Genomic DNA, 112804 nt, shown 5'->3' on the forward strand with positions numbered 1-112804 from the left:
TCAACCCAGCCTCGCCCGCGAACCAGCGTCAAACCCACTTCCGTACTGGGCTCGCGAACGCTCGCTACGAATCTCATGAATAATCCAGGCTAGGGCTTTTCGGCGGCGCTCTTCGGTGTAAGCCCTTGGGGTTGCAGGCGATCTGCGCTTTCTTCGATCTTGCGAGTTCGGGGTGGCGTACTAGAGTGAAAGGGTCCTTCTCTTTTCTTGTAACCGCCTCTAGCCATGTCCTCCGATTCTGGTGCTGCCTCAAGCGATAGTACGCTGCAGCTGATCGCGAAGAAGATTCGCAGTCAGTTTCTGCTGTTCAGCTTAGCGATCGCAATTGTCATTGTAACGGTGATACAAACTGCCGGCGTCGACGCCGCCTTGCCGATTGGGGCGATCCTAGTGGTTTTTTTCGTGGGAGCCTTGGTCTATTCCTTCGTTGAGAAGGACAAGGGGCCGGCGAGCCGCGTTTTGGAATCGGTTCCCGATTCGCAGGGGAGCGAGCTGTCGCTGGAAGTTTGGGTGAAGCGGGCGGGAGTGAACCATGCGGAGCGGAGCTTTCGGCTCGGAGACGAGGTGAGGGTCTGCGTGCGGGCGACGAAAGATTGTTATTTGACCTTGCTGAACGTTTCGAGCGATGGAGAGATGACGATCCTTTTCCCGAACCGCCACAATCAGAACAATCGTATCCAGGGAGGAATTACGCATGAAATCCCCTCCGATGGATACGGTTTCAATATCGTCTTGGAGGAGCCGCTGGGCATGGACCGGCTCAAGGCGATCGCGACGCTTGACCCCAAGCCCTTGCTGGAAACACAGTTCGACGCCAATGGAGACTTTTTCCAATCCGTTCCCTCCACCGCTACGGCGCGAGCCATGAGGGTGGTCGCGGCGAACGTGGAGAAGCAGCAAGACGGATCGTGGGCGGCGGCCTCCACGGAATTTGAAGTGAAAGCCAGGTAACCTGTATCAGATATGTCACGACAAAATGCTTACGCCTTGGTGGTGGGAATCGGCCGTTATCGCGACGAAGCGATCACTCCGCTCAAGTTCACGAATGCCGATGCGGAAGCCTTTGCGGACTTGCTCACGGACGAGTCGATTTGCGGGATTCCCAAGGAAAACGTACGGCTGCTGGTAGACGAGGAAGCGACGCTCTTTGCGATCAAGGACTCGATCAGCGGTTGGTTGTCTCGCAATGCCGGACCGGATTCCACGGCGATCATTTTTTATGCGGGGCATGGCGACGTGGAGCCGGACCGGACTCAAAGCTCGCAGGACGCGATCGCCAATTACCTGCTGCCCTACGACACGAATTCTTCGAACCTCTACGCGTCCGCCCTCTCGAAGGAGGAGTTCCAGGGCCTGGTGCGCACGGTGCGTTGCAAGCGCAGCGTAATCCTGATGGATGCCTGCCATTCGGGCGGGGTGGCGACGGCGGGAAGTCGCAAGATGAGCGTGGGCTACAGCAAGGACCTGTACTCCAGCTTGGCGGAAGGAGCGGGCAGCACGGTTATCGCGGCGGCAGCCCCGAATCAGCTTTCCTGGGAGGACAAGTCCTTGGGGCACGGAATTTTCACCCATCACCTGCTGGAAGCGTTGCGGGGCGAAGCGGACGCGGATGGCGATGGGCGGATCACCATGACGGAGGTGTTCGACTACTTGAAGCGCAAGGTTCCGGAGAGCGCCCGCAAGCTCGGAGGCGCCGAGCAGACGCCCGTTTTCAAGGCGGACATGTCGGAGGACATCGTGCTGACCATCAACCCGGAGCGGATCGCTGGGCTTGCCCGGGAAGCGGAGGAGAAGGCTGAGGCGGAGCGGAAGCGGATCCAGGAAGCCCGCGAGCGCCTTTACGCCTTTGAAAAGAACCATTCCATTCCAGCCCGGGCCCACAACCGAGCCAACCTGCTGATCGAGAAACCCTTGGAGGAACTGACTCCCGAGGAGCGGGCCACGATCGAGCTGATGAATGCCATGGTTGCCGGGCACGTTTCGGTGGATACTTTCGTCAAGCACTGCGATTCGCAGGTGCCCGAGCCCAGGCGGCCCGACCCGCCCCCGCCGGTCGATCCGAATTCCCCTGAGCGAAAAGGGGATGACGCGAATGGAAGGAAAGGCGGCGAAAAGGTGCGGCCGGTTGACGGAGGGGTGAGCTCCGGAATGAACTTGGTGATGGTGCTGCTCTCCTTGTTCATGCCTTTGGTCGGGGTGATTGCGGGCGTCTATTTCATGGGGCAAGCCGAGCCGTCCAAGAAGAGGGCTGGCAAACGTTGGCTTTGGGTGGGCTGTGCCTCCTTAGCGTTTTGGTTTCTTTTCGTCGCTTGCGCGGCGATTATCGCTGGATTGGAAGGCGGTTATTCGGATCCCTATTATTGATCGGCGGAGAGCTATAGGCTCGAAACGGGCGGAGTTTTCGCCGTTCGCGCAGCGCTGGATGCTCGGCGGGGCGGTTATTCCCAAAGTTGTTCGCGCCTTGTTCTTCGACTTATTCACATTCTGGGTTTGGAGTTGTCAGCCGGTGGGGGCGCCTTTGAATTTCCGGCTTTTATGTATCTCAGCGCCCTCAAAGTTAACGGCTTCAAAAGCTTTGCCGATCACACCCATCTGAAATTCAACAGAGGCGTAACCGCAGTTGTCGGTCCGAATGGCTGCGGCAAGAGCAACATCGCCGACTCCATCCGTTGGGTACTGGGAGAGCAGAGCGCCAAGGCTTTGCGCGGGGGCAAGATGCAGGACGTGATCTTCGAGGGCTCGGACAAGCGCAAGCCGCTGAATATCTGCGAGGTGTCGATCACGCTGACCGATTGCGAGAAGGAGCTGGGCAGCGATTTCAACGAAGTCGAGATCGCCCGTAAGGTTCACCGCGACGGCGGCAGCAACTATTACATCAACGGGAAGGCCTGCCGCCTGAAGGATATCCAGCGTCTTTTCATGGACACCGGTATCGGGCGCACGTCGTACTCGATCATGGCCCAGGGGCAGATCGACCAGATCCTCTCCTCCAAGCCGGAAGAGCGTCGGGCGGTTTTCGAGGAAGCGGCTGGAATCTCCCGCTACAAGGCCCAACGCAAGGAGACGCTCAATAAGCTGGCCCACGTGGAGACCAACTTGGCTCGCGTGACGGACGTCGTTTCCGAGATCGGCCGCCAGATCGGGAGCTTGAAGCGGCAGGCGACCAAGGCAATTCGCTACAAGAAGATCAGCCACAAGCTGCGTCACTTGGATATCGGCTACAGCGCCTACCAGTACCAGACCATGAGCGCCTCGCTCGACACGGTTGACCAGTCCTCGACCGAATTGCAGACGGAGCTCGATAAGTTGGCGACTGACTTGGAGAACAAGGAAGGCAGCCTCATCGTCTACAAGGAGGAACGCCAGACGCTGATCCAAAAGGTCCAGGACTCGCAGCAATCCGTGTTCGACCTGCGCAGCATGAAGGAGCAGGCCAGCAACGCGGCCGACATGGCGCAGATCAAGATCGCGTCCTTGCTGGAGCGCATGGAGCAGGCGACCCAGGAAATTTCCTCCTTCGAGGCTCAGCTAGGCGAGATCGCCAGCAAGGTCGACGAGCACAATTCCGACAAGCAGATGCATCTGGACGTGCTCGGAAATTCCGACGAAATTTTCCAGGAGCGAAACCGCGATCTCGAGGAGATCGAAGAACGCCTTCGTGTATCCGAGACTCAGATTCAGCAGTTGCGCGTGGCGGCTCAGGACGCGGAACGAGCGAGCTCGCGTTGTCGCGAATCGCTGTCCGCGATCGAAGTGGAAGCGGGAACGAGCCGAAATCGCTTGATGCGTCTGGAGGAAGAGCTGGCGGAGCAAAGCGAAGGCCAGGCCGAAGCCAATCAGGCGCTTGCGGAATTCCAGGAACGTTTGCTCGCGACCCGTAGCATGCAAGAGCAGCTGCAGGTCGATCTCGAGGCAGCCCGCGATGGCGTTTCGACTAAGAGAGACGCATTCAAGGCGGCCCAAGTCCGTATCCAGGAAATCGATCGCAACGTGGCCCAGAAGTCGGCTCGCGTGAAGCTGCTGCAGCAATTGCAGGAGAAGCTGGAAGGCTACGGGGAAGGCGCTAAGGCCCTTCTCAAAGGCAAGCTGCGCGGCTCGCTGGAAGGCAAGGCCTTTGCCCCTTTGACCAGCGACTTGTCGGTGAAAGATGGATACGGCCCCGCCGTTGAAGCGTTGCTTGGATCCGCGATGGAAGCGGTCGCGGTCGACGATGCGGATACCGCGATAGAAATCTTCCAGCAGCTCGAGGACGGCAAGATCGGGCGCGCTTGCATCCAGTTGCAGAACAGCGCCGCGGCGGAAGCGCCTGCGGGCGATCTGCCGGATTGGATCAAGCCGGCCACCGATTTCGTTTCCCTCAACGAAGACGCGAGCCACGATTCGCTGCGTGCCGTTTTGGCGTCCAGCTACATCGTCGAAGACATGGGCGAGTTTCTCAAGTGGCGCGAGCGGCAGGCTGCGTTCCGTTTCCTGCAGATCGCTTCCAAGAAAGGCGAGACTTTGGACGCGCGTGGCTTGGTCACGGGCGGCTACAAGGGCAAGGTCAAGAACAGCAGCATTCTCCAGCGCGAAGTTGAGCTGAAGCAGACGCAGAAGGAGCTCGAGGAGGAGCAGAAGGCTTTGGAAGCGGCTCGCGCGGATGCGGAGAAGGTGAACAAGGAGCTGGAAGCGGCGGAAGAGGCAGTCGAGCGCAAGCGTCACGAAATCGCCGAGACCAACCATGAGCTTTCCTCGTTGCAGGCCGAAGAGCGGAACGCCCAGAAGCTGGTGCAAGAGCAGAAGCTTCGCGCCGAGCGGCTGGAGCGCGAGCGTATCGGACTGGAGGAAATCCAAGCGGCTTCGACGGAGCGATTGGAGGCGGCCAAGGCGGCCTTGGCCAAGGAAATGGAGCGGCTAGAAAGCAGCCGTCGCCAGCTCGAGGAAACCGAGGAAGGCATTGGCGATATCCGAGCGGAGCGGGACGAAAAGCGCGAGAGCCTCAGCCAAGCCAAGTACGATTTGCAGGAGAAGAAGGCCAAGCTCGACGTGATTACGCGCGGCATGGTGGAGATGGAGCAGCGTCGCAACGAGCTGACGCGCCTGATCGAGACCAAGACCCGCGATATCCAAAATTGGGAAGAGCAATCCGAATCGCTCAAGAGCGAGATCGCCAAGGCGGAAGAGCGTAGTGGTTCGGTGGATGCGGAGCTCGAGGAAGCTAAGATCTTGGTCAATACGACCCGCGAGGCCTTGGTAGCGATCGAAGAGAAGATCGGAGTTCTCGAGCGCGAGCAAAACGGCTTGCGCATCCGGGTGGACGAGTTGCGCAACAATTTGGGAAGCCAGCAGGTACAAATCGCGGAAAAGCGTTCCCGTCTCGAATTTATTCAGGAAGAAATTACCCGCGAGTACGGGCAGGACCTGACCAAGACGGACTGGAAGTGGCAGCTTTGGAAGGCCCGCCAACCGGTGGAAGATCTGCCGGTGCTCGACGATGACGACGAGGAAGAGGATTCCACGCCTGCTATCGCTCTCCCCGCTGCGAACGCGGAAGAGAAGGCGGAAGAGGAAAAGCCAGCCGACGAGTCTGAGTCCGAAGCGGTAGCGGAAGGCGAAAACGCGGAAGCTGCAGAAGCGGACGCAGAAAGCTCCGAGGAAGCGAGCTCCGATGCGGACGGCTCGCAAGAAGGGGAAGCGTCGGCCGAGGCTGAAGGAGCCGATTCCGAAGCAAGGGAAGAAGGTTCTGAAGAAGCGGAGCCGGAAGCGGTAGAGCCGCTCTCGAAGCAGCGGGCGCCGACTCCGGAGGAGCGCGAAGAGCTAGAGAAGACGAATTGGGCAGCGGTGAAGCGCGAAGTGGAAAACCTCCGCAAGCGTATCCAGAGCATGGGCACGGTGAATACGGACGCGATTGCCGAGTACGGCGAATTGCGCGAGCGTCATGGCTTCCTGAAAGGGCAGTACGACGATTTGGTTTCTTCGAAGGAAAAGCTCGAAGAGGCGATCGACGAGATCAATACCAAGTCCCGCGAGCAGTTTACGGATACCTTCGTGAAGATCCGCGAGAACTTTAAGCATACTTTCTCGACGCTCTTCCATGGAGGTAAGGCCGACTTGCAGCTGATCGAGACGGATGACGTTTTGGAAAGCGGTATCGAGATCGTGGCCCAGCCTCCGGGCACCAAGCTGAAGGGCGTTAGCCTTTTGTCCGGTGGCCAGAAGACGATGACGGCGGTGGGCTTGCTCTTTGCGATCTACATGGTGAAGCCGTCGCCCTTCTGTTTGCTCGACGAGTTGGACGCGCCTTTGGACGAATCGAACATCGGCCGCTTCACGACCTTGCTCAAGCAGTTCACCAAGCAGTCGCAGTTCATCATCATCACCCACAACAAGCGTACCATCGCGGCCGCCCAGGCCATCTATGGCGTGACCATGGAAGAGAAGGGCGTATCCAAGGTGGTGAGCATGAAGTTCCACAGCGAGCACGAGGATCCCGATATGGTGAAGCTCGACTTGGACAAGCCGACTCAAGCAGTCCCGGCCTAGGCCGCGGACGCTATTTCGAAGGGCGCTTAGCCGGCGTTTGTCTCGACGGGCTCGGGCTTGCTTTTCAGGCGCTCGAGCACCTTCTTGAGCGAGAGGGGGGAGCCCACGAGCAGGAGAAGGTCTCCGCTTTGCAGCGGGCGATCGATGTCGGGAGAGGCGGGGGCTTGGTCGCCGGCTTTGAGCGAGACGACTTGCACGCCGTGATGGCTGGGCCAGGCCAGCTCGCGGAGCTTTGAGCCTTCGGCGGGGCAGCCCGGTTCGACGGTGGCGGTTTCGAGGATGGCGAGGCCGTAGTCCCAGTCTTGCTTGCCGTCGGTGAGCTCTTGTTCGGTGAGCAGTTCCCTCATGGCTTCGAGCTGTTGAGTGGAGCCGGTCGCGTAGACGCGGTCGCCGGGGCTGAGGTAGGTGGTAGGGCCGACGGAGGCGAGGTATTGGCCGTGCCGTTCGATGCCGACGATGTTAGCCCCGGTGCGTTTGCGGATCTGCAGTTCGCCGATCGATTTTCCGAAGCTAGCGAAGCTGTTGAGGGTCCAGTCGTCCAGTTCGAGGCCCCAGTCCACTTGGGCTTTGCGCAGGTATTTGGCGTCGGCGGCGGCCGAGGATTCTTGGGAGATGGTTTCGCTGAGGGCGTAGCTGAATTCGCTGTGGAGGCGTACCATGTGGCGCCAGCCGAAGGCGATGGCGAGGATGATGGTGAGCGCTACGGCTATGAGGCTGTAGGCTCCGAGTCCATCGATGGGAGCGATGTTGAGTATCCACAAGGCGAGGGCTCCGAGAGCGAGGCTTCGCAAGGATATGTCGAGCGGCGTGCGCAGCCGGTGTTTCCCTTGGGTGAGGGCATCGGCTACGATCATGGAGATGGCGTTGATGTTGCGGGCGAGGGCGATCAGGGCGGATAGGGCTAGGATGGCGAGCAGGCACCAGTAGGCGACCTGGATGGCGACGCTCCACTCGGCGAAGCGTTCGGCCGCGATGGGGCTGATGGCGTCCCAGATGGGGCGGGCGAAGACGAGCAAGGCGCTGGCGAAGAGGAATTCGGCGGTGACTTGGGGGATGCGCTTTTGTATCAGCCGCCAAAGGATGCTGGTATTGGACTGTCTGCCGACGGCGGCCCACGCGTCCTGGTAGCTGAGCAGGACGCGGCCTGCGATGCCGAAGCTTTTGCCTTGGAAGCGATCGATCATGCGGTTGCTCGCTTGCAGCATGAAGGGGGATATGAGGGCGGTGAGGAAGGCGATCCCCACGGCCGCGACTTGGAAGCTGCTGTCGAGGACGCCGGCGGAGATGCCGAGGCTGGCGATGACGAAGGAGAATTCCCCGATGGGGGTGACGGAGGAACTGGCCGCGAAGGCGTCCTTGGGCTTTTCGCAGAAGAGCAGCAGGCTGGCGAGGGCGGCGAAGGGGCGCAGCAGCAGGGCGAGGATAGTGCCGAGCAGGATCAGTCCGATCGCGGAGGGGAATTGGCTGACGTCGACCTGCATGCCGATGGCTACGAAGAAGACGGCGACGAAGAGGTCTTTGATGCCGGCGAAGGAGGCGGCGATCTTGTCCGAGCTGCTGGCTTCTGCCACGATGACGCCGCATAGGAAGGCTCCGAAGGCGAGGCTGTATCCAGAAAGCAAGGTGATGATAGCCATGCCGAGGAGGAGGGAGGCGACGAGGATGTTTTCGATTTCCTGGCTGTCGCTTTTGAGCTGGCCGACGCGTTTCAGTAGTTTTGGTATGAATACAAGGCCGGGGATGAGCAGGAGCGAGGAGAAGGCGAAGAGGCTGCCGACCTTGCCGAGCAGTTCCGACCAGCCGTTGCCGGAGTCGATGCTCGCGTAGGAGCCTAGGAAAACGAGCAGGATGATGGCTACGATGTCTTCGCACAGAGTCAGTCCGAGGGCTAGCTGGCCGGAGCGCTTGTGGAGGAGGTTCTGGCTTTGCAGGCTTTTTCCGATGATAGCGGAGCTGCTCACCATGAGCATGGCGGCGAGGAAGAGGGCTTGGCCGGAATTGAAGCCCAGCGCGGCGGCGGCCGGGCGGGTCAAGGTGAGGACCAGCAGGGCGGTTACGCCGGTGGCGGCTACGATCTGGATGCCGATTTGCTTGAGGCGTTGGATACGCAGGCTCAGGCCGATGGAGAACATGAGGAAGATGAGCCCCAGCTGCGAGAGCACGTGCACGCTGGTGGGATCGGTCACGTAGACGAAGGTGATCTGCGGCGTGCCGACGATGACGCCGGCGAGGAGGTAGCCGACGATGGGCGAAAGGTTTACCCGCTTGCAAAGGCTAGCGGCGCAGATGGCGGAGACCAGAACGACGGTGAGGTCTCTGATCAGTAAGTAGGAAAGCGAGTCAGACATGGTTAGCGGCGTCGGCGCGACGTCATTTTATGAATACGTCTACGGTGGGGCCTCGCTTGCGTAATTGCGATGCTGAAGGGGCTTGAATTGCTCTTAGATTGCGGCCTAGGGCGCGGAGGTGGATCCGGTGACCAGAATTTCGTAGTTTTCGGTCGGGGTGCCCTCGAAATTAATGACGTCGATGATGATCGTTTCGCCGCGGGAAACGGGGACTGTCACTTCATAGTCTTGCTGGTCGCTGAGGAATTCGAGGGTTTCCCCTTCTCCGTCGAAGATGGAGATGCCGGGGCGGAAGTAACGACCGTGGATGTCGAAGGTGAGGGAGCGGTAGTTCCGGTCGTTGGTGATGCTCAGGCGCTCGTAGTAGAGCGTGTTGCCGCGGGAGGTGAAATGGCGATCGAAGCTGGTGATGCCGCGGATCTGTTCTTGGTCGAAGGCTAGGGGTGGCGAGGTGTGGCGCTCTACTTTGATTTCGAAGCTTCCGGTTACTCCCTTGTCGAAATTGTAGATGCCGATGGTTTTTCCGTAGAGGTAGGAGCCATCGAGAATGAGGTCGTCGATCTCGTTTTCGGCGCCGTGGTCGCCGTAGGCGAAGGTCGAGCCGGTTTGCGGCTCGAGCACGATGATCTCCGCATCGAATTCCGGGAGAACCGTTATCTTGGCTTCGCCGGAGAGGTAGCCCGAGTCGAGCTGGAGCAGCTTGATGTAGGTTTGGGGACGGATGTAGGGGGTGTCGTAGGGCGTGAGCTCGAAACGATGGCTTTCGCCGACGGTCAGCGCCGGTTCGGGTTGGGGGAGGAGGCTGATGTACTGATTGCTACGCCCAATCGAATCGACGAACCAGTAGTTGTAATCTGGCGACGCGGTGAAGGTGTCGCGGAGGCGTTGTTCGATTTTTCCGCTCGTTCGGTTTTGGAGCATTATGTCGCCGCTATAGTGGGTGCTCATCGAGTAGCTCCAGTCCGCTTGCAGGTTTTGCAGGAGAACCCCGGTCCCGTAGGCGTTCTCCTTGAAGAAGATTCGCTCGAAGGGAGATAGTTGGAAGAGCGGTCTCTTGTAGGTTGGCTTTTCCTCGATGGTTAAGGTGGCGAGGGAGGCTCGGGTGATATTGTCTCGCGGGCTGATGCGATAGTCCGAGTCGACGATGATGAAGGAGCCGTCCGTTTCGTCGTAGTAGTTGCCGATGTCGATGAAGGGGAACTCGTTGTAGTAGTGGAGAAATGGGTACCGCCAGTGGACAGAGAGCTGTTCGGACCTGCGTCCGGCGAAGGGCCAATGCTTGTAGCCGGCATGAGTGTTGCCTTCGTCGTCGGTGAAAAGTTTGACGCGCTGGTGCTGGGGCGGGGCTTCGGGGACGGTGTCGCTGGAGGCAAGGGTTCGGTCGATCCAGTCGAGTACTGAGGTGGGGCTGGCGAAGAACGGCGCGTTTTGGTTGAAGTCTATACTGCGGCGGGAATAGCTGGTGATGCCGACCAGTTGCCAGCCCTCGCCGTCTTCGTTGGGGAGGAGGAGTGGACCGCCGCTGTCGCCGGAGTGGATGCCTCTGTCGATTTGATGAATTTCGGTCGAGAGAAAGTAGTCGTAGACGGGGTGGTTCGTTTCGTATTCGTCGATTTCCCGGAGGGTGAGCTCAACTTGCTTGAGGGTGGAGGTGTTGGCGTTCGATTGGTAGTCGGTGAGGCCCCAGCCGAGAGCGGTGACTTTTCTTCCTGGGACGATGCGGCTCAAGGCGCGGTTGAGAGGGAGAGTGGGGTAGTTTTCGATGGGGGGATCGATTTGGATGAGGGCGATGTCGGAGCCGCGGGAGAGCCGCCTGCTTTGGAAGGAGGGGTGGAGGTGGATGGAGACCGGCTTGATCGGTACGTAGGCCTCGGAGAGGTCCGTGTTGCCGACCATGATTTCGAATTGGCGAGATTCGTCGTCGACGCAGTGGGCGGCGGTGACGATCCAGTTGGGGGCGATGAGAGCGCCGCCGCAGAACTGTCGGTCGGCCGCGCTGTCGTCGCTCTCCGTTCGCAGGAAAGCGGCCATCCAGGGGAACTCTCCTTCGCTTGCGTCTTGGCCGCCTACGATGGAGGGACGGATCGGATCGTCCGCGTCCAAGTGGAGGGCGGAGATGCAGGCGACGAGGGCGAGGAAGCTAGCTTTGCGCAAAGGGAGTGGGTTCCGTGGTTCGCGCGAATTTGACTTTAAGTAGTTCCTGTAGGCAAGCTTCGCTTGCGCGCGTGGGTGGGGCCTCAGTTTCCCCCCTTGACCCGCTACCTGTAACTCGCTTGTAACGTGGCATGTTTTCTTTCCTCAAACGCATGTTCGGCCGCGACGAGCCGGAGTCCGCGGCCCTCGGGCGTCGCGGGGAGCGTGAGGCGGAGAAGCTCTTGAAGAAGAAGGGATATCAGGTTTTGGCCCGCAATTTTCGCAGCGGGCGGGACGAGATCGACCTGATTTGCCTACAGGGGAAGGCGGTGATTTTCGTGGAGGTTCGCACGCGGGCGTCGGGGGCGTTGGTGAGCGGATACGACTCGATCAACCGCCGCAAGCGGGAGGCCCTCAAGCGGGTGTGCCGCTCCTATTTTGGAATCATGAAGCCCAAGCCCTTGACCCTGCGTTTCGACGTGGTGGAGGTCGAGCATACGGACGGGACCATCGTCGCGACGCGGCATTTTGCGGACGTGCCGCTTTTTTCGAAAGCGGCGAATCGGGGCCGCTGAGGCAATTTGCTCCACGAGTTGGCGGCATCTATCAAATCTGTTTCAGTATTGGGCCAGCGAGATTCATAGGAGGGCGGATTTGATGAAAATTAGTCCGGTTCCGCCCTTTACATAGGTCTGTGGAGCGTCAATTTCTTCGAACTCTAAGCAACGGCTTTTACGCATCATGTCACAGGATAACAGACACCCATTTCTACAAGGTCTCAGCAAGCATCGCGGGGTGCAGCCAACGATCATCACGATCTTCGGCGCCTCTGGGGACCTCTGCGCCCGCAAGCTCGTGCCAGCGATCTACAACCTCGCGGTAGACAACTTGCTGCCGGCGGACTTTTACCTGATCGGTTTCGGGCGTAAGCCAATCCCTGACGCTGAGTTCCGCGAGATCGCGGCCGATGCGATTTCGAAGTTTTCTCGTCGCCCGCTCAACAAGGAGATCTGGGATCGCATCGAGAAGAACACTTTCTACTGTTCCGGCGGCTACGACGAGCTGGAAGGCTTCCAGAAGCTCAACGACAAGATCAGCTCCATCGAGAAGGATGCGGGCCGCGAGATGCAGAGCGTTTTCTACGTCTCCACGCCGCCTTCCGTGTTCGACCCGATCGTCAAAAATCTGGGCGAGGTCGGGCTTGCGACCAAGTACCAGGAGACCGACAAGCATACTAAGGTCGTCATCGAAAAGCCCTTCGGCAAGGACCTCGAGTCCGCCCGCAACTTGAACCGGGCGATCCAAGGCGTCTTCCAGGAGCGCCAGGTGTATCGCATCGACCACTACCTCGGCAAGGAGACGGTGCAGGACCTGCTCGTGCAGCGTTTTGCCAACACGATTTTCGAGCCGCTCTGGAATCGCAACTACGTGGACAACGTGCAGATCACGGTGGCGGAGAGCCTGGGAGTCGGCACCCGTGGCGGCTACTACGAGCAAAGCGGCGCCACGCGCGACATGATCCAGAACCACACCATGCAGCTCTTGGCTCTCATGGCCATGGAGGCTCCGGCTTCGCTCGACGCGGAAGCGATTCGCGACGAGAAGGTGAAGCTGCTCAAGGCGATCAAACCATTGAAGCTTGGATACGAAAACCCGGAAGTGGTGCGCGCCCAGTACACCGAAGGCCTCATCGACGGGCAAAAGGTAAAGGGCTACCGCGAGGAGGAAGGCGTATCGGCCCAGTCCGAAACGGAAACCTATGCGGCCCTGAAGCTGGCCATCAACAATTGGCGTTGGGAAGGGGTTCCGTTTTACCTCCGCTCCGGCAAGCGCATGGCCCGTCGCGTGACGGAGATCGCGATCCAGTTCAAGCGTCCGCCGTCCTCGCTGTTCAGCGAGAACGAGATGATCAACCTCGCCAACAATTCCTTGGTCTTCCAAATCCAGCCTGACGAGGGATCGACTATTTTGCTCAACGGCAAGATTCCTGGCCTGCAGACGCGTACGCAGCCGGTGAAGATGCACTTCCGCTACTCCACCACCTTTGGGTCGAACACGCCGGAGGCCTACGAGCGCCTCGTGCTCGACGCGATGATCGGGGATGGAACGCTTTTCATTCGCGGCGACGAGACGGAGGCGTCTTGGAACCTCATTACACCGCTGCACGAGTTCTGGAAGAGCGAAGGGCAGCGCGGGATGGAGACCTACGCGTCGGGATCTTGGGGGCCGAACGCTTCGGATCGCATGCTCTGGGAAAAGAACCACGAGTGGCGCCGTCCTTAATCTGCGGATACATCCATAAGCGTACCAGCTATGAGCGAAACCACTACAGTTTACGAGGCCCTGCCGGGCCTGAAGGTTCCTCTCGGCAATGCCTTGAAGGAGCTGACCGCCATGTGGTCACCGGTTGACGAATCCGGCAAGCGCAAGGACAACGAGTACCGCGCCTCCCGCATGAACTTGATCGTGCACATTGGATTCGAGGCGAGCTTGGAGGAAGCGAAGTCCTTGTTCCAGACGGTTATCAACTTCTCGCACCGTTATCCCTGCCGCATGATCGTGCTTTGTCCGCAGCCGGATTCCTGGAACTCGCAGAAGGACATGGGCTGCAAGATCTTCTCCGAATGCGTATTTGGCGAAGGAGCGGGCGGCATGAGCTGCTGCGAGGTATTGATCCTTGGATACACCTTGAGCGACCGCAAGTATCTGGAGAATCAGGTATCGGTGTTCCTGGAAACGGATTTGCCGACGTATTATTGGCCGACGCGTTTTGGCTCTGCGGACCTGCTTTCCGATTACAAATTCTTCTTCAAGCAAGCGGAGCGAGTGATCTTCGACTCGTCCCGCGAATGCTTCCGGATCGATCAATTGGATGTGCCGGAGCCCGAAAAGGTGCACGACTTGGCTTACTCTCGCCTCTTGCCGATCCGCCAGAGCGTGGGGCAATTCTTGAGCGCCTTTTCGAAGGAGTCGATCGTGGATAGCTTGACGGAGGTCCGTTTGAGCTCGAGCGCGAACTTCAAGTGCGAAGGCCGGGCTTTGATGAGCTGGGTGAAGAGCGCCTTGACCAAGTGTTACCCGACTCCGGAGGAGGCGAAGGACGCCTTGCGTTTCGACCAGGAGGAAGCGGATGGCGAAGATGCGATGCCGATCATGAGTTTCGTGTATTCGAACGATAACTACGTGACCTTTACCATCGATCTGGCGAAGAGCGAAGCCCACGTGGAAGGCGACCTCGGCAACGGGAAGCAGTCTTTGACGACGGGTGTGCGTTTGCTCGATCCGGAAACGGCTCTAGCGGAAGCGTTGTTCCACGGGTAGGGAGCGAGTCGTAGCGCAGTGCTTTAGCCCGCGACTGCAGAGGTGTGATCCTGCAATGCGGTCGCGGGCTGAAGCTCCGCGCTACGGGGATCCTGCGGTTCGATCTCGACTGAACGGTAGCTCTCCGGGTGGTTTCGGGACTAGGGGCGTTCCTGCTTATTCCTTGTTTCGGGTGTCGAAGAGGATGGTGACGGGGCCGTCGTTGAGGAGGTCGACTTTCATGTCGGCAGCGAAGACGCCGGTCTGCACGGGCTTGCCGGTGAGCTGCTCTAGGGCTCGGCATACGGCTAGGTAGTCGGCTTTGCCTTTGGCTGGCGGGGCGGCGTCGTTGAAGCTCGGCCGGTTGCCTTTCTTGTTGCTGGCGATGAGGGTGAATTGGCTGATGACGAGCAGTTCGCCGTCGATGTCGGCAAGGGACTGGTTCATGCGGCCTGCGGCGTCTTCGAAAATGCGCAGGTTGGCGATCTTGCGGGCGATCCATTCGACGTCGTCGGCTGTATCGTATTTATGGATACCGAGGAGGACGAGGGATCCGGGGCCGATGGAGGAGTGGACTTGCCCGTCGATGGTGACGGAGGCTCGGGTAACGCGCTGGATGACGGCTTTCATGGAAATATTTTTTACCCACGAAGGGCACTAAGGGTCACGAAGGATTTCCGAATCTATTTGAATCTATTTTTTAGGACTTCGTGTCCTTAGTGGGCAGTAAAAAGGCGGGTCTGGTGACCCGCCTCATATCGAAAATATCTGAAGAACCTTATTCGAAGGTGAGGTCGATTTCGACGTCGGCGTTGTAGTCGACGCCTTCGACGCCGAAGCCGAAGAGCTTGAGGAACTCTTGCTGGTAGCCTTCGAAGTCGGTGTACTTGTCGATGGTCTCGGTTTCGATCTTGGGCCAGTTTTCCGCGATCTCGTCCTGGATCTCGGGGAGCATTTCCCAGTCGTCGAGGCGGATGAGGTCGAGCTCGTCGGTGGGAACCTCGCCGCCGTTGTAGAGGCGGTCGGAGAAGAGGCGGTACATTTGCTCGATGCAGCCTTCGTGGTTGCCCTTCTCTTTCATCACCTTGTAGAGGGCGGTGATGTAGAGGTTGACGCCGGGGATGGCGGAGGAGGATTGGGTGACGAGTGCCTTGTTGACGGAGACGTAGGCCTGGCCGCCGATGGAGGCGACCTTTTCGTTGATGGCTTTCTTGGCGCGGCGCACGTCGAGCTTGGCTTGGCCGAGGGCGCCGTCCTTGTAGATGGGCCAAGTGAACTGCGGTCCGATGTAGTCGTAGGCGACGGTCTTGAAGTTTTGCGCGAGCACGCCGGCCTCGGTGAGGGCGTCGATCCAGAGCTCCCAGTCTTCGCCGCCCATGACCTTCACAGTACCTTGGATTTCTTCTTCGGTGCCGGGCTCGAGGGTGGCGACTTGGATGGTCTTCTTGTCGGTGTCGAGGTACTTGTTGGAGAAGGCCTTGCCGATGGGCTTGATGGCGGACTTGTACACTTCGCCAGTCTTGGGGTCGGTGCGGCGCGGGGCCCCGATGGAGTAGACGAGCAGGTCGATCTTGCCGCCCATGTCTTCCTTGATGCGCTCGATGGCCTGGGCCTTGAGCTCGTCGGAGAAGGCGTCGCCGTTGAGGGACTTGGCGTAGAGGCCGTCGGCCTTGGCCTGCTTTTCGAAGGCGATGGAGTTGTACCAGCCGGCGGAGGCGCAGCGGCCGCGCTCGGAAGGGCGCTCGAAGAAGACGCCGAGGGTATTGGCTCCGGATCCGAAGGCGGCGGAGATGCGGGAGGCGAGGCCGTAGCCTTGGGAGGCGCCTACGACGAGCACGTTCTTGGGGCCGTTCTCGATGGCGGGCTGGCTTTTGACGTAGTCGATCTGTTCTTGGACGTTCGCGGCGCAGCCAGTTGGGTGGGCCGTGATGCAGATGAAGCCTTTAATCTTTGGTGTGACGATCATGGAAGAAGTGAATTGGGTTTCGCAGTTCCGCTGAGGGAAAAGGGCTGTGTTTGCCGGAGATTGCGGGTCAAGGCCAGATTTATTTGGGTTCGAGGGAACGGGGTTGCGGGTTCCGGGCTGGGGATCGGGGGCCTTTGTCTGCCTTGTGACGCAATCGGGTTTGTGGACGGGGCGTTCTTGCTGTCTGAAGCGCTACAGCAAGATGGTGCCGGCGATGCCGATCAGGATGAGAGCTGCGATGATGCAAATGACGCGGCGTTCCTGTTTGGTGGTTTTCATGAGCATTGCTTTTGAGATCGCTGGGAATAATCTTAACTCTTTATCGCTCAGTATATTGTGACTATGCACCTATTTATTCGAGTAAAGCTCTTACTACTATCCGCCCTGATCTTCAGCGGGGCTTTAACGGCTCAGAGCGATTATAGCTTGGGTCCGGTGGACGCTGGCGAGGTGGAAGCTGAGCTGGTTGCGGACGTCGCGGCCCTGCGTCCGGGGCAGGAGTTTCAGCTGGCGCTGCGCTTGAAGATGGATCCGCATTGGCATGTGTACTGGATCAACCCAGGGGACACGGGCTTGGTGCCGGAAGTGGAGTGGGAATTGCCGGAAGGCTTCGAGGTCGGGCCGCTGGAATTTCCGGTGCCGCACCGCATCCCGACGCCGCCTTTGGTTTCGTACGGCTACGAGGGGGAGATCTTCTTGCTGGCGAAGGCCCGGGCTCCGGAGTCGTTGCCGGTGGGCGGTACGGTGCGGATCAACGCGGCTGCCAATTGGCTGGTTTGCGAGGAGTATTGTATCCAAGGGGATGCCAAGGTGGCCCTCGAGCTGCCGGTGACGGAATCGGGCGAGAGCTTGGCTGCGGCGAAGTTTGCGGATGAGATTGCGGAAACGCGGGCCTCGCTGCCGGCGGAGGCTCAGGGCGGCAAGGTCGCCTACGAAGATTTGGGCGATACTCTGGTTTTTTCCCTGCAGTGGGACGGTCTGGAAGGGGCCGAGCTGAAGGATCCGTATTTTTATGTGGAGCAGGAGTCGGTTTCGGACTCGGCGAAGGAGCAGAGCTTTGACTTGGTCGGGAACTTGTTGCGAGTGGCGGTACCGAAGGCGGAATATTTCGAGGCGTCCGATTCTGGCTACACGGGTCTGCTGTATTCAAAAAATGGGTTCGAAGCGGCTGGCGGCGTGCAGGCGGTCCGCTTTTCGGAGCAAGGCGACTTGGCGTCGATGGGAGTGGCTTCGGTTCGGAGCTCCGCGTTCGAGATCGGCTTCGGGCAAGCCTTGCTCTATGCCTTTCTGGGCGGGATGATCTTGAACCTGATGCCCTGCGTGTTCCCGGTGCTTTCGATCAAGGTGCTCGGGTTCGTGCAGCAGTCCGGCGAGGACAAGGGGAAGGTCTTCAAGCATGGCTTGGTGTTTGCCGCCGGCGTGTTGGCTTCCTTTTGGGTTTTGGCGGGGACTTTGATCGCTCTGCGTTCGGCGGGGGAAAGCCTGGGGTGGGGCTTTCAGCTGCAGCAGCCTGAGTTCGTGGTGGTGATGCTGGTGGTGATGTTTCTTTTTGGCCTCAGCTTGGCGGGCGTTTTCGAAATGGGAACCTCGGCCATCGGCTTGCAGGGCAAGGTGAAGAGCGAAGGCTTTGGCGGTTCGTTTTTCTCGGGAGTGATCGCTACGGCGGTGGCGACCCCGTGTACGGGACCGTTCATGGGGCAGGCCTTGGGCTATGCCTTGACCTTGTCCGCCTTCCAGTCGCTGACGGTATTTACTTTTCTGGCGCTGGGAATGGCGACCCCTTACCTGGCCCTTTCGGCGAATCCCGCTTTGATCAACAAGCTGCCGCGTCCGGGGGCTTGGATGGAGACCTTTAAGCAGGTGATGTCCTTCCCGATGTTCGCGACCTGTATTTGGCTGATCTGGCTGCTGGGGACCCATGTGGGCAACGACGGCTTGATCTTCGTGCTGGGTGGACTGCTGGTGGTGGCGATCGGCGCCTGGATTTATGGTCGCTGGTCGACTCCTATTCGCAAGAAGGCGACTAAGCGGGTGGCTTCGGTGGTGGCATTGCTGACGGTAGCGAGCGGCATTTGGCTGATGTTGCCCAAGGGCCACGCGGAAGCGAAGGAGGAACTGGCTTGGCAGGCCTACTCGCCCGCCTTGATGGAGGAGCTCAGCAGCTCCGGGAAACCGGTGTTCGTGGACTTCACTGCTGACTGGTGCCTGACCTGCAAGGCCAACGAGGTGCGGCTGTTCGCATCGGACGAGGTGCTCGATACCATCAAGGAGCGGGACGTACAGCTGGTGCAGGCGGACTGGACGAAGAAGGATGCGGTGATCGCCCAGGAGCTGGCCAAGTACGGGCGCTCCAGCGTGCCGCTTTATTTGCTCTTCGACGGCAAGCCCGGGTCCGAGCCTAAGGTGCTGCCCCAGGTTTTGAGCCCTGACGTCTTTTTGGAGTCGCTCGACGAAATCTAGTGATTCGCTTGTGCGTTTTCCTCACGACGTACCGTGGCCTGCGCCCGACGTTTCTTATTCAACTTAGCCCTGACAAAACCAATGATTGCTAAACTTCGTTCCTTTGGAGCGGCTGCGGCTGCTCTTCTCTTCATTGCCTCGGTGTCCGCTGCCAACGTTGGCGAGCCGGCTCCGCAGTTTTCTCTGACCGACATTGACGGCAAGACGCATTCCCTCTCGGACTATGCGGGCAAGGTCGTCGTTTTGGAGTGGACCAACTACGGTTGTCCGATCGTCAAGAAGCACTACAACTCGGGTAACATGCAGTCGCTGCAGGATCTTGCGAAGGGCAAGGACGTGGTTTGGCTGTCGATTTGCTCTTCGGCTCCGGGAACCCAGGGGCACATGAGCGCCGCTGAGTGGAAGGCGGCTATCGCGGAAAAGGGCGTGAAGTCTTCGGCGGTCCTGATCGACGAGTCGGGTAAGGTCGGCCACCTCTACAGCGCGAAGGTCACGCCGCACATGTACGTGATCGATTCGAAGGGGACCTTGGTCTACGACGGCGCGATCGACAGCATTCCGTCCGGAAAGATCGCCGACATCGAAAAGGCGGACAACTACGTGATCGCAGCTTTGGACGCGGTTTTGGCCGGCAAGCCCATCGAGACCTCGAAGGTCAAGCCCTACGGCTGCGGCATCAAGTACGCGCGTTAAGATTTTCCAATTGCCGCTTCGCTTCGGGTGATGTCCGAAGCGAGCGTTTGCGTCTTCAATCGCTGCGTAGTTATTTTATGGCTACGAAGCGGTAGGGACGTTGCGACCAGTCGGGGCCGGCGTAGTCGACCCCGATGCGCGGCGTGGCGACAACTTGCTCGTCGGGCACGCAAGCTGCGTCCTCGAGGTAGAGGGCGTTGGCGGGAGTGGCGGCGAGAGCGTTGAAGCGCCGATCGATGCCGAGGCGTTTGGTCAGCCGTCCCGGGCCGTCGATTCCTTCGACGCCCCGTATTAGAATGGCGGCCGGATAGTTTTCCGGGCCGGTTACGAGGTTGAGCATCTCGTGCATTCCGTAGATGAGGTACACGTACCAGCGTCCCGCTGGGCCGAACATGACGGCGGTGCGAGCGGTGCGGCCTTTGCTGGCGTGGCAGGCGAGGTCTTGTGGACCGTCGTAGGCTTCGGTTTCGGTGATGCGGTAGCGGGCGGGCTCTTGGTCTGGCGGAGAAACTACGAGCGTTTTTCCGATGAGGTCGCGAGCGAGCTTAACGGTGTCGCGGGAGGCGAAGCGTTCTGGCTTTAGGATGCGGGGCATGGGTCAGGTCGAAAAAAGACGGGCTGGGAAGAGGCAATCATTGCTTGCGCGGTGGGAAGCGATCATGGTGCGTCCCTATGTTGAGAACTGTCACTTTTACCGCGAACTTGCTTGCCGAGACAACTTACGAATTTTCCCGTTGGAACGAGGGGAAGACGCAACGGGCGAAGAGCGAGTCCTTCCAAGTGGGCGGCAAGGGGATCAACGTGAGCAAGATGCTCAACAAACTCGGCGCGGAGAACCAGGCCCTCTGTTTTCCGGGCGGCGACTTTGGTCCGGCCTGCGAGCGCTGGCTGGCGGAGCAGGAGATCGAGACTTTGGCGTTCCACGAAGGCTGCGTGACGCGGTCGGGTACGGTGATTCGCTCGGGCGGACAGGATGAGACGACCTTCCTCGGGCTCGATTCCGTGGTTTCGGAAGACGCCATCCGCGAAGCGGTGGCGGAATTGGACGCCATCGAGGAGCCCTTCGTCTTTGCGGTTTGCGGTTCGGTGCAAGGCTGGGAGGATCCGATCTGGGATTGCTTGCGGGACTGGGTGGAGAAGCGGGGCGAGGAGGTAACCCTTGTGGTCGATAATTATGGGCCGAGCTTGAATTGGTTCGCTCGGCAGAAGCCGGATTTGGTGAAGTTCAACCGCGATGAGTTGGAGCTGCTTTTCGAAGGGGAGGAACGTTCGCTGGAAACTCCGGACCTGATGCAGAAGGCGAGGGTGCGCTTTTCGTGCGATCGCTGGGTGGTGACGAATGGGGCGGAGTCGATTTGGGTTTTGGATGGCGAGAGCGAGGCGGTGAGCTTCGAGCCGAGGAGGGTGAAGTGCGTTTCTCCGGTTGGCTGCGGGGATATCGTTTTCGCGACCTTGATCGATTGCTTGTATAATAAAACAGGATACAGCTTGTTGGAGGCTGCCAAGTTGGCCAGCGAGTACGCTTCGCGCAGCGCGGCCATGCCGGGAATCGCGGAGTTCGAGCTTTAGGCGGCGGCCCCTCTTACAGTTAGCAGGGTGAGTAAGGGATTGGTTGCTTTTTCTTTCGGGGGGCCTTCAATTTCGCCGGTTTGAGCCAGAGCGAATACATTCATATCAAGGGAGCTCGGGAGCATAACCTCAAAAACATCGAGGTTAAGATCCCGCGCAACAAGTTGGTCGTCATAACCGGCGTTTCAGGGTCGGGCAAGTCGTCGCTGGCCTTTGACACGCTCTATGCCGAGGGGCACCGCAAGTACGTGGAGTCGCTTTCGACGCAGGCGCGCCAGGCCATGGACCAGCTGAAGCGTCCGGACGTGGATTTCATTCACGGGCTTTCTCCGGTGCTGGCGATCGAGCAACGCGCTTCCAATGCTTCGCCGCGCAGCACGGTGGCGACGGTGACGGAGATCGCTGATTACGCGCGCCTGCTATGGGTGATTCGCGGCGAGCAGCGTTGTCCGAAGGATGGCGGGGTCATCCAGCGTCAGACCTTGGACGACGCGGTAGACCAAACCTTGAAGTTGCCGGAGCGATCGCGGGCCATGGTGCTGGCTCCCTACCTGAACGCGAAGCCAGCGGTGTTGCGGGAAGAGTTGCCGCGCTTGCGGCAAAAGGGATTCCAGCGGGTGCGTATCGATGGGGAGATCGTCGATGTGGACAGTCCGGAGGCTGCGGCGAAAGGGCGCAGCTCGGTGCAGATGGATATCGTAGTGGATCGTTTGGTCATCGGTCCGGAGCAGCGAAGCCGTTTGGCGGACTCGCTGGAGCTGGCATTCAGCGAAGGCAAGGATCGGGCGCTTGTTTTGTATCAGGAAAGTCGCGACGCGGATTGGTCGGAGCTTTCTCTCAGCCGCAACTTTTCTTGTAGCGATTGCGGTACGGTCTACGAACCGGTGACCCCGCGTCATTTTTCTTTCAATACGGCGGAAGGCTCCTGTCCGGAGTGCGGCGGCTTGGGCGAGACGCGCCGCTTCCTGGACGAGTTGGTGGTGCCCGATCCCACGAAGAGCGTAAAGGGTGGAGCCTTGAAGCCGCTGCGGATTGGCGGGAAGCAGTTGATCATTCGCCACAACGCTTTGCTGCGTCAGCTCGCAGAGCAATTGCCCTTCGACCCGACGGTGCCGTGGCAGGATCTGCCGGAGGAGACGCGGCAGCAATTGCTGCACGGAGTGCCGGACCGGGAGTTCGAGTTCAAGTTGACGCGCCGCAAGACCAAGACGCCGCCGGCTCCGTTCGAGGGGATTATCCCGATTTTGACGAAGGCGGCTCGCGAGACCAAGAGCGACGGTTATCGGGCTCGCTTGATGACCTACCAAACGGAGCAGGATTGCCCTTGCTGTCACGGGCATCGCTTCGGTCCGCGCAGCGCGAACGTGTTCGTGGATGGGGTGAGCATGCCGGATTTTTTGGCCATGGATATCGAAAGGGCGTATGCCTTCGTGTCGGGGCTGGATCGATCGGGCAGCGATGTATCGACCTACGGCGAGGTGATCGAGGGGATCGAGTTTCGTCTGCGCTTCCTCAAGGAGGTGGGGTTGGATTACCTGACGTTGAATCGTGGATACAGTACGCTTAGCGGCGGAGAATCGCAGCGGGTACGCCTGGCGACGCAGCTGGGCATGAGCTTGATGGGCGTGGTTTACGTGCTGGACGAGCCCAGTATCGGCTTGCACGCCAAGGATAATAAGAAACTGGTGGAGACGCTCAAGGAACTGCGCGACGTGGGCAACTCGGTGGTCGTGGTCGAGCATGACGAGGAGATGATGCGAGCGGCGGACCATTTGATCGAGATCGGTCCGGGCGCAGGTCTTTATGGGGGCGAGCTCCTCTATGAAGGGAAGCCGGAGGATTGCAGGGCTGCCAAGGGAGGCGACCGGTCTACGGGCGCTTATCTTTCGGGCGAGCAAAGCCTGTCTCGGTCGGCCAAGCGGCTGGAGCCGCAGGAGCGTTGGATCGAGATCAAGGACGCGTCGCACCACAATCTGAAGGGGGTGACGGCTCGAATTCCGGTGGGGCTTTTGACCTGCGTGACGGGTGTCTCGGGCTCGGGGAAGTCGACCTTGGTCAACCAAATCCTCGCCAAGGCTGCGGCTCGCAAGTTGAACCGGTCCAAGGACATTCCAGGAGCCCACAAGGGAATCGAAGGGCTTGAGCATTTCGAGCGGGTGGTGCGGGTTAGCCAGGAGCCGATTGGGCAGAGTCCGCGTTCAAATCCGGCGACCTATACGAAACTGTTCGACGCTTTGCGGGATCTTTATACGAAGGTGCCTTTGTCGCGAACGCGTGGATACAAGGCAGGACGCTTCAGTTTCAATGCTCGTGGCGGGCGTTGCGAACGTTGCCAGGGGCAAGGGGCGATCAAGTTGGATATGCTCTTCATGAGCGACGCGTATGTGGAGTGTCCGAGTTGCAATGGGAAGCGTTACAACCGAGAGACGTTGGAAGCTCGCTACGGAGGCATCAATATCGCGGAGGCTTTGGACCTGTCGGTGGACGAAGCGTGCGAGAAGTTTAAGAACGTTCCCCGCATTATCGAGAAGTTGAATACGCTCGAGCAAGTGGGGCTGGGCTACCTCAAGCTCGGGCAGGCTGCCAATACCTTGAGCGGGGGCGAGGCCCAGCGCTTGAAGTTATCGCTGGAGCTTTCCAAGCGCAACAGCGGCAAGAATCTCTACATTTTGGACGAGCCGACTACGGGGCTGCATTGGGCGGATATCCAGCGTTTGAGCGACTTGCTGTTCCGCCTGCGGGACCAGGGAAATACGGTGGTGGTGATCGAGCATCACTTGGATTTCATCAAACTGGCGGACTGGGCCATCGACTTGGGGCCGGGGGGCGGGAGCCGCGGCGGAGAGATCGTTTATGCGGGCCCGGTGGACGGGATGGCCGATTGCGACCGCTCGGAGACGGGCAGCGCATTGCGGGCGGAGGGGTGAAGCATCCCAGCGGCGCCGCGGATTTGAGGTTGCGGAGATTCGGGTAAAACCTAGTTTAGGGAGCGTTTTGTTACCCACCCAAGCTGCTGACTCTTTGAATCCCCGATCGCGCAGCCGCAGTACCTTGCTGATCGCTTTGGCGGTGCAGGTTGCGGTTTTGCTGGTGTCTGTGTTCGTGATCGTGCGGGACGATCCGGTGGCGGAGCCGCCGGCATTCTCGGGGGAGCGGGTGGTTGCGGTAGCGCGTCCGGAGGCGAAGCGGCTGGATCGGGTTCGCGAATTGAGCCGTCGCATGTCGAAGCCGAAGAGTTTCCAGCGCTTGGCGGTCGAGCAGGAGTTTCAGAACGATCTGCCTTCCTTGCCCGCTTTGCCCGAGGGGGCGCTTGATTTGGATAGCGTGGAGGGGGCTTTTCTCTCGGAGGCGCAGGCCTCTTTGGCGGATTCGGGCTTGATGGGCTTGGCGAGTTCCTTGAGCGGCGGGGAGTCTGCAGCGGCGTTTTTCGGCGTGAAGGACAGCGGGCGCCGCATCGTGATCGTAGTGAATACCTCGGCTTCGGTGGTGCGGAAGGCGGCGTCGCGGGGCGTGAGCATCGAGCGGCTGCAGGAGGAGGCGGTCCAGCTGGTGGAGGGCTTGGAGGGCGGCACCTTGTTCGGGATCGTCCAGTTCAGCCAGGGCACGAAGTTGTTCTCCGAATACATGGCTCCGGCTCTGGTGAAGAACAAGCGGCAGGCGAGCGAGTGGATCCGCAGCGAGCTGAAGGGGAACCCTAAGATCGTAGCGGGAGCCTTGTTGGGGCACGAGGCTGCTTTGGCGGCAGCCGTGGCCCTGCAGCCGGACTTGATTTTCTTGGTGACGGACGGGTCGCTCAATCGTCGGACTGCGAAGGCCGGCGGCGGGTATGCGTATCCGAAGATCTCCTTCGACCAGCTGCTGGCGTTCGCGGACCGTGAGGTTTTGCGGTCGGGTGCGAAGCCGCGCTTGCACGTGGTCGGCTTCGAGCTGGGCGAGGCCGAGCGCGAGGGTTTGGCCCGATTGGCGAAGCGTTTCGGCGGTTCGCTGCGAGAGCTGTAGCTGGGCCTATTGGGGGAAGGCTGCCCGCCAGAGGGCCACTTCGCCGGGGTGTCCGTGCTGGGAGAGTTCGTCCTCGATTTGGGCGAGGCTGGGCTCGTCGACGAGGTGCCTCGGGTCGCCCGGGAGTTGGGGCAGGGTGGCGCGGGCGAGGGCCCAGCAGGCCCAGGAGCGCCACTTGCGTTGCAGGCGTCGGGGCTCGCCGAGGCGGTCGGCGTAGTGCTGGAAGTGCACCCGCGGGTTGCCGAGGAAGGCGCCGATTGGGGCTTGTTGCAGAAGGGAAACGAGGGGGGCGTAGGGGAGGGGCCATTCCTGCAGGACGGGCTCGCTGCCGTCGAGGTCGGCGCCCCAAGCCCGGTCGAGGCAGAGGATCGCTCGAGCGGGAAATCGTTGCAGCCAAAGGTGTTGCCCGTACTTCAGGCAGGTCAGGTAGAAGGCGGAGCTGCGCTCGTCGGCTCGGAAGCGGTTGAGGGCTCGCCAGTCCATTCCTTGCTCGGGGGCGGGGAGGTTGGGGAGGGGCTTGAGCGGTGGCGATGCAGGCATGGTAGAGTGTTTTCCTAGTGTGACGCTCGCGCAAACTCGGTGTTACGGGAAGGTTTCCGGCAAGGCTTGTCGCTGAATCGACAATCTCTGGAGAAAAGAAGCAATGATTTGTTGCAAGGGTTCTAAATATCGCCGTAGGTGGTGGCTTTTCAATCAAGCCTCGGTCCGAAGGACTGACAAAACCCGTCGACAGAACACACATCACGCTTCCAGACACATCTCATCTTTGCCATGCCGACGAAGATCGTTCCGGATTTCCTCCAGTCTCGCGATTGGACCTACACAAAACCCTCTGCCTAATCGATGAGCGACCCGATTAAACACGAGTGCGGTATCGCCCAAGTGCGTCTGAAGAAGCCGCTTGAGTACTACCAGGAAAAGTATGGCACCCCGCTTTGGGGCTTCTACAAGCTCTTCCTCCTGATGGAGAAGCAGCGCAACCGCGGTCAAGACGGCGCGGGGGTCGCAGCGGTCAAGTTCGACATGCCAGCGGGCGAGCCGTACATGTTTCGCGAGCGCAGCGTCAAGTCGAACGCCTTGGATCGCATCTTCAAGGATACGCTCAAGGGCTACCAGAAGCTGATTCGCAACGGGGAAGTGCTGCCGGACTACGTTCCTTCTATTAAGAAGAACTTCGACTTCGCGGCGGAGCTTTACATGGGGCATTTGCGCTATGGCACGTCCGGCGGCTATTCGCTGAGCGTTTGCCATCCGTTTTTCCGTCGCAGCAGCTGGCCGACCAAGAACCTGATCCTCGCGGGCAACTTCAACATGACCAATACGAAGGAGCTCAACGAGAGCCTCATCGCCATTGGCCAGCACCCGATTTTCGCGACGGATACCCAGGCCTTGCTCGAAAAGGTCGGCTTCCACTTGGACGAGGCCCACGACAATCTTTACCGCTACCTTCGCGACGAAGGGCACAGCAACGACGAGATCGCCGAAAAGATCCTCACTGGCATCGATATCCCGAAGGTGTTCCGCAAGTCGGCGGAGTCTTGGGATGGCGGCTACGCTCTGATCGGGGCCATCGGCAACGGGGACAGCTTCATCCTGCGCGATCCGCTGGGCATTCGCCCGGCCCATTATTTCGAGGACGACGAAGTCTTCGCCGCCGCTTCCGAGCGAGCTCCGCTCATGACCATCTTCGATAAGAAGCTGGAAGACATCAGTGAGGTGCCTCCGGGCAACATTATCGTCATCAACAAGGCGGGCGTGGTGACGCAGGAGGTGTTCAAGGAGCCTTATCCGGAGCCCAAGCAATGTTCCTTCGAGCGCATCTATTTCTCCCGGGGCAACGACGCCGACATCTACAAGGAGCGTAAGGCTCTAGGCGGCGGCCTTTGCGAGCAAATCATGGCCGGCATCGACCGCGATCTCGAAAACACGGTGATCAGCTTCGTGCCGAACACTTCGGAGGTCGCCTACTTCGGCGTGCTGGAGGAGTTGCGTTTGATTCGCCGTCGCGAGGTTCGCGACCAAATCCTGCAGGCCATGGAAAAGGGCGAGCTCGACGCGGATAAGCTCGACGAGTTGGTCATGAAGAACTGGCCTCGCGGCGAAAAGATCGCCCACAAGGACCAGAAGCTGCGCACCTTCATCTCCTCCGAGGACTCTCGCAACGAGATGGCTTCCCACGTCTACGACGTGACTTACGGGATCGTTACCGAGAACGACAATCTTGTCTGCGTGGACGACTCCATCGTGCGCGGCACCACGCTGCGCAAGTCGGTCTTGAAGATCCTCGGCAGCCTCGAGCCCAAGAAGATCATCATCGCTTCCACCGCTCCGCAGATCCGCTATCCCGATTGCTACGGCATCGACATGTCGGAGTTGGGCAAGTTTATCGCCTTCGAGGCGGCTATCGAGTTGCTCAAGGAGCGCGGCAAGAAGGACGTGATTTCCGAGGTTTACCGCAAGTGTCTCGACGCGGAGAACGGCGAGGCTCCCAACACGGTGAACTACGTGCAAGAGATCTACAAGCCGTTCACCGATGACGAGATTTCCGCTAAGATCGCCCAGCTGGTGTATCCGTACGATACGGACTGGAAGGGCGAGCTTCAGGTGATCTACCAAACGGTGGAGAACCTGCACAAGGCCCTCGATGGCCACGATGGCGACTGGTACTTCACTGGCAACTACCCGACTCCGGGCGGTTTCCAGGTGGTGAATCGCGCCTTTATCAACTACTACGAAAAGGCCAAGGGCCGCGCTTACTAGGCGTTTCCGGATTAAACTTGTTTCCTATCCTCACTAAAGATGGCTGCTAAGAAAAAAACAAAAGCGTACGCTGAAGTAGGCGTTAACATCGATCTGGCCGACCGCATGAAGGGCGGCCTCAAGCAATCGCTCAAGAGCGCTTCGCGCCCCGAAGTTCTTGGCGCGGTGGGCGGTTTCGGCGGATTGTTCGACCTGTCGAAGTCCAAGTACAAGGAGCCAGTTCTCGTTAGCAGTATCGATGGAGTGGGTACGAAGCTCAAAATCGCTTTCGAATCCGGCAAGCATAAGAGCGTGGGGCTCGATATCGTAAACCACTGTATCGACGACATCTCCGTGATCGGAGCGGAGCCGCTCTTCTTCCTCGACTACCTCGGTCTCGGCAAGCTCGAGCCAAAGGTCTTCAAGCAAATCCTAGCTGGGATCTCGGAAGCGTGCGCCGGCGCGAATTGCGCCTTGATCGGCGGCGAGACGGCGCAGCTCCCCGATATGTATTCGAAAGGTGAGTACGATATCGCAGGTGTGATCGTGGGTATCGCCGAAAAGAAGAAGATGCTTTCCGGTTCGACCATTCGTCCGGGCGACGTGGTGATCGGCCTGCCTTCCAGCGGTCTTCACACCAACGGCTATACGCTCGCTCGCAAGGTGATCTTCGATAAGGCCAAGCTCACGCTCAAGGACAAGGTTCCCGGCACGCGTCAAACGATCGAGAAGGCCTTGATGGCGCCGCATACCAACTACGCTCCGTTGCTGCAGCCGCTGCTCGCCAAGTTCAACCAAGGTACCTCTTCCAAGGTGCGCAAGGGCAACGGCGTCTTTGGCATCGCCCACATCACGGGTGGTGGCTTCACGGGGAACATTCCGCGCATCCTTCCCGAGAAGGTGGACGTGGAGATCGAGACTTCCGCTTGGGAGCCCCTGCCTATCTTCAAGCTTATCGGCGAAAAGGGCGGCATCGACTTCGACGAGATGTACGAAGTGTTCAACATGGGCATCGGCATGACGCTCGTGGTGGACGGCAAGCAAGCCGACGAGATCCTCGAGTTCTGCCATGCGAACGGCTGCAAGGCGGTCAAGGTTGGCCAGGCTATCAAGGGAACCGGCAAGGTTCAGCTTAAGAAGTAGTTCGCGCTCTTCCGCTTTTCTTTATTTGGAACCGCAGCTCGCAAGGGCTGCGGTTTTTTCGTGGAGCGATGTCGCGAGCCGCGGCGCTGGCCCGGTCCCGGCGTTTTGGCCCAGAATGTAGTAGCAACTGGCGGGAGAGCGGACATGCTTCTGCAAGCCGATGAAAACCTTTTTCCACCTATTGCTATCGCTTCCGCTCGTTTTTCTATTTTCGTGCTCCTCTCAGCCGGAGCCAGAGCCGGAGAGCCAAGTCTCGGGCTCGAAGTGGCTGATCGGCGACACGGGCGGAAATATGTACGACGTGCTTGCGTATCCATTAACTGAGGACGAGCTCGCGTATTTCGAAGCGTCCTTGCCTTTGCTGGAAAAGGCGGCGGCGAAGCATTCGGAGCTTTGGTTGGAGATCGCCTACGAAGAAGATCCTTCGGTTGTGGCTACACAGGGAAAGGTCTGGTCGTCTGCGGGCTTGTTAGGGCGCGATGTGATCGCGGTGAACTTGAAGCTTACTTTCCTGAGCGAATTTGCCACGGCGGAAGAGGAGATGGAGCTGGATATGCGCGAGAACCTCGCCTGGTTGGAGGGGCGGCTTGCGGGCGAGGACGCGAATCCGGAGCTGTTTGAGGCGGCGGATACGATTCGCATGATTCTTGGCGTGATCGTAATCAACCGGGAGGCTGGCGCCTTCGCGTTCTATAAGGAAAACCAAGCTCGCATCGAAGCGGCGCTTGACCGCTTTACCGCCATTGGCGAACAATAGCCTTTAACCCGCAACCCATTTATTATGCTCGTTCACACAGTTCTCTTTAACCTCACTCCCGGAATGAGCGACGAACAGGTCGCTGCCTTTGAGAAGGGCTTGAATTCTCTCGCTACCATCGACGTGGCGAAGGCCTGCTACATCGGCAAGGTCGCCGACACGGCGAAGCGTCCGGTCGTGCAGACGGACTGGGACTACATGCTGACGGTGATCGTGGAGAATGTGGCGGACCATGACATCTACCAGGACCATCCGATTCATCACGCTTTCATCGCGAACCAGAAGCAGTTTTTCGCCAAGGTTCGCGTCTTCGACGGCGAGTAGGGAAGCCGTGGCGTGGAGCTTTGACCCGCGTCCGCATTGCAGGATCCGTTTCCTGTGGTCGCGGGCTGAGGCTCGGCTATGGGCGCGATCCGATTTTTGAATACGTGAGTGACGCTCCGGTAACATCCACCGGCGGCGTTTTATCGTACCTTGACAGTTTTGGGGCTTTGGGTAGAAAGTACTTCCCCATGGAAGCTGCCCTTATGGAACCGGTCTTGGTCTTGAACCGGTTATGGCAGGCGGTGAATGTTATCGCCGCCAAGCGCGCCTTTTCGCTCCTCGCGAGCGGCCATGCGCAAATAGTCCATGCGGAAGACGAGAACTTCGAAGTCTTCAACATGATGGATTGGGTCGATTTTTCTCGGCACAATCCACCTGCTAGCGAGCTGGAGCTCGTCCACACCGTAAAGTTTCCGATTCGCGTTCCGCGGGTGATCCTGCTCTCGGTCTTCGATCGGATGCCGCGCAAGGAAGTGAAGCTGACCCGGCACAACGTATTCGAGCGAGACAAGTACACCTGTCAGTACTGTTCGAAGAAGATGCCTTCCGAGGAGCTCAACCTGGACCATGTGATTCCGCGTCACTACGGCGGAAAGACGACTTGGCAGAATATCGTTTGCTCCTGCGTCAGCTGCAATTCTCGCAAGGCGAACCGTTTGCCGCACGAGGCGAAGATGCACCTGATCCGCAAGCCTTCGGCGCCGAAGTGGCGTCCGGTAATCAATTTGGTCACTCGCGGAAAGAAGCAGGAAGCGTGGAAGCATTTCCTCGATCTCGCTTACTGGAACGTGGAGCTGGAGAAGTAGCGCTCGAGGCGCGGCGGGCAGCGAGCTGCTGTCTCCTAGCGAAAGGAGGCGCGGCGGAGCCGGTCGTTGATGGCGAGTCCTAGTCCGAGCTCGGGGGCTTCTTCGGCAATGATTCGCTGGTAGCCGGCTTCGTCGAGCTCGCGGAGCTTGGCGAAGAGCTTGGCGGCGATTTCGCTAAGCTTTCCGTTTTCGGAGAGCCAATGCACGTTTTCGCCGACGGCTTGCTTGGGTTTGGCCAGCAGGAGGGCAGCGGTTTGGGGCGGGAGCGCTTCGATCTCCTGGGCGGCGATGCCGCCCCGCAGGTCGAGCGGGGTGCGGGGGCTGTAGTGCTTCGGCAGGGACCCGGGGGCGAGGTGCTGCACGGATTCGTCGGCGGTGGTGACGATCGGCTTTTCGATGGAGCGGCCGAGTTCGGCTTCGATTTCTTCGACCGCGAGGGCTCCGTAGCGAAGGACGCGCGGGGAGTTTTCGTCTCGTAGGTCGAGGATGGTGGATTCGACGCCGAAGGAGCAGGGGCCGCCGTCGAGGATGAATTGGATCTTGGATCCGAGTCCGGCCTCCACGTGCTGAGCGGTGGTGGGGCTGATGTAGGCGAAGGGGTTGGCGCTGGGGGCGGCGAGAGGGAACTCGCACTGGGCTACCAGCTTTTGGAAGTCCGGGTGGGCGGAGCAGCGGACGCCTACGGAGTCGAGTCCGGCGGTGACGATGTCCGGGATCTCGTCCTTCTTGGGGAGGACGAAGGTGAGCGGGCCGGGCCAAAATCGTTTGGCGAGGCGGATGGCCAGTGGGTTCGCGTGGCAGATTTGCTCGAGGGCTTCCGTGCCGGCGATGTGGCAAATCAGGGGATCGTTGGCGGGGCGCTGCTTGGCCTCGAAGATCTTGGCGCAGGCTTCCGCGTCGAAGGCGTTGGCTGCGAGGCCGTAGACGGTTTCGGTAGGAACGCCGACGAGACCCCCAAAAAGTAAAAACTTACGCAAGTCGCGTAAGTTTTCCTCGGTAGGTTGGAGTATGTTCGCCATGTATGCAGGGAGCGAGCGGGCCAACCAGGTCCCGCGTGTGTGGCAGTTGCGACGCTGGGCGCGTCGACTACTTCATCAAGCGCAGGTTGCGTGCGCGCTTGATTGCCTTGGTGATCTTACGCTGCTGTTTCGCGTTGATGCGGTTCATCTTGGCAGGGATGATCTTGCCAGTCTCGGTCACGTAGCGAGCGAGAATGTGAGCGTGGTGGTGGTCCAGCTCTTGTGGCGTGAGGCTTTGTGATTTTTTCTCTGTGCTCATAAGGAACGGCGGAAACTAGGCCTTCGGGACCCCTTGTCAACAACGGAAAGCGAGATTTTCTCGGCAGCTAATTCTTTACAGAAAGAGTCTCATCCTGCAGAAATTTGCCTCTCTAGCCATTTTGACGGCTGGCATCCCTGGGATCATAGTTCAACGGATAGAACAAGGGTTTCCTAAACCTTAGATCTGGGTTCGATTCCCGGTGGTCCTAGTGGGGGATGCGGTGAGGTAGCGTGGATATGTCGATTAGGATTCTTTGGGCTTTCCGGAGCTTTATTCGGTGATGCGTTCTTGGCTTTGGGGGTCGAAGAGGTGGGCTTTTTCGGTTTCGAAGGCGAGTTGGGTTGCGGTGTCTGGCTCGAAGCGGCCGGTAGGAGGAATGCGGGCGACGAGCTTGTGGGAGCCGGTCAGGAGGTAGAGGAAGGTTTCCGAGCCCATGGGTTCGGAGTTGTCTACGATGGCGGGGATGCTTGCGGCGGGTGCGGCTTGGGGGGAAGACAGCATCTTGATGTGTTCGGGGCGGATGCCGAAGACGATTTCGCTTCCGATGCGTTTCTGGGCGAGGCGGGAGAGTCGGGCGTCGAGCGGAACTTGGATGCCGGCGGTTTGGCCGTCGTTTTCCTGGAAGACGAGCTGGTCGCCGCTTTTGGCGACGGTGCCGTACAGAAGGTTCATGGGAGGGCTGCCGATGAAGCCGGCCACGAATAGGTTGGCGGGTTCGTTGTAGACGGCGAGCGGGGTGTCGACTTGCATGATCTCGCCCGCGTTCATGATGCAGATGCGGTCGCCCATGGTCATGGCTTCGACTTGGTCGTGGGTGACGTAGATCATGGTGGCGTCGAGGCTCTTGTGAAGCTTGGAGATCTCGGCCCGGGTGGAGACGCGCATCTTGGCGTCGAGGTTGGAGAGGGGTTCGTCGAAGAGGAAAACCTTGGGCTTTCGTACGATGGCTCGGCCGACCGCGACGCGCTGTCGTTGTCCGCCGGAGAGGGCTTTGGGCTTGCGGTCGAGCATGTCTTGGAGGCCGAGCATGGAGGCCGCTTCGCCGACGCGGGCCTTGATTTCGTCTTTCTTGTACTTCCGCAGCTTGAGGCCGAAAGCCATGTTGTCGTACACCGTCATGTGGGGGTAGAGGGCGTAGTTTTGGAAGACCATGGCGATGTCGCGGTCTTTGGGGAGGGTGTTGTTGACCACGGTTTCGCCGATGGCGATGGTGCCGTCCGTGATCTCCTCCAGTCCGGCGATCATGCGCAGGGTGGTGGACTTGCCGCAGCCGGAAGGGCCGACGAGAACCATGAACTCTCGATCTCGGATCTGGAGGTCGATGCCTTTGACCGCTTGGAACGCGGGGTTCTTGCCGGCGGCGGGGTAGGTCTTGGACAAGTTCGAAAGGGTGACTTCTGACATGGGGATTGGGATCGGCTTTTGTGGTTCGGTGCGGCGGGTCGAGCGACGTGGCTGCGTCGCTCGCGTGTGTTTTTGGCGGTCGTTGCCCGCTTAGAGCATGGGGATGCCGCGCTTGCAGAGCTGGACGCAGAAGCCCCAGGGGTCGCGAAGCATGACGAGGTGGGAGCCGTCGTCGGTCTTAACCTCTTCGGCGAAGGTGGCGCCGGCCGCTTCGAGGCGGGCTCGATCGGCGTCGGGGTCTTCGGATACGAAGGCGAGGTGGAGGATGAGCGGATCCATGCTCCGGTAGTCTGGGACTTGATCGGTCGGGTTGTTGTAGATTTCGACCATGACGGAGCCGGTGGAGTCCGCCAGAAAATGGGTAAAGGGAGCTTGGTCCAGCTTGCGGGCGATACTCATGCCGCAGTTGGCGACATACCAGGCGGCGAAGGCCTGGGGATCCGATACGTTGATTGCGAAGTGTTCGATTTTCATAGCAAGGGTGGTTTTTGTTTAGGAAAAAGGGAGGGGGAAGATCTAGGCGGCTAGCTCGCTTGGGTATCCGAATTTTGGATTCGGAGTAGGTGGGAGTAGACTAGGCCTGAAAGGGAGTCGCAGACGAGGGAAGGGCTTGGATCGGGCGGGGAGTTGCATGCGGTGTTTGGACTATTTGTGGGGAAGCGTCTGGGTCAAGTTCGCTATGGGCGTGGCGAGGGGCTGAGCCGCTTTTTAGTAAGAATAAACTTAGCCTTGGGATGGACTCTGGAGTGGCTGCAGTTTCATTGGCCGCATGCCCACGAAACTGTCCTCGACTTCCCTCGCTTCCGAGGCGCGTATTTCCTTTCCCTTGAAGGTCGCCTATGGGGCGGGGGCGTTAGCTAACAATTTGTTGGGGGCGGCGATTGGCATGATGTCGATCGTTCTGGTGACGGGCTTGAAGATGAATCCTGCGGTGGTGGGGCTTTTGATGGCGATCCCGCGGCTGACCGATGCCCTTACGGATCCGTTGATGGGCTATGTCTCGGACCATACGCGATCGCGGTGGGGGAGGCGGCGTCCCTTTATCTTCGTGGGGGCGTTGGTTTCGGGGCTCGTTTTTGCCCTGCTTTGGCAGCTGCCGTCTGGATACAGCGAGGCGTTCTACTTTTGGTATTTCTTGCTCGGGTCGATCTTGTTCTACCTGGCCTACACCGTATTCGCAACGCCTTGGGTGGCGATGGGCTACGAGCTTACGCCGGACTACAACGAGCGGACTCGCTTGATGGGAGTGGCGAACTTCATCGGCCAATTCGCTTGGGTGGCGGTTCCTTGGTTTTACGCGATCATGGAGAACGACTCGCTTTTCGAGGATTCGGTTGCGGGCGCTCGCGGTCTAGCGATCGGGGTGGGCTGTTTCGTGGCCGTGGTGGGCGTGGTGCCGGCTCTCTTTTGCAGGGAGCGTTTTGCGGAATCGGATGCGTATCCAAAGCGTGAATGCAAAGCGGAGGGTGGTTTCTTGTCCGGTTTGCTCAGGCAGGCGCGCTCGTTTGGCAAAGGCTTTTGGGCGACGATTCGTTTTCGACCGTTCCTGAAGCTTTGCGGGGCGACCTTTTTGGTCTTCAACGGCTTCATGATGGTGTCGGCCTTTTCGTCTTACGTGATCATCTATTATGTATTCGCTGGGGATCAGGATTTGGGCGCGCGGTACATCGGCTGGTTCGGTACGGTCTCGTCCATCAGCACCTTTTGCGTCATCTTTTTGGTTACTTGGGTCTCTACTCGGATCGGGAAGCGGCGGACTTTTTTTCTTTCGACCGGGATCTCGATTCTCGGCTACGGCTTGAAGTGGTTTTGCTACGACCCGAGCAATCCGAACCTTTTGCTTTTGCCTGCTCCCTTGATCGCATTTGGACTCGGCGGCCTGTTTACTCTGATGGGGTCCATGGTGGCGGACGTTTGCGATCTGGACGAGATGGAAACGGGAGAGCGGCGGGAGGGCATGTATGGGTCCATCTTTTGGTGGGTGGTCAAGCTGGGCATGGCCTTGGCGCTTTCGTTTTCTGGCGTGCTGCTAAACGTGACGGGCTTCGACGTGGAGCTCGGCGGCGGACAAGGGGATGGAACGTTGCTGCTCTTGCGCGTATTCGATATCTTGGTACCTGTAGTCGCTTCGGCAATCGCGATTTGGATCATGGTGACCTATGGCTTGACGGAAGCGAAGGCGTTGGAAATCCGGAGGGAGCTGGAGAAGCGCCGCGGCGCGGTTTCTTGAGGCTCTCCGAGATGGGGGGAGCTCTCTCTATAAAAAAAGGAAGCGGCATCGCTTCGAAATGAAGGCGAAAGCCGCTTCCCTCGAGATGGTGGGCATTGCCCTCCGCTTGCTAGCGGAGAACGACGAGGAGGTCTTTGGCTTCGATGCTTTCGCCGACTTCTACGGTGATGCGGTCGACGGTTCCGTCGGTTTGCGCGTAGACGGTGGTTTGCATCTTCATGGCCTCGATGGTGAGGAGCTTGTCGCCCTTCTTGACCTTGGTTCCGACGCTGGTGGATATGCTGCAAACCATGCCGGGGATGGGGGCGCCGACTTGCTTGTCGTTCCCGGGGACGGCTTGCTCCTTCGGCTTGGCGGTCGACTGTATCGACTTGTCCAATACGGATATGTCGCGGGCTCTGCCGTTGAGCTCGAAGGTGATGTGGCGGTAGCCTTCTTCGTTGGGGTCGCCGACGTTGATGAGCTTGATGTAGAGGATTTTGCCCTTTTCGATTTCCACCTCGATCTCTTCGTTGGGCTTGAGGCCGTAGAAGAAGGCGGGAGTGGGGAGCACGGATACGTCGCCGTAGCTCTTTTCGAATTCGCAGAATTGGGCGAAGACGTCCGGGTACATGAGATGGCGGAAGAGGTCGTCTTCGCTGGCCTTGCGTCCCAGTTTTTTGCTGAGGGCTGCCTGTTCCTGCTTGAGGTCGATTTTTTTGGCGTAGCTTCCGGGGCGTCCTTTGCGTGGCTTAACGTCGCCGAGGATGACTTTTTGCACGGCTTTGGGCCAGCCGCCCTTGGGTTGTCCCAGACCCCCGGAAAGCATGTCGACGATGGAGGCGGGGAAGCTGGAGCCCGGCTCCAGGTTGACTACGTCTTCGACTTTGATGCCGCGGGTGACGAGGAAGATGGCCAAGTCGCCCACGCATTTGCTGGAGGGGGTTACCTTTACGATATCGCCCAGGATCTGGTTGACCTCCTCGTAGGCTTGCACGACTTCCGGCCAGCGGCGGCCGAGGCCGAGGGAGAAGGCTTGTTCGCGCAGGTTGGTGTATTGTCCGCCCGGCATTTCGTGCTCGTAGACTTCGGCGGATCCGAACTTGGGACCGGTGTCGAAAGGCTCGTAGTATTGGCGAACCGCTTCCCAGTAGAGGGAGAGTTCGTTGAGGGCGCGTTGGTCCAGCTTGGTGTCGCGGGGGTGTCCGGCGAGAGCAGCTACGATGGAATTGAGATTAGGCTGGGAGGTGAGTCCCGACATCGACGATACGGCGAGATCGACGACGTCGACGCCCGCTTCGGCCGCCTTGATGACGGAGGCGGATGCGATGCCGGAGGAGTCGTGGGTGTGGAAGTGGATGGGGATGCCGATCTCCTGCTTGAGGGCTTTGACGAGCTTGGGGATGGCGAAGGGTTTGCAGAGTCCGGCCATGTCCTTGATGGCGAGCATGTGGGCGCCCATTTTCTCGAGCTCTTTGGCGAGCTCGACGTAGTACTTGAGCGAATACTTGTCGCGCTTCGGGTCGTCGATGTCGCCCGTGTAGCAAATGGTACCTTCGCAAAGGGCGTGCGTTTGGCGTACCGCTTGCATGGCTACCTTGAGGTTGGGAAGGTAGTTGAGGGAGTCGAAGACGCGGAATACGTCCATGCCTGCTTCCGCGGCATGCTTGACGAAGGCGCTTACGACGTTGTCGGGGTAATTTGAATACCCGACTGCATTCGCTCCGCGCAGGAGCATTTGGAAGAGGATGTTCGGCGTTTTTTCGCGGAAGGAGCGAAGGCGTTCGTAGGGACACTCCTTGAGGAAGCGCATGGAGGTGTCGTAGGTGGCGCCGCCCCACATCTCGAGGGAGAAGAGGTTGGGTAGGTTTTGGGAAACCGCGTCGGCGCAGTTGAGCATGTCCTCCGTCCGCATGCGGGCGGCGAAGAGGGACTGGTGGGCGTCTCGGAAGGTGGTATCCGTGACCATGAGGCGCTTTTGCTTGAGCAGCCATTGCGAGAAGCCGTCGGCGCCGAGCTTGAGCAGTTGGTCGCGAGTGCCCTTGGGCTTGGGTTTGCTGGGGTCGTAGCTCGCTCGCAGGAGCGGGAGCTGCATGCTGGGGACGGGGCGGCCTTTGACTTGGTCGTTGCCGTTGACGATGGTATCGCCGAGGTAGTTGAGCAGTTTGGTGGCTCGGTCCTTGCGGGGCTTGAATTCGAACAGCTCCGGCGAGGTGTCGATCATGGTCGTGGTCGCTTTGCCCGACTTGAACTGCTCGTGGTGGATGACGTTTTCGATGAAGGGGATGTTTGTCTTTACTCCGCGGATACGAAATTCGCGCAGGGCTCGGTCCATGCGGCTGATTGCGTTTTCGAAGGTGGAGGCGAAGGCGGTGACCTTGACGAGGAGGGAGTCGAAGAAGGGGGTGATGACGGCTCCGGTGTCGCCCATGGCTCCGTCGAGGCGAACGCCGAATCCGGCGGCGGAGCGGTAGTTGACGATGCGGCCGTAGTCGGGGGTGAAGCCGTTGGCGGGGTCTTCGGTGGTGATGCGGCTTTGGATGGCGAAACCGTGGCAGGGGATCTGGTCTTGCGGCGGGATGTGGATTTCGGGGCCGTGCAGCTTTTTTCCTTGGGCGACGAGGATCTGGGAGCGGACGATGTCGACGCTGGTCACGATTTCGGTGACGGTATGCTCAACCTGGATACGCGGGTTCATCTCGATGAAGAACCATTCGTCGGTGTCGCAGTCGTAGAGGTACTCCACGGTGCCGGCGTTTTGGTAGCCGATCTCCGAGGCGAGGCGGACGGCGGCGTCGCAAAGGGCTTGGCGCATTTGGGGGTCGAGTCCGATAGAGGGTGCAATTTCGACGACTTTTTGGTGGCGGCGCTGCACGGAGCAGTCGCGCTCGTAGAGGTGGACGACGTTGCCGTGGCGGTCGCCGAGGACCTGCACTTCGATGTGCTTGGCTCGCTCGATGTAGCGTTCGAGGAAGACGGCGTTGTTGCCGAAGGCGATTTGGGCTTCGTTTTGGGCTTCTTCGAGCAAGGGGAGGAGGTCCTTCTCCTGCTTGACGACGCGCATGCCGCGGCCGCCTCCGCCGAACGCGGCCTTGATGATGAGGGGGAAGCCGATCTTCTTGGCGAGGCGGGCGGCTTCCTTGGGGTTGGAGATGGCGTCTTGGGTGCCGGGCAAGGTGGGGACCTTGGCTGCTTCGGCGGCGGCTCGAGCGGCGACCTTGTCGCCCATCTTGTCGATCAGTTCGGCGTCGGGGCCGATGAAGGTGATGCCGGCATCGCGGCAGGCCCGGGCGAAGGTAGGGTTTTCGGAGAGGAAGCCGTAGCCGGGGTGGATGGCGTCGGCCCCGGATTCCTTGGCGACCTTGATGATGGACTCGATGTCGAGGTAGGCGGCGACGGGGCCTTTCCCTTCGCCGACGAGGTAGGCTTCGTCGGCTTTGAAGCGGTGCACGCCAAAGCGGTCGTCGTGGGAGTAGATGGCTACGGTGCGTAGGCCCAGTTCGGTGGCGGAGCGGAAGATGCGCACGGCGATCTCGCTACGATTAGCAACAAGTATTTTTTTCACAGACAGGGGGGATGGGTTAGATTGGGTATATAGAGTCGCATGATCGGGCTCATTAGAGAGAGAAGCTGTCTTGGCTGAGAATTCAACGTGAATCCGTTCGCTGCTGCCGGATAAAGGGCTGACAGTAAATCATATGCGGGCAGGGGCGGGCGAATCGAGCTCGAGGTCCTTCCTTTCCCTGGCCGGAGCGGGGCTGGGCTTGTATCCAGAGGGCGGGCACTGGTCGCGCGCGGAAGCGTTTCGCGGCAAGGCCCTTTGTTGGATCGCTGCCTCGGCGCACAAAAAAAACCGCGGCAATCGCGGTTTTTAAAAGTGGTGCCCAGAAGAGGACTCGAACCTCCACGCCTCGCGGCACATGAACCTGAATCATGCGTGTCTACCAATTCCACCACCTGGGCAGGTGTTGAGAAGGGCGAAACGAAAAATGAATTGGCGGCGGTGCGCAAGCTGGAATTTGCGGGAGTGGCGATGTTGCGCGGAGCCCGGGCGAGGCGGAGCCTTTGGCCGGCTATTTGTGGGCGGCCTTGGGCTTGGTGGCTCCGCAGCCGCAGCTGCCTGCGCAGGAGGATCCGCTGGCGGCCTTGCGTCGCTTGAGCAGGTAGCGTCGGCCGAGGTAGGCTCCGGCAAGGAGTACGATCAGGGCGACGACGAGAGGTTCTGCGGTGCTTTCCATTTGTCCAAAATGCAAGTTGACTTCCGCTAATCTATACTGAAACTCGGTCTCAACAAGCATCAAATCCTTAAACGCAGCATAAAAAATTGAAAACGCTAAACGATCTAACCCAGGGACAGTCTGCTCGCATCGCGTGTTACATGCCGAAGTTTTCGGCGGCGAGGCGCTTGATGGAGTTGGGCTTGATGCCTGGCACGACGGTTCGTTTCGTGAAGGCGGCCCCGCTGGGGGATCCAATTGCGCTGGAGGTGGACGGTCGGCATCTGAGCCTCCGTCGCGAGGATGCGGCGAAGATCACGGTGCAGGCGCTTTAGCTTTCGAGTCTCGACGTATTTAGATTGTGGCAACTGAAAATATCCCGTCTGAGGGCGGAATGGTACGAATCGCTCTTCTCGGAAATCCGAACACAGGTAAGAGCACCCTTTTCAATTGCCTCACGGGGCTTCGCCAGAAGGTCGGCAACTATCCGGGCGTAACGGTCCAGCGCAAGGTGGGGCGCATGATCTACGGCAAGAACATCGCTGAGATCATCGACTTGCCCGGCACCTACAGCTTGGCGGCGGATTCGCCGGACGAGCGTGTGGTGGTGGATGCTTTGCTGGGCGAGATGGAGACGGTGGAACGTCCGGACTTGGTGCTGTTTATCGCGGACGCGACGAACCTGCAGCGCAACTTGTTCCTCGCCTACCAGACTGCCCAGCTGGGAATTCCCATGGTGGTGGCGGTGAATCATTGGGATTCGGCTCGCAAAAAGAACATCAGGATCGACATCGCGGGCTTGAAGCAGGCTTTGGGTGTTCCGGTGGTGCCGATTTCGGCTGCCCGGGCGGAAGGCATCACCGAGCTGAAGGAAGTGGTAGCGGCGGCTTTGGTATCCAAGCCGCACTTGATCGAGGCGAAATGGCCGGAGTCGGTGGAAAAGGCCTTGGATGCGGCGCGAGCGGCGCTGCCGGAATCGGTGCGCGGCTTGGCGTCGCGGGCTGTCTTGCATCGTAGCGTTTTCGACGAGGACCGCAGCTTTTTCGTGCGGCATGGAGTCTCGCCACAGCAAGCTTCTGCGGCGATCGATGCTGGTCGCCAAATGCTTTTCAAGGGCGGCTTGAATCCGGGCAATGCGGAGACGGTGCTTCTCTATCGCGAGATCAAGGAGCGAATCGCTCCGTGTATTGAAATCGATACTACGCGTTCGAGCAGCGGGAGCGAGTCGATCGACTCGATCTTGACCCATAAGGTTTGGGGCTTGTTCGCGTTTCTAGGCCTGATGTACGTGGTGTTCCAGTCGGTCTACAGTTGGGCAGGGCCCTTCATGGACCTGATCGACGCCGGCAAGGGAATGATCCAAGATCAGGTGGGCAGCTGGCTCGTCCAATGGCCGATGCTGCAGAGCCTGGCCACCGACGGCATCGTGGAAGGTGTCGGCGCGGTGTTCATCTTTTTGCCACAGATTTTGATCCTGTTTTTCTTCATCACTTTGTTGGAGGATACTGGATACATGGCGAGAGCGGCCTTTTTGATGGATAAGCTCTTTAGCTGGTGCGGATTGTCGGGAAAGAGTTTCGTGCCGCTGCTTTCGAGCTACGCTTGCGCGATCCCGGGTGTGATGGCGACGCGTACGATTCAGGATCCGAAGGCTCGAATCATTACGATCCTGCTGGCTCCGTTCATGAGCTGTTCGGCTCGCTTGCCGGTTTACGTTTTGATGATCGGGGCTTTTATCGAGCCGAGCTATGGGGCCGCTGTAGCGGGAGCGACCTTGTTCGCGATGCACTTCGTGGGGCTCTTGGTTGCGATGCCGTTCGTGTATGTGGCGAACAAATACATCCTGAAGATTCCGCCTCAGACCTTCGTGTTGGAGATGCCTTCCTATCAGGTCCCGAAGGTGCGCGACGTTTTGCTGCGCATGTATAATCAGGGCAAGGAGTTCGTGAAGAATGCCGGTACGGTGATCTTTGCGATCACGATCGTGATTTGGGCGCTCTTGTATTTCCCGCGCAGCGAGGAGGTGGCCGAGTCCGTGACTGCTGATTTCGCGGCGGCCCAGGCTTCGGAGTTGGGTGTCGAGCAGGCTGAAGCGCTGGCCTTGCTCGAGTCGGACGAGGAGCTGGCCGATGCTTTGGATCGCAGGATCGCGTCGGCCTACGTCGAGCAGAGCTACCTAGGACGTATTGGAAAAACAGTACAGCCGGTGTTTGCTTGGGCGGGATTCGACTGGAAGATCACGGTAGGCGTGATCGCGAGTTTCCCGGCCCGCGAGGTGATTATCTCGACGCTCGGCATTATCTATAGCCTCGGGGGCGATGTGGACGAGGAGAGCGGCGATTTGCGCGACGTGATGGCGAACCAGAAATGGCAGGAAGGGGAGAAAGCGGGGCAGCCGATCTTTACCATTCCAGTGGTTTCGGCGATCATGGTCTTCTTTGCCCTTTGCCAGCAGTGCGGCGCCACGGTGGCGGTGATTTCTCAGGAGACGAGCTGGAGGTATGGCCTGTTCTCTTTCGTCTTCATGACGACTCTAGCGTGGATCGCGGCAATCGTGGTTTACCAAGTGGGCAGTTTATTGTGACGATGAACGCGCAAGCTTGCAGGGAGGAGCGGGAGGTTTCCGCTGCTCTGAGGCTCTGCTTGAGCTGAAAGTTCCGAGCTACAGCGAAGATGGCAGGGATCGAGCAGTTAGGAGTGAACGCTTTTAGGCGGCGGCTTGTAGCTGGCTCCTTTCCGGTGTATCCAGATTTGGATGCCGCTCTGGCGGGCTTGCAGTTCGTGCAGGCGGATCCGATCCGCTGTCCGGCGCGGGCCCAGGATTTGATGTTGCGACAGCGGGTGGCTGCTTATCTGGCCGGGGATTTGGAGGCTCGTTTTCCGGAGATGTCGGCGGAGGAGGGCTATCTTTTCGCTTATGGCATTATGACTCCTGAACTTTGGCGAAGCGTGCGCGGCGGAGGTAGGGCGAAGCTGGACAAGTTGGAGCGTGCTGTGCTGGACGCGGTCGGAGAGTGGGGCGAGGCGCATCCGCGAGACTTGGACGAGCGTTTCGGCACGGCGTCGGTGCGGAACTATTGGGGCGGCAAGTCGAAGGCGAGCAAGCGGGTTTTGGAGGATTTGCATGACGCTGGCCTCTTGCGGGTTTGCCGGCGTGAGAAAGGGGTGCGGGTTTATCAGGTGCCGCCGGCGAGCGATGCTTCGGAATTGTCGCCGCGTGAGCGCTACCGCAGTCTTCTCCTTGCTACGGCTCACGTCTTTGGACCGACCTCGGCTCGCTTTTTGATTTCGGAGCTCGGCTACCATCGGAGTTTGCTGGCGGCGCGGCGCGAACGCCTGGAGGTTTTGGACGGTTTACGGGAGGAAGGCATTCTGCAGGAGCTGGTGGTGGAAGGGGTATCTTATGTTTGGATACGCGACGAATGGATGAATGAGGAAGTGCCGGAGCGGGCGCGGATTTTAGCCCCTTTCGATCCCTTGGTGCGAAATCGGGAGCGCTTCGAGCAGGTTTGGGGGTGGACCTATCGTTTCGAGGCGTACGTGCCCGCGGCGAAGCGGGAGCGGGGTTATTACGCGATGCCGCTGCTCTGGAAGGATCGGGTTCTGGGGTGGGCGAACGCGAAGGTGGAGGCGGGGCACTTGAAGGTGGCGCTTGGATACGTGGGCAAGCGTCCTCGCGAGAAGGCGTTTCGCTTGGCAGTGGAGAATGAGGTGGAAGCGCTGGCCAAGTTCCTTGGGCTTGGGAGCGGGGCTTGGGAGCTCGCGTTTTAGTTGGATCGACTTCCCGATTGGCGACGGAGAAGGGGCGTTGCTGCTGTATCGGTTTTCTGAATGCACGAAAAAGCCGCGACCCTGGCGGGACGCGGCTTGTGGTTTTATAAAATTGTTTTGGAAGGAAGGGCTTAGAGCCACTTCAGCACCATGCGAACGTAGTAGGTGGTATCGAGTTCCTTCTCGGTTCCGATGACTTCGCTGTTGTAGTCGAAGTTAACGCCGGTACGGATGCTCCATCCTTCGGACTTGAGCGGCAAGTTGAGGCTCGAGTCGTAGACGAGGCGGAAGTTGCCGAAGTCTTCGAGGGTTGGCGTGTAGGTCGCGCGGTTGGTCCAAGTGCCCCACTTGAAGGTTTCCTTGTGGGAGAGGCCGAGGTCGAAGCTGGCGGCGCTTAGGTCAGTCTTGACGCCGTAGTTCTCGGAGAGGTAACCGAGACCGGCACGCATGCTGAGCTTGCGGGTGTCGGTATCGGAGAAGACGTATCCGAAACCAGCTGCTACGGTGAAGAACTGGTCGATGTCCTTGATGGCGTCGTAACCGAACTCGGTGCGTACGTACCAGTTGTAGCTTTTGCCGAAGTTGTTGGAGTAGTCGACTCCGCCGCGGGCCTCGTCGGCGCTCTTGTCGCCGTCTACTTCCTGGAAGTTGGCGCGTGCAAAGAAAGCGAGGGTGTCTTGCTGGCCGGCTAGGGTGGCGCGGAATTGCGTGCCCATGCCAGTGGAGTCCTTGTTGCCTGATTTGCCGGTGAGGTCGAAGGCTGCTTCATAGGCCCACTTGCGCTCGGCGGCGATTTGGGTGGGGCTCTTTTGGCCGGGCATCCAGGTTTCGTCGATGGAAGCGACGGTGCTGGTTATGGTGCCGTTGGCGCCTCGTACGACGAGGGTTCCGCCTTGGCCGCTTACGGGACCTTGGACCACGGTGCCGTCTTCGAGGGAGAGGGCGACGTCTTCGTCGGTGTTGATCGACTCGACCAGCTTTTGGTCGATGGTGATCTTGCCCGCGAAGTCCGTCTTGACGGTGATCTTGCCGCCATCGATGCCGAGGATCTTACCGGTGATGGTAGAGCCGTCGGTGGTGACGATCGTGTCTGCTGATGCGGCACTTACGAGAAGGGCTGCGGCTGCGCTGAGAACTGATACTAGTTTCATGATTGTAGTAGGTATTGTGAAGATTGCTGGGTCAAACAAAGGGCAAAGACGTAAAAGTCCAGTAATAGATCGATGTTTCCTCGGTTTGTAGTTCGCGAGTTTGGATGGAGGCGGGGCTGGGAAATGTCACAAATATTTGAGTCCTTTTTTTTGAGGCTCCATGGGGCGAGGGTGGAAAAGGTGGCGGGAGAATTCGTTTGGCGCGGCGCAGTCCGGCTCCTACTGTCCGCGTTTCCAACTGGGAAAGGCCCATATGACAGAACAACTTGAAGCAATTTGGAAATCACTCCGGGAGGAAGCGGAAGCTGCCGCGGACTCGGAGCGGTTGTTGGTGGCCTATCTGCAGGAGACGATCCTCGGGCAAAAGTCCTTGGAGGCGGCCTTGAGCTACACGCTGGCCTCCAAGCTGAAGGACGAGATCTTGCCGAGTATCACCCTGCGCGACCTTTTCCTGGAGATTTTCGAGGAGGACGAAAAGTTGCGGGAGGCGATCCGCATCGACTTGCAAGCGGTTCGCGAGCGGGATCCGGCGGCGAACGGCTACCTTTCGCCGTTCTTGTTTTTCAAGGGCTTCAGCGCCTTGTCCGCCTATCGTTTCGCGAACCACCTTTGGTACGACGAGCGTCGGCCGCTGGCGCTCTACCTCCAGTCGCTCATTTCGAGGACGTTTGGGGTGGATATCCATCCGGCCGCGACGATCGGCAAGGGGATCTTGATCGACCATGCTACGGGCGTGGTGATCGGGGAAACTGCGGTGGTGGGGGACAATGTCTCGCTGCTGCACAACGTGACCTTGGGCGGCACCGGCAAGGAGCGTGGCGATCGTCACCCGAAGGTGGGCAACGGCGTTCTGATCGCTGCTGGGGCGAAAGTCTTGGGCAACATCACGATCGGCGAGGGCGCGAAGATCGGCGCCGGCAGCGTGGTGCTGCGCTCGGTGAAGCCGCATTGCACGGTGGTGGGCGTGCCGGCCAAAGCGGTGGGCACCTGCGGGGAGTCCTCTCCGGCGCTGGGCATGAACCAGCAGATCGACGGCGGAGACGCCTTGAGCGAAGAGCCGCTCGACTACCAAGTTTAGCTGTCGGCTGAACCAATTGGTATAGAATATTTGAATACAAGAAGGGCAGCGACCGAGGTCGCTGCCCTTTTTTGTGGTTGGATTGGATGGTTCGTTAGTTGGTGGCGTCCTTCACGCCGTCGGCGATTTCGTCGCCCGCTTCCTTGAGCTCGTCGCCGGCTTCCTTGCCAGCTTCCTTCACTTCGTCCGCGGCTTCTTCGAGGTTGTCGCCGACCTCGCTGTCGCTGCAGCCGACGAAGGCGAAGAGGGATGCGGAAGCGAGCAAGCTCGCGAGTAGTGCTTTGATGGTGTTTTTCATAGTATGTATGGTTGGATGTTTTTGTATGACGTTGGCCTGGCTCAAGCTTGAGCGGCTTCGCGTTTTTCGATGTTGAGCGAAAGGGTGTCGCCGGTTTGCAGGGTACGGATCGGGAACGGGATCTCGATGTCGTGCTCGCGGTAGGCGGCTAGGATGGCGGTGACTCCATCGTGGATGGCGGCGAAGTAGGATTTGCTGCCGGGAAACTTAATCCAGTAGCGCACGGTGAGGTGGATGCTTGATTCGCCGAATTTGATGGCGAAGGCTTCGACGTCCTTGTGCGGGTGCAGCCAGTCGCCGCAGCGGGAGCGGATGGCTTCCTTTGCGACTTCGGCCGCGGCTTCGAGATCGGAATCGAAGGACACGCCGACTTCCAGCTCGATGCGGCGGGCTCCGGTTTGGGAGTAGTTGATGAGCTTGTTTTGGAAGACTTCCTTGTTTGGAATGATGATTCGCTGGCCGCTGAAGTTGACGAGGATGGAGTTGCGCAGGTTGAGGCTTTCGACATGCCCGAGCTCGCCGTGGGTTTCGATGAGGTCCCCGTTCTTGAAAGGTTTGCGGATGCCCATGGTGATGCCGGCGATCAGGTTTTCGGCCAAGTCCTGGAAGGCGAAACCGAGGGCGATGCCGACGATGCCGGCGCCGGCGAGCAGGCTGAGAACGGTCTTTTGCAGGCCGAGCACGCCGAGACCGATGAAGAGTCCGAGGAAGAGGATGAGGATCTTGAGGATGGTGGAGACCAGCTGGGCGATGGCTCCGGTGTCGAAGGCTCGAGCGAAGAGGCGTTTGGTCACGCGGCGACCGATGGAGGCCAAGGCGAAGAAGATCGCGAATATGACGAGCGCGGCGACGGCGTTCGGCAGGTGGGCGACGAGCAGTTCGTACCAGCTGGCCAGCTTTTCGATCAGGATGTGGTAGGCGTCTTCGAAGGATGCGGAGGTGTCGTTCATCGTCTGTTTCGCTAGTTCGGGAGGAAGGGGCCGAGGGCGGGGCGTGCCTTTAAGTTTTTCGTATCATTTTGGTGATCATGGAGATAACGAAGAGGATCAGAAAGATAGCGAAGAGGATTTTGGCGAAGCCTGCTGCGGTGCCTGCCAAGCCGGAGAAGCCCAGCAGGGCGGCGATGACGGCGAGGGCCAGAAAGGTGAGTGACATTTGTAGCATGGCGTTGGTGGGTTGTTGTTGGTTTCGTGCAGGCTGCGGAGGATTGGCTCCGCTGAATCGTGCGTTTTGCAATGAATTCCCCCGTCGGTGGCTCCAGATGGCTCGGGAGCAGCGGACGGGAGCGTTCATCTGCGTGACCTTTCGCATTTGCTGCGCCAGCTGCCTTTGGAGAGGGAAAAGGGAGGTGGAGCGGGGCGGTGGGACAGCGAGGGAAATGCGGCGTATCGCGGCTTGATTCGGAGGGGCTCCTCCGTACAGTCCCGCCCATGCCTAACACTTTCGGCAAGCTATTCACAATCAGTACCTGGGGCGAAAGCCATGGCGGCGGCGTAGGCGTCGTGATCGACGGTTGCCCTCCCAACCTGCCTCTCAGCGAAGCTGACATCCAGCCAGAGCTCGATCGCCGTCGTCCCGGACAGAGCGAAATCACGACTCCGCGCAAGGAGGCCGATCAGGTGCAGATCTTGTCCGGCGTCTACGAGGGCAAGACGACCGGTACCCCGATTTCCATGCTCGTCTTCAACAAGGACGCGCGTCCCGGAGCTTACTCCGAGATGAAGGAGAAATTTCGTCCATCCCACGCCGACTACACTTATCAAACCAAGTACGGGCACCGTAATCCGGAGGGCGGGGGACGTTCCTCGGCTCGCGAGACGATCGGTCGCGTGGCGGCGGGAGCGATTGCTAAGAAGATCTTGAAGCTGACTTCGTCGGTGGAAACGCTCGCCTACGTGACGCGCATCCATGACATCTCGATGCCGGAAGGCGTGGAAATTTCCGAGGAATCGATCGAGGCGAACATCGTGCGTTGCCCGGATGCGGCGACAGCTGAGTCCATGGTTGAACGCATCAAGGAAGCCCGTTCGAAGGGTGATTCCGTGGGCGGTGTCGTGGAATGCCGGATACGCAATCTTCCGGTTGGCTTGGGCGAGCCGGTTTTCGATCGTTTCGAGGCGGATCTCGGCAAGGCGATGCTTTCGCTTCCTGCAACGAAGGGCTTCGAGGTGGGCAGCGGTTTCGAGGGCACGCTGCTGAAGGGCTCCGAGCACAACGATCTTTTCGAAAAGCGCGACGGCAAGGTGCGCACCAAGACGAACCTTTCCGGCGGCGTGCAAGGCGGAATTACCAATGGGGAGGACGTCGTCTTCCGCGTGGCCTTCAAGCCGACCGCAACCATCCTGCAAGAGCAGGCGACGGTGGATCTCGCCGGCGAGGAAACGACTTTGATGGGGCGCGGTCGCCATGATCCTTGCGTGGTTCCGCGCGCGATCCCGATCGTGGAAGCGATGGCGAACTTGGTGATCGTGGACCACATGATGCGCCAGCACGCTCAGAATCGCCTCTTCACTTTCGAAGCTTAAAGCTCCGTTTCTAGCTATGGCCAAGCCGATCGTTTATTTGGTTCTCGCTTGCAAGGGCTCCGATCAGTTTCGCGTGATTGCGGACTTGGTGGAGTTTGGCACGAGCGAGGAGGAGAAGTCTGCGTTTTATTTCAGTTCTCGGGATGCCGAAGAGGTGGAGTCCGACTTTGCGGTGAAGCATCGCAGCGTGTCGACGGGCGCCTATGCATTCGAGGACGGTCGCTTAACGCTCGAAGTCGATGAGACGGCGGATTTGGTTTTCATCGCGGCGGATGGCTTGGGCGATCCTGCGGATTTCGTGGAAGCCTTTCATGCTTGGTTGCCGGATAGCGGCTGCGAGCTGGGACGCGTGATCACGGTGCTGCATAGCGATCTAGCCATCGGGAACAAGGATGCGTTCCCTTGGTTTGATTGCTGTATCCACTTTTCGGATGTGGTGCTGCTATCGTGTCGCGAGAAAGTGGGAAACAAGGAGATTAAGGCTTTTCTCGATCGCTACGAGGAACTGTGCTTCCCGTGCCTCTGGGAGTACGTGAAGAAAGGGCGGGTGGGGAATCCGTCTTTGGTTTTGGATACGCAATCGCGCCGAATCAGCAGAATATTCGACGTACCGGAAGTCTTCGAAGACGATGGCGAAGAAGACGAGTGGGAAGAAGACATCGCTGGCGACGTGACGAAGGATCCGTTTCTGAAAACGGTATCGGGCGGCAAGCGAGCTAAGGAGTTGCCGGATATCGGCACCTTCTTGTAAGTTGCGTTGAGGTCCGTCGCGGGTCGCGGCGCGCTCTTGCCTAGAGGCGCTCGCGGATCCAGTTCAGGATGGCGGCGGCGACTTGGGATTTAGGCAGAGTGTCGAGCGTCTGTACCGAATCTTTGGTGACGAAGTGGACGGTGTTTTGGTCTTGGCCGAAGACGGCGCCTTGGCTGACGTCGTTGGCGACGATGAGGTCGCAACCTTTGCTCGCTCGTTTCTTTTGCGCGTAGGCGATGAGGTCGTCCGTCTCGGCGGCGAAGCCGATGACGAGCTGGGGCCGTTTTTCCTTAGGCAGGGTGCCGACGCTTTTGGCGATGTCTGGGTTCTCTTCGAATTGGAGGTCGAGGCCGCCCTCTTTCTTGAGCTTTTTGTCAGCTTTGTTGGATACGCGGAAATCGCAGACCGCGGCGCAGCCCACGAAGATGTCGGCGGGCAGCTTCGCCTCGACGGCGGCTTTCATTTCTGCGGCGGATTCTACGGGGAGGGCTTCGATATTGGGGTGTTGCGGGGCGGGCTCCTTGGTGTTGCCGACCACGAGGGATACTTTGGCTCCGGCTTGGGCGAGGGCGAGGGCGATGGCGTTGCCTTGTTTGCCGGAGGAGAAGTTGCTGATGTAGCGCACGGAGTCGATGCGCTCGATGGTGCCGCCGGAAGTGACGATGGCTGTCTTTCCGCTTAAGGTTTCGGCGGCTTGGAAATGAGCTTCGATGGCGGCGAGAATGGTGGCGGGTTCGGCCATTTTTCCGATGCCGGTTTCGCCGCAGGCAAGGGTGTCGGTTTGGGGAGGGACGAGGGTGGCGCCGTCGGCTTGGGCTTGGGCGAGGTTGCGGCGGAAGGCGGCGTTTTCCCACATCTCGGTGTTCATGCTGGGGGCTAGCAGGACCGGCTTGTTCTTGGCGAGCAGGACGGAGGATGCGAGATCGTCGCCGATGCCGTTGGCCAGTTTGGCGATGATGCCGGCGGTGGCGGGGGCGATGACGATGAGGTCGGCCCGGCGGGAGAGCTCGATGTGGTTCATCTCGTAGGAGCGTTCGTCCCACATGGCGGTATGGGCGGGCTTGCCGGTGAGGGCTTCGACGGAGAGGGGGGTGATGAAGGCGGCTCCGCCTTGGGTGAGCACGCCTTCCACGCTGGCTCCGGCCTTGGCGAGGAGCCGGATGAGCTCGAGCGCCTTGTAGGCGGCGATGCTGCCGGTGATGATGAGAGTGATTCGTTTTCCGGAGAGGGAGGCCATGGGAAGAGTGAATGGTGAGGGGCGAGGGGCGAATTGGAAGCGCTTTTTTGTGGGGGCGTTGCGGGTGGGCGGCGGCGGGCGTTTCTAGCCCCAGTCGAACTTGAGCTGTTGGGTGGCTCGGATTTGGTTTTCTGGATCGACGAAGCGGACGCCGAGGCCGAGCAGGCGGATGGGGTCGGAGCGGCGTTGGTAGGATTCGTCGAGGAGGTCCTGGAAACTGGAAAGCTGGAAGGGAAGACCGCTGCGCTCGATGGAGCTGCGGGTGAAGTCGGAGTACTTGCACTTGACGAAGAGCTTGGCGATGGGGCGGTCGCTCTTGAAGCGGGCGAGGTCGTGGGAGAGCTCTTGGAAGATGTCGGCGGCGTGTTGTTGGCGGTCTTCGAGGGACTCGAGGTCCTTGGCGTAGGTGCGTTCGCAGCTCATGGACTTGCGGATGCGGTTGGAGACGACCTGGCGGTGATCGATGCCTCGGCAGAGCTCGTAGAGCTCGGAGCCGAACTTTCCGAAGAGTTGCTGGAGCTGGAGGCGGCTTTGTTGCTGGAGCTGGCCGCAGGTGCGAAGGTCGTGTTCGGCGAGGCGGGCGGCGGCTTTTTTTCCGACTCCCCAGATTTTGGATACGGGGAGCTCTTGCATGAAGGCGTCGATCTCGCTGGGGAGGACTTCGTATTGGCCGTTGGGTTTGCGCCAATCGCTCGCGATCTTGGCGAGCATCTTGTTGGGGGCGATGCCGGCGGATGCGGTGAGGCCGGTGGTTTGGCGGATGCGGCTGCGGATTTCTTGGGCGATGTCGGCGGCGGAGCGGGGGTGGTGGGAGACGTCGAGGTAGGCTTCGTCGAGGGAGAGGGGTTCGATGAGCTGGGTGTAGTCTTGGAAGATGCGGCGGATGCGGCGGCTTTCGCGTCGATAGACCTCGGATCGGACGGGCATGACGATGAGGTGGGGGCAGCGCTGCAGGGCCTGGAAGGTGGGCATGGCGGAGTGGCAGCCGAAGGTGCGGGCTTGGTAGTTGCAGGTTGTGAGCACGCCGCGGCGGTTGCTGCTTCCGCCGACGGCTACGGGTTCGCCGCGCAGCTCGGGATGGTCGCGGACCTCGATGGCTGCGTAGAAGCAGTCCATGTCGATGTGGATGATCTGTCGGTTCGGCTCGATGGGTGGAAGGCTCTGGAGTTTTTGGTGGCTTGGCGGGCTGGCTCGGTGGAAGTTTCGGCTTCTGAAATTTGCGATTGTTGCTCTTACTTCGGGGATGCCAATGGCTTTATCGAAGACGAAACTGACTGGGTTGCGGAAATTCCTGCTGAAGAAGACGAGGGAGGCGGAAGGTCGTTTCTTTGTGGAGGGCTGGCATTTGTTGGATGAAGCGATGAAGGCGGGCTGCCGATTGCATGCCGTGGTTTACGATCCGGCGGCCCGGCGGGAGTCGGCGGAGGAGGGGATCTTGACGGCGGCGTTGGCCAAGGCGGGCGAAGTTTGGGAGGGGACGGCGAGCCAGTTGGCTCAATTGTCGGATACGAAAGCGTCGCAAGGGGTGCTGGCTTTGGTGGATCGGGTGGGCTGCGGCTTTGGGGATTTGCTGGAGCGGCTTCCGGCGAGCGGCCCGACGCGGCTGGTGCTGTTGGACGAGTTGGGGGATCCGGGAAATTGCGGGGCGATCGTGCGGAGCTGCGATTGGTTTGGCATGGATGGAGTGGTTTTGGGGCGCGGCTGCGCGGAGCTGGAGAATGGCAAGACGGCGCGTTCGTCGATGGGTGGCTTGTTTCACTTGCCGGTGGCGGTCGGGGTGGAGTTGGTCGAGGCGGTCCAGGCCTTGCAGGCAAGGGGTATCCAGGTTTTCACGACGGAGCTGGACGAGGCGGCGGTTTCGCTGTCGGACTTCGATTTTCCGGAGCGCTGCGCGATCGTGGTAGGGAACGAGGCGCGGGGAGTTTCGCCTGCGGTTTCGGCGGTAGCGGACGGAAAGCTGTTCGCACCGCGGTTCGGGCGGGGGGAGTCTTTGAACGCGGCGGCGGCGGCTTCGGTTTTTTTGGCGAAGTGGCGGGTGTAGGTTTGAGGACTGGGCGGGAGATCTTGGGAATCGGGGATTGATTGTTTTTTCGGGGCGCTTTGGATGGGCGGCTTATGAATTGGATCTCCGATATCGAAGAGGCTTTGGCGAAACGTGCGGCCGAAGGGAAGCGTCTGTTGATGATTTTCAAGGGCAATGGCGACTGGTGCAAGTGGTGCAACGCCTTGGACGGAGTGCTGAAGGAGAGCGATGCCTTGGACAAGTATTTGGAGAGCGAGGGGATCTTGGGCGCCAAGATCTTGATCCCTCGCAAGGCGGAGGACGAGGAGGGGATTCGGGAGCGTTTCGGGATCACGGGAATTCCGTTCCTGGTGTTCTACTCGGCGGAAGGCACCGTGGAGGGCACGACCGAGTTTATCGACGACGGGGATGCTTCGAGCTACGTGCAGTGGATCGAGAGCGTGGACTCGAGCGCCTTTTAGGAGCGGCTCGCAAGGCCGGTCGGCTTGCCGCGCGAAATTTGAAAAGCCCGAATCTCAGGTGAGATTCGGGCTTTTTGGTGAGCGGGCGAAAGTTGGTTACGCAAATAAAAGCGAACGTTGTGTCGCTTTTGCGCGCATTGGGTGCGGGTACCGGTTGGCGGTGGGCTAGTTGAGCTTGAAGGCGCGGAAGGTGTTTTCGTAGCGGACGACGACTTGGCGTTTGTCGATGCGGACGATCTGGGCGCCGTTTACGGTGTCGCCGACGCGTCGGATCTGGCCGTTGACGCTGGCGAGGGGGCGCTCGGAATTGTAGAAGATGCCGGCCAGCTCGATGGCGGGAAAGGTGTCGCGGGGGGAAGGAAGCTGGGGCTTGGGAAGTTCAGCCGCGGGCTCGGCGAGCGCTGGGGAAGGGATGGGAGCGGTGTCGGTTAGCTGGAGCGCTGGCTCTGGCTGTTCGGCTGCTTGAGGTTCGGCGGAAGGCGCGTCGTCTTCTGCTTGGGCGTCGAAGATTTCTTGCAGGGCGTCTTCGGTTTGGCTGATTCCGGAGAAGTCGCGGGCTTTATCCAGGGCGCTCTTGGCTAGAGGTTCCTCGGTTTGGATGAAGGCTTCTTCGGTGGAGTCGACGGTATCTATGGTATTGAGAATGTAGATACCGAAGGTAGCGAGGGCGGCGCAGGCCGCCAAGGCGAGGAAAGGCGTCTTGGTGTTTTTCTTTTGTCCGGCTGGGGCGGCGTCTTGGAGGGCGCTGGCCTTGGCGGATTGGGGCGCTGCAGGGGCGCTTTTTGAGGCGGTGTCGGCTTCTTGGGCTTTGAGGGAGAGGGCTGCGGCGGCTTTGGCGGGGGGCGTTTTGCCGGAGGTGACGTCGAGCCAGTCTTCCCAGGAGTCGGCTCTGCCGATTTCGAGGAGGAAATCTTGGCTGGGGGTGGAGCTGGGGTGGTCGGCCCGCTGGCGGTGGTGGACGATGGCGTTGGCTACGTGCACGGCTGCGAGGGCGGAGAAGGATTTTCCGAAGGAATTGACGGGGTCGTGGTGGAGGGCGACGGCTTCGGTGAGGTTGGTGGGCATGCCCCAACGAGCGAGCACGTAGGCGCCGGTTTCGGCGTGGTTGCAGCCGAGGACTTGGGTCTCGACCTCGATCTGGGGAATGGATTTTTCGAGGGCTAGTTCGCGGGCTTGGGCGAAGGCTTCGGGGGCTGCGTTGAGGAGCACCAGCTTGCCGATGTCGTGCATGAGCCCGGCGGTGTAGGCTTCCTCCGCGGCTTTTTCGTTGCGGGTCTCGTAGTGGGCGATGCGGCGAGCGGCGACGGCGACGGACATGCTATGGTGCCAGAGCTCGTCGGTGATGGCCTTTTGGTCTGCGGTGCCGCCGATGGAGTTGAAGACTTGGATGGCGAGCACGAGGTTTTTGACGCAGTCGGTGCCGAGGATGTTGATGGTTTCCGCGATGTTGCCGATCTTTTCGTCGAAGCCGTAGAAGGAGGAGTTGACGGTTTGCAGGACCTTGGCGGAGATGGCGAGGTCGCCGGCGATGGCTTGGGCGATGGATTCGGTGTCGGCGTGGCGGGAGTTGAGGGCGCTTACGACCTTGAGATAAATCGGGGGAAGGCTGGGGAATTCGCCCATTTGGGCGACCAGTTCCTTGATGCGGGGATTGCCGAGCCAGTTGTCGATGGCGACGCAGCGCTGGATTTCGGATATGAGGCGGGGGGCGGGGCAAGGGCTGGGTAGGTATTGGAAGGAGGCGCCGAAGGTGGACTCGAGCTGAGGCTTGTCGGCTTCGGTGGCGGTGATGAAGCGTTGGGCGTCGGGGGCGATGGCTTCGAGTTGGGCGAGGATTTCGGCTCCCTTTCCGTCGGCGAGGGCGAGGGCGGCGATGATCACGTCGGGCGTGTTTTCCTGGGCGGCTTGGAGGCCTTGCGCTGCGGAGTCCGCGTAGTCGATGCGCCACTGGCTGGCTTTGGGGGCGAGGGCGTCGCGGTAGTTTTGTAGGGCTTGGGCGGCTTCGTCGACGATGAGGATGCGAGTAGTCATGGAGGGTGCCGTTGGCGTAGGGTGATTTAAGAGTTGGAGGTGCGGGCTCGTGGTTCCGCTATTTGGGAGTCGGCTAGGAAGCGGGGGGCTTGAGGAGGGCGCGGAGCTTTGGCTGGGGCTTGGGTGGATGTACTCAAGCGGGGCGATGCGCGTGCGTGAGTCTTACCCATTCGGATTAGGGTTGGCGGACGCTGGGGGAGGCTGCAGCGTGGTGGGATGGCGCGGATGTACCAATACGAAGGCTTGGAAGCGGAGCTTTACGACAGCTTGGACGAGTTGAGTGATTTTGATGATCTCGCATTTTACCGGTGGTTCGTCGACTTGGTGGAGGGTCCGGTCTTGGACCTCGGCTGCGGAACGGGACGGGTGTTGCTTCCGCTGGCCGAGAGCGGGAGGGAAGTCGTGGGCTTGGATGGCTCCCAGGCGATGCTGGACTTGTGCGCGGCCGGACTGGCGGAAAGGGGGGCGAGCGCGGAGCTGGTGCGGGGCGATATGCGGGACTTCGACCTGGGGGAGAAGCGTTTTGGGGCGATTCTGATTCCGGGCTTTAGCATTCAGATGTTGCTGGAGGGGGCGGATGTGGACGCCTGCTTGGCGTGTTGCCGCCGGCATTTGAGGGAGGATGGGCTGCTGATCGTGCCGACTCATATGCCTTGGGAAATGATTTGGGAGGGGCGGGACGAATGTCCGTTGGAGGAGCGCAAGCGGGTGGAGCTGGAGGAGGAAGGACAGCGTTTGGTGGCGTACCAGGGCTGGAGAATCGATGCGATGGGGCAGCGGCTTTCCTTGGCGAACCGCTTCGAGCGCTTGGATGGGAGCGGGAACTTGCTGGAGGTGGAGGAAAAGGAGATGACGATCCGGTGGCACCTTCCGCATGAGATGATGGTAAGGCTCGGCGAGGCGGGCTTTTCGGACGTGTCGGTTTACGGCGACTTCGAGTTCGAGCCTCCGGAGGCGGATAGCGAATCGGTGGTGTATTTGGCCCGTGTTTAGAGCGGTAGCTGGCTGGGGCGGTACGTCCTAGCCGCAACTCGTAGAAGAATTCTTAGTGATCCGTCTTAAGGCGGAAGAGTGCAGGTCGATTGATTTTTAAGTGCAGCTTTCTGACGTAAACACGCTCTCGATTCATGAACTCAACCAACCTGACTGAATTCCAAGTGCCTCTAAGCCTCGATGCGGCTGCCGATCCTTTCGAGTATGAGGGAGCGGATTTGGAGGCTATGGAGGTGGCGGAGAACTATCCGAAATGGATCGTAGAAGAGTTTTCCCCGTACTTGAAAGGGGACATTGCGGACGTGGGAGCGGGTTGCGGAAATTTCTCTCGTTACTTGCTGCGGGCCAATATCGACTCGATTCATGCCTTCGAGCCCTCCTCGAAGATGCACGGTCTTTTAGAGAGGCGCTTTGAAAATGAGGCCCGTCTCGAGTCTGTTAACGCCTACGTTGTAGATGTGGCCGACCGCTACAGCGAACGGTTTGATGCGGTGGTCTACAATAATGTGATGGAGCATGTAGAAAACGACACTGCTGAGCTCGAAGCGGTTTATCGTATGCTGAAGCCCGGCGGCTGCGTTTTGATCTACGTTCCGGCATTGCAGTGGCTCTACAGTGACTTTGATCGTAGCCTTGGGCATTTCAGGCGATATGACAAGGCGAGCGGTAGCGAGCTCTTGTTGGGTACTGGGTTTACTGTAGAGCGTATTAAATATGCCGACGTGCTGGGGGTCCTGCCTTGGTTCCTAATGATGAAGATCATGGGGAAAAAACTGACCAAGGGGAGCGTGGGCCTCTACGATCGTCTTGGCGTTCCTGTGACGCGAATGCTCGAGAAGGTGGTGCCTATGCCTATTGGCAAGAACCTCGTACTCGTGGGCCGCAAGGCGCTCTCGAACTAATGGTGCAGTCGCTATAGCAGTGATTTCATCCAGATGTCTGTCTCTTCTTGGTTGGGAGTTTTGAGCTGGGTGCTGCTGGTTTTGTCCGAATTAAATCGGTCCTGTTCTTCTGCTGAAGCAACCTTGCCCAAGTCGATGTCTGTAACACGGCTAATGCGAGTAAAGTTATAGAGTGAGAAGGAGTTTTCGGCGACTGTCTCGAGCTCTACGGCAGGGCCTAGATCGTTGCTGCGGAGGTGGTGGGATACGAGATTATCGCCCTCGAATTCCAGAAGAAAGTTTTCTAGCACGAATATTTCTCGATAGGTTTTGAACTCTCTTTGCTTGGCCAACTTTTCGAGAGAGAGCTTCGCTCTGCTAGTGTGGATAGCATTGTAATGTTCGTTTTCGAAGACAAGAGGCATCGGGCTAATGAAGAGGTATTGGCCTGGCGGTAGTTCTTCGGCGAAGGTGAGCGCCCAATCGATTCGCTTTTGCAAGGTGTTCGAGTCTTTGTATCGAGGATTCGCATACTGTTTGGAGGCGTAAAGACCGGTCGCTGCCATGAGCGTGTAGCAGAGGTAGGCAGACTTCTTGGATGCAATATGAATTCGGCCGAGTAACAGGCTACCTGCGATGATGAAGCAGATGGTGAGGGGCAGGGCGAGACGGGAGACGATAGGGTCGTCGAATTTTCCGTAGAAGAAGAAGGCGTGAATGAGGCACAGAGGTATTAGATACAGCAAAAAAATCAGGAGAGCTAAACGTGCAGGTTGACCCTTGTAGAGTTCGCTGAAGCGAGTGCCCGAGAAGGCGAAAATGATCAGCAAGCCTGCGGCTCCCAAAAATCCAATGAATGGAGATCCTGGGTACAAGTCGCTCGGTATGAAGAGGAATTTGAATGCACTCTGTAGGTTAGGGCTTATGTGTTCCACAGAAAAGAGCGTGCCGCTTTCCATCGCGTATTGGTAACGTTCCGGGTTTTCCGCTACTGCTCGTTGTTGCCAAATGAGGGGAATGAAGAAAATAGGGGCAAAGCAAGTAACCCAGGATAGGGATATTTGCTTTTGTCTTACCCAATTGGCTAGGATCAGGACGGCGATCGGAATAGCGACTAGCACGGTCTCGTAACGTACTTGGGAAGCCAATACGCCGACGAATGCGAGGCTCCCGAGCTTTTGTGCATCGGGTTCTTCCCAATAGCGAATGCCGCATAGGACTGCTAGTAGGACACAGACGACGTTCAGGATATCAAACCCGCTACCACTGGAATTAATGGCGATCAGTGGTGTGAAGCAGGCAAGTCCGATAGCGATGAGCGCAGGCCTCAGGGATGAAATCTTTTGCACAATGACGCCGATCAAGAGCAGGAGCAGAAAAGTCAGGACGGCATTGAGGTAGAATCCGTTGGAAGAGCTGTAGCCTAGGATGTCATGGGTCAGGGAGAGTAGGAAGGGGAAGAGGAGGGGGCGTTTGTCCAACAGTTCGAGGCGGGAAAAGCTATAGAGAGGAGATTCGCTGATTACGGGGACGTGATACTGATGAAGATTCATCGACACGTTCGTCAGCACGTACTCGTCGAAAGCGATTTTGAATCCGCCGCCGTGACGGGTGTAGAGATAAACGCTAGCGAGTGTGCAAACGATAAGGAGTATTTGGGAATTTCTCCTCTTCGTCCAGTTTAGGAGGGGGCGCCAGTAGGTGTGAAGGAGTACGGCCAATGAGACGCCTGTAAGGAGGGCGATGTTCAGGTATCCAAAATTGATGAACAAGTTGGGCGTGTTCTCCGCGGATGGGTAGAAGAGCGCGAAGAGAAGAGATGCGGTCGCAATGAGTATGAGCGCGATGAGCCTGATGATCATAGGATGTAGGGTTCTCCGAGAGTAGCGTTGACTGAACTTTCGCAAACGAAAAAAAACCATGCCGACCGTGCGGCATGGTTTTCGAAAATTCGACTGTTAAGTTGGGTCGGAACCTAACTTACTTGGACTGACCTTCGGCAGTGAAGACGATTGCAGCCGTTAGCTGAGGGTGGCTGATGGTGAAGTCGCTATCGATACCGAGCTCTGTGCCAGTGATGGTGTATCCAGTGCCGAGGCGGCGAATGTATGGAGTGAGTGCAGAAGCGACAGTACCAGTCGTGGAGTTGTAGGAGTGAGTTACAGTGGTCACGTTGTTTTCGAGCATGTACTGCTGAGCGGCAGAAGCGAGCTGGCGAGCATCATTCTCAACTGCGGATTCGCGGGAGTCTTGGCGGACCTTCTGGAAGGCTGGGATAGCCATGGCTGCGAGGAGGCCGATGATGACCACCACGATCATAATTTCTACGAGTGTGAAACCTTTTTTGGATGTGTTCTTATGCATAATGATATTTTCCTAAGTTTGAATGTTCGGTTGATGAATTTGGATACGAACACTTAGGAATACGGCAGGTCGGAAAGGGCTCTTTAACAGTTTGAACGGCTTTCTAGGGAAAACTTGGAACCTTTGGGTCGTTTACGTTTATTTTGAAATTAACCGTTTGTCTTTTCGCGTTTCACGCACTCCGAATAGAGCTGGCCACCTAGTTTGCATGAGTAAGTTTTTCCTATCGTCCTTCCTTTTCCTCCTAGCGTTCTCCCAGAGTTGGGCGAAATCGCCGCAGGTGCAGGTCATTCTAGATAATGGTGACAGCCTTTCGGGCGCCCTGCTCGACGAGAGCGAATCCGAGCTAAAGCTCTCGGTCGACTATTTGGGGGAGATTTCCTTGCCGCGCGACCGGGTCGCCGAAGTGGTTCGGAAGGCGAAGGGCAAAGAGGAGCGTCCCGCCGGCGAGGCGATCGCTGAGACGAAAATCGCTCCCGTACCGGAAAAGCCTCGCGTGGTGAAGGACGTGCCGGCGCCAGCAAAGGTAGCCCAGGGCGGACCTGCGGAGGCTGAGGAGCCGGAGCGGAAGAGGAGCTTGATGTACCGGTTATTCGCGACCTTGGGCGGGGTCGGTGGAATTGAGATCTTGCCGGAATGGGAGAAGAACGTGCAGCTAGGCTTGAACTCGAGCTCGGGCCGCAAGGAGCAGTCTACCCAGAACTACCGTTTCGACATGCAGCGGAAGTTCGAGTCGAGCCGGATCAACATTAAGGCGGAGTACGCTTACGGAGACGCGAACGGTTCGAAGAACCGCGATCGCTTGAGCTCGAGCTATCGGTGGCGGAAGGATATCGGCCCGGGCGTCTTCTACGAATCGGAGTCGGACTACTACAGCGACCAGATCAAGCTGATCGATGCCAACGTGGAGCAGAAGCTGGGCTTGGGGACGCGATTCCTGGACCAGAAGGATTCGACCTTGTCGGCCGGCTTGGGCGCCAGCGGGCGTTGGCGCAGCTTTCCTTCCAAGGAAGACGAGGTCGCCTACCTGGTGAACGTTTTCCAGGACTGGGACTACCGCATGTCGGAGAGGGTTCGGGTGAAGCAGGACTTCAAGTTTGCCATGCCCTTGGAGGACACGGACGGCTACGAGGTCAATTTCTCCGCCGCGTTGACGAGCTCGGTGAGCAAGTCGGTCAAGTTTTCCGTCCGCTACGAGTTGGGCTTCGACAATTCCCTTGCGGAGGAGTTGCGGGAAGACCGCCGCTTCATCAGCTCGCTCGGCTACGCCTTCTAACGGGGTCGAGGCTTGCCGCTTTATTTCGAGGCGAGCAGCTTTTCGACGTCGACGGGGACCGCGTCCTTCCAGAGGGCTTCGAGCTTGTAGGTCTCGCGGGTCTCTTCGGAGAAGAGGTGCACCATGATGTCGAAGGCGTCCACGACGGCCCAGCCGCTGAAGTCGCCTTCGTCCACGCCGAGGATCTTGACCTTGTGGTCCTTGAGGGCCTTGTCCAGGTCGCGGCGCAGGGCCCTGAGGTGAGGCTCGGCGAGGCCGGATGCGAGCACCAAGTAGTTTGTGATGGAGGATGTCTCCCGTACGTCGAGGGCTACGATGTTCTCCGCCTTGGCGTTGTCCAAGGTCTTGCAGCAAAGGGCTAGCAGCTCTTCGCCTTTCAGTTCTACGTTTGATTTGGTGCTCATGTTTTTTTTGCCTCTAAGAATAGAGATTTTCGGCCTTGATGTAATCAAAGACATTCGCTGGCAAGAAGTACTTGGCGGAGCGGCCCGATTTAAGGCGTTCGCGGATTTCCGTGGAGCTGATCTCCAGTTGCCGGCCTTTGCCGTTGAGGATGCGGGTGTGGGAAGGGAGGTCGGGGTCGGCTTGGCTGCTGGATCCGGGGCGCTGGAAGGCGATGAAGCTGACGAGCTTGGCCAGGGTGTCGATGTCTCGCCAGTGGTGGAGCTGGGCGATTTGGTCGGCTCCGAGGATCCAGAACAGCTCGGCGCTTTTGTGCTCTTCGCTTAGGATCTTGGCAGTGCGGACGGAATAGCTGGTGGACTCGAATCGGTAGTCTACGTCGGAGCAGGCGAAGCGGGCTTCGCCTTCGGTGGCGATTTCGACCATCTTCATCCGTTGCTGGGGCGTCGTTTCGGGGGCGTTGCTCTTTAGGGGAGCTTGGAAGGCCGGCACGAAGAGGACGCGGTCCAGCTCGAATTGCTCGCAGGCGTCCAGCGCTATGATGAGGTGTCCGTTGTGGATGGGGTCGAAGCTGCCGCCGATGATGCCTATTCTTTCGCTCACAGGGTGAAGCTCTTCTCTAAATAGAGAGGGTGTCAATAGCCTCTCGAGCCTGCGGGTTCCAAGCTCCTCTCCGACTCGAGCTCGGCGAGGTGGCTTCTCAGGGCGAGCAAGGCTCGCTTTTCGCGCTGGAAAATCTGCTGGCGCGAGATGCCGGCCCGTTGCGCGATTTGGGCGAGGGATTGGCAATGGGGGGAGTCGCCCAGCCCAAAGCGGCTATCTACGACTTCCCGCTGTTTCGCGGTGAGCTTGGAGAGCGCCTGTCGCAGCTGGTCGCCTTCGTCCGAGCGCATGGCGACTTGCTGAGGGCAACTTTCGGGTTCCGAAGCGAGGTTAGGGTCGAGCTCGCCAGCGGAAGGGATGGGGGAATCGAGCTGCAAGGTTCCTTCTCGAATCGCTTTTTCGAGGATAGGATTCGCCCCCGGCTGTCCACGGAAGCTTTGCGATATTAGGTTGAGGGGGGCTTTGACCGGGAGGCGTTGCTCCATGGCGAAGTTGCGGACGCGCCTCTTGATCCACTGGCAAGCGTAGGCCGCGAAATTCTCGCTCGGTTCGATGCGGTCGATGGCTTCCAGTAGCGCGAGGCGGGCCTCCTGGCAGGCGTCCTCCGCGAGCGAAGGAGCGCTGCAGTGGGCGCGGGCTCCTTCGCTCGCGAGGTTCTGGAACTGGCAAAACAGTTGGCTTTGCGATTCCTTGTATTGCTCGTAACGGGCGCAGATCCGGATCAGCACTGCCTGTTGCAGGGCTTGCCATTCCGGATTGCTGGGTCTGCCGAAGTCGCTGCGGCCTTGGTAACGCGTGGCTCCCCAGAGTCGGGCGAGCCGCTTCGCTTCCGCGTGGCTGGGGGTGGGGAGCTCTCGCTGTAAGGCGTGGCGCAGGAGCGCCTGCTTCTGTTCGAGGGGCAAGGACCGCAAGGCGCTGCGCTGGCTGATGCCCTGGCGTTGTCCTTTGAAGCCCAGCTCTTGGGAGATGCAGGCCAAGCTCTCTTCCCAGAGCGGGTGGGCGAGCATCCAGTCGAGACCGGCTCGAAAGCGGGCGACCTGATGGGCCGCGGAGCTCGGCGACTGGGCTGGGGCTAGACTCTCGGTTCGCTTGGGCATTTCGGGTTCGATGGCGACAGGCGCAAGTTTCGCGCTCGAGGCAGCTTTTAGCAAGAAAGCAGTTTTCGAGCAGCTCGGGCGGAAATTGCCCAAGCGCAGGCTTGTTTTCTAGGAGCAAGTCTGCTGCATTCCCGACTTCCAACCATGCCCTGGTGGCGGAATCGGTAGACGCAGCGGACTTAAAATCCGCTGTCCGCAAGGACGTGTGGGTTCGAGTCCCACCCTGGGCACCAATTGGGGGAAAGAGCGAAAGGTGAATTGCGCGAAGACCTTTCCGGACGAGGACCCCTGCGAGCTGTCGGCTATGCGGACGGCGGTGGGAGCGAGGGGGCTGCTGGAGGCGTTGGAGCGGTGGTTTGGAGAGCTTTGCTGGTATAAAATGTATTAAATATACTTTTGTATGTATTTTGGGAGCTTTTCCGCTTGTTGTCTGATCCGGGCTTTGCAGGATGGTGCCTGATCATGCTGCTTGAGGTACGAGACCTGAACATTCGTTTCAACAGCCGCCACTCGAAAGTCGATGCGGTTCGAGGGATCTCGTTTTCTTTGGAGCGGGGCAAGACCTTAGCGATCGTGGGCGAGAGCGGCAGTGGCAAGAGTGTCACTTCGATGTCTTTGTCGCGGCTTTTGCCGCCGGCTCCCAAGTGCGTGGTGGAGGGGCAGGCGCTGTTGGACGGGGTTAACTTGCTGGAGTTGCCGGAGCGCCAGCTGCGCAAGGTCCGCGGGAAGCGGATCGCCTACGTCTTCCAGGAGCCGTCGACTTCGTTGAATCCATATTTCACGGTAGGAGCCCAGATCGCGGAGGCCCTCAAGTTTCACCGGGCGGATGTGGATGATTTTAGATCGGAAAGCGTTCGTCTTTTGGAGAAGGTTGGCATCCGGGATGCTGGTTCTCGCTTCAATGACTATCCCCATCAAATGAGCGGCGGCATGAAGCAGCGCGTTGTGATTGCCATGGCTCTGGCTTGCCAACCGGACATCTTGGTGGCGGACGAGCCGACGACGGCGTTGGACGTGACGATCGAGGCGCAGATAATGGATTTACTGCGGGAGCTGCGTGACAAGGAGGGCATGGCGATCATTTTGATCACCCACAACTTTGGGATTGTGGACGGCTTTGCGGACGAGGTCGCTGTTATGTACCGCGGAAAGATCGTGGAGCAAGGAGAGACTGCGGAAGTGCTCGCGTCGCCGAAACATGAATACACGAAGGCTTTGATCCGTTGCATTCCGCGTCTGGGGGTTAAGCAGGATCGTTTGCCGGTGGTCGATTATGCGGCGGTTGCTGAGGAGGAGGCATCGCATGCCTGATGTTTCCATTGTTCCTCCGTTGTTGAAGGTAACGGATTTGAGCGTTAGCTATCAAACCTCGAAGGCTGGCTTATTTGGCAAGGGGGGCTCGTTTCGGGCGGTCCAGGGCGCTAGCTTCAGTGTCCAGCGAGGCCAGACGGTGGGACTGGTCGGGGAGAGCGGTAGCGGCAAGAGCACGATCGGTAAGGCTATACTGAAGCTGATTCCAACGGAGTCGGGGAAAATTGAATACGACGGTGTGGACATAACGGATCTTTCGGAGCGAGCGTTCTTGCCGTTTCGCAAGCGGATCCAGACCATATTCCAAGACCCGTACGCGTCCTTGAATCCGAGGTTGGCGGTGGGAGCGATTGTCGCGGAGCCGCTGATCGTGCACGAGCCTGAGCTGAATCGTTCGCAGCGTGAGGAGCGTGTGGCGGAGTTGCTTGAGAAGGTCGGGCTGCCGGCGGATGCGATGCGGCGTTACCCGCATCAATTCAGCGGAGGGCAGCGCCAGCGAATTTGCATCGCTCGCGCTCTGAGCAGTCGCCCGGAGTTCATCATTTGCGACGAGTGCGTGAGCGCTCTGGACGTGAGCGTGCAGGCGCAAATCGTGAACCTTTTGCAGGACCTGCAGGATGAGTTTTCGATCACGTACCTTTTTATCGCTCACGACCTTGCGGTGGTTGAGCATATGAGCCATCATGTGCTGGTGATGCAGAACGGTAGCATCGTCGAACAGGGAGATGCTGAATCGATCTACTCAAATCCACAATCTGAATACACAAGTAAACTCTTGGCCGCAGTACCTAAGATGCCAAGCGTTGCCCGATAAGTTTGTTGTCAAAACGAAACTGCCAGCCGTCTAAAATGTGCTGGCTAACCCGAAAGAGAAACCAAAATGGATACGCAAAGTACCGACCTAGTAACACAAATCGGATTCGATCCGAACACCTGCGAGAATGTCTTCGACGCCAAGAATCAAGTGGAATACTTGAACTTGAAGTTGCGCTCTCGCGGGTTGCCCATCTTCGGCAATGCCGAGGATTTTCCCCTCTTGAAGCTCGGAGACTCTCTCTTGAAGAGCGTCGAGGAGAAGAATCGCTTGCTCAAGGACTACCTCTGTCCGGCGGACCAGCGCGTGCAGGATTATTTGGAATCTCTTTTCGAGCCTTTGGGACTGGAGCATCGTGTATGGCTGCCTTCCAATAATCTCGTTTTGGAACGCCATGGCATGGCGCGTGCCTTGTCGATCCCGCCGGATTCGGACAAGTTCGAGTCCGACATTATTAGCAGCTTCCGTGTAAAGCAGGGCGTTTGCCATAATCCTCGTAGTGACCGTCGCACTACAAAGGGAGTTTTCCACGTGACTGAAGGCGGCTTGCCGGTACCTTTCGATAAGAAGCAGGTGCCTCTGAAGACTTTCGCGAAGCTTCTCGAAGTGGCACTGCAGCCGCCGGAGGGCTTGTTGGAGTTGCCGTTTACGGCGAACCAGGAGGAGAAGGCTCGCACTTTCGTCTCCATCATGCTGCGTCCGATCGTTCAGCCGGAAGTTCCCGGCGTGACGGAGGAGAAGCGCATGGAAGTTCGTTTCTTTGCCCCGGGCAATATGACGAGCAACCTCGATTTCGTAGAGTCGATCTTTGGCAACGCTGGGGATCCGTTCCTGTCCGAAAACGACGCTGGCCTGGACGTGAAGCATTGGTCGGGACACACTGGTTGTGTGATTTTGGCTCCGCATTTGATCCGCTGCAAGAAGAAGGATCTCGGGTTGCCTCACGTCTCGGAAGCGACGGAGCGCCAGAAGCGCGACGGGATGTGCTACGAGTCGGAAGACGAACTCTACAACGATGGCGGCGCCTTCAAGATCACTTCGCGCGACAGTCGCGGAGTGGTGGTGACTTTGATCGCCGACAACTACTTCGGCTATTGCAAGAAGGAGGTTAAGACGCAGATCTCCTATGCGTCGAATCTGCTAGGCAACGTGGAGGAAGAGCATGCGGGTGGCGCCTTGGCGTTCGCCAGTTACGATCTCGGCGAGGAGTTTCAGCTCCAGAAGTCGAAGAACTACGAGGAGCATACTTTCGATGAAGTGGTTGCTCGCTTGGGCGACCGTATCGATGTGAAGCCCGAGGGCTACGCCGTCGATAAAAAGTATCCAAGTATTTACTACATTCCGCAACGAGCGGTGTTTCGTCTGCAAGACCAGCGGATCAGCTGGGAAGTGAACGGGGAAACGCGTCAATTGCAGCTGCAGCCGGACTGTACTTACATCTTGCCCGGAGGTTATAAGGTGCAGATGAAGCAGCCGATGGCAGGGCGTCGTTGGCGCTTGCTCGGCACTAGCGCGGTGGGAACCTACTGCCATAAGCCTTGTACGGTATCGGGCGGCGGAAAGTCGGAAATTTCGAAGCTCCTTACGGATGCTATCGTAGCGGGACCGGTCTTCACCGCGGATCTGAAAAAGGATTTCGACCAAGTCGAAGCAATCGTAAGCAAGGACTACAGCACGCGTTTCAAGAGCCCTGACAAAACGGATGATCGTCCGCTGCTGAGCATGAAGCGTTCGCTAGGGTCTGTGATTCAGCTCCTGTCGCCATCGTCTGTATTCACAGATGAATACAATGAATGGTTGAAGGGGATTCCGGGCTACGTCATCGACATCGTGCTGGTGGTAAAGCGTTTCTATAAGGAAGACTGGGGGGCTGGTTGGCGTGACCGTTTCAGTGTCGATATCGTTAACGGCGCTCCTGGAAACGAGCTTAAGTACCGCGACCAGAAGCTGATTTCGCAGTACCTTCGTGTCGGTTTCGAGGAGGACGGTTCTTGGCGCGTGTTCAGTTTGCGCAAGGACTTCTACCCAGCTTCGAAAATTCAAACGGAAGACGATATCTCTTCTTCGGTGGTGGTTCCAGCCAAGCATTTGAAGGGGCTCGACAAGGGAGCGGTCGGTTATTCCTCGCTCAAGTTCATCGTGAACTGCGAGTATCGCCTCTTCCAGCGTCCGGACGAAGCGATCCATCGCGGTTACGACAAAACGACGGAACGGGATTTTGCTCGCGAAAACATGTTCTTTTCGAACTATGAGCCGCTTGATCGCGCGACAACGCGCGAGCTTGCGAAGGACGCGATTCGCTTCGGTCAATTCACCGAGCCAATGCAGAAGGTCTTGTCCGACTTCAACAAGGGCACAGAGCCGGACTATGCGATCGACTCCTCCCATCCGCGTTTGGTGGACGGCGTGTTCACGAAGAATCCCCGCTACTTGCAGAATCGTCTCGATCTGGAGGACGAGCAGAGCGTTTACGTAGCGGAGGTGGGGGCGCGCTTGTACCGTCGTCTTGAAAAAGAGGATACGGTGCACTTCCCGGTAAACTGCGTGTTGCCCGGGCGTCGCAACAACCCTCCCGCGGATGGCATCCGCGCTTTGGCTCCATTCGGTCCGGTTCACTTCCAGGAGCTTCCGGAAGCGTTCATGGATTTCGTGGCGAGTCTCACGGGCAAGTCCCCATCGACTACGGGCGCAGGCTCGGAAGGGGCGCTGACGAAGGGGCCGTTCAATGCGCTGCTGCCGATCGTCGATCTGAACAATGCTTTGGTGTCCTTCATCGTAACGGGGTACGAGTGCTTCATCTCGTCGGCGGGTTGCGTGGGACCGAACTTCCGCGTCGACCACGACATCAGCTTGCTCGTGCCTGAGCTCTGGAGTCGCATGCGTCCGGAAGAGCGCAAGTCCAGGTACTTGATCAAGAAGGGATTTTTGGAAGCGTGCGAGGATTTCGAATACGAAGGAGAGAAGGTCGAGGCCAGTCGTTTGGGATATCGCATTACTAGCGATTTCGTCCAATCGATTGGCGGTCGCGTGTTCTCCAACCCGCGCTCTGTCTTTCCGGAATTCGTGCTCAAGCCAGAGTTGCAGTCGATGGACGCCTATGTGGACGGCATCAAGAACATCGTGGAAACGCAGCGCAGCGTAGCTCTCAACTACTTCGCGGATGGATCTATCGATGATGCTTGTCCTCCGCTCAAGGCGCTCTTGCACGTGATGGCGTATGGCGAGTTCGAGGGCATGAGCTACCAGGACGAGGCCTTCCGCAAGTTGTTCACGTACGAAGCGATGATCGAGAGCGACTGGTACAAGGCGCGCCTCGATACGAAGCAGAAGGTGGACATCGCGCTTTGGGAACGTCACGCGGCCTACCTGAAGGACTACCTCGCCTCGGATCGCAACACCGGCATGGCCGAGCGGATCAAGGCGGAAAAGATCCAGTCAGCGATCGCCCGACGTTTGGAAACCTTCCGTTCTCCGGAGTACCGGAAAAACCTGGAAGGTTGCATTGGCGCGGATCCAAGCTTGCACGGTTAGGGCACCGGCTGCTGAGAATTAGCTTATTTGGAACGAACGCCAGCTTTTCGAAGCTGGCGTTTTTTCGGGGGCTGCGGCGGCTTGTATCCTAAATATGGATCGTGGCTTCGCTGTAGAGTTGGGCTTGGCCGCTAATCAAGACGCGGTCGCCGGCCAATTGGCAGCGGAGCTCGCCGCCTCGGGGACTGATTTGGCGGGCCCGCAGGGTGGTCTTTCCTAGTCGCTTGGCCCAGTAGGGCGTCAGGATGCAGTGGGCGGAGCCGGTGACCGGGTCTTCGTTTATCCCGTCTGCGGGCGCGAAGAAGCGGGAGATGAAGTCGTGTTGTTCTCCCGGGGCGGATACGATGACGTTTGAGCCTTTGGTTTTCGAGAGCAGGGCGAAATCGGGCTCGAGGGCGGCCACGATCTCTTGGGATGGGAAGAGGGCGAGGGAGAAGGCCGATTGGTGGAACTCGATGGGATGGGCGCCGAAGGCGTTTAGGAACCAGTTGGGAGTGGGAGCCGCTTGGGGAGGTTGCGAGGGGAAGTCGAGGGTATAGGAATTTCCGTCGCAGTCGACCGCAAGCGGGCCGCTTTTCGATTCGAAGGTGATGCGAAGAGAGTTCTCGCCGAAGCGTTCGCGTAGGGCGAAGGCGCTGGCGAGGGTTGCGTGTCCGCAGAGGGGGACTTCGACGGCGGGGGTGAACCAGCGAATCTTGTAGGCGCCGGGCCCGGTTTTTAGAAGGAAGGCAGTTTCGGCGATATTGTTTTGAGCGGCGATGGCTTGGAGGGTGGCGTCCTCGAGCCAGTCGTCGAGCAGGGTGACGGCAGCGGGGTTGCCGGAGAAGGGTTGGGAGGCGAAGGCGTTTACGGTGATGAGCGGCAGTTTCATGTTGGAGCGGATTGCGTCTTACAGCGAAGGAGGCGCCTGACCGGAGGTCAAGAAGGTTGCGTTGGGGGCTTAAACTGCTTGGATGGAGGCAATGGTTAAGAGACTTGTTGTCCTGTTGTTGCTCGTATCTGGAATCGTTTTGGTGGGATGCGGCCCCAAGTCGCAATCCGGCGGAGAGGCTCCGAAGGTTTTCATTTTCGCTCGCGGAAGCGACGCTCAGAAGCTGGATCCGGCGGATATCGACGATGGCGAGTCGGTGAACACCTTGACGCAAATTTGCGAGGGCTTGGTTCGCTTCAAAAGCGGGACCTTGGAAATCGAACCGTGGTTAGCGGAATCGTATTCAGTATCTCCTGACGGATTGGTTTATCGTTTCAATATCCGAGAGGGAGTACGCTTTCACGATGGGACGCCGCTCGACGCGGAAGCGGCCGCTTATTCTTTCCAACGGCAGATGGACGAAGCGCATCCGGCTCACCTGCCAGAGGCGGCCTTTTCTTACTGGAGCTACCTGTACCAGGACGTGGTCGCGGTGGAGGCGGTCGAACCGATGGTGCTGGAGATTCGGCTTTCGCAGGCGAACGCAGCCATGCTCCGCTCGCTCGCTATTTTCCCGGCTTGGTTGATCAGTCCGAAATCCTTGGAGCGGTATGGAAGCGAGATGCAGCGGAACCCGATCGGCACGGGACCTTATCGCTTGTTGGAGTGGCGCCGTAACGAGGCGATTATCTTGGAGCGAAATCCCGACTATTGGGCGGAAGAGCCGGCCTTCGAGCGATTGGTGCTCAAGGTGGTGCCGGACAATACGACTCGCTTGCTGCAGCTGAAGTCGGGAGCGATCCATGGCATGGACGGGCTTCAGCCGACCGAGGTGGCGGCATTGAAGGAGGACCCGTCCCTAACGGTGTACGAAGATGCGGGACTGAACGTGGGCTATATGGCCTTGAACCTTGATCGCGAGCGCTTGAGCCACTTGGACTTGCGGCGGGCGATCGCTCTGGGAATCGACAAGGAGGCTTTCGCTACGGTGGCCTTGGAGGGGGCGGGACGTCCGGCGAGCTATCCTTTGCCCAAAGGGTTTCTTGGGTATCCAGATATTGAGGACGCAAAGGTTTACGATTTGGAGGCGGCGCGTCGCTTAGCGGCGCCTTTTAAGCGTTCGTTCGAGGAAAAGCCTTTGGAGATTTTGGTGATGAATGCTCCGCGTCCGTACCTGCCCGATCCGGTCACGGCAGCGACTTTCGTGAAGTCGCAGATCGAGGCTATCGGGATTCCGGCCAAGGTAGTGGCGTTGGACTTCAAGACGCAGCTCGACCGGCTGCGCAACGGGGACTTCGAAACGGCCTTGATCGGCTGGGTGGGGGACAATGGCGATACGGACAATTTCCTGAGCGTCTTTTTCGGGAGCTGGGCTGCGGAAAAGGGGACGGCGACCAACTATAGCTTTTATCGCAATCCGGAGATGGATGAGTTGCTTTTGTCGGCCCGCAGGGCCATCGAGCCGGAGGAGCGGGCTCGACTGTACGAGAAGGCTTTGGCCCTTTGGAAGCGGGACGTGCCGTTGGTGCCGCTCTGCCACGGCGACAATATCGTGGTGCTGAGTTCTCAATTCGAGGGCTTCAGGTTGCAGAAGATCGGCGACCTGCGCCTGAGCGAAGTGCGCCCGAGAGCGAAGTAGCCGGCGGAGCGTTTTCGGAATCGTGTAAGGCGGGGGAGGGGGTAGTAGTTTCAGGCGTGTCGGTGGCTTTGCTCAGAAAAATTCCTTTCTTCCTGGCTCTCTACTTTTTTGCGAGCTTGGCGATCTTTGCGGCGATCGATGCGATTCCAGGAGATCCCGTCGCTCTGCGCTTTGGCAAGATGGTGGATGCGGAGCGGGTGGCGCTGGAGCGTGAGCGGCTCGGTCTGGATCGCACTTTCGTCGAGCGCTTCCTGTTGTCTCAAAAGCGTTTCGTTTCGGGGGATTGGGGAAAGAGCTTGAGTAGTGCCCGAGCCACTACGGAGGATTTTCGGGCGTTTATGCCGGCGACCTTGGAATTGAGCCTATGCGCGATGGCCATTGGGGTATTGGTGGGATTGAGCGTGGCGTTGACGGGAGCGTTGGGGACGCATCCTTGGGTGGCTCGCTTGGCGAACGCTATTGGTGCGATCGGCTTGGTCGTACCCATTTTTTGGATCGGGATTTTGCTTTTGGTGGTCGGTTCGCTGTGGTTGGGTTGGTTTCCGATGGGCGGACGGTTCGATATGGCAGCGATCCAGCCGGATCGGGTGACGGGGTTCCTTTTTCTGGATACGTTGTTGGCGGGCGACTTGACGGCATTCGGGGTGGGCGTTCGGTATATCGCCTTGCCGGCCTTGTGCTTGTCGGTCTTTCCGGCGGCGAGCGTGGCCTCGGTGACTTGGGCTCGCTTGCAGGAGCCGGAGCTGCAGGCCTTTATCGTGGCCTTGCGTTCGCGGGGATTCGGAACGGCACGAATCTTGTGGAAGCATTTGCTACGGGTTTCGGCGGGACCGACGATCACGGTGATCGGCACTTCGTTTGGGGCGCTTTTGGGCGGCGCGTTTTTGACCGAGACGGTTTTTTCCTGGCCGGGGATCGGGCGTTATCTGGTGACCGCGATTTTGGAGCGTGATGTTTTCGTGGCTCAGAACCTTCTGACCTTCTTGGTGCTTTTGGTGGTCATGGTTGCCTTCGTGTCGGACTTGGTGGTGCTGCGTCTCGATCCGAGGAAGGGGGGCGACGCATGAGGGAGGGGCGCTGGATCAACGGAGTGGTGCTAGGAGCTCTGGCGGCGCTTTTGCTGGGCACGCTTTGGACGCCTTACGATCCTTACGAGCAGGCGTTTTTCGATTTGCGGATCAGCGGCTCGAGCGGGGCGCATTGGTTGGGGGTGGATCGTCTGGGGCAAGACTACTTGAGCCGGATTTGGCGAGGGGCCGGGAACTCGATCCTGTTCGCTTTTCTGGGCAGCGCGGCGGCCTTGCTGGTTTCGGCTTTGCTGCTTGGCTTGGAGCGGCTGGGCGGAGCGGCGGTGGGGAAGTCGGTGCGGGGCTTGGTTTCGTTTGGCATCGCGATGCCGGCGATCTTCGTGGGGCTGTTGGTGGTGACCTTTATGGAGCGAGGCGCGGCGGCCTTGACCATTGCGATCGGGGTGGCGGGGGTGCCGTTCGGATTTCGGCAGTTGCGAGTGCTGTGGAGCGAGCTCAATGCCACGGCCTACGTGGAAGCGAGCCGGGCGGTGGGCGGCTCGGTTTGGCATCGGTTTTGGTTTACGATTTGGCCGAATTTGTGGCCGCAGCTGTTGGGGCTGTGGAAGCTGGTTTTCGCTTTCGCTTTGCTGGAGCTTAGCGCCTTGACGTTTCTGGGGCTTGCGGGGGATCCGAACTGGGCGGAGCTGGGGACTTTGTTGAGGGAGGGGCAGAAGTTGCTGCTGAACAGTCCGGCTTTCGTGATTTGGCCGGGAGTGGCTCTGTGTTCGGTGCTAGGGATGGTGCAGCTGTTGCGGTAGCGGTTGCTGGGCATTCGCGTTAGGGAAGACGAAAAAGCCCATCCGTTTCGGGATGGGCTGGTGAAAGTTTGAGGGTCGAAGCGAAGTCTTAGCGTCCGCCGCCGGTGTAGTAGTTGAGGCGTTGGAGCAGGGCGTTGGCTTCGGGGGGGAGCTCGAACCAGTCGCTGAGCACGATCTCGGGCATGTTGTAGTCGGTGTTGTAGAAGGACTGGGTGGCTCGGTTGTCGGGGGAGACCCAGCCGGCCTTCACGGCGACGCCTGCGAAGAGGCCCTTTTTGTTGGAGTAGACGAGGATCTTGGCGTTCTTGTAGTCGATGCTGGAGCGCGATTCGCGGGAGCTGGCGAGCGGTCCGGCCACGGCAGCGGCATCGGCCCCGAAATCGAAGCGTCCGGTGTAGGCCTTGCGCACGGTGTCGAGGTCCATGATGACGTAGACGGCGTCGAATTCCTTGACGCCGAGCTGGAGTCCGATGTTGGCGCCGCCGGTGCGAACGAAGGCGGGGACGCCCCATTCTTGGGTGATGGGGTTCTTGGCGATGAGGATGCCGTTGCCGGCGTGGCCGCCGATCATGAATCCGCCGCGGTAGTTGAGGGTGAAGATGATGCCTTGGGCGTCTTGCAGGATGTCGGCGGGGATGGCGGTGGCAGGGTCTGCCATGATTTCCTCGAGCACGTATTCGCCGGAGACGATGCGGTCGACGAGTTTTTCGCGCTTGGGGGCGGCGTTGGTGGAGGCCGCGAAAAGGACGAAGCCTAGGCAGGCAAGTGCGATCCGATTGATTTGCTTCATAACTATATGTAGGATTGGCGCTTGGGTAAGAGGTTCCTTTTGCAGCGCGTTGCCGTTGATTGGAAGCGATTATTTGAGGGGGCTCTCGGATTTTGCAACAGAAGATATGGAGGAGGCTTGCTGGGCGGAGTCGCTCGGCTCGAGGCAGCTTGCGGGGGGATTTGGCGACTAAAGGATTGTTTTGAGGCGTGGGTATGGTTTCTTAGCGCCCTGCATGTCACGAAGTGATAGATCTTTTTATCGCGTATCCCGTCGCTGGATCGCGGATCTGATGGAACGGCTAGCCTTGAGCCAAAGGAGCCGTTTCAACGTTTTGGCTATCTTGATCGGCGTTTTGAGCGGGCTGAGCGCGGTGGCCTTCCACCAGTCCATCCATTGGGCGGAGGACAATTGGATCTATCGGGTGAGCCAGATCCCCGGGTGGTTGGGAGTGCTGGCCTTGATTTTCCTCCCGGCTTTGGGCGGGCTGGTGGTCGGCTTTCTGATCAAGCACTGGGCGCCGGAAGCGGCGGGGAGCGGCATCCCTCAGGTGAAGGCTGCCTATTTCCTGAAGTTTGGACGGATCCGCTTCCGGGCGGCGTTGGGCAAGTTTTTGTTGGGGACGGCATCGATCGGCACGGGAGCGAGCCTCGGGCGGGAGGGGCCGACGGTTCACTTGTCGGCGGCCATCGCCTCTTGGGTGGGGCGTTGGTTCGGACTGGCTCCGCGTCAGATCATGGCCTTGATCCCCTTGGGGTGCGCGGGCGGCATCGCGGCGGCTTTCAACACGCCTCTGGCGGCGATCGTTTTCGCGATCGAGGAGATTATGGGGGACATGAAGCACAAGGCCTTCGCGGGGATCGTGATGGTGGCGGTGATCGCGGCGGTGATCGAGCGCTCTTTGCTCGGCACGGACGCGATGTTCCAAGTGCCGTTCCACCCGGATCACATGTCGGGCATGAGCTTGGCGATGAGCGTGGTGCTTGGCGTCTTGGCGGGGTTCGTTTCCCACGTTTTCGTGGAATGCCTGTTGCGGGCTCGCGAGCGAGTGAAGCTGGTGCGCGGGCGCTTCAGCTGGATGATGCCGGGTTTGGGCGGATTGCTTACGGGCTGCGTCGGGGCTTTGGTGTATAAGAATCTTGGGCACATGGGCGTGTTCGGGATCGGTTACTTGGATCTTTCTTCGGCCTTGGCGGGCAGCTTGGGCTTAGGCGTGCTGTTGGCTTTGTTCGTGGGGAAGTTTTTGGCTACGATCTTTTCGTACTCCAGCGGCGGTTCGGGGGGGATTTTCGCCCCGACGCTTTTTATCGGCGCCATGTTGGGCGGAGCGGTGGGAGTGTTGGCCGAAATGGCTACGCACGAGGCGGGTTTGTTGCCGCACGTCTTGGCTTTGGTGGGAATGGGTGCTCTCTTTGCGGGAGTGATTCGCGCTCCGGTGACTTCCATCCTTATCATCTTCGAGCTGACCCGGGACTATAACCTGATCCTGCCGATCATGCTCGCGAACCTGATCTCCTACGCGATTGCGACCAAGTTGCGGGAAGTGCCGATCTACGAGGCATTGTTGCTTCAGGACGGAATCAATCTGCGCAAGTTTCCGATTTTGCGTCCGAGTCAAGGTTGGCAAAACATGCCTGTGGGATCCATCATGACGAACACAGTTCACACCTTGCGGGCGGACATGTCGCTGGAGGATGCGTGGGCGAAGATTAAGGGAGAAGGCTTTAAAGTGTATCCAGTTGTTGACGACGAGATGCACTACGTCGGTTTGGTTCACCGCAAGGGAGTTAAGATTGTTAGCGCCGAGTCTCCGAAGAAGCAGGTGCAGGACATCTTCATTTCGAAGTCCTTCCCTAAGGTGTATCCAGATACTAAGATACGCGAGGCGGCTAAGCAGTTTGTGAATACGGAGTGGATTGCTCTACCGGTGATCAGCCGCTTGGACCAGGGACGCGTGGTCGGAGTGGTGACCTTGCACGATATTACGCGGCAGCAGTTCTTGCAGGAAACGAAGGGCGACTAACAAAGCGAATTTGAGATGAAGAAGGAAAACGTTTGGAAGCGTGGCGGCGGCGATAAGCCGAAGGCCTCAACTGCAGGGCGGCGTACGCCTTGGGTAGAGATAAAGACATTCACTTTCCACCCGACGATTTACAAGTCGATGCTGGGGAAGGTTTCGGCGGATGCGCTCGCGGGCGATATCGTAACGGTCTACGATCGCAAGGGAGAGATCTTTGGAACGGGGCTGTACAATGGTAAGGCTCGCGTGCCTTTGCGCATGTACCGGCATGGCGAGGACGCTTTCGGCGAGGAGGACTTTCTGGGGTTGATCGACCGAGCGATCGAGCTGCGTCGCGGTACGATGGGCTTGGATGCGAGCACGGAGGCCTATCGGGTGATCCACTCCGATGGGGATGGGTTGAGCGGCTTGGTGGTGGATAAGCTCGGTTCCGTATTGAGCGTTCAAGTACACTCGTACGGAGTGTACCAGCGTCTCGCCGAATGGATTCCTTACTTGAAGGAGAAGCTCGAGGCGACGGAGGCGATCGTGGAAGTGGACCAGAAGATCGCGGACCTGGAGGGGATTCGCATCGACGAAAGCCTGTCGGACGACATCCGCTTCATGAAGTTCGAGGAGCATGGGATTCGCTACGAAGCGGATTTCCGGGATGGTCATAAGACCGGATTCTTTTGCGACCAGCGCGACAACCGAAAGCGTTTCGGGGAGTTCGCGAAGGGCAAGGACGTGCTCGACGTTTGTTGCTACACGGGAGGCTTCGCCTTGAACGCGGCGGTGAGCGGCGGCGCGTCGGAGGTGACGGCGGTGGACCTTGATGAGAAGGCGATCGCCCAAGGAAAGCGCAACGCGAATTTGAACGGGCAGGCCCGCGTGAACTGGACGCATTGCGACGCGTTTTCCTTCATGCGGCAGATGCAGCGCAACGGGCGGCAATGGGACTTGGTCAACCTAGATCCGCCGAAGTTGATCTTCAGCAAGGAGCAGCAGGCGGAAGGGATGAAGAAATACGAGGACTTGAACCAGCTGGCTTGTACCTTGGTGAAGCCCGGCGGGGTGATGGCGACTTACTCCTGTTCGGGCCAGCTATCGGCTGAGGAGTTCGAGAGCATGGCGATTCGCTCGGCCCATCGGGCGGGGCGTCGCTTGCAGATTTTGGACCGGACGGGCGCGGGCGGGGATCACCCCGTGATGTCGAATTGTCCGGAGAGCCGTTACCTGAAGGCGATTTGGTCGATCGTCTGGTAGTGGATCGAACCGTGCCTAGAGCCCGTGAAGTTGCTCCCAGCGGCAGCACATTCTCGCAGCGACTCGGTGGACGGTTTCTCCATCGAGGGGCTTGGCTACGATCTCCACGGGGACGGGCCCGAGCGCGTCGGATATCGTCTCGAGGGCTTCCGGGGGATTGCTGCTGGTGATCGCGAAGATGATTCTTGGGTTGGCTTCCTGGAGAAGCTTGATGGTCTCGGTACCGTCTAGGTTTCCGGTCTTGAGATCGATAAAGGCGACTTGGATGGGCCGGTTTCCGGTGGCTCGCTTGCTGGCGATCTGGACTGCGGAATTGCCTTCGTCGGCGTGCAGGATGCTGAAGTTTCGAGTGTCGGCGAAGTCGAGGACGAGCGATTCGTCGGCGTTGCCGCTAGCGGTGGCGATTTCGGTTTCGTCCGGCTGGAGGTAAAGGTCGAAGCTCGCGTGGATCGATGGTTCTTCGTTGACGACGATGATGTTCCGGTAGCGGGCGCCCGGCATGGTCGGATCTGATAGGATCATGGGGATGGGGTTTAAGGGGTTGAGGGAAACGATTGGCTTGCGGAGACCAGCCGATCGATGGGGGTACTCTATTGTTCGGACGAATTGTCGAGCGCTTAACAATAAGCGGTGAAAAAGAGGGAGGCAGGGGCAGGCGCGCGATTTCTCGGTAGGGGGAAGGGTTTCCGTTTGGGAATTGGGGCGACGGTGACGCAGGTGTTCGTTCTGACTCTCTCGAAGAGTCTCGACAAACGGCGGAAGCTGCGCACTCGTTTTTTCCCTTATGGCTACCAAGGTAAACAAAATCTCCCGCGGAAACGTCATCGAATACGAGAAGCAGCCCTGCTTGGTGATCGAATGTAAAATCGTTGCTCCGCCAAACATGTCCGCTCTCTGCCAGATGCAGCTCAAGAATCTCAAGACTGGCAAAGTCATCCACAACCGCACGAACGTGGGAGATTCCTACGAGGTATTGCACAAGGAGATCAAGGATCTGGAGTACTCTTATCCGAACGGGGACATGTACGCGTTCATGGATCTGGAGACCTACGAGACGATTGAGATTTCCCAGGAGGTCGTTGGGGACGCCAAGGACTTTCTGATCGAAGGCAAGAGCTACCAGATCTTCTTCGTGGACGGCAACGCCTTGGGCGTGGAGCTTCCGTCTTCCATCGAGATGAAGGTTATCGAGGCGCCGGAAGCGGTTCGTGGAGATACCTCTGGAAACGTGCAGAAAACAGTGGTGCTCGAAACGGGCATCGAGGTGCGGACTCCGATCTTCATCAAGGAAGGCGAGATCATCAAGATCCGCCCTGAGGACAAGAGCTACCAAGGCCGGGCCTAGCGAGTTTGTCTCTCTATCCTAAATAAACTTTTAAAACGCCAAGTCTGCTCGTCAGGGTTGGCGTTTTTCGTTTCAGGAGTTTCCCTAGCAGGTCGAAGCCTAGCGCGAGCGCGAGGGAATCGTTTATTCCGTCGCGACCCAGGAAACCATGGATTACAACCGGAGCCAGTCGAAGTCACCGATCTTCGTTAGAAGCGTATTGCAGTGGACTGCGGTCTCAGTTTTAGCGATTGGGGTCCTCTGGGCATCGAACGCGACCCGCCAGGCGATGCGACGGGCGGATTTGAATAAGCTGGTCAAACTGCAGGAGGAAGCGGTTTTGCTGGAGGCGAATGCGATCCGGTACCGCCTCGAGGCGGAAACCTTGTCCTCCTTTTATCTGATCACGAGTCTGGGCGCCTACATTTCTATCAATCCGGAGATGTCGCAGGAGGAGTTCAGCCGTTTCGCGGCGACGATCTTCGACGCGAAGCCCGGCTTGGTTAACATCGCGGCGGCCCCGGATCTGGTGATCCGTTACGTTTACCCGATGGAAGGGAATGAGGCGGCTCTCGGGCTCGACTACATGCGCACGCCCACGCAGCGGCAAGCGGCTCTGGCGGTCAAGGATAGCGGTGAGCCGGTCATCGCAGGTCCCTTGGAATTGGTGCAGGGCGGGATTGCCGTCATCGGGCGTTTCCCCGTTTACGACCGCTCCGGCTTCTGGGGCATCGTATCGACTCCGATCTACTTGAACCAGCTCTTGCGAGATGCGGGAGTGTTCGACGAAGAGCTGTCGATCGAAACGGCGATCCGAGGCAAGGATGGCAAGGGGGCTCAGGGAGAGGTCTTCTGGGGCGATCCGGAGTTGTTTTTGGATCACTCCCTGCGAATTCCGATCCAGCTCTTCTCGGGCACTTGGCAACTGGGCGCTCGACCTAAGATGGGCTGGGCGAAGGAAGCCCCGAACGGGAAGTGGATCGACCTCTTCGTTTGGTTGGCGGCGGGCCTCGTTATCGTGATAAGCGTCCTTTTGAATGCCTACGTGCTACGCTTGGTGAAGGGCCGGGAGGTCGAGGCGAGCGTCAGCCGAGCGAAGTCGCGTTTCCTTGCAACGATGAGCCACGAGATCCGCACTCCGCTCAATGGTATCTCCGGAGTGGCTCACCTGCTGGAGATGGAGGACCTCGACGAGGAGCAACGCGAATTGACTGGCACGATCATCAGTTCGGCGGAGGCCCTTAACGGTTTGCTGTCGGATATTCTCAATCTCAGCAAGCTGGAGCAAGGGGGCTTTTCGACGCGACCGGAGCAGGTGGTCTTGAGCGACATTTTCGATCCGATTCGCGGTCTGCTTAAGGTAGAGGCCGAGCGAAAGTCGATCGTCTTGCATTGGGGGGAGGTTCCTGCCGATTGCCGGACGCTTGTGCTCGATCCGCTGGTATTGCGGCAGGTCGTTTGGAACCTTGCGAGCAACGCGGTCAAGTTTACCAAGGAAGGAGAGGTGCGCGTATCCTTCGAGACCTTCCACAGCGAGCGTCGCCGCTCTCGGATTTTGCGTATTGTAATCCAGGATACGGGCGTCGGAATCGATCGCTCCCGTCACGAAGCTGTATTCGAAGATTTCGTACAGGAAGACGATAGTACGACTCGAGAGTTCGGCGGAACGGGGCTGGGACTGGCCATCGTAAAGCGTTTGCTGGTCGGCGTGGGCGGATCCATCTCGCTTAAGAGCGAGAAGGGGAAGGGCAGCGTCTTTACCGTTGAATTGCCGGTTTCGTCCTGAGCTTTCGAAGCTTGCTACGGGTAGCGGGCTTTGTGGGCGGCCGACACTTTCACGTATTTGGCGGCCCAGCTTTTTATTTTGGCTTGTTCGTCTTCGGTGAGGGCTCGCTTCACTTTGGCGGGGGCGCCCATGACCATGCTGCCGGGTGGGATGATGGTGCGGGGCGTGACGAGCGAACCGGCGCCGACGATGGAGTTGTGCCCGATCACGGAGCCGTCTAGCACGGTGGCGCCCATGCCGATGAGGCATTCGTCCTCTATCGTGCAGGCGTGGATGATGGCGCCGTGGCCGATGGTGACGTCCTTGCCGATCTCGACGGGAAAGTCGTCGGCGAGGTGGACGATGGTGCCGTCTTGCACGTTTGAGCGATCGCCGACTTGGATGTAGTTGATATCTCCGCGCAGGACGCAGGCGGGCCAGACGCTGGCGTTCTCGCCTAGCCGCACGTCGCCGATGACGGTGGCTTCCTTGGCGACGTAAGCGCTGGCGGGGACTTGCGGGTCCTTTGCGAGGAAGGTTTCGAATTGTTCTTCGAGGGTCATGTAAGTGCGAAGATGCGTTTGGCGTTGTCTGCGGTGATGGCGGTTTGCTCGCGGGCGCTGAGTTCGCTGTTGTGAAGCTCTGCGAGGGGCGTGGCGAAGTCGGGGGCGCGTTTGTCGCGAGGGAAAACGCGCAGTGGGTAGTCGGTGCCGAAGAGGACTTTCTGGCTACCCACCTTGTCGCAAAATTCTCGATACACGGGGGGCTTGTAGAGGAGGGGACAGGCGGCGGTATCGAAGGCGATGTTGTCGGGAATTTGCTCTTCGCTGCGCAATGGTTCGCAGCCGCCGAGATGGGCGAAGACGAACTGTACGCGTGGGTGGGCTCGAGCTAGCGCTAGAAGTTCGCGGTAGGGGGTATCTATTTTTCCCGGGTAGTCGTGGGTGGTGGGGTCGGTCACGTGAAAATTGGCGGCGACTCCGTATTCAGCCGCGAGCTCGAGGGCATGGGCGAGGGTGGGGTCGTCGTAGCGATAGCCTTGGGCAGGGGGATTGAGTTCCCCGAACCCTTTGAAGCCGGCATCGAAGGCCCGTCGCAATAGCTCGATGGCAGCTGTTTCTCCCTTCGCGTTGAAAGGAGCGAAGCAGGCGAGGCGGTCCGGGTGTCGCTGCTGCCAATCGAGCTGCCAGGATAGGTTCTCTAGGCAAGTGTCGTGGTTTTCCCAATACCAAGCGAGCAGGATGGCTTTTTCGATGCCTGCTTCATCCATGTCGCTCAGCAGTTCGTCTACGGTTTTCCAGGTTTGGAGGGATCTGCCGCGAGGCGGTTGAACGCAACTGAGCCAATAGGCCTCTCCCCGTGGCTTAGCCCAGCTGGAGGGATCCAGGTAGACGCTAGGCGGGTAGAGGTGGATATGGCTGTCGATGGCCATCTGGGTGCTAGCGCTTGGCTCTCTCGCGCATGAGGTCGAGACTTTGGCGGACGAGCGAGCCCATGGACCCGCAGGCAAGGAAATCGTCGCACTTGTAGTGGGCGGCGAGCTCTTCGCGCAGCTGTCGGACGTTTTCGAAGGGCGCCAAGGTATCTTGGGACATGCTGTCGAGCAGGGCTCTCAGGCGCTGGCTGATGGCGTCCATGCGCCGGGAGATGAGGGCGTGCTCTTCGCGTTGGTATTGGCGAGCGGTTTTTGTATCGATATGGCTGGTACAGAACTCGACGAGCGGGTTGTTTTCCTTGAAGAACTGCGGTAGGTAGAAGTTTTTGCGTCCGTCGTAGGTTTGCTGGTCGAAATCCATGGAGCGGATACGGATTTGCGTTTCCTCGAAATCGGGGGTGATGCCGACTACGAAGTTGTAGGGGCGCATGTCTCCGAGCAGGCGGACGAAGCAGCGTTCGTTGAACTTGATAAGCTCCTTCGCGATACGGATCGCTTTGAGGCGAGGGCTTTCCATCCAGTCGTCGATGAAGATGTCGCCCGGGAGGCCGACCACGTGCTCTTCGACAAGGGTGTCGCCGTCGGAGAGGAAGAACATGCGGTTTGGGGAAAGGAGGTGTTCCAGCTCGAGTCCGTAGACGCGGGAGGCGTCGGCTTTTTTGACGTAGAAGTAGTCTTGGTTGTCGTTGCGCGAATTGACGATGCGGACGCGGAAAGGTTTTGAGTTTCCGAAGACGCAGTAGTCGATGCGGTCGACATAGAGGTGCTCCATTACGGATTCGTCGCCGCCGGCCTTGAGGATGGCGTAGACGCGTTTGAGGCCTTCGTTGAGCTTCTTCATGATGAAGGGCTCGTAGATCAATGTTTCCCAGAGGGTGTCTTCGCCTTTCGAGTCGTAGAGCGGGGCTCCCATTTGGAAGCGCTCGAGCTGGTTGTAGCGGATGGGCAGGCTGTGTTCGCGATTGAAGTCGGTCAAATAGTAGCGAAGAGAATCGCTAATGGGGATCGACGGTTTGCGGATGGTTTTAGTGACCCGTCGCCGTCCTTTGGCATTGGGAGGTTCTAGGAAATCTTTCGGGTCTTCGCTTGCTGACACAGTGTTCTGGTTGAGGTTCTTTTCGAAGGATAGTCCGAGGCTGAGATGTCACAAGGGCAAAGCCGAGATCCGCCCTTATTTCTGGATCACGGAGTCGCCTGATGCCAGAGCCGCTCGAGGGGGCTGGGTTCGTCCGTGGAAGGGAACCAGGGCTTGCGGTCGCAGTAGTGAAGCAGGCGGCAGGTTTCGAGTCCGCTGGCGTCGGAGTAGTCTTTCTTGATCAAGTTGTATTCGGCGGGGAGGAGGCCGAGATCGATGCCGTGGGCGTGTATCCATTTATTGATGATCCCTTGGTCCCCGGAGTTGTAGCCGCTGCGGCCCGGATTGGAGCGGGCTATCTCTTTGAGTTGCTCGATGGTGGCGCTGCCTTGGAGGATGCGATGAATGGAGAGGACGCCGCTGTTGATCTCGTTGGGATGGCCTTTGTAGCCGCGGGTTTTCCTGAAGCCGGTGTCGCGGGCGGCTAGGAGAGACGGCCGAGAAGTGGGATAGAGGGCGGGAGCGTTTCGCAAGCAAAGGATGTCGCTATCGAGGAAGATGTTTCGCTCGTAACCGAAGTCGCGAAAGGCTTCGAACTTGTAGAAGGTTTCCGCGTGCCGCTTGGAGCGGCTTTTCTTGTAAGGGGAGATGTCTGCGTAGGAATCGGTGTCGATTAGGATGCGTTCTTTCGCGAGGGCCTTGAGTTGCGGGTCTTGCAGGGCGAGCGTGTCGCGGCTCAGGGCGATGACGGGAAAGGGCGGATTTCGCTGTTGCCAGGAAGCGATGGTCCGCAAGGTACCCGGGAGGTAGAGCGTGTCGGTGAGGAGGACGAGGCAGTGTCGAGGCATCGCGGGATGCTAGTGAATACGCAGGGAGCGGAGGCGGTTGAGAGCAGCGGCGAGTTCTTGGAGGCGGATTTGGGCGAGATCTCCGGGCCCGAGGGCGGAGAGGCGTTGGGTGTTGGCGAGTTCCAAGGTGCGCTGTAGAGCGACGGGGAGCAGGTGTTCTTCGAATAGCCGCTGCTCGGAGGCGTAGAGCAAGGCAGAGCCGATGGCTTTGGCCTGGGAGGAGTCTACGATTTGCGGGATGAGGGAGAGGTCGATCTCGTCTTCGCCAAAGGTGATGGAGCGGGCGTCGCGCGTCTTGACGCGGCTGCGACCGGGGCGGCCTCTGCTGGAAGTGTATGGATCGATGGATACGGGATCTGCCTTTCGTTTGGAAGCCTCGGGGCTGGTGGCGATGGTCGAAGGATCCAGTTTTTGTTGGATGATGCTTCCGTCGCAGAGGGCTTTGGCTTCTTGGGTCAGGTCGTGGGGGATGTAGTTGTCGAGAGCGATGACATGGTCGGCGGGCTCGAAGTAATCGCCCGACCCGCCGAGTACGATCACGGTGGATACGCCGCAGTCTTCGTAGAGGGAGCGGACGCGTTGGACGAAGGGGGTGATGGGCTCTTTCTCTTTGGCGATCAGCTGCTGCATGCGAGCGTCGCGGATGAGGAGGTTGGTCGCGGAGATGTCCTCGTCGAGCAGGAGGGTTTTGGCGCCTGTCTCTAGGGCTTCGATGATGGAGGCAGCTTGGGAGGAGGAGCCGGATGCGTTTTCGGTTGAGAAATTGGAGGAGTCCTTGCCGCCGGGGAGTTGGCCGATGAAGGGCGTGAGGTCGACGGAGGCAACGGAGCGACCGTCTTCGGCCCGGACTTTAGTGGTGTCGGCGCGGGCGACGACGCGCTCTCGGCCGTCTTGGGGCCGGTGGTTGTAGACGCCGCGTTCGAGGGCTGAGAGAAGGGTGGACTTGCCGTGGTAGCCGCCGCCGACGATGAGGGTTACGCCTTCCGGTATAGCCATTCCGGATACGTTCCCGGCGTGAGGGAGCTCGAAGGTTTGCCGAAACGATTCAGGAGACTGGAAAGGAACTGCGTTCGGCATGGGACGTTCGTCGATGCCGGAGGCTCGGGGCAGGATCGCTCCGTCCGCTACGAAGGCGACCAGCTTTCTCTCCGCTAGGAGGGAGCGCAGGGTGTCCGCATCTTCGGCGGTGTCGGCGAAGGCGGCGACGGCTTGGGCGTCGAGGTGGTCGTAGCAGAGAGCGTCTTCCACGATGTCGGGGAGCTGCTTGATGAGGAGCTCCTTGGCGGAGCGGCCGCGGATGCGACGCCCGTTGGCGGGGAGTCCCACGGAGAAGCGGACGACGGTTTCCGAAGGGCCGATCTCGACGCAGCTGCGGGCCAGCATTTCTTGGCCAGGGGTGTCGATGGAGATGAGTCCGGACTTGCCGGAGCCGCTGTGGGAGGAGGCTTGGCGGCAGGCTCTTGAGAAGGCGAGAGCGAGGTAGTTCTCGGTGCCGGTTCGGCGAGAGGGGTTGCTGAAGAGGTCTGTGGGAAGTTCGGACTCTTGGTGGGAGATGATTATGGAGAGGCGCGAGGGAGAGGCGAAGGGATCGCCTTGGACCTTATCGATGCTGAGGTCGAAGAACTCGAAGTCGTAGCGTCCGCGGATGTCTTTGTAGGCTGGATACGGGCGTCCGTCGATGCGTTCGAGAGTGCGGGAAAGATCGGTTTTGTGCTGCATGGTCACTGTTCGGGAAAGATTTTCTGGAGGGCCGCTTTGGTGAGTTCAATTCGGGCGGAGCCAAAGTCTTCGCCTGGTGAGGAGGAGTCGAGTACTGTCGCGAAAAAGAGGATACGTCCTTCCTTTTCAGCCCAGCCACCCCACCAACCGATGTTGCGGTTTTCAGGAAGAACGGCCCAGCCGGTTTTGGCGTGATAGGTGGTGTCGCCTTCGCTGGGGCTGCGCATCATGGATTTGACGGATTCCATGGCATGGGAGCTGAACGGGAGTTCGTTTTGGTAGAGTTTGCGCAGGAATTCGATTTGTTCGCGAGGCGATATGCGGAGGGCTCCGGTGAGCCAGAATTGGGTGATGCCACCTGAGATATCTTGGTTGCCGTAGGGGATGGAATCGAGGGCGGCCTGCATGCGTTCGGCTCCGATCTCTTTGACGATGGCTTGGTAGTGGGGGACGGAAGAGATGCGGAAGGCGTCGCGGAAATCGAGGTCGCGGTTGGTCTCGCGGCGACCCCGTTCGATGCCGTCCCACTTGAGTCGCGTATCGGCGTGAGGGACGACGCCGGTCTGCAGGGCGACTTGGGTGCTTAGGATCTTGAAGGTAGATGCGGGGATGAAGCGTTCGTCCGCGATATCGGGATGGCTGGCGAAGTAGGTGTCTTGGGCGAGGTCGTAGATAAGCAGGGTGCCGCGGTAGCCGCTTTCGTCGAGGAGGGCTTGAGCGTCGGGGCGCTTGGCTATCGGCTCGGTCGCGGCATGGAGGTTGACGAAAGCCAGGAAGCCGAGGCAGGCAAGGAGGTGCTTCATGCGGGATTTTTTCGTTCGTAGGAGAAGATGAATTGTTGGGCGAAGCCGGCGAGGGGGCCGTAGTGGACGCGTCCGAACTGGGAGAGCTGCGGTGGAGTCCATCCTGAGAGGGCGTAGCGTTTTTCGAGGACCTTGATGATCCAAGTGTCCACGGGGAAGGCTTCGAGCTTGGCGGCTCCGAAGAGCAGGGCGCAGTCGGCTATCTTTTCGCCGACGCCGGGGAGGGTGACGAGCTGGGCTTTGGCCTCGGGGTAGGGAGCTGCTTCGATTTGGGCGAGCAGCTGGGGAGAGGAGGCGAGCAGGTCGGCGGTCTTTTTTATGTTTTTGGCGCGGAAGCCGAGACCCAGGGCGCGGAGCTCAGCTTCGCTGGCGGCGGCGAGCTGTTCCCATGTAGGGAGAGCGTGGATACCGGGGATGATTTCGTTTCCGAGGCTTTTTGCCATGCGTTCGCACATGACTTTTATTTGGGGAATCTGCTTGGTGGCAGAGCAGAGGAAGCAGAGGACGGCTTCGGGAAAGGGTTGCTTCAGGATGCGGAGGCCGGGGTAGGCGAGCAGGGCTTTGTGAAGGTGGGGATCGCTCCGCCAGGGGAGGGAGTCGACGGCTGCCTCCCAATCGAAGTCGGCGCGGAGGTAGGTGGCGAGCGCTGCGGGGGTGGATTTGTTTCCGCGAGGGGTCGAAACGTGTAAGGTGGTCGTATCGTAGAATCGGATACGTGCGGCGTGTTGGCCCCAAATCCCTTGCCAGCAAGATTCGGCGGGGAGGAAGTTCCAGCGGAAGGCTTGGCCGCCGTTCAGGGTTTCAGCGAGGGTTTGCTCGGTGAAGGGCGTGGTGAGGGGAAGCGGTTTCCAAGAGGACCAATTGAGCATGTGTGGACGCGGGCTAACGTTCCGCGCGACGGGGTTTACTCGGACCAGAGGAAGCTTTGGGCGGACTCTAGCGGGGCGCCGGAGGCGTCGAGCAGTTCGATCTTCCAGGCGACGGGGTGCTGGCTTTCGCTTGCCCATTCGGCGCCGGTGAAGCCGACGAGGATGCGTTTCTTTTTCAGGTCGTTGGTGGAAAGGGCGAAGGAGTCGATTTCCTGGGTGCCTTTGCGCACGAACTGGACGCGGACTTGCGCGACGCGCGAGAGGGTGGAGCGGTCGTCTGCGAGCAGCGAGATGTAGAAGCCGTCGCGGCTGGACTCGTCGCTGCGAAAGACGGCGTAGCGACCGTCGCTGTGCTTGCCGGTTAGGTATTCGGAAACGCGCTTGAAGGAGTCGGCGTCGCGGTGCTCAGTGGAGATGACGGCGAGCTCGGCGTGGGTGGTGGCAGCGAGCGCGAGCAGGGTTAGGAGAGCGAAGAGTTGTTTCATTGGGAAAAGGTTGTTTGTAAGGTCGGCGGGGAGAGGGACGGGCAGTAAAGCCCGCGCTCTACAGGGGGCTACCAGCCGTAGTTGCGGCGGATGCGGATGGGCTCGAATAGGTCGGTGGAGATTTCTTGGAGGAATCGGCTGGGATTTAGGAACATGCTGGGGCCGCCTTTGGTATTCATCTTTGGATACAGAACGTAGAGCTCGTCGCGGGCTCGGGTGACGGCGACGTAGAAGAGGCGGCGTTCCTCCTCGGTGTCGCCGACGTCGATGGAGCGGCGGGTGGGAAAGAATCCGTCTGCGGCGCCGATGACGAAGACGACGTTGAACTCGAGACCTTTGGCTTGGTGGACGGTGGTGAGGCGTATGGCTTGGTCTGACTCTTCCATGCGGCCGGAGGTCTCGGAGTTTAGGAGCGTTATTTGGGCGATTAGTTCCTGCATTTCCTCGAATCGTGCGGCGAAGCCGACGAGGGAGTTGAGGTCTTCGAGTCGGTTGGAGTAGTTGGCGTAGGCGCCTTGGAGGTAGGAGGAGTACCAGCCGTCGATGGCGATTTGCACGACTTCGTCCGGGGTGCCGGTGTCGGCGATTTGCTTCATGTCGCGCAGGGTGAGGGCGACGGCCTCCCAGTCGGGCCGAGCGGCGGCGGGGGCTTTTTTGATGGTAGTCTCGTGGCGTAGGGCGTCGATGAAATCGAGCTCGTGCTTCTTGGCGACGGCAAGGGTGTGGTCGTAGAGCTTTTGGGCGGTCTTTTCTCCGACTTTGGGGAGCAGTAGGAAGAGGCGGAGGAAGGCGGTAACGTCGGCCGGGTTGTAGACGAGGCGCAGGTGAGCGACGAGGTCCTTGATGTGGGCTTGCTCGAAGAAGCGTACGCCGCTGGTGATCTGGTAGGGGACGCCGGCGCGGGAGAGCTCCATTTGCATGTCGAGGGCGACGAAGTGGGAGCGGTAGAGGACGGCGATTTCGCGGGGGTCCTGGCCTTCGTCGATGAGGCCGCGGATGCGGGTGATGACGAACTGGGCCTGTTCGCGGGTATCCATGGCTTGCACGACGTAGGGGCGCTGGCTGGAGGGCTTGTGAGCGCGGAGTTCCTTGTCGAAGCCGGCGGTGGTGCGGTTGGAGATGATGGCGTTGGCCATCTTTAGGATCTCGGGCGTACTGCGGTAGTTGGTTTCGATGCGAAGGATTTCGGTGCCGGGATGGCGGTCGGGGAAGGTGAGAATGTTGTCGAAGTTGGCGCCTCTCCAGGAATAGATGCATTGGGCGTCGTCGCCAACGGCCATGATGCGGTGGTGGGGGGCCATCTTGTCGATGATGGCGGCCTGCAGGACGTTGGTGTCTTGGTACTCGTCGACGAGGCAGTGCTGGAAGCGCTTTTGGTAGTACTCGGCGACTTCGGGGGCTTCGTTGAGGAGCTTGAGCCAGAAGACGAGCAAGTCGTCGTAGTCGACCACGTTTTGCTCCTTCTTCTTGTTGGCGTAGGCTTCGGCGAAGCCTTCGATGCGTTCGATAAATTCGTGGTGCTGGGGAAAGAAGTCGATGACGGTGCGCTCGATGGATTCGCAGGTGTTGCGGGCCATGCTGATGATGGAGGAGAGCGGGCCGGGCTTGGGGTGGGTCTTGTTTTTGAAGAAGGCGGACTCGACGGATTCGACGGCGTGCTTGAGCACGGTTTCGGCTTCGCCGGAGTCGAGAATGGTGAAGTTTTTGGGGATGCCGATGGCTTCGCCGTGCATGCGAAGGAGGCGGTGCCCGATGCTGTGGAAGGTGCCGCCCCAGAAGCGTCGGCCTTCCACTGCGGTGAGCTCTTCCACGCGGTCGAGCATTTCCTTGGCGGCTTTGTTGGTGAAGGTGAGGAGGAGGATTTCGCCGGGGCGGACGCCTTTGCTGAGCAGGTAGGCGACGCGGTAGGTGAGGGTGCGAGTCTTGCCGGAACCGGCTCCGGCGAGGATGAGGAGCGGGCCAGGGTTAGCGGTGACGGCGGCGTACTGCTCGTCGTTGAGCTCGGCCCGGAAGTCTATCTCGGGAATTTCGAAAGGGTTTGGCGTCGGGCTGAGGTCGAAGTCCATTCGTGGGGAGTAAGAATGGAGAATCGGTAAGTGTGAAGGGCGAATTTCGGGTTCCGAGCCTAGGGGGCTGGGTTCCCGGGAATGCGGCTGGGCCGAGCGCTCCTTCGCCCCTTAGAGGAGGACGAGGGCGTCGCGGTGCACGACTTCGAGGCGGGTGCGGTCGGGGTAGAGGGCGTTGAGCTCTTCGACGTGCTTGTTGGCGATGTTGGCGATTTCGGCGCTGGAGAAGGAGATCTCCCCGCGGGCAATGGCGTCGCCTTTGGAGTTTAGGATATCGATGACGTCGCCTGGCTTGAAGTGTCCCTCGCATCCGGTGACGCCGGCGGCGAGCAGGCTGCGGCCGCGGCGGATGATGGCGTCGCTGGCGCCGTCGTCGACGGAGATGGAGCCGCTGGCGCGTTGGAAGTAGGCGAGCCAGCGTTTCTTGGATCCCATGGGCTGGGGGGAGGCTTTAAAGCGGGTGCCGACAGTTTCGCCGTCGACGATTCGGACGATGATGTTGTCGGCGGATCCGTCGGCGATGAAGGTTTCGCAGCCGGATTCGGTGGAGAGCTTGGCGGCTTCGAGCTTGGAGACCATGCCTCCGACGGCGGTGGGGGAGTTGGTGCCTTTGGCGAGCGACTCGATTTGCGGGGTGATCTTGTCGACGACGGGGATGATTTGTCCGTCTCCGTCCATGTCGATGAGCCCGGGGGCGGTGGAGAGGATTTGGTATTGGTCGGCGTCGCTGAGGCTGGCGACCATGGCGCCGAGCAGGTCGTTGTTGCCGAATCGTATTTCGAAGTTGGATACGGAATCGTTTTCGTTGATGACGGGTACGACGCCGTAGGCGAGGAGTTGCTCGATGGTGGCCTTGGCGTTGACGTAGCGGTTGCGGATACGCAGGCCTTCGTGGGTGAGGAGGATTTGGCCAGCTATGAGTCCGTGGGGCTGGAGGCCGTCTTGCCAGCATTGGATGAGGCGGCTTTGGCCGATGGCGGCGCAGGCTTGCTGCTTGGCGAGGGTCTTGGGGCGTTCCTGTAGGTTGAGGGCTCCCATGCCCATCCCGACGGCGCCGGAACTGACGATGAGCGTCTCAATGCCGCGCTTTCGTAGCTCTGCGACTTGGCTGCAGATCGAGTTTACGCGCGCGGTATCAACTTTTCCGATACCGTGCGTGAGGATGCCAGTGCCTAGCTTTATGACGACGCGTTTCATGTAGAAGCGATGAGGTGTTTAGGCGGAAGGGGAGAATGAAAAAGGCTGCGGTGTTGCCACCTACAGCCTAAATTGCTTCAGCCTTCGGTCTGAGGCGCCGCAGCCGCCTTATACCTTAGTGAGTTCCTTTTCCTTGGCGGCGAGGAGATCGTTGATCTTCTTGATCGCGTTGTCGGTAGTGGTCTGGATTTCCTTTTCGTCGGTCTTGAGGTCGTCTTCGGTGATGTCGCCCGCTTTTTGCAGCTTCTTGAGGGCGTCCATGGCGTCGCGGCGGGCGTTGCGGACGGCGACGCGTCCGTCTTCGGCCTGCTTGCTGACGAGCTTGACGAGCTCCTGGCGTCGCTCTCCGGTGAGCTCGGGGAGCGGGAGGCGAATGACGTCGCCCATGATCGAAGGCGTGATGCCGATGTTGGAGGCGAGGATGGCCTTCTCGATGGCTTTGAGGGTGGACTTGTCCCAAGGCTGCACGGCGATGGTGCGGGCGTCGGGCGTGGTGATGGCCGCCATTTCCTTGAGGGCCATTTGGCTGCCATAGGCTTCGACGATGATGCCTTCGACCATGCCTGGGTTCGCTTTGCCGGTATTGACGGCGGCGAACTCGTGCGCGGTGTGCTCGACGGCCTTGTCGGCCTTTTCGTCCATTGTGAGGAATACTGTTTCTTCGTCCATGTGAGGGAGGGGTGAAAGTTAGGAGACTAGGGTTCCGACGTTTTCGCCGATGATGGCTCGACGGATGGAGTCGGAGTCGTTGAGGCTGAAAACGAGGATGGGCACCTCGTTGTCCATGCAGAGCGAGAAGGCGGTGGAGTCGAGGATGTTGAGGCGCTGTTGAAGGGCGTCGATGTAGGAGAGGGTGTCGTAGCGCACGGCGTCGTCGTGCTTCATGGGGTCCTTGTCGTAGATCCCGTCGACCTTAGTGGCCTTCATGATGACTTCCGCCTCGATTTCGCTGGCCCGTAGGGCGGCGGTGGTATCGGTGGAGAAGTAGGGGTTGCCGGTTCCGGCTACGAAAATGACGACGCGGCCTTTCTCGAGGTGGCGGATGGCGCGGCGCAGGATGAAGGGCTCCGCTACCTGGTTCATGGGGATGGAGGTCTGGACGCGGGTCTGGACTCCCATCTTCTCGAGGCATTCCATGAAGGCGAGGCCGTTGATGACGGTGGAGAGCATTCCCATGTAGTCGCCTGTCGTGCGATCGACGCCTTGGTCGGTCGAGCCGGAAAGCCCTCGGAAGATGTTTCCACCTCCGATTACGATACAGACTTGGACGCCGAGCTCTCGGATATCCTTAATCTGCTGGCAGATTTTGCGAAGCGTGTTCCAGGCGATGGGATCTCCCGTCTCGGAACAGCGCAGGACCTCACCACTTAGTTTGAGGACGACGCGTTTGTATTTAGGTTTTTCGGCCGAGTTTGACGCTGATGACATTAAAAACTCGTTAAGCCAAAGTGGGTTGGACTCGTCAATGCTAGGCTTCGGATATGCGTCATTTGGCGCGAAAGGGCGTTCTGAAAATATCGCGATTTAGGCGCTTGACGAACGGGGAGGTTCTTACCAACTTATCGCTCCTTCAAAGGTTAGCCTGATGGTGTAACGGTAGCACAGCTGGTTTTGGTCCAGTCAGTCGGGGTTCGAATCCCTGTCGGGCTGCCATTTGAGATCTGATCAATTTCAAGTGGTAGTTGGTTAACCTTAATAAAAAAGCCGCAGCTGAATTAGCTGCGGCTTTTTTGTGAAAGGTGTTTTCGGTCGTCGCTAGAACTTGACGGTGAGCGCGTCGATGGAGCGGCTTCTGCGGCTGCCTTGGCTGGATAGGGCGTCGTCGAGTTGCGAGAAGCTGACGTGCTGGATTTCGTCGATGGAAAGCGAGCGATTGGTATTTAGCGTACCGGTAAGCGGATCCGCGTACTTGCCGAGCAGGTAGGCGTCCTCGAAATCCCAAACGCCGTCCGTCGTCTCTTCTTCGAGCTCGGAGAGTTCGGTTTCGAACAGTCCGTTGGAGCTCACGAATTGGTATTGAGGCGTGGGGGCCGGATTGCTGGTCCGTTTGGCTCGGATGGTGTCTTCGAGCGATGCGAGCGTCTTGAGTACGGTGATTTTCGTGGGAGAGGGCGTTTGGGCGACAACTGCCGATGACTGGATTACGACGCGCGGAGCGCTGGGCTGGGCGAGCGTGGCGAACTCTTGCAGTCCGACGCTGGTGGCGGTCTTGGCCGCAGGTTGCTCGTTAGTAGCGACGGCGAAGCTTGGAGCCACGGCTTTGGCTTGTTCGCCGTTTTGGGCGACGGTAGGCTCGCTGACGGGCGCCTGGAAACCGAGGTAGACTGCGACGGCGGCGATCCCGCAGGTGGCAGTGAAGGCTCCTACTTTATAGAAGCGCGTGGCGAAAAGGGACTTGAGGCCGGTCTCGTTGACGAGCTGGCGTTGGATAAGAAGCTTTTGCTTCTGCTTGAATTCGCGATCGAAGCGTACCCAGAACTCGGGTTCCGGCTGCTCCTTGCGTTTGGCTCTCATGAGCTCTTCTAGAGTGTATTTACCTCTGTTTTCAGGCATCGTGGTCGGTAGACGCGCTTTTCCTGGAAGCATTCAACTTTTTTGCGGTTTTTTTCAGAATGAGCTAAAGTTCGTAGGTATTAGTCTACTAACAATCAACGATTAATGGGTATGATGTGGCTGAGTCCAAGGGAAATCGTTTAAGGTATGACTCGTGGCGGCTTGTAAAAGTTCCTTGGCCACGAGAGGAGTTTTCAGGCAGCGATGGTATTTCCCGTCTCGTATTTCGCGGAGGATGCGCGGCGACTTGGGGAATTCGCTGAGAGCGATGAGGGAGACGTTTTGGTCTGCCTGTTGGGCGAGCTGCTCGATAGCGGGGGGAAGGTGGTCTTCGCTTGTGCGTCGGAAGAGTACCGAATGGTGGGAATGGGCTGGTTGGAAGTAAGCCGGAGGAATTTGGGAGGGATCGTCATGGGCCGTCACCGTGTAGCCTTGGCTGGCGAGAAGCTTGGCGGCGAGGGTTTCGTCGTGGCTCTCCAAGTCGAGCAGTAGAGCTCGCTCTTGGACCGGGGGAGCGGCGTCTTCCGTTGCTTCCTTTGGAGATTTGGGGTTGGGCTGGCGAGTCTGTTGTCCTGTTTCGGTTTGGAACTGGCTAGCGCTGGCGGCCGTTGCCAGCAAGGCGAGCGCGAACCAGACGAGGTTTTGGGCGGGGGAGGAGTCGCGGCCTTGCTGGGATTCGAGCAGGGGGAAGACTGCGATTGCGAGGGAGGTGGCTGCGAAGAGCAGGGCGAGTCGGGGGGAGCCTGCGTGGCGGGTTTGGACGGCGTGGCGGAGCAGGAATCCCGAAGCGAGAAAGGCGAGCATGAGGAAGGGGACGTTCCAGAGCGAGGGGGTGGACTGGATGAGCTGGGGGCTGGTGGAGGATTTGAGGAGGGACTCGAAGCGGAGGGAAACGGGGGCCAGGGCGTTGGCTATCCCCAGCAGGACGGCGAGGGCGGAGTGGGCGGTAGCGGGGAGTTGGGAGGCGGGGTCCTTTTTGGGCTGCAAAATCCAGGGGACGAGGCCGAGGGCGATGATGGCGAGTCCGGTTGAGGCTTTCTCGAATTTTACGAGCAGGGCTGTGTCGGCTGCCTGCAGCAGGCCGATGTCGCAGAGGAGGTAGGCTGCGACGGCGAAGTTTGTGAGGCTGGCGAGGAGGACGCGGCGCGGGAGTTCCTGGTTTTTGCTTCTAAATAGAAGCCAGGCTCCGCCGTAGAGTCCGATCAACGCAAGCAAGGCTTGGGTGAACATGAGAGAGTGGCTCATCGTCAAGAGGTTGGATGAACGCACATAAGCGTGCTTGCCGGCTGGCGGCAAGGGGGGCGGGGCTCTTTTACGAGCTTTCTACGCTCGCCTTTCGCGTTGGCCGACTGGCTAGTGGTTGCGGGGGCCGCGCTGGGTGGGCTTGTCGGTTTGGATGGCTTTGAGGAGGGGGAGTTCGCGGTGGCGGACGAGCAGGGTCGTGATGCAGCAGGAGAGCACGACGATGGCGAGGATCCCGAGTTCGAGGCGGGGGCCTTCCCAGCCGAGTTCGGTGATGTGGCCGATGATGGCTCCGGCCATGAGGCAGGAGCCGAGCAAGGCGCCGTAAACGATGCTGGAGGGGATGAGGAGGAGGATGCAGGCGATGAGTTCGAGGGCGGCGATGATGAGCCGTCCGTGCGGTTCCATGCCTAGCTCGGTGAAGAGCTGCACGGAGTCGGGGTGGGCGGTGAACTTGAAATACAGCGTTTGGCCCATGATGGCGGCGGCGGCGATCTGGGTGAACCAAGATACGATTTTGAGCTTTGGCGAGGTCATGGAGGATTAGTTGCGGTGGGTGAAGGGGTAGAGGGCGGATTCGAGGGGGACGTAGAGGTGCTCGAAGCTGAGCTCGCGCACGCAGCGGACGCCGGTGGCGCAGAGCAGCTCGTCGAGGTCGTGTTCGAGGCTGTGGATGTAGTTGGCGACTCTGAGAGCTTTGTCGGCGATATCTATTCCCCTTTCGAGGCGGGGATTGTGGGAGGTGATGCCGACGGGGCAGGTGTTGCTGCCGCATTGCATGGCTTGGATGCAGCCGATGGAGAGCATGAATCCGCGGGCGGTGGCGATGGCGTCGGCTCCGAGGCAGAAGGCGATGATCTGGCTGCCGGGGTTGATGAGCTTGCCGGAGGCGACGAGTTTGAGGCGTTGCCGGACGCCGGCCGAGACGAGGATGTCTTGGGCGAGTTTGAGAGCGGGAAAAAGCGGCATGCCAACGCGGTCGATGAAGGCTTTGGGGGCGGCGCCGGTGCCTCCTTCGGCTCCGTCGATGGTGATCCAGTCGGGGAAGCTGTCTTGGCGTTTCATTTCGGCGATCAGCTCGGCGAATTGACGTGGGTCGCCGACGCAGAGCTTGATGCCGACTGGGATTTGGGAGACTTCTTGGATACGTCGGATGAAGGCGACGGCGCTGGGGTAGTCTTCGCACTCGGGGTGGTGGGTAGGGGAGACGACGTCCCGTCCCATGGGAACGCCGCGGAGTTCGGAGATTTCGGCGGTAATCTTTTCCTTGGGGAGCATGCCGCCTTTTCCCGGTTTGGCGCCTTGGCTGAGCTTGAGCTCGATGAGCTTGATTTGCTCCTTGGCGGCGAGGGCGGCGAGACGTTGCTCGTCGAGGGTGCCGTCCTCGTGGCGCACGCCGAACTTGGCGGTGCCGATCTGGAAGGCGAGGTCGCAATTTTCCATGAGGTGGTACTTGGGGTAGCCGCCTTCTCCGGTATTCATGAGGCCGCCGGTTTGGGCGATGCCGCGGGCGAGGGAGCGTACGGCTTGCTTGCCGAGAGCTCCGTAGCTCATGCCGCTGATGATGAAGGGGACAGTGAGCGTATAGGTATTTTGGATACCACGCTCTTCGCCAAAGGTGAGCTGGTAGGGCAGGAGGCGTTCTTTGGATATGGGGAAGAGGGAGTGGCGCAGCTTGATCTCGGTCGCGTCGAAGTCGTTTTGGGATCCGAAGGAGGAGGCGGAGTCGATGTTGTTGGCTTTGCGGTAGACTTCGGCCCGTTCGGTGCGGTTGAAGGGGCGTTCTTCGGTGTCGCCGGAGTAGAGGTACTGGCGGAGCTCGGGGCCGAGGCTTTCCAGGATATAGCGTCCTTGGCCGAGGATGCCGAAATTGCGCAGCAGTGAGTGGTTGCGCTGGGCGAAGAGGTAGTAGCAGTTGACGAGGGTGAGTCCCAGCATGGGGACCGTTATGAAATGGAAGTAGAAGGAAATCTGCCAGCCCGCGATGAAGAAGAGGAGGGTGAAGATGGGGATGGCGGTGTTGGTGAAGCGGGCGAGCTTGTGCAGATTGATGGCGAGCTTGGTGGACATGGGGCGACGGAGGAAGGAGACGGCTCGGAGCTTAGCTAGCGGTTCTGAGGATGTTGAAAACGAGGAGGATGAGGGATAGGCAAAGGCTACCGACAAATGAGGCGTAGGCAATTCTCAGCCAGCGAAATTTGGGGATGAGGACGTCGTGGCTGAGGTGGTAGAGGTCTTTGGCGACTTCCTTGGAGAGCAGGGTGGTGTCGTCGATGATTTCGCTCATCTGGGCGAGGTATTCGTCGCGGTTTTGGCGGCTGATGTAGGAGAAGTGCAGCGGGAAGCGATCGCTGTTTTGGATACGCCGGAAGCGTTTGGGGAAAAGGCAGAGGGTGGCGGCCATGATGGTGACGACGGCTCCTGCGAGGAAGACGGCCACGGAGGGGAAGAATCCCGGGGCGTTGATCCGCGAGATGGCGACGGGCGCGAGCACGGCGGCCATGGTGAGCAGGCCTTGGGCGCGGCGGTCGGCCATGGCTACGTATTGGGTGTGCTTGTTCTCGATGCTGGCGAGGATCGAGGCGCGGGCGATGGATTGGAACTTGGGTTGTGAAGGATCGGCTTGGTTCATGGGAGGCCTGTGTTGGATTCGGTTTTCTCTTTTTACGCAAAAGGTTGCGAGAACGGAATTTGGGAGCTAGGGGTTTGAGTCTTACAGTCTTGCCGTCTCAAGCCATGCCTCAAAACCGTTACAATCTTGAATGGAAAGTCGGATACACCGCTGATCCTAGCTTGCGTCCGGAAAAGCTGGTTGCGGCTTCGGTACCAGGGGCGGTGCAGTTGGATTGGGCGCGGGCGGAGGGGTGGCCGCATTTTTGGCAGGACGGGGACTTCGGGCGCTACGCGTGGATGGAGAAGGTCTACTGGGTCTACGAGGCGGAGCTGCCGCGGCTGGACGCCTCGGAGGACGAGCGGCTGTTTTTCGTATCGGGCGGGATCGATTATCGTTTTTTGGTGCGGGTGGGCGATCGTACGTTCTTTGCCCAGGAGGGTATGTTCAGTCCGGTAGAGATCGACCTGACGGAAGTCGCCAAGGCGGGCGACAAGATCGAGGTAGTTGTATTTCCGATACCGGATTCGGGACTGGGCGAAGGGCGAATCGAAGCGAGCAGTTCGGTTAAGCCAGCGGTTAGCTACGGCTGGGATTTTCATCCGCGCCTGGTGCCTTCAGGGATTTGGAGGTTAACCTATTTGGAAGTGCGGAAGGCTCGGCATATTCGCGAATTGCTCTTCGACTACGTAGTGGAGGAGGACTTGGCGTTGGTGAGGCTGGACCTTTCGATCGAGCTGAGCGAGGCTTCGGGCGGCTTATTCGAGTGGAGCCTGGTGGGGCCGGACGGGCAGGTGGTTGACGGGGAAGCGATCAATTTGGATGGGCAGTCCTTGGTGGACTGCTTTTGCGAGGTCCATGAACCGGAGTTGTGGTGGCCGCGTGGATACGGAGAGCAGTCGCTGTACAACTTGTCGGTGTCGCTCCATGACGAGGAGGGAGTGATGCTCGATTCGCGTTCGCAGCGGATTGGCTTTCGCACTTCCAAGCTGGTCATGAACGAGGGGGCGTGGGAAGAATCGCCGGAGATGCCGAAGACGCGAAGCGTGGCCCCGATGGCCTTGGAGGTGAACGGGCGGCGGATCTTCGTAAAAGGCTCGAACTGGGTCGCTCCGGATGTCTTTCCTGGGGTCGCTGGAGAGGACGCTTACCGTCCGCTTTTGGAGATGGCGGCTAGCTGCAACTTCAATCTTTTGCGCTGCTGGGGCGGGGCGGCGGTGGGCAAGCCGTCGTTTTTCGAGCTTTGCGATCGCTTGGGCTTGATGGTCTGGCAGGACTTTCCTCTGGCTTGCAACAAGTACGCCGAGAGTCCTGAGTTTTTGGATACGCTGGGACAGGAGGCCAACGCGATCGTGCGGCAGCTGAAGCCGCACCCGTCGGTCGTGATCTGGTGCGGAGGGAACGAGCTCTACAACTCCTGGTCCGGCATGACGGACCAGTCCAAGGCGATCCGCTTGCTCAACAAGGTTTGCCTCGAGCTCGATCCGGATACGCCGTTCTTGCCGACTTCGCCGATCATGGGAGCGGGGCATGGCGGCTACCTGTTTCGCGACGGCCGCGGGAAGGAGTGTTTCGAGGTGTTCCAGTCTGCGAAGAATTCCGCCTACGTGGAGTTCGGCATTCCGGCGCCGGCTTCTGCGGAGAAGCTGCGGAGCTTGATTCCAGAGGCGGACTTGTTTCCGCCTCGGCCGGAGGGCGTCTGGAAGTTGCGGCATGGGTTCGAGGCTTGGGAGGCGGAGAAGGAGTCCTGGCTCTGCATGCCTACGGTCGAGCACTATTTCGGCCGGCCGGAGTCGATCGAGGAGTTGGTCGAATGGGGGCAGCTCTTGCAGGCGGAAGGCTTGAAGGGGATCTACGAGGAGGCGCGGCGCCAGAAGCCCTATTGCTCGATGGCGATCAATTGGTGCTTCAACGAGCCGTGGCCGGCGGCGGCGAACAATTCGCTGGTCTCCTGGCCCTGCGAGGCGAAGCCGGCGGTGCGAGCGGTGCGGCAGAGCTGTCGCGCGACCTTGGCGTCGGCGAGGGTGAAGCGTTTTTCGTGGCGGGCGGGAGACTTGTTCGAAGCGGAGCTTTGGATGCTGCACGACGGGCCGAGCGCGGTGAAGGGGGATCGGGTGGAGGCCTACTTGCGCTTTGGGGACGACGAGAGTTTCGTGCTCGGCTGGTACTTCGATGCCTTGGAGGAAGGGGAGAATCGGGTCGGACCGGTTTTGCGTTTCCGAGTGCCGGAAATGGCGGAGCAGACCTTCCAGCTCATTTTGCGGGTGGAAGGGCGTCCCGATTGGAATTCCGAATACGCCTTCTGCTACCGGCCGGACTGAAAGGCTCGCTTTTGTCCGCAATGCGCACAGGACGGGCGATTTTGGTTGAAGGCTGACGCTTTCTTTATACAGTGATCAGCCTCTCTACTGATAGGGAGGAAAATAAATTAGAACATCTAATCTAGAGAATCAATGCCAGTCGCAACACCTAAGCAGTACGAAGCGATGTTGGATGCCGCCCAGAAGGGTGGCTACGCATACCCAGCCGTAAATATCACGTCACTCACGACAATCAACGCAGCCCTCAAGGCTTTCGCTGATTCGAAGACAGACGGTATCATCCAAGTTTCCACCGGCGGCGGCCAGTTCGCCTCTGGACTTAATGTAGCTGACGCAGCTTTCGGCGCGATCGTTTTGGCCGAGGCAACTCACTTGCTCGCCGAGAAGTACGACGTGCTCGTAGCTCTCCACACGGACCACTGTCACCCTGAGAAGGTCGACAGCTTCCTCAAGCCGCTTCTCGAGGCCTCCCGCAAGCGCGTGGCTGAAGGCAAGGGCCCTCTCTTCCAGTCGCACATGTTCGACGGTTCGGTCGTCGCTCTCGACGAGAACCTCAAGATCTCCAAGGAGCTCCTCAAGGAGTGCGCGGATCTGGGAATCATTCTTGAAGTTGAGGCAGGTTGCGTAGGCGGCGAAGAAGACGGTCACGACACGTCCGGACTCCCGATCGACAAGCTCTACACGACACCAGGTGACATGGTTGAAGTGTACGAAGCGCTCCAGCCAATCGGCCGCTTCCTTTTCGCGGCGACTTTCGGCAACGTGCACGGCGCTTACAAGCCGGGCTCCGTCAAGCTCAAGCCAACCATCCTGCGCGACGGCCAGAAGGCGGTTATGGACAAGCATGGCGCCGGCGCTGAGATGGACCTCGTTTTCCACGGCGGTTCCGGTTCCGAGCTTTCCGACATCCGCGAGACGCTCGACTACGGCGTGGTCAAGATGAACATCGATACTGACACGCAGTACGCATTCACGCGCCCAGTCGTGACGCACATCTGCGAAAACATCGAAGGCGTGCTCAAGATCGACGGCGAAGTTGGCAACAAGAAGACTTACGACCCACGTGGGTACCTCAAGAAGGCTGAAGCTAGCATGGCTAAGCGTCTCCAGGAGGCGGCCGCTGACCTTCTCTCCGAAGGCAAGACCATCTTCGGTACTGTATAGGCTGTAGTTTCAGTTTAGATACATTTTTGAAAGCCGGTTCCTGCGAGGGGACCGGTTTTTTCGTAGGGCAGCGCGGCGCTAGCTTGTTGATCCTTTTCTTGCGGATGGCGTTGGAACTGATAGGGGTGGCCTTATGCAGAAGATCGCGTTTATCGGCACGGGAGTGATGGGAGCGAGCATGGCGGGGCATTTGCTCGCTGCGGGGTATCCGCTTTGCGTATACAATCGAACCCGATCGAAGGCGGATGCTCTGGTAGAGGCCGGCGCGGTTTGGAAGGATTCGCCCTTCGAGGCGGCAAAGGGAGCGGACGTGGTGATCACCATTCTAGGTTACCCGAGCGACGTGGAGGCTGTTTATCTAGGAGAGCGAGGTATCGTATCGGTCCTCGAGGAAGGGGCGGTGGCCATCGACATGACGACCTCGAGCCCCTTGCTCGCCCAACAGATCGCGGAGGTTGGTTCGCGGCGCGGTATCGGGATTTTGGATGCGCCGGTTTCGGGCGGCGATCTCGGCGCGCGGGAGGCGCGGCTTTCCGTGATGGTTGGCGGAGAGCGAAGCGTATTTGAAAAGGCGAAGCCGATACTGGAAGTGATGGGGAGGAATATCGTTTACCAAGGCGCGGCGGGCGCGGGGCAGCACACCAAGATGTGCAACCAGATCGCCATCGCGGGCGGCATGGTGGCGATTGGCGAGTCCTTGGCGTACGCGAAGAAGGCGGGACTGGACGCGGGGACGGTGCTCGAGAGCATTTCGGCGGGCGCGGCAGGCAGCTGGAGCATGAGCAACCTCGTGCCGCGGGCTCTCGAGGGCGACTTTGCTCCGGGCTTTTTCGTGAAGCATTTCGTGAAGGACATGAAGATCGCTCTCGAGTCGGCGCGGGAAATGGAGCTCGAGCTTCCCGGTCTCGAGCTAGCCAAGAATTTGTTCGAACAGCTCGTCGCTGCGGGCGGGGAAGACGAGGGGACGCAGGCTTTGTTCCGCTTGTTTTTGGAGCGAGAGTAGCCCTATTGCAGCAGTTGCTTGGTGGCGAAGGCGAGCACGATTCCAATGGTGAAGCTGAGGAGGGTGCCGACGAGGATGTACTCGGTTTCGCGTCGGCTCTCGTGGGCTTTTTGGAAACGTAGGACGGACTTGGCTGCGATGAGCAAGCCGGCGGCGGAGAGTTGTCCGCTGTAGACGAAGATGAGCAGGAGGATGCGTTCGAGGTGCCCGATGTAGCGTCCGGCTCCGTTGAGCCCGCTGTCCTGGTGGAGTTGCTGCGGGTTGGTGGATAGCATGCGGGGAAGGGCCTTGGCGATGAAGTGTCCGGCGGCGAGGGTATTGGCGATGAGTCCGGAGATGACCACGAGGGTTTGCAGGTAGGAGACGGGATTGTGGGCGAGCCACCAGGGTTCGAAGATGCCGATGCGGGACCAGTCGATGGCGCTGATGGCGAAGATGACGGCGAGGTGGGCGCTTTGGTCGACGAGGAAGGCGGGAAGGTCGTCGATGAGGCGGCCGGTGAGGCGGATCTTTAGGAGGTCGATGAGTCCATGGCTGGCCAGCACGATGAGGGGGATGCGCCACTCGGAGAAGTCGCCCAGGAGGAGGTAGGCGCAGAGTCCGGTGACGAGGACGTGCAGCAGGAAGGTGAAGGGGCGGTCCTTGGTGCGGACCATGGCGTCGGTTTGCAGGGCGAAGTCCGAGATCAGGTGGGCGGCCAGGAGGGGGACGAAGAGGGCGAGGTCGAAGGAGGGCACGGGAAGTTTGGATTCGGCAGAGAGTGGGAAGCGGCTACGCTTCAGCGGGCGCGAGGGTAGCTTGGAGGGCGAGTTCGATGGATTGTAGGACTTGTTTTATGAGCTTCCATTGGGCTTTGGCGAGGTGTTTGCCGAAGGCTTGGGCGGAAATGGGGGGATCGAACTTTTCGGCGAGTTCGTATTGGTTCAAGTCGGTTCCGGCGAGAGCGACGGCTTGGGCTTGCTTGGAGGTCCATTGGGAGGTGAGGCCGTCGAGCAGCAGCACGTTCGCGTAGGCGAGCTCCTGGATGGGACGGGGAACGCGAGGGCTGAACTGGATGGCGAGCCGCTGCTCGTCGGGCATCTCCTGCAAGCCCCGTCCCGAGAGCACGAAGGCTTCGCCTTGGGAGAGGGAAATCTTTTCGGGGCGCAGGCTTTCGTAGTCGCCGATGCCGATGCTGACGCGGGAGTCGATTTCGCGTTTGCCCAGGAGGTGGGAACGAAGGGTGAGGGCTAGGCGGATGGCGGAGTGGGAGGGCTGGCAGAAGCACTGCCAGCTGTCTCCGGCGAAGACTTCGATGTGGGTGCTGAGGTCGGCGCTGGCGGCCGCCTCTTGGAGGTAGGCTTGGAGCTGCTGCCGGTCTGACTCGCGAAGCTCTTGCGAGCCGACGATGTCGCCTGTGAGAACTGCAATCATGAAATAAACCTAAAAAGGTTTATATTGATGAAGTAAACCAAAAAAGGTTTAGGATGAGAATCTAAGCTTATTTAGGTTTAGATTGGCTTGTTTTAGGCGGAGGAGGATTTGCTTCTGATTGAGCTTGGAGAGCGGGGCGCGGCTTGGCATGGTGGGGCGTTTTATGTTTACCGGAATCGTAGAGGAAAAGGGCAAGGTCTTGGCTTGCGAGGAGCGCGAGGGTTCGTGGCGTTATCGCATCGCGGTGGAGGTCGTAGCTTCGGGCGTGTCCCTGGGCGACAGCATCGCGGTGAATGGTTGCTGTCTCACGGTGGTGGAGATCGGCGAGGGCGTGCTGAGCTTCGACGTTTTGGAGGAGACGCGGCGCGTAACGAATTTGCGGGACATTGCGGTGGGGTCTTCGGTGAACTTGGAGCGCAGCTTGCGCTTCGACGGACGCGTCGGCGGTCATTTCGTGACGGGGCATGTGGATGGCGCGGGCGTGATCAAGACGCTTCGGCCGGAGGGCAAGGACGTGCTTTTGGAGATCGAGGCTCCGGAGGGATTTGAGAAGTACTTGGTCTACAAGGGCTGCATCGCGATCGATGGCATGTCGCTCACGGTGGCGAAGGTCGAGGGGCGGGTGGTTACGATTTGGCTGATCCCGCATACCTTGGAGGTCACTACGATTGGGGAGCGCGCGGCAGGGGATGCCGTGAATCTGGAGTTTGACTTGATCGCGAAGTACACGGAGAAGATCGTTGCGCAGAGGGCGGACTAGAGCGCTCGGCCGGATGGATTTGCGATGATTATTTCCTTAGAGACTAAAGGGCGAGGAGTTGGTAACCTAGACGAGAAGCGAAGCGACGAAGCATGAAAGCGGAAGTGGAAGCATTGGTTGAGGAGCTGAAGCGCTTGCGCAAGGCAGGCGTGACGCGGGTGAATGTATCTGACTTTTCGATACAGTCGCTGAAGAAGTTCTCCAAGGCGTCCTCAGTGGACGCTTCCACGCGAGCGGAGGTCTTGGGATCGATTCCGGAGCGCGTGCGCTCGGCCAGCGTGAAGGACTTCGACAAGGTTTTGGTGGAGACGAAGTCGGAGACCAAGAAGGCGGCTGCGAAGCAGAGCTACGGTCCGAAGTTGCCGCGTCCGCCGCGGATCTTGCTGCCGAATGGCGACAAGCAGGAGCGTTGGGAGTTTTTGCGCGATAAGGTTTTGAATTGCCCGACTTGCAACGAACGGGTGAAGCCGGGCAAGAAGGTGGTTTTCGGTATCGGAAATTTGGATGCGGATATCTTCTTCTGCGGCGAAGCTCCGGGCGCGGACGAGGAGATCAAGGGCGAACCTTTCGTGGGCAAGGCCGGACAGCTGCTCGACAAGATGATCGGGGCCATGGGCTTGAAGCGTGAGGATGTCTACATCGGCAATATCATGAACTGGCGTCCTGAGATGCCGACCCCGACGGGTAATCGTCCGCCGACGATCGAGGAAATGAATTTTTGCCTGCCGTACTTGAAGGCGCAGCTCGAGGTGGTGAAGCCGAAGTTGATCGTGGCCCTTGGGGCGACGGCGGCGAAGGGGCTGCTGGGCGCGGATTCGTTTCGCAACTTGCGCGAGCTGAAGGGGCAGTGGACTAAGTTCGAAGGAATTCCGGTGATGCCGACCTACCATCCTTCGTATTTGCTCCGCAATGACACCAAGCGGGACAAGCGCAGCGCTTGGGAAGATTGGCTGAAGGTGATGGAAAAGGCTGGCCTGCCGATCAGCGAAAAGCAGCAGGGCTACTTCTTGTAGGGCGTGGGCTCTACGCTTCTATTCCTTTTCCTTTAGGGTGAAGCGGTAGAAGTTGTTGCCTGGTTCTGGAAGAACCGTGAAGAGCGGGATTGTGTAAGTCGCCACGCCATCTTGGATTTCCGGAATGGGAGTGTTTTCTGGAAGGGCGGCCAAAGCCTGCCAGTCTTTCAGGTTCGTCGACCAGCTAAGGTAGTGGCTAACGTTTTGTCGGGCCGCTCGGATGGAGTACATCGCTACGGGCCCGGTGGGGCCGTCTCTTAGGACTTGGATGGGTGTCCAAGTGTTGAATACGAGCGGATCGCTTCCGGAGAGAAATTCCATGAGGTTTGAGATTCCGTCGTGGTCTGCGTCGTCTTCTCGAGCGGAGGGCGCTCCGTTCCATTCTATGAATTGGAGCCAGGATTCGTAGGAGCTCGCGTCTGCGGCTTCGGCCTCGAAGTCGAAGACGAGCGTTTGGTCCGAGTCGAGATGGGTGGTGAGGGTTTTGCTTTCGCCTTGGTAGGTGACGGTGACGCGGTGGGTGCCTTTGAAGGTGTTGGCGGCGTAGTCTCCGCTGGCGGAGGAGGTTCCGGTGTGGTCTTCCCACCAGTCTCGGGTGACGAGATCGACGTAGGTTTGGCCGCTGGGCTTGAGTTGCCAGTCGTTGGGGTTGCTGTCGTCGAAAAGCAGGGCGTTGTTTCGCCAGTGGTTGGAATCGTTCATGCCCCAGATGGTGAGCCCGATCACGGCTGGGTGCTCGAAGGCGGCTTCGAGGACGTTGCGGGCGAGGGTTGCTTGGGTTTCGGGGCTTGAGGCGTTGGTCGCGTCAGCGTTGATGTCGAGCTCGGTGATTTCGATCGGCAGTCCCGGGAGTCCGTTGGGATGGTTGGCGGTGGGCTCCATGGGGGCGGCGAGGATATCGAGGCGGGCCAGCAGGTCTTCCTTGCTGACGTAGCGGTCCATGTGGGCTTGCAGGCCGATGCCGTCGATTTGGCCGCCGGCGTCGCGAAGGGCGTCGATGAAGGCTTTGTATTCGCGGGCAGCTCCGTGGTTGGGGACCCAGCTGGCGTTGAGGATGTTGTAGTCGTTGAGGAAGAGGACGGCTTGGGGATCGGCGTCTTTGGCCTTGTTGAACCAAGGGGCGACGATGGCGGCTTCCTCGGCGACGCTGCCGTTGGAGATGATCTTCTCGATGAGCTGCTGGCGCTCGTGCAGGTGCTCATTGTAGAGGTCGAAGTTGTCGATGCCGGCACTTTTGTAGGTGGTATGGTAGTCGTGGATGTGCTGGAGAATCTGCTCGTTGACGTAGGCGGGGTCGGTGGAGTTTCGGACGCGGGTGGGGACTTGGTACTGGGCTCCCCAGATGGTGACGTGTCCGCGGAGCCGGAGCTTGTCGGGGCCGTCGAAGGCGTTGAGGGATTTGGGAAGGGCGGCGATCGCTAGGTTTTGCTCGTCGGTGCGGGCCTCGTAGTAGGTCCACTTCATGATGTTTCCGTAGGTGGCGGAATTGAAGAAGCGTTGCAGGTTGAAGACGGTTGTGGGGTCGTAGTTGCTGGAGTTTGGATCGACGAGGTGGTGTTCGACGGCGCAGCCGAAGCGGAAGGCGTGGTTGAGCATCTCGATCTCGACGGTGGCGCCCTCCAGGGGAACGCCAGACACGGACTGGACCTGTACGGCGAGGTCGGCTTTGCGGTGGGAGATGTCTGCGGCGAGGGCGGGTAGGGCCATCGCGGAGGAGAGGGCGAAGCGTAGGATGCGGGATTTCATGCTCTAGGGGTAGGTTCCGGGACGGGCATCGCAGGGGATGCGGTCCGGTCCCGGATTCTAGCGCATGGGGTGCTGCAAGTCTTGCGGATCTGAGCGGATCCGAGGCGAGCTGCAGTCTCTTTTTAGACTGCGTGGGGAGGGATGGCCGCTAGGCGGCTGGGGGGCGATCTACTTCTTGGAAGCGATTTCGGAGAGCTTGCGGTTGAGCACGTCGAGGGGGACCGGCTTGGCCAGCACTTCGTCGATGTATTCGGGCTTCTCGCCGGTGTCCTTGATCATGTCCCCGAAGCCGGTGATCATGTAGATGGGCGTTTGAGGGGCGACTTGCTTGATGGCGGCGGCGAGTTGGTCTCCGCTCATGAGAGGCATGGCTCGGTCGGTGATGACGAGGTCGTACTCCTTGTGCTCGAAGGCTTTGATGGCGCTGTTGGGGTCGCCGTAGACGTCTACGGTGTGGCCGCCGCTGGCGAGGAGCTCGGAAATGACTTCGAGGAGGACTTCCTCGTCGTCGACGAGCATGATGCGGAGTGATTTCATATCTGCGTACGCTCTCACGTCGAGTGGCTCTTTGGTTTCCCGTTTGACGGCGGGGAATTCCATGATGATGCGGGTGCCGACGCCTTCTTCGGACTCGATGTTAAAGGTTCCGTGGTGTCGCTGCACGACGCCGAAGACGATGGAGAGGCCGAGGCCGGTGCCGAGTTTTCCCTTGGTGGTGTAGAAGGGTTCGAGGCATTTCTGGCGGGTCTCTTCGTTCATGCCGCAGCCGCTGTCTTCGATGACGATGCGGACTTTGTCGGCTCGATCGGATACGCTGACGGTGATGCCTCCGTCGTGGGCCATGGCGTCGACGGCGTTGATGATGAGATTGGTGAAGACCTGGCGCAGCTCTGGCTCGTTGCCCATGATGGGGCGGCCGGAGGACATGCTCATTTGGAAGTCGATGTTGATGCCTTTGGCTTCCGCCTGGTTCTTCCATCTGTGGCGGGTGAGCTCCTTGACTTGCCAGAGCAGTTCGTCGGGTAGGATTTGGATGAATTCTTCGGGGCTGTTCTGGGAGCGGTAGAATTCGCGCAGGCGGCTGACGACGGCGGCGCCGTCTTGGGCGGCGACTTGGATCTTCTTGAGGTAGGAGGTGAGCTTGCCTTTGTCCTGCATGGTCTTGGGGACGGTGAGCAGGAGCTCGGAGAATCCGAGGATGGGGGCGAGCAGGTTGTTGAAGTCGTGGGCGATGCCGGAGGCCATTTGGCCGAGGGCGCGCAGGCTTTCTTGCTGGATGAGATTCTTTTGGGTTTCCTTGAGGTCGGCGAGGGCTTCCTTGAGTTCGCCGTTCTTCTTGGCGAGTTCGTCGGAGACGTTGCGCACTTCGGTGGCGTCTTCGAGGATGACGGCGAAGTAGTTGGCGTTGCCGGACTCGTCGCGCAGGGGCGTGAGGTAGGCGTTGGCGTGGAAGGCGTCTCCGTTTTTCCGATACAGGAGTATGTTTCCGTTGTGCTCGCTTTGGGACTGCAGGCTTTCCTCGATGTCGAGGATGGCGCGGGCGTTGGTCTTGGGGCCGTGCAGGCAGGCGAGGGAAGAGCCGGCGACGCGCGAGTAGCGGTAGCCGGTCATGTGCTCGAAGGCTCGGTTGGCGTAGCAGATGCGGAAGCTGGGTCCGGCCCGCATGAGCAGGAGGACGGATTCCTTGACGAGCTCGACGGAGGTTTTGAGCAGGTCCATGGCCGGGTTGTTTCCTTCCACGGTCATGTTCTTGGCTTCGATGAGGAGCTTGCTGTTGCCGGCGTCGCGGCGGGCGGAAAGGAGGACGGACTTGATGCGGCCTTTGTCGGCCTGGAGGCGGACGATGCAGGACTTGGCGGAGTCGGACTGCCTGGTTTCGGCGAGGTAGTCGGCGAGTCGCTGGGAGTCGGCGGGGACGGTGATTTGGTGGAGGTTGAGCTCGCGGACGCGCTCGATGCTGGTGCCGAGCAGGTCGGCCCAGGAGAGGGAGGCGGTCTTGAAGGCGCCGTCGAAGTCGTGGGTGGAGGAGAGGTTTTGGTTTACGGGAAAGGCTTTGGCGCTTTCGGGGGCCTCGTTGGTTTGCACGGTCTTGAGGACGATGCGGCTCTTCTCGGGGTCGGGCGAGATGAAGAGGGGAAAGGCTTTGAGGAGCAAGGTGTGTCCGATGGCTCCGGGGGCGGCGAGGGAGGTCTTGAAGTCGGGGGCGGCGGACTGGGGATCGATGTTGAAGAGCCAGTCTTTGAGGCCGGGGGCGTCGCTGACGAGCAACGCGAGGTTGGTGGTCTTGGCCTGGCCGGGGGCGAGGCCCCAGACGCGGTCGGCGTTGAGGTCGCAGTCGACGAAGCTGAGGTGTCCGTTATGGAGGGAGTAGGCGGCGTTTTCGCCGGGAGTGCTCAGTCGTGCGAAGAAGTTCCAGTCGAGGGCAGGGGCATAGGCGCCTTGCTCGGGCCTTTGGTCCGAAGAAAGGGAGTGGTCGCCAGCGAGGCGGGATAGGTCGGCTTGACGTGATCCTGCTGGGCGCTGAGTTGGGTTGCTATTGCTTTCGCGAAGCATTCTGTCCGTCCGTGGGTAGTGCTGAGTGGCTTGCGGAGCTAAATCCTTTTAGCTCGGCGCCGCGTCCGGGAGTTGGGACCCGAACGCGGCTGTTGGAAAAGTTCATCGATCGGCGGCCGTCTTGGCTGTCCGTTCGGCGATGCTTTGAGTGGAATAGGTGGTGTGTAGCGGCCTGCGCGGCGATCAAGTGAGCGAGATGAGCTCGTGCTTGATGGCGTAGCGGGTGAGGGCTGCCACGTCGTGCAGGTTGAGCTTGCGCATGATGTTCGTGCGGTGGTTGTCCACGGTGCGAACGGAGATGTTCAAGCGGGATGCGATCTCCTTGGTGGAGAACGACTCGGCCACGAGCTGCAGGATTTGCTTTTCGCGATCGGAAAGGGGGATTTCGCTGGAGGCGGCATCGGGGTTGAGGATGAGCGAGCGCATGACGCTGGCCATCTTCGGTCCGATGAAGGTGCCGCCGCCGGAGATGATATCGAGAGCCTTCTTGAACTCGTCGAATCCGTCCATCTTGTCGACGTATCCCTGGGCTCCGGCCGACAGCAGTTCGCGGATGTTCGCGGAGCTCGCTCTTCCGGAGAATACGAGGACTTTGACACCAGGTACGTGCAGGGTAAGGCCGCGCAGAACTTCCGTTCCGCTGAGTTCGGGGAGGCCGACGTCGAGGATAACGGTCTCGGGTTTTAGCTTAATACACCCTTGCAATCCTTCTTCTCCGGTCCCGAACGAGCCTACTATCTCATAGCCCGGAAGCATGGAGATGAACTCAGAGACCATTTCTCGGATTGCGGTTTGATCTTCAATTATTACGACGCTTTTCATTGTTAAGAGATTTTCCTTTTGCTCCTTTGGTTTACGGAGCTGGGAATCTTTTCTTAAGCGCCAATGCGCAGGATCCTTGGAGTGATAGGCTCTATGTCGGTGGGATTCTGCGGAGCGTGGAGTGGGGAGGATCTCCGCTTTGCCTCTGTAGAAGGGGAATTTAAGGAGGATTCCTCAGCGTGGGGAGGCCTAGGTAAAATTATTGGAAAAAGCGGACGGGCGGCGGGCTGGGGGAATTTTCTTAGCCGCGGAATCGCTTTTTCGCTAGGGCCCTTAGGGGCGGGAGGCGGCATGGCGGCGTGGCGGCACAAATAAAGGCGGGCCCCGGTTTCCCAGAGCCCGCCATCCTATTCCTGCACCACAAAATGTGAGGGGCGGTATTGCTACCTTATCTTCTTACTACCTAAAAAGTCGGCTTATCGAAGCAGGGTCTGCCACTGGCGTTCCTTGGCCTGGAAGGCGGCGGTGATGGCGCCGGTCGCAACGCGGGTCTTGTAGTCTTCGCCTACGCTGGTGACCTTGCAGCCTTCGAACCCTTCGTCGGAGAGGAGCTTCTGCAGGGCAGAGTCGAGTCCCTTGATCATGCTTCCGCCACCAGTGATGATGATGTTTTGCAGGAGGTCGGGGATGCTGTCGGGATCTGCTTTTACGATGAGGGTGCGAACGGCCTCGTAGATCTTCTTGAGCAAGGTGTCGCAGGCGGTGCCGACGGCGTCGGAAACTTCGAGCTGCTTGATCTTGCCGCTGATCATGACGGGGTGGGTCGCGTGCTGGGTGGAACCCTGCACGAAAGAGTGCTTTTCCTTGATCTCGCGGCACTTGGCGATGGAGATCTGGCTGTCTGGGTACTTGTTGAGGAGGGACTCCTGGATGGCCTCGTCGACAGCGTCGCCGGCGAAGGCGAAGGAGATCTGGTCTTCGGCGGACGGGTAGTAGCCTTGGATGAGGCAGACGTCGGTAGAGCCGGCGCCGATGTCCACGAAGAGGGAGTTGCAGACGGGGTCGACGTAGTCGGCCTTGACGAGCTGAGCTTCGTCGCGGCTGCCGAGGGCGGCGAGGAAGGGCTCGGGGATGAGGATGACCTTGTCGAAGATGCCGGTTACGGCGAGACGGGTGTTTTCGCGAGCCTCGGAGTCAGCGTTGGCTGGCATGCCGATGACGGCGCGGACTTCTGCGTCGGGCGAGATGCCGGCGGTTTCCTTGAGGTGCACGAGGAAGTCGCGGGCGGCGTCCATGTCGGCGATGATGCCGTCGCGGAGCGGTTGGATGAGGTTGAGGTGCAGCTTGTATTTAAGTGCGAGCTGACCGAAGAGGGCGGTCGCGTCGCCGGGGATGATGCCGGGGAGGATGCCTTCTGTAGTGTAGCCGACGATCGAGGGGATGAGCTCGGAGGCGACGACTTTTCCGGTGGTGGGCTTGGCGACTTGGACGCAGGTGGTGTTGGTGCCGAGGTCGAGCCCGACAAGAAGGAGTTCCTGTTCGGTTTCCTTCGCTTTGGTTTTCTTGGGAGCGGTTTTGGATGTTGTGATACTCATTTTTTGTGGTCGGTTAGATTTCGAGTTGTTGATGCAGGGGACGTATCGAGCGGAATTAGCCTTTCAGAATAGGATCTATTTGGGCGTCGTTCATTTCTTGCACGATGTCGTCGAGTGAGAGGATGGAGTCGGCGAGGATCTCGTTGTCGGCGCTTTGCAGGGCATCGATCATTTCGCTGACGTCTCCGAGCTTCACGCGGCGGTCGCCGGCTTGGAAGCCGAAGGAGGTGGGCTTTTTCTCGTCGCTGTAGGTGGGGCGCACCCAGGAGCCGGCGAGCTCTTCTTGGCGCTTGGCCTTCTGCTGCTCCAGCTTGGTGACGTAGAGGGAGCGGTACTTGGCGGCGATGCGTTCCTCGACTTGCGGGATGATGCGCTTGACGAGGGTTTCCTTGAAAAGTCTTTGCAGCTTCTGGCCTTGGTCGACGATGCTTTGCTCGCGTGTGAACATGTCGCGCAGGTCGGCCTTGGCGTCTTCCTTGAGTCCGGAGGGGAGCATTTGCATCCACTGCTTGATGAGCGGGGGGAGCTCCTCTTTGATGATGCGACGCGATTCCCACTCCTTGCCATCACGGTGGAGGATACAGGCGTGGCGGAAACGCGTTACTATGGCGTCCCAGCGCTCCTGCGCTCTTTCTGTCACTTTCATCGATGCGATCATAAGGTTTACGGCGCCAAACTTAGCTTTGGTCGCGCCAACTTATGTAAGTCGCTGAATGCCAGTGATAATCGCGTTTCAGGAAAAAATGTCCCTGTGGGAAATCGGCAGAAAGGTACCGCTTTTTCCGCAAGCCGGACCGTTTTTGCCTAGGGTCCGGCGGCTAGCTTGCCCTAGAGGAGCGCGGACGCTGGGGTGGCGCGCTCCCGCGGGGGAGCTGCGGCTACTCGAATTGGGAGCGGAAGGCGGCTAGCTCTTCGCGAAGGGCGGCGAGGGCCTCGCTTTGCTCGGAGACGGTGGCTTCTAGGGCGGCGATGCGGGCTTCGGCTTCGGCGGGAAGGGCCATGGCGACGTCGACTTTGACGGGAGCGCCGCTGGGGGCGGCTGCGGAGGAGAGGGCTTCGAGGTCGATAGGGCCGGAGAGCAGGTGGGCGAAGCGGGCGTCCTTTTTGCCCGGTTGGCGGGGGAGCTCTATTATTAGAGGAGTGGGGCGGGTCAGGAGTTGCTCGAGCTCGTCGCGCATGGCGTCGAGGTCCTCGAAGTGGCTCATGCGTTCGCAGCGGGTGCGGAGCTCGCCGGCGGTTTGCGGGCCGCGGAGTAGGAGCTCGGCGAGGATGGCGACTTGGGGATTGGGGAGCGGGTAATGGTTGTCGAGGCTGTGCTTGTACTTGGCGACGCGGGAGGCGGTCTGGGTGACGAGCAAGGCGAGGCGCTTGTGGCGGAGGGATTCGAGGCCGGCGGATGCGGCTTCGTCGTCGAGCTCGAGCACGGGGGCGCGGTTGCTCTTCTGGTTGCAGGCGTTGACGAGGCTGTTGAGGGTGAGGGGGTAGATGTCGGGGGTGGTGGCTTCCTTCTCGATGAGGCAGCCGAGGATGCGGGTTTCGACTAGGGAGAGGGGATCGTGGGGGAGTGGGTTTTCGTCGTTCATGGGTCTGGGGGCGCAGTGGC

At 59.4% G+C, this 112804-nt stretch carries 95 protein-coding genes and 4 tRNA genes; 46 read left to right on the top strand and 53 right to left on the bottom strand.

Annotated elements, in window-relative coordinates; genetic code table 11:
- The first annotated feature begins 225 nt into the window (after positions 1 to 225).
- From QEH57_RS13625 to smc, 3 genes are all read left to right on the top strand, one after another.
- The gene (locus tag QEH57_RS13625; RefSeq protein WP_309007303.1) at positions 226 to 951 is read left to right on the top strand and encodes a DUF4384 domain-containing protein; all 726 of its coding nucleotides are present in this window, start codon (positions 226 to 228) and stop codon (positions 949 to 951) included.
- Positions 952 to 963: 12 nt separating this feature from the next.
- On the top strand, positions 964 to 2364 hold the full coding sequence (locus tag QEH57_RS13630) for a caspase family protein (protein ID WP_309007304.1): 1401 nt from the start codon (positions 964 to 966) through the stop codon (positions 2362 to 2364).
- 171 nt (positions 2365 to 2535) lie between these two features.
- On the top strand, positions 2536 to 6522 hold the full coding sequence (smc, locus tag QEH57_RS13635; RefSeq protein WP_309007305.1) for a chromosome segregation protein SMC: 3987 nt from the start codon (positions 2536 to 2538) through the stop codon (positions 6520 to 6522).
- A 26-nt stretch (positions 6523 to 6548) separates the two neighbouring features.
- Here smc and QEH57_RS13640 read toward each other — a convergent pair whose 3' ends face one another.
- Positions 6549 to 8870, bottom strand: a complete 2322-nt coding sequence (locus QEH57_RS13640) for a cation:proton antiporter (protein WP_309007306.1) — start codon at positions 8868 to 8870, stop codon at positions 6549 to 6551.
- Between the two features lie 105 nt (positions 8871 to 8975).
- Positions 8976 to 11024 carry a serine protease gene (locus QEH57_RS13645; RefSeq protein WP_309007307.1) on the bottom strand — a complete coding sequence of 683 codons (2049 nt, stop codon included), beginning with the start codon at positions 11022 to 11024 and terminating at the stop codon, positions 8976 to 8978.
- Positions 11025 to 11155: 131 nt separating this feature from the next.
- On the opposite strand from QEH57_RS13645, the gene QEH57_RS13650 reads away from it, so the two are divergent.
- From QEH57_RS13650 to QEH57_RS13660, 3 genes are all read left to right on the top strand, one after another.
- Positions 11156 to 11578: a YraN family protein gene (locus tag QEH57_RS13650; RefSeq protein WP_309007308.1), complete on the top strand. Its 423-nt coding sequence runs from the start codon at positions 11156 to 11158 to the stop codon at positions 11576 to 11578.
- Between the two features lie 166 nt (positions 11579 to 11744).
- Positions 11745 to 13286, top strand: coding sequence for a glucose-6-phosphate dehydrogenase (gene zwf / locus QEH57_RS13655; protein WP_309007309.1), 1542 nt, complete (start codon positions 11745 to 11747; stop codon positions 13284 to 13286).
- A 30-nt stretch (positions 13287 to 13316) separates the two neighbouring features.
- Positions 13317 to 14324, top strand: coding sequence for a glucose-6-phosphate dehydrogenase assembly protein OpcA (locus QEH57_RS13660; protein ID WP_309007310.1), 1008 nt, complete (start codon positions 13317 to 13319; stop codon positions 14322 to 14324).
- Between the two features lie 156 nt (positions 14325 to 14480).
- Here the strand turns inward: QEH57_RS13660 and dtd are convergent, their stop codons facing one another.
- Together dtd and fabV are read right to left on the bottom strand one after the other, a co-directional pair.
- Positions 14481 to 14933 (bottom strand): D-aminoacyl-tRNA deacylase, encoded by a 453-nt coding sequence (gene dtd, locus QEH57_RS13665; protein WP_309007311.1) that lies wholly within the window; start codon positions 14931 to 14933, stop codon positions 14481 to 14483.
- A 148-nt stretch (positions 14934 to 15081) separates the two neighbouring features.
- A complete protein-coding gene (gene fabV / locus QEH57_RS13670; RefSeq protein ID WP_309007312.1) occupies positions 15082 to 16269 on the bottom strand; it encodes an enoyl-ACP reductase FabV in 1188 nt (395 codons plus the stop codon).
- Positions 16270 to 16611: 342 nt separating this feature from the next.
- Here fabV and QEH57_RS13675 point away from each other — a divergent pair, with 342 nt between their 5' ends.
- Together QEH57_RS13675 and QEH57_RS13680 are read left to right on the top strand one after the other, a co-directional pair.
- Positions 16612 to 18729 (top strand): protein-disulfide reductase DsbD domain-containing protein, encoded by a 2118-nt coding sequence (locus QEH57_RS13675; RefSeq protein WP_309007313.1) that lies wholly within the window; start codon positions 16612 to 16614, stop codon positions 18727 to 18729.
- Between the two features lie 81 nt (positions 18730 to 18810).
- Positions 18811 to 19422: a thioredoxin family protein gene (locus QEH57_RS13680; RefSeq protein WP_309007314.1), complete on the top strand. Its 612-nt coding sequence runs from the start codon at positions 18811 to 18813 to the stop codon at positions 19420 to 19422.
- A 70-nt stretch (positions 19423 to 19492) separates the two neighbouring features.
- Here QEH57_RS13680 and QEH57_RS13685 read toward each other — a convergent pair whose 3' ends face one another.
- Entirely contained in the window at positions 19493 to 20017 is a 525-nt protein-coding gene (locus QEH57_RS13685) for a DNA-3-methyladenine glycosylase (protein ID WP_309007315.1), read from the bottom strand.
- 77 nt (positions 20018 to 20094) lie between these two features.
- On the opposite strand from QEH57_RS13685, the gene QEH57_RS13690 reads away from it, so the two are divergent.
- From QEH57_RS13690 to QEH57_RS13700, 3 genes are all read left to right on the top strand, one after another.
- On the top strand, positions 20095 to 20991 hold the full coding sequence (locus QEH57_RS13690) for a PfkB family carbohydrate kinase (protein WP_309007316.1): 897 nt from the start codon (positions 20095 to 20097) through the stop codon (positions 20989 to 20991).
- Positions 20992 to 21071: 80 nt separating this feature from the next.
- Complete coding sequence (gene uvrA / locus QEH57_RS13695) at positions 21072 to 23918, top strand: excinuclease ABC subunit UvrA (RefSeq protein ID WP_309007317.1); 2847 nt, start codon at positions 21072 to 21074, stop codon at positions 23916 to 23918.
- A gap of 94 nt (positions 23919 to 24012) precedes the next feature.
- Positions 24013 to 24990, top strand: coding sequence for a hypothetical protein (locus tag QEH57_RS13700; RefSeq protein WP_309007318.1), 978 nt, complete (start codon positions 24013 to 24015; stop codon positions 24988 to 24990).
- A 6-nt stretch (positions 24991 to 24996) separates the two neighbouring features.
- Here QEH57_RS13700 and QEH57_RS13705 read toward each other — a convergent pair whose 3' ends face one another.
- Positions 24997 to 25530, bottom strand: coding sequence for a hypothetical protein (locus QEH57_RS13705; protein WP_309007319.1), 534 nt, complete (start codon positions 25528 to 25530; stop codon positions 24997 to 24999).
- Positions 25531 to 25833: 303 nt separating this feature from the next.
- On the opposite strand from QEH57_RS13705, the gene QEH57_RS13710 reads away from it, so the two are divergent.
- The 5 genes from QEH57_RS13710 (at position 25834) to QEH57_RS13730 (ending at position 30759) form a co-directional block, all read left to right on the top strand.
- Complete coding sequence (locus QEH57_RS13710; protein ID WP_309007320.1) at positions 25834 to 27750, top strand: amidophosphoribosyltransferase; 1917 nt, start codon at positions 25834 to 25836, stop codon at positions 27748 to 27750.
- A gap of 39 nt (positions 27751 to 27789) precedes the next feature.
- The gene (purM, locus tag QEH57_RS13715) at positions 27790 to 28872 is read left to right on the top strand and encodes a phosphoribosylformylglycinamidine cyclo-ligase (protein WP_309007321.1); all 1083 of its coding nucleotides are present in this window, start codon (positions 27790 to 27792) and stop codon (positions 28870 to 28872) included.
- Between the two features lie 160 nt (positions 28873 to 29032).
- A complete protein-coding gene (locus QEH57_RS13720; protein ID WP_309007322.1) occupies positions 29033 to 29629 on the top strand; it encodes a hypothetical protein in 597 nt (198 codons plus the stop codon).
- A 24-nt stretch (positions 29630 to 29653) separates the two neighbouring features.
- Positions 29654 to 29953, top strand: coding sequence for a Dabb family protein (locus QEH57_RS13725; RefSeq protein WP_309007323.1), 300 nt, complete (start codon positions 29654 to 29656; stop codon positions 29951 to 29953).
- A gap of 188 nt (positions 29954 to 30141) precedes the next feature.
- On the top strand, positions 30142 to 30759 hold the full coding sequence (locus QEH57_RS13730) for an HNH endonuclease (RefSeq protein WP_309007324.1): 618 nt from the start codon (positions 30142 to 30144) through the stop codon (positions 30757 to 30759).
- Between the two features lie 35 nt (positions 30760 to 30794).
- Here QEH57_RS13730 and QEH57_RS13735 read toward each other — a convergent pair whose 3' ends face one another.
- Both QEH57_RS13735 and rpsR read right to left on the bottom strand, forming a co-directional pair.
- Positions 30795 to 31778: an L-threonylcarbamoyladenylate synthase gene (locus tag QEH57_RS13735; protein ID WP_309007325.1), complete on the bottom strand. Its 984-nt coding sequence runs from the start codon at positions 31776 to 31778 to the stop codon at positions 30795 to 30797.
- A 67-nt stretch (positions 31779 to 31845) separates the two neighbouring features.
- Positions 31846 to 32037: a 30S ribosomal protein S18 gene (gene rpsR, locus QEH57_RS13740; RefSeq protein ID WP_309007326.1), complete on the bottom strand. Its 192-nt coding sequence runs from the start codon at positions 32035 to 32037 to the stop codon at positions 31846 to 31848.
- Between the two features lie 139 nt (positions 32038 to 32176).
- Here rpsR and QEH57_RS13745 point away from each other — a divergent pair.
- Positions 32177 to 32248 (top strand) — tRNA-Arg (locus QEH57_RS13745).
- 62 nt (positions 32249 to 32310) lie between these two features.
- On the opposite strand, the gene ugpC is transcribed toward QEH57_RS13745, so the two are convergent.
- Both ugpC and QEH57_RS13755 read right to left on the bottom strand, forming a co-directional pair.
- Positions 32311 to 33444 (bottom strand): sn-glycerol-3-phosphate ABC transporter ATP-binding protein UgpC, encoded by a 1134-nt coding sequence (gene ugpC, locus QEH57_RS13750; protein ID WP_309007327.1) that lies wholly within the window; start codon positions 33442 to 33444, stop codon positions 32311 to 32313.
- A gap of 90 nt (positions 33445 to 33534) precedes the next feature.
- Complete coding sequence (locus QEH57_RS13755) at positions 33535 to 33918, bottom strand: VOC family protein (RefSeq protein ID WP_309007328.1); 384 nt, start codon at positions 33916 to 33918, stop codon at positions 33535 to 33537.
- A gap of 295 nt (positions 33919 to 34213) precedes the next feature.
- Between QEH57_RS13755 and QEH57_RS13760 the strand changes: the two genes are divergently transcribed.
- Positions 34214 to 35674: an MFS transporter gene (locus QEH57_RS13760; protein ID WP_309007329.1), complete on the top strand. Its 1461-nt coding sequence runs from the start codon at positions 34214 to 34216 to the stop codon at positions 35672 to 35674.
- Positions 35675 to 35783: 109 nt separating this feature from the next.
- Here the strand turns inward: QEH57_RS13760 and QEH57_RS13765 are convergent, their stop codons facing one another.
- The 3 genes from QEH57_RS13765 to QEH57_RS13775 all read right to left on the bottom strand — a co-directional run bounded on the left by QEH57_RS13765 (position 35784) and on the right by QEH57_RS13775 (position 39891).
- Complete coding sequence (locus QEH57_RS13765; RefSeq protein WP_309007330.1) at positions 35784 to 39218, bottom strand: pyruvate carboxylase; 3435 nt, start codon at positions 39216 to 39218, stop codon at positions 35784 to 35786.
- Between the two features lie 313 nt (positions 39219 to 39531).
- Positions 39532 to 39616 (bottom strand) — tRNA-Leu (locus tag QEH57_RS13770).
- Positions 39617 to 39726: 110 nt separating this feature from the next.
- Entirely contained in the window at positions 39727 to 39891 is a 165-nt protein-coding gene (locus tag QEH57_RS13775) for a FeoB-associated Cys-rich membrane protein (protein ID WP_309007331.1), read from the bottom strand.
- 86 nt (positions 39892 to 39977) lie between these two features.
- On the opposite strand from QEH57_RS13775, the gene QEH57_RS13780 reads away from it, so the two are divergent.
- The 3 genes from QEH57_RS13780 to QEH57_RS13790 all read left to right on the top strand — a co-directional run bounded on the left by QEH57_RS13780 (position 39978) and on the right by QEH57_RS13790 (position 43641).
- Positions 39978 to 40205 (top strand): FeoA family protein, encoded by a 228-nt coding sequence (locus QEH57_RS13780; protein ID WP_309007332.1) that lies wholly within the window; start codon positions 39978 to 39980, stop codon positions 40203 to 40205.
- 59 nt (positions 40206 to 40264) lie between these two features.
- The gene (gene feoB / locus QEH57_RS13785; protein ID WP_309007333.1) at positions 40265 to 42454 is read left to right on the top strand and encodes a ferrous iron transport protein B; all 2190 of its coding nucleotides are present in this window, start codon (positions 40265 to 40267) and stop codon (positions 42452 to 42454) included.
- An 89-nt stretch (positions 42455 to 42543) separates the two neighbouring features.
- Positions 42544 to 43641, top strand: coding sequence for a crosslink repair DNA glycosylase YcaQ family protein (locus QEH57_RS13790; protein WP_309007334.1), 1098 nt, complete (start codon positions 42544 to 42546; stop codon positions 43639 to 43641).
- A 131-nt stretch (positions 43642 to 43772) separates the two neighbouring features.
- Here QEH57_RS13790 and QEH57_RS13795 read toward each other — a convergent pair whose 3' ends face one another.
- Positions 43773 to 44792 carry a DUF481 domain-containing protein gene (locus QEH57_RS13795; RefSeq protein ID WP_309007335.1) on the bottom strand — a complete coding sequence of 340 codons (1020 nt, stop codon included), beginning with the start codon at positions 44790 to 44792 and terminating at the stop codon, positions 43773 to 43775.
- Between the two features lie 253 nt (positions 44793 to 45045).
- Here QEH57_RS13795 and cysE point away from each other — a divergent pair, with 253 nt between their 5' ends.
- Complete coding sequence (gene cysE, locus QEH57_RS13800; protein ID WP_309007336.1) at positions 45046 to 45870, top strand: serine O-acetyltransferase; 825 nt, start codon at positions 45046 to 45048, stop codon at positions 45868 to 45870.
- A gap of 94 nt (positions 45871 to 45964) precedes the next feature.
- On the opposite strand, the gene QEH57_RS13805 is transcribed toward cysE, so the two are convergent.
- The 3 genes from QEH57_RS13805 to QEH57_RS13815 are packed head-to-tail and all read right to left on the bottom strand — an operon-like array spanning position 45965 to position 47332.
- The gene (locus QEH57_RS13805; protein ID WP_309007337.1) at positions 45965 to 46168 is read right to left on the bottom strand and encodes a hypothetical protein; all 204 of its coding nucleotides are present in this window, start codon (positions 46166 to 46168) and stop codon (positions 45965 to 45967) included.
- Between the two features lie 41 nt (positions 46169 to 46209).
- Complete coding sequence (locus QEH57_RS13810) at positions 46210 to 47118, bottom strand: mechanosensitive ion channel family protein (RefSeq protein ID WP_309007338.1); 909 nt, start codon at positions 47116 to 47118, stop codon at positions 46210 to 46212.
- A 49-nt stretch (positions 47119 to 47167) separates the two neighbouring features.
- The gene (locus QEH57_RS13815; protein WP_309007339.1) at positions 47168 to 47332 is read right to left on the bottom strand and encodes a DUF1328 family protein; all 165 of its coding nucleotides are present in this window, start codon (positions 47330 to 47332) and stop codon (positions 47168 to 47170) included.
- Positions 47333 to 47598: 266 nt separating this feature from the next.
- Here QEH57_RS13815 and aroC point away from each other — a divergent pair, with 266 nt between their 5' ends.
- Together aroC and QEH57_RS13825 are read left to right on the top strand one after the other, a co-directional pair.
- Positions 47599 to 48693 carry a chorismate synthase gene (gene aroC / locus QEH57_RS13820; protein WP_309007340.1) on the top strand — a complete coding sequence of 365 codons (1095 nt, stop codon included), beginning with the start codon at positions 47599 to 47601 and terminating at the stop codon, positions 48691 to 48693.
- A 16-nt stretch (positions 48694 to 48709) separates the two neighbouring features.
- On the top strand, positions 48710 to 49444 hold the full coding sequence (locus tag QEH57_RS13825; RefSeq protein WP_309007341.1) for a hypothetical protein: 735 nt from the start codon (positions 48710 to 48712) through the stop codon (positions 49442 to 49444).
- Positions 49445 to 49484: 40 nt separating this feature from the next.
- Here the strand turns inward: QEH57_RS13825 and coaBC are convergent, their stop codons facing one another.
- Together coaBC and dinB are read right to left on the bottom strand one after the other, a co-directional pair.
- Positions 49485 to 50681, bottom strand: coding sequence for a bifunctional phosphopantothenoylcysteine decarboxylase/phosphopantothenate--cysteine ligase CoaBC (gene coaBC, locus QEH57_RS13830; RefSeq protein ID WP_309007342.1), 1197 nt, complete (start codon positions 50679 to 50681; stop codon positions 49485 to 49487).
- Positions 50682 to 50765: 84 nt separating this feature from the next.
- Positions 50766 to 51905, bottom strand: coding sequence for a DNA polymerase IV (dinB, locus tag QEH57_RS13835; RefSeq protein WP_343224781.1), 1140 nt, complete (start codon positions 51903 to 51905; stop codon positions 50766 to 50768).
- 25 nt (positions 51906 to 51930) lie between these two features.
- Between dinB and QEH57_RS13840 the strand changes: the two genes are divergently transcribed.
- Together QEH57_RS13840 and QEH57_RS13845 are read left to right on the top strand one after the other, a co-directional pair.
- Positions 51931 to 52722, top strand: coding sequence for an RNA methyltransferase (locus tag QEH57_RS13840; RefSeq protein WP_309007343.1), 792 nt, complete (start codon positions 51931 to 51933; stop codon positions 52720 to 52722).
- Between the two features lie 74 nt (positions 52723 to 52796).
- Positions 52797 to 53165, top strand: coding sequence for a hypothetical protein (locus tag QEH57_RS13845; protein WP_309007344.1), 369 nt, complete (start codon positions 52797 to 52799; stop codon positions 53163 to 53165).
- 165 nt (positions 53166 to 53330) lie between these two features.
- On the opposite strand, the gene QEH57_RS13850 is transcribed toward QEH57_RS13845, so the two are convergent.
- Entirely contained in the window at positions 53331 to 55196 is a 1866-nt protein-coding gene (locus QEH57_RS13850) for an HDOD domain-containing protein (protein WP_309007345.1), read from the bottom strand.
- A 216-nt stretch (positions 55197 to 55412) separates the two neighbouring features.
- Here QEH57_RS13850 and QEH57_RS13855 point away from each other — a divergent pair, with 216 nt between their 5' ends.
- Both QEH57_RS13855 and QEH57_RS13860 read left to right on the top strand, forming a co-directional pair.
- Positions 55413 to 56189, top strand: a complete 777-nt coding sequence (locus QEH57_RS13855; RefSeq protein ID WP_309007346.1) for a class I SAM-dependent methyltransferase — start codon at positions 55413 to 55415, stop codon at positions 56187 to 56189.
- A gap of 134 nt (positions 56190 to 56323) precedes the next feature.
- Positions 56324 to 57091 (top strand): class I SAM-dependent methyltransferase, encoded by a 768-nt coding sequence (locus tag QEH57_RS13860; RefSeq protein ID WP_309007347.1) that lies wholly within the window; start codon positions 56324 to 56326, stop codon positions 57089 to 57091.
- Between the two features lie 11 nt (positions 57092 to 57102).
- Here the strand turns inward: QEH57_RS13860 and QEH57_RS13865 are convergent, their stop codons facing one another.
- Together QEH57_RS13865 and QEH57_RS13870 are read right to left on the bottom strand one after the other, a co-directional pair.
- The gene (locus QEH57_RS13865) at positions 57103 to 58623 is read right to left on the bottom strand and encodes a glycosyltransferase family 39 protein (RefSeq protein WP_309007461.1); all 1521 of its coding nucleotides are present in this window, start codon (positions 58621 to 58623) and stop codon (positions 57103 to 57105) included.
- A 427-nt stretch (positions 58624 to 59050) separates the two neighbouring features.
- A complete protein-coding gene (locus QEH57_RS13870) occupies positions 59051 to 59434 on the bottom strand; it encodes a prepilin-type N-terminal cleavage/methylation domain-containing protein (RefSeq protein ID WP_309007348.1) in 384 nt (127 codons plus the stop codon).
- 208 nt (positions 59435 to 59642) lie between these two features.
- On the opposite strand from QEH57_RS13870, the gene QEH57_RS13875 reads away from it, so the two are divergent.
- Entirely contained in the window at positions 59643 to 60710 is a 1068-nt protein-coding gene (locus QEH57_RS13875; RefSeq protein ID WP_309007349.1) for a DUF481 domain-containing protein, read from the top strand.
- A 20-nt stretch (positions 60711 to 60730) separates the two neighbouring features.
- Here the strand turns inward: QEH57_RS13875 and rsfS are convergent, their stop codons facing one another.
- The 3 genes from rsfS to QEH57_RS13890 are packed head-to-tail and all read right to left on the bottom strand — an operon-like array spanning position 60731 to position 62812.
- On the bottom strand, positions 60731 to 61114 hold the full coding sequence (gene rsfS / locus QEH57_RS13880) for a ribosome silencing factor (RefSeq protein WP_309007350.1): 384 nt from the start codon (positions 61112 to 61114) through the stop codon (positions 60731 to 60733).
- 13 nt (positions 61115 to 61127) lie between these two features.
- Complete coding sequence (nadD, locus tag QEH57_RS13885) at positions 61128 to 61715, bottom strand: nicotinate-nucleotide adenylyltransferase (protein ID WP_309007351.1); 588 nt, start codon at positions 61713 to 61715, stop codon at positions 61128 to 61130.
- 32 nt (positions 61716 to 61747) lie between these two features.
- Positions 61748 to 62812: a sigma-70 family RNA polymerase sigma factor gene (locus tag QEH57_RS13890; RefSeq protein WP_309007352.1), complete on the bottom strand. Its 1065-nt coding sequence runs from the start codon at positions 62810 to 62812 to the stop codon at positions 61748 to 61750.
- 146 nt (positions 62813 to 62958) lie between these two features.
- Between QEH57_RS13890 and QEH57_RS13895 the strand changes: the two genes are divergently transcribed.
- The 4 genes from QEH57_RS13895 (at position 62959) to QEH57_RS13910 (ending at position 68468) form a co-directional block, all read left to right on the top strand.
- Positions 62959 to 63045, top strand: a tRNA-Leu gene (locus QEH57_RS13895).
- A gap of 229 nt (positions 63046 to 63274) precedes the next feature.
- A complete protein-coding gene (locus tag QEH57_RS13900; RefSeq protein WP_309007353.1) occupies positions 63275 to 64123 on the top strand; it encodes an ABC transporter ATP-binding protein in 849 nt (282 codons plus the stop codon).
- Complete coding sequence (locus QEH57_RS13905; RefSeq protein ID WP_309007354.1) at positions 64116 to 64937, top strand: ATP-binding cassette domain-containing protein; 822 nt, start codon at positions 64116 to 64118, stop codon at positions 64935 to 64937. Before QEH57_RS13900 ends, QEH57_RS13905 begins: the two co-directional genes overlap by 8 nt.
- 66 nt (positions 64938 to 65003) lie before the next feature.
- Positions 65004 to 68468, top strand: a complete 3465-nt coding sequence (locus QEH57_RS13910; RefSeq protein WP_309007355.1) for a hypothetical protein — start codon at positions 65004 to 65006, stop codon at positions 68466 to 68468.
- Positions 68469 to 68556: 88 nt separating this feature from the next.
- Here the strand turns inward: QEH57_RS13910 and QEH57_RS13915 are convergent, their stop codons facing one another.
- Positions 68557 to 69339 carry a PhzF family phenazine biosynthesis protein gene (locus QEH57_RS13915; protein WP_309007356.1) on the bottom strand — a complete coding sequence of 261 codons (783 nt, stop codon included), beginning with the start codon at positions 69337 to 69339 and terminating at the stop codon, positions 68557 to 68559.
- A 91-nt stretch (positions 69340 to 69430) separates the two neighbouring features.
- Here QEH57_RS13915 and QEH57_RS13920 point away from each other — a divergent pair, with 91 nt between their 5' ends.
- The 3 genes from QEH57_RS13920 to QEH57_RS13930 all read left to right on the top strand — a co-directional run bounded on the left by QEH57_RS13920 (position 69431) and on the right by QEH57_RS13930 (position 72845).
- Complete coding sequence (locus QEH57_RS13920; RefSeq protein WP_309007357.1) at positions 69431 to 71017, top strand: ABC transporter substrate-binding protein; 1587 nt, start codon at positions 69431 to 69433, stop codon at positions 71015 to 71017.
- Between the two features lie 68 nt (positions 71018 to 71085).
- Positions 71086 to 72084: an ABC transporter permease gene (locus QEH57_RS13925; protein WP_309007358.1), complete on the top strand. Its 999-nt coding sequence runs from the start codon at positions 71086 to 71088 to the stop codon at positions 72082 to 72084.
- Positions 72081 to 72845 carry an ABC transporter permease subunit gene (locus QEH57_RS13930; protein ID WP_309007359.1) on the top strand — a complete coding sequence of 255 codons (765 nt, stop codon included), beginning with the start codon at positions 72081 to 72083 and terminating at the stop codon, positions 72843 to 72845. The genes QEH57_RS13925 and QEH57_RS13930 overlap by 4 nt, the downstream gene beginning before the upstream one ends.
- Positions 72846 to 72933: 88 nt before the next feature.
- On the opposite strand, the gene QEH57_RS13935 is transcribed toward QEH57_RS13930, so the two are convergent.
- Entirely contained in the window at positions 72934 to 73635 is a 702-nt protein-coding gene (locus QEH57_RS13935; RefSeq protein WP_309007360.1) for a lipid-binding SYLF domain-containing protein, read from the bottom strand.
- Between the two features lie 286 nt (positions 73636 to 73921).
- Here QEH57_RS13935 and QEH57_RS13940 point away from each other — a divergent pair, with 286 nt between their 5' ends.
- Positions 73922 to 75637: a chloride channel protein gene (locus QEH57_RS13940; RefSeq protein WP_309007361.1), complete on the top strand. Its 1716-nt coding sequence runs from the start codon at positions 73922 to 73924 to the stop codon at positions 75635 to 75637.
- Positions 75638 to 75652: 15 nt separating this feature from the next.
- A complete protein-coding gene (locus QEH57_RS13945) occupies positions 75653 to 76879 on the top strand; it encodes a class I SAM-dependent rRNA methyltransferase (RefSeq protein ID WP_309007362.1) in 1227 nt (408 codons plus the stop codon).
- 15 nt (positions 76880 to 76894) lie between these two features.
- Here QEH57_RS13945 and QEH57_RS13950 read toward each other — a convergent pair whose 3' ends face one another.
- Positions 76895 to 77401, bottom strand: a complete 507-nt coding sequence (locus QEH57_RS13950) for a hypothetical protein (protein WP_309007363.1) — start codon at positions 77399 to 77401, stop codon at positions 76895 to 76897.
- 262 nt (positions 77402 to 77663) lie between these two features.
- Here QEH57_RS13950 and efp point away from each other — a divergent pair, with 262 nt between their 5' ends.
- Both efp and QEH57_RS13960 read left to right on the top strand, forming a co-directional pair.
- Positions 77664 to 78224, top strand: a complete 561-nt coding sequence (efp, locus tag QEH57_RS13955; RefSeq protein WP_309007364.1) for an elongation factor P — start codon at positions 77664 to 77666, stop codon at positions 78222 to 78224.
- A gap of 148 nt (positions 78225 to 78372) precedes the next feature.
- Positions 78373 to 79989, top strand: a complete 1617-nt coding sequence (locus QEH57_RS13960) for an ATP-binding protein (RefSeq protein ID WP_309007365.1) — start codon at positions 78373 to 78375, stop codon at positions 79987 to 79989.
- Between the two features lie 14 nt (positions 79990 to 80003).
- Here QEH57_RS13960 and QEH57_RS13965 read toward each other — a convergent pair whose 3' ends face one another.
- The 12 genes from QEH57_RS13965 to pyrH form a co-directional block, all read right to left on the bottom strand.
- Complete coding sequence (locus tag QEH57_RS13965; RefSeq protein WP_309007366.1) at positions 80004 to 80531, bottom strand: gamma carbonic anhydrase family protein; 528 nt, start codon at positions 80529 to 80531, stop codon at positions 80004 to 80006.
- Positions 80528 to 81400 (bottom strand): amidohydrolase family protein, encoded by an 873-nt coding sequence (locus tag QEH57_RS13970; RefSeq protein WP_309007367.1) that lies wholly within the window; start codon positions 81398 to 81400, stop codon positions 80528 to 80530. Before QEH57_RS13970 ends, QEH57_RS13965 begins: the two co-directional genes overlap by 4 nt.
- A gap of 7 nt (positions 81401 to 81407) precedes the next feature.
- Positions 81408 to 82409, bottom strand: a complete 1002-nt coding sequence (locus QEH57_RS13975; RefSeq protein ID WP_343224782.1) for a hypothetical protein — start codon at positions 82407 to 82409, stop codon at positions 81408 to 81410.
- A gap of 176 nt (positions 82410 to 82585) precedes the next feature.
- On the bottom strand, positions 82586 to 83326 hold the full coding sequence (locus tag QEH57_RS13980; protein WP_309007369.1) for a glycosyltransferase: 741 nt from the start codon (positions 83324 to 83326) through the stop codon (positions 82586 to 82588).
- Positions 83327 to 83335: 9 nt separating this feature from the next.
- Positions 83336 to 85045, bottom strand: coding sequence for an ABC-ATPase domain-containing protein (locus QEH57_RS13985; protein WP_309007370.1), 1710 nt, complete (start codon positions 85043 to 85045; stop codon positions 83336 to 83338).
- A gap of 2 nt (positions 85046 to 85047) precedes the next feature.
- Positions 85048 to 85848 carry a penicillin-binding transpeptidase domain-containing protein gene (locus QEH57_RS13990; protein WP_309007371.1) on the bottom strand — a complete coding sequence of 267 codons (801 nt, stop codon included), beginning with the start codon at positions 85846 to 85848 and terminating at the stop codon, positions 85048 to 85050.
- Positions 85845 to 86717, bottom strand: coding sequence for a DNA glycosylase (locus QEH57_RS13995; protein WP_309007372.1), 873 nt, complete (start codon positions 86715 to 86717; stop codon positions 85845 to 85847). The genes QEH57_RS13990 and QEH57_RS13995 overlap by 4 nt, the downstream gene beginning before the upstream one ends.
- 35 nt (positions 86718 to 86752) lie before the next feature.
- Entirely contained in the window at positions 86753 to 87202 is a 450-nt protein-coding gene (locus QEH57_RS14000) for a hypothetical protein (protein WP_309007373.1), read from the bottom strand.
- A gap of 68 nt (positions 87203 to 87270) precedes the next feature.
- Positions 87271 to 89268, bottom strand: coding sequence for an ATP-dependent helicase (locus QEH57_RS14005; RefSeq protein WP_309007374.1), 1998 nt, complete (start codon positions 89266 to 89268; stop codon positions 87271 to 87273).
- Between the two features lie 111 nt (positions 89269 to 89379).
- The gene (gene proB, locus QEH57_RS14010; protein ID WP_309007375.1) at positions 89380 to 90465 is read right to left on the bottom strand and encodes a glutamate 5-kinase; all 1086 of its coding nucleotides are present in this window, start codon (positions 90463 to 90465) and stop codon (positions 89380 to 89382) included.
- Between the two features lie 108 nt (positions 90466 to 90573).
- The gene (gene frr / locus QEH57_RS14015; RefSeq protein ID WP_309007376.1) at positions 90574 to 91134 is read right to left on the bottom strand and encodes a ribosome recycling factor; all 561 of its coding nucleotides are present in this window, start codon (positions 91132 to 91134) and stop codon (positions 90574 to 90576) included.
- Positions 91135 to 91152: 18 nt separating this feature from the next.
- Positions 91153 to 91893 carry a UMP kinase gene (pyrH, locus tag QEH57_RS14020; protein ID WP_309007377.1) on the bottom strand — a complete coding sequence of 247 codons (741 nt, stop codon included), beginning with the start codon at positions 91891 to 91893 and terminating at the stop codon, positions 91153 to 91155.
- A 151-nt stretch (positions 91894 to 92044) separates the two neighbouring features.
- On the opposite strand from pyrH, the gene QEH57_RS14025 reads away from it, so the two are divergent.
- Positions 92045 to 92118 (top strand) — tRNA-Gln (locus tag QEH57_RS14025).
- A gap of 102 nt (positions 92119 to 92220) precedes the next feature.
- On the opposite strand, the gene QEH57_RS14030 is transcribed toward QEH57_RS14025, so the two are convergent.
- From QEH57_RS14030 to QEH57_RS14050, 5 genes are all read right to left on the bottom strand, one after another.
- The gene (locus tag QEH57_RS14030; RefSeq protein ID WP_309007378.1) at positions 92221 to 93018 is read right to left on the bottom strand and encodes a hypothetical protein; all 798 of its coding nucleotides are present in this window, start codon (positions 93016 to 93018) and stop codon (positions 92221 to 92223) included.
- A 102-nt stretch (positions 93019 to 93120) separates the two neighbouring features.
- Positions 93121 to 94263 carry a hypothetical protein gene (locus QEH57_RS14035; RefSeq protein WP_309007379.1) on the bottom strand — a complete coding sequence of 381 codons (1143 nt, stop codon included), beginning with the start codon at positions 94261 to 94263 and terminating at the stop codon, positions 93121 to 93123.
- Between the two features lie 108 nt (positions 94264 to 94371).
- Positions 94372 to 94797: a DoxX family protein gene (locus tag QEH57_RS14040; protein ID WP_309007380.1), complete on the bottom strand. Its 426-nt coding sequence runs from the start codon at positions 94795 to 94797 to the stop codon at positions 94372 to 94374.
- 6 nt (positions 94798 to 94803) lie between these two features.
- Positions 94804 to 96330: an FMN-binding glutamate synthase family protein gene (locus QEH57_RS14045; protein ID WP_309007381.1), complete on the bottom strand. Its 1527-nt coding sequence runs from the start codon at positions 96328 to 96330 to the stop codon at positions 94804 to 94806.
- A gap of 31 nt (positions 96331 to 96361) precedes the next feature.
- Positions 96362 to 96892, bottom strand: a complete 531-nt coding sequence (locus QEH57_RS14050; RefSeq protein WP_309007382.1) for a Pycsar system effector family protein — start codon at positions 96890 to 96892, stop codon at positions 96362 to 96364.
- A 104-nt stretch (positions 96893 to 96996) separates the two neighbouring features.
- Between QEH57_RS14050 and QEH57_RS14055 the strand changes: the two genes are divergently transcribed.
- The 3 genes from QEH57_RS14055 (at position 96997) to QEH57_RS14065 (ending at position 101359) form a co-directional block, all read left to right on the top strand.
- Positions 96997 to 99192 (top strand): glycoside hydrolase family 2 TIM barrel-domain containing protein, encoded by a 2196-nt coding sequence (locus QEH57_RS14055; protein ID WP_309007383.1) that lies wholly within the window; start codon positions 96997 to 96999, stop codon positions 99190 to 99192.
- Between the two features lie 132 nt (positions 99193 to 99324).
- The gene (fbaA, locus tag QEH57_RS14060; RefSeq protein WP_309007384.1) at positions 99325 to 100356 is read left to right on the top strand and encodes a class II fructose-bisphosphate aldolase; all 1032 of its coding nucleotides are present in this window, start codon (positions 99325 to 99327) and stop codon (positions 100354 to 100356) included.
- 133 nt (positions 100357 to 100489) lie between these two features.
- Entirely contained in the window at positions 100490 to 101359 is an 870-nt protein-coding gene (locus QEH57_RS14065) for an NAD(P)-dependent oxidoreductase (protein ID WP_309007385.1), read from the top strand.
- Between the two features lie 2 nt (positions 101360 to 101361).
- Here QEH57_RS14065 and QEH57_RS14070 read toward each other — a convergent pair whose 3' ends face one another.
- Positions 101362 to 102096 carry a DUF3307 domain-containing protein gene (locus tag QEH57_RS14070; protein WP_309007386.1) on the bottom strand — a complete coding sequence of 245 codons (735 nt, stop codon included), beginning with the start codon at positions 102094 to 102096 and terminating at the stop codon, positions 101362 to 101364.
- A 34-nt stretch (positions 102097 to 102130) separates the two neighbouring features.
- Positions 102131 to 102772: a hypothetical protein gene (locus QEH57_RS14075; protein WP_309007387.1), complete on the bottom strand. Its 642-nt coding sequence runs from the start codon at positions 102770 to 102772 to the stop codon at positions 102131 to 102133.
- Positions 102773 to 102935: 163 nt separating this feature from the next.
- Between QEH57_RS14075 and QEH57_RS14080 the strand changes: the two genes are divergently transcribed.
- A complete protein-coding gene (locus QEH57_RS14080) occupies positions 102936 to 103532 on the top strand; it encodes a riboflavin synthase (RefSeq protein ID WP_309007388.1) in 597 nt (198 codons plus the stop codon).
- Between the two features lie 92 nt (positions 103533 to 103624).
- Positions 103625 to 104545 carry a uracil-DNA glycosylase gene (locus tag QEH57_RS14085; protein WP_309007389.1) on the top strand — a complete coding sequence of 307 codons (921 nt, stop codon included), beginning with the start codon at positions 103625 to 103627 and terminating at the stop codon, positions 104543 to 104545.
- A gap of 18 nt (positions 104546 to 104563) precedes the next feature.
- On the opposite strand, the gene QEH57_RS14090 is transcribed toward QEH57_RS14085, so the two are convergent.
- The 6 genes from QEH57_RS14090 to QEH57_RS14115 form a co-directional block, all read right to left on the bottom strand.
- A complete protein-coding gene (locus QEH57_RS14090; protein WP_309007390.1) occupies positions 104564 to 106291 on the bottom strand; it encodes an endo-1,4-beta-xylanase in 1728 nt (575 codons plus the stop codon).
- A gap of 168 nt (positions 106292 to 106459) precedes the next feature.
- On the bottom strand, positions 106460 to 108844 hold the full coding sequence (locus QEH57_RS14095) for an ATP-binding protein (protein WP_309007391.1): 2385 nt from the start codon (positions 108842 to 108844) through the stop codon (positions 106460 to 106462).
- Positions 108845 to 109027: 183 nt separating this feature from the next.
- The gene (locus tag QEH57_RS14100) at positions 109028 to 109621 is read right to left on the bottom strand and encodes a response regulator transcription factor (RefSeq protein ID WP_343224779.1); all 594 of its coding nucleotides are present in this window, start codon (positions 109619 to 109621) and stop codon (positions 109028 to 109030) included.
- Positions 109622 to 110082: 461 nt separating this feature from the next.
- Positions 110083 to 111201: a rod shape-determining protein gene (locus QEH57_RS14105; protein WP_309007392.1), complete on the bottom strand. Its 1119-nt coding sequence runs from the start codon at positions 111199 to 111201 to the stop codon at positions 110083 to 110085.
- Positions 111202 to 111256: 55 nt separating this feature from the next.
- The gene (locus QEH57_RS14110; RefSeq protein ID WP_309007393.1) at positions 111257 to 111847 is read right to left on the bottom strand and encodes a hypothetical protein; all 591 of its coding nucleotides are present in this window, start codon (positions 111845 to 111847) and stop codon (positions 111257 to 111259) included.
- 232 nt (positions 111848 to 112079) lie between these two features.
- On the bottom strand, positions 112080 to 112784 hold the full coding sequence (locus QEH57_RS14115; RefSeq protein WP_309007394.1) for a DUF480 domain-containing protein: 705 nt from the start codon (positions 112782 to 112784) through the stop codon (positions 112080 to 112082).
- Positions 112785 to 112804: the final 20 nt, after the last annotated feature.

Source organism: Pelagicoccus sp. SDUM812005 (assembly GCF_031127875.1).
Lineage (GTDB): Bacteria > Verrucomicrobiota > Verrucomicrobiia > Opitutales > Opitutaceae > Pelagicoccus.

Bases quoted from the DNA above. Each gene is read 5' to 3' on its own strand.
- QEH57_RS13815 (WP_309007339.1), bottom strand. From the start codon at position 47,332: ATGCTACAAATGTCACTCACCTTTCTGGCCCTCGCCGTCATCGCCGCC.
- purM (WP_309007321.1), top strand. From the start codon at position 27,790: ATGGCTGCTAAGAAAAAAACAAAAGCGTACGCTGAAGTAGGCGTTAAC.
- QEH57_RS13890 (WP_309007352.1), bottom strand. From the start codon at position 62,812: ATGCCCAAGCGAACCGAGAGTCTAGCCCCAGCCCAGTCGCCGAGCTCC.
- dtd (WP_309007311.1), bottom strand. From the start codon at position 14,933: ATGAAAGCCGTCATCCAGCGCGTTACCCGAGCCTCCGTCACCATCGAC.
- QEH57_RS13970 (WP_309007367.1), bottom strand. From the start codon at position 81,400: ATGGCCATCGACAGCCATATCCACCTCTACCCGCCTAGCGTCTACCTG.
- QEH57_RS14115 (WP_309007394.1), bottom strand. From the start codon at position 112,784: ATGAACGACGAAAACCCACTCCCCCACGATCCCCTCTCCCTAGTCGAA.
- QEH57_RS13935 (WP_309007360.1), bottom strand. From the start codon at position 73,635: ATGAAGCAAATCAATCGGATCGCACTTGCCTGCCTAGGCTTCGTCCTT.
- QEH57_RS13710 (WP_309007320.1), top strand. From the start codon at position 25,834: ATGAGCGACCCGATTAAACACGAGTGCGGTATCGCCCAAGTGCGTCTG.
- QEH57_RS13675 (WP_309007313.1), top strand. From the start codon at position 16,612: ATGCACCTATTTATTCGAGTAAAGCTCTTACTACTATCCGCCCTGATC.
- QEH57_RS14055 (WP_309007383.1), top strand. From the start codon at position 96,997: ATGCCTCAAAACCGTTACAATCTTGAATGGAAAGTCGGATACACCGCT.
- zwf (WP_309007309.1), top strand. From the start codon at position 11,745: ATGTCACAGGATAACAGACACCCATTTCTACAAGGTCTCAGCAAGCAT.
- QEH57_RS13760 (WP_309007329.1), top strand. From the start codon at position 34,214: ATGCCCACGAAACTGTCCTCGACTTCCCTCGCTTCCGAGGCGCGTATT.
- QEH57_RS13735 (WP_309007325.1), bottom strand. From the start codon at position 31,778: ATGGCGAACATACTCCAACCTACCGAGGAAAACTTACGCGACTTGCGT.
- QEH57_RS13980 (WP_309007369.1), bottom strand. From the start codon at position 83,326: ATGCCTCGACACTGCCTCGTCCTCCTCACCGACACGCTCTACCTCCCG.
- QEH57_RS13960 (WP_309007365.1), top strand. From the start codon at position 78,373: ATGGATTACAACCGGAGCCAGTCGAAGTCACCGATCTTCGTTAGAAGC.
- QEH57_RS13920 (WP_309007357.1), top strand. From the start codon at position 69,431: ATGGTTAAGAGACTTGTTGTCCTGTTGTTGCTCGTATCTGGAATCGTT.
- smc (WP_309007305.1), top strand. From the start codon at position 2,536: ATGTATCTCAGCGCCCTCAAAGTTAACGGCTTCAAAAGCTTTGCCGAT.
- QEH57_RS13790 (WP_309007334.1), top strand. From the start codon at position 42,544: ATGGCAGGGATCGAGCAGTTAGGAGTGAACGCTTTTAGGCGGCGGCTT.
- QEH57_RS14045 (WP_309007381.1), bottom strand. From the start codon at position 96,330: ATGTCCACCAAGCTCGCCATCAATCTGCACAAGCTCGCCCGCTTCACC.
- pyrH (WP_309007377.1), bottom strand. From the start codon at position 91,893: ATGTCATCAGCGTCAAACTCGGCCGAAAAACCTAAATACAAACGCGTC.
- QEH57_RS13985 (WP_309007370.1), bottom strand. From the start codon at position 85,045: ATGCAGCACAAAACCGATCTTTCCCGCACTCTCGAACGCATCGACGGA.
- rpsR (WP_309007326.1), bottom strand. From the start codon at position 32,037: ATGAGCACAGAGAAAAAATCACAAAGCCTCACGCCACAAGAGCTGGAC.
- QEH57_RS14110 (WP_309007393.1), bottom strand. From the start codon at position 111,847: ATGAAAGTGACAGAAAGAGCGCAGGAGCGCTGGGACGCCATAGTAACG.
- QEH57_RS14065 (WP_309007385.1), top strand. From the start codon at position 100,490: ATGCAGAAGATCGCGTTTATCGGCACGGGAGTGATGGGAGCGAGCATG.
- QEH57_RS13825 (WP_309007341.1), top strand. From the start codon at position 48,710: ATGGCCAAGCCGATCGTTTATTTGGTTCTCGCTTGCAAGGGCTCCGAT.
- QEH57_RS13950 (WP_309007363.1), bottom strand. From the start codon at position 77,401: ATGATCCTATCAGATCCGACCATGCCGGGCGCCCGCTACCGGAACATC.
- QEH57_RS13870 (WP_309007348.1), bottom strand. From the start codon at position 59,434: ATGCATAAGAACACATCCAAAAAAGGTTTCACACTCGTAGAAATTATG.
- QEH57_RS14000 (WP_309007373.1), bottom strand. From the start codon at position 87,202: ATGAAACAACTCTTCGCTCTCCTAACCCTGCTCGCGCTCGCTGCCACC.
- QEH57_RS13905 (WP_309007354.1), top strand. From the start codon at position 64,116: ATGCCTGATGTTTCCATTGTTCCTCCGTTGTTGAAGGTAACGGATTTG.
- QEH57_RS13875 (WP_309007349.1), top strand. From the start codon at position 59,643: ATGAGTAAGTTTTTCCTATCGTCCTTCCTTTTCCTCCTAGCGTTCTCC.
- QEH57_RS13810 (WP_309007338.1), bottom strand. From the start codon at position 47,118: ATGAACGACACCTCCGCATCCTTCGAAGACGCCTACCACATCCTGATC.
- QEH57_RS13630 (WP_309007304.1), top strand. From the start codon at position 964: ATGTCACGACAAAATGCTTACGCCTTGGTGGTGGGAATCGGCCGTTAT.
- feoB (WP_309007333.1), top strand. From the start codon at position 40,265: ATGGTACGAATCGCTCTTCTCGGAAATCCGAACACAGGTAAGAGCACC.
- QEH57_RS13855 (WP_309007346.1), top strand. From the start codon at position 55,413: ATGGCGCGGATGTACCAATACGAAGGCTTGGAAGCGGAGCTTTACGAC.
- QEH57_RS13685 (WP_309007315.1), bottom strand. From the start codon at position 20,017: ATGCCCCGCATCCTAAAGCCAGAACGCTTCGCCTCCCGCGACACCGTT.
- QEH57_RS13795 (WP_309007335.1), bottom strand. From the start codon at position 44,792: ATGAAACTAGTATCAGTTCTCAGCGCAGCCGCAGCCCTTCTCGTAAGT.
- coaBC (WP_309007342.1), bottom strand. From the start codon at position 50,681: ATGGCCTCCCTCTCCGGAAAACGAATCACTCTCATCATCACCGGCAGC.
- QEH57_RS13690 (WP_309007316.1), top strand. From the start codon at position 20,095: ATGTTGAGAACTGTCACTTTTACCGCGAACTTGCTTGCCGAGACAACT.
- QEH57_RS13840 (WP_309007343.1), top strand. From the start codon at position 51,931: ATGGCTTTATCGAAGACGAAACTGACTGGGTTGCGGAAATTCCTGCTG.
- fabV (WP_309007312.1), bottom strand. From the start codon at position 16,269: ATGATCGTCACACCAAAGATTAAAGGCTTCATCTGCATCACGGCCCAC.
- QEH57_RS14030 (WP_309007378.1), bottom strand. From the start codon at position 93,018: ATGCCTGAAAACAGAGGTAAATACACTCTAGAAGAGCTCATGAGAGCC.
- rsfS (WP_309007350.1), bottom strand. From the start codon at position 61,114: ATGAGCACCAAATCAAACGTAGAACTGAAAGGCGAAGAGCTGCTAGCC.
- QEH57_RS13730 (WP_309007324.1), top strand. From the start codon at position 30,142: ATGGAAGCTGCCCTTATGGAACCGGTCTTGGTCTTGAACCGGTTATGG.
- QEH57_RS13705 (WP_309007319.1), bottom strand. From the start codon at position 25,530: ATGCCTGCATCGCCACCGCTCAAGCCCCTCCCCAACCTCCCCGCCCCC.
- QEH57_RS14095 (WP_309007391.1), bottom strand. From the start codon at position 108,844: ATGCTTCGCGAAAGCAATAGCAACCCAACTCAGCGCCCAGCAGGATCA.
- cysE (WP_309007336.1), top strand. From the start codon at position 45,046: ATGACAGAACAACTTGAAGCAATTTGGAAATCACTCCGGGAGGAAGCG.
- QEH57_RS13625 (WP_309007303.1), top strand. From the start codon at position 226: ATGTCCTCCGATTCTGGTGCTGCCTCAAGCGATAGTACGCTGCAGCTG.
- ugpC (WP_309007327.1), bottom strand. From the start codon at position 33,444: ATGTCAGAAGTCACCCTTTCGAACTTGTCCAAGACCTACCCCGCCGCC.
- fbaA (WP_309007384.1), top strand. From the start codon at position 99,325: ATGCCAGTCGCAACACCTAAGCAGTACGAAGCGATGTTGGATGCCGCC.
- QEH57_RS13910 (WP_309007355.1), top strand. From the start codon at position 65,004: ATGGATACGCAAAGTACCGACCTAGTAACACAAATCGGATTCGATCCG.
- QEH57_RS13680 (WP_309007314.1), top strand. From the start codon at position 18,811: ATGATTGCTAAACTTCGTTCCTTTGGAGCGGCTGCGGCTGCTCTTCTC.
- QEH57_RS14080 (WP_309007388.1), top strand. From the start codon at position 102,936: ATGTTTACCGGAATCGTAGAGGAAAAGGGCAAGGTCTTGGCTTGCGAG.
- QEH57_RS14090 (WP_309007390.1), bottom strand. From the start codon at position 106,291: ATGAAATCCCGCATCCTACGCTTCGCCCTCTCCTCCGCGATGGCCCTA.
- QEH57_RS13860 (WP_309007347.1), top strand. From the start codon at position 56,324: ATGAACTCAACCAACCTGACTGAATTCCAAGTGCCTCTAAGCCTCGAT.
- QEH57_RS13845 (WP_309007344.1), top strand. From the start codon at position 52,797: ATGAATTGGATCTCCGATATCGAAGAGGCTTTGGCGAAACGTGCGGCC.
- QEH57_RS13945 (WP_309007362.1), top strand. From the start codon at position 75,653: ATGAAGAAGGAAAACGTTTGGAAGCGTGGCGGCGGCGATAAGCCGAAG.
- QEH57_RS13930 (WP_309007359.1), top strand. From the start codon at position 72,081: ATGAGGGAGGGGCGCTGGATCAACGGAGTGGTGCTAGGAGCTCTGGCG.
- QEH57_RS14050 (WP_309007382.1), bottom strand. From the start codon at position 96,892: ATGAACCAAGCCGATCCTTCACAACCCAAGTTCCAATCCATCGCCCGC.
- QEH57_RS13965 (WP_309007366.1), bottom strand. From the start codon at position 80,531: ATGACCCTCGAAGAACAATTCGAAACCTTCCTCGCAAAGGACCCGCAA.
- QEH57_RS14040 (WP_309007380.1), bottom strand. From the start codon at position 94,797: ATGACCTCGCCAAAGCTCAAAATCGTATCTTGGTTCACCCAGATCGCC.
- aroC (WP_309007340.1), top strand. From the start codon at position 47,599: ATGCCTAACACTTTCGGCAAGCTATTCACAATCAGTACCTGGGGCGAA.
- QEH57_RS14005 (WP_309007374.1), bottom strand. From the start codon at position 89,268: ATGGACTTCGACCTCAGCCCGACGCCAAACCCTTTCGAAATTCCCGAG.
- QEH57_RS13660 (WP_309007310.1), top strand. From the start codon at position 13,317: ATGAGCGAAACCACTACAGTTTACGAGGCCCTGCCGGGCCTGAAGGTT.
- QEH57_RS13900 (WP_309007353.1), top strand. From the start codon at position 63,275: ATGCTGCTTGAGGTACGAGACCTGAACATTCGTTTCAACAGCCGCCAC.
- QEH57_RS14100 (WP_343224779.1), bottom strand. From the start codon at position 109,621: ATGGTCTCTGAGTTCATCTCCATGCTTCCGGGCTATGAGATAGTAGGC.
- QEH57_RS14085 (WP_309007389.1), top strand. From the start codon at position 103,625: ATGAAAGCGGAAGTGGAAGCATTGGTTGAGGAGCTGAAGCGCTTGCGC.
- QEH57_RS13865 (WP_309007461.1), bottom strand. From the start codon at position 58,623: ATGAATCTTCATCAGTATCACGTCCCCGTAATCAGCGAATCTCCTCTC.
- QEH57_RS13805 (WP_309007337.1), bottom strand. From the start codon at position 46,168: ATGAAAAACACCATCAAAGCACTACTCGCGAGCTTGCTCGCTTCCGCA.
- QEH57_RS13725 (WP_309007323.1), top strand. From the start codon at position 29,654: ATGCTCGTTCACACAGTTCTCTTTAACCTCACTCCCGGAATGAGCGAC.
- QEH57_RS13640 (WP_309007306.1), bottom strand. From the start codon at position 8,870: ATGTCTGACTCGCTTTCCTACTTACTGATCAGAGACCTCACCGTCGTT.
- QEH57_RS14035 (WP_309007379.1), bottom strand. From the start codon at position 94,263: ATGAGCCACTCTCTCATGTTCACCCAAGCCTTGCTTGCGTTGATCGGA.
- QEH57_RS13995 (WP_309007372.1), bottom strand. From the start codon at position 86,717: ATGCTCAATTGGTCCTCTTGGAAACCGCTTCCCCTCACCACGCCCTTC.
- QEH57_RS13720 (WP_309007322.1), top strand. From the start codon at position 29,033: ATGAAAACCTTTTTCCACCTATTGCTATCGCTTCCGCTCGTTTTTCTA.
- QEH57_RS14075 (WP_309007387.1), bottom strand. From the start codon at position 102,772: ATGATTGCAGTTCTCACAGGCGACATCGTCGGCTCGCAAGAGCTTCGC.
- QEH57_RS13915 (WP_309007356.1), bottom strand. From the start codon at position 69,339: ATGAAACTGCCGCTCATCACCGTAAACGCCTTCGCCTCCCAACCCTTC.
- frr (WP_309007376.1), bottom strand. From the start codon at position 91,134: ATGGACGAAGAAACAGTATTCCTCACAATGGACGAAAAGGCCGACAAG.
- proB (WP_309007375.1), bottom strand. From the start codon at position 90,465: ATGAAACGCGTCGTCATAAAGCTAGGCACTGGCATCCTCACGCACGGT.
- QEH57_RS13650 (WP_309007308.1), top strand. From the start codon at position 11,156: ATGTTTTCTTTCCTCAAACGCATGTTCGGCCGCGACGAGCCGGAGTCC.
- efp (WP_309007364.1), top strand. From the start codon at position 77,664: ATGGCTACCAAGGTAAACAAAATCTCCCGCGGAAACGTCATCGAATAC.
- QEH57_RS13755 (WP_309007328.1), bottom strand. From the start codon at position 33,918: ATGAAAATCGAACACTTCGCAATCAACGTATCGGATCCCCAGGCCTTC.
- QEH57_RS13775 (WP_309007331.1), bottom strand. From the start codon at position 39,891: ATGGAAAGCACCGCAGAACCTCTCGTCGTCGCCCTGATCGTACTCCTT.
- QEH57_RS14105 (WP_309007392.1), bottom strand. From the start codon at position 111,201: ATGAGTATCACAACATCCAAAACCGCTCCCAAGAAAACCAAAGCGAAG.
- QEH57_RS13850 (WP_309007345.1), bottom strand. From the start codon at position 55,196: ATGACTACTCGCATCCTCATCGTCGACGAAGCCGCCCAAGCCCTACAA.
- QEH57_RS13990 (WP_309007371.1), bottom strand. From the start codon at position 85,848: ATGAAGCACCTCCTTGCCTGCCTCGGCTTCCTGGCTTTCGTCAACCTC.